Genomic DNA, 112,513 nt, shown 5'->3' with positions numbered 1-112,513 from the left:
GACAGCACGCCGCAACAATGGATCAACGGATAGTTAAGTACGTCATTGAGGACGCAGGATGATTCCCAGGTTTTTACTCGCAGTCGCCACCGCGCTGCTGCTGACGGCGTGTGCCAAGGACGCCGTCAAACCCCAGGCCCCCGCTGAGGCAGACGCGGACACCGCCGCCGTCGAACTGCACTTCCACGCGATTTCCGGGCTCAACCCCGGCGCCAATGGCCAGGCCGCCCCGGTACGGGTGCGCATTTTCGAACTGAAAAACGCCGCCACCTTCGGCCGTTCCGACTACTTCGCCCTGGCGGACCGCGCCCAATCCACCCTCGGCCTGGACCTGTTGGACCAGGATGAAGTGATGGTGCAACCCGGCCAGCAGTTGAGCATTCAGCGCGACCTCGACCCGTCCACGCGCCAGATCGGCTTGCTGGTGGGGTACCGCGAATTGGACCGCGCGCAATGGCGCACGGTGATCAACGTGCCCGCCCGCCAGTACACCGAATACCAGATCAGCCTTGATGTGCGTGCCGTGCGCGCCGACGTCGTGGTTACCCCATCCAGCCCTGCCCAATAAGAAGCAATCGGAGCCCCCATGTCCTGGAACAATCGTGTGGTCTGGTCGGAAGGCATGTTCATCGGAACGCAGCACTTCCAACAGCATGACCGTTACCTGGAAAACCTGATCGACGCCCGCAGCCGCCCGCTGTCCGCAGGTGCCTGGGGCTTTTCCGAGTTGTTGATCGACCAGGGCCTGCTGGCCCAGGGCAAGCTGGCCATCCTCTCGGCGCGCGGCCTGTTGCCCGACGGCACGCCGTTCAATATCCCCCAGGATGACCTGGCGCCAAGCCCGCTGAACATTGACGACAACCTGCGTGACGGCCTGGTGTACCTGGCCTTGCCACTCAAGCGCGCCGGCGCGCGTGACACGGTGGACGAGGGCGAAGCCCTGGAAGCCGCGCGTTACGTGAGTCAGGTGCGCGAAGTGCGCGACGACAACGCCCCGTTCGAAAACCGCGCGCCGGTAGCCGTGGGGTCGCGGGCGTTGCGCTTGCTGACCGCCCAGGACGGCATCAGCGACTACGCCGCCCTTGGGCTGGTGCGCATCAAGGAAAAGCGCGCCGACCGCGCCTTGGTGCTGGACGACAGTTACATCCCGCCGATATTGGACGTGGTCGCGAGCAAGCCGCTGACCGCGTTTCGCAGCGAGTTGCTGGGCCTGTTGCACCAGCGCGGCGAAGCCCTGGCCGGTCGCGTGGTCGCGTCGGGCGCGGGTGGCGCCTCGGAGATCGCCGACTTCATGCTGCTGCAACTGGTCAACCGTGCCCAGCCGTTGATCCAGCATTTGAACCAGTTGAGCCCGCTGCACCCGGAACGCTTCTTCAGCGAACTGGTGAGCCTGGCCGGTGAGTTCTCGACCTTTTCCACCTCGGGCCGTCGCCCTCAGGAATACCCGCAGTACCAGCACGACGACCTGGCGCTGAGCTTCGCCCCGGTGATGGCGGCCCTGCGCGAAGCGCTGTCGATGCTGATCGACAGCAAAGCCACGCCAATCCCGATCGTGGAGAAAGCTTATGGCATCCACGTGGCGATGCTGGCGGACAAAACCCTGCTCGACAGCGCCAGTTTCATCCTGGTGGTGCGCGCCGACGTGCCCGGCGAAACCCTGCGTGGCCGCTTCGGCCAGCAGAGCAAGGTCGGTGCGGTGGAGCACATCCGCGACATGGTCAACCTGCAACTGCCAGGCATCGGCCTGCTGCCCTTGCCGGTGGCGCCGCGCCAACTGCCGTACCACGCGGGCAGCACCTATTACGAGCTGGACCGGGGCAGCGAGCACTGGCAACAGCTGAGCACTTCCGGCGGTTTTGCCTTCCACATCGCCGGGCAGTTCCCGGGTTTGAACCTGGCCTTCTGGGCGATCCGAGGATAATCCGCGATGCATCCCAATGATGACGACCGCACCCAGTTCATGCCGCGCCCCGGTGGCCGTGCGCCGGAGCCTGCGCGCGCCGAACCGGCCGCTTTGTCGATGCCGGCGGCGCCGATGCTCACCGGCAAAAGCCAGGGCCTCAACCCGCTGGAAAGCGCCGCCGGGCCGCTGCTGGCCTTGCTGACACGCCTGCGCAACACCATCGCCCACCCCGCGCCGGCCAGCCTGCGCGCGCAGTTGCTGGCGTACCTGCGCCAGTTCGAAGAGCGCGCCGAAGCCGCCGGTGTGGCGCGCAACGAAGTGCTGCTGGCCCGCTACGCGCTGTGTACCGCCCTCGATGAAGCGGTGTTGAGCACGCCCTGGGGCAGCACCAGCGAGTGGGGCAAACAAAGCCTGCTGATCACCGTGCACAACGAAGCCTGGGGCGGCGAAAAGGTCTTCCAGCTACTCGACCATTGCCTGCAAAGCCCACGGGAACGCCTGTACCTGCTGGAGCTGTTGTACCTGTGCATGTGCCTGGGGTTCGAAGGTCGCTACCGCGTAATGAACGACGGCCGCAGCCAGCTCGAAGCCCTGCGCGAGCGCACTGCCGCCGCGATTCGCAGCGCCCGTGGCGACCACGAACGCGAGCTGTCGCCGCACTGGCGCGGCGTGACCGTGGCCCGTGACCGCCTGGCGCAATTCATGCCGCCGTGGATCGCCGTGGCAATCGGCCTGGCGCTGCTGCTGGCCTTGCTGTTCACCTTGCGCCTGCTGCTCGCGGCGCAGGCCGAACCGGTGTTCAAGAACATCCATGCCCTGGGCGAGATCCCGGTGCAGGCCATCGACCGTCCCGTGGCGCAGCCCAAGGTCATCGAACGGCCGCGTCTGGCCGGCTTCCTGGCCGAAGACATCAAGGCCGGGCGTGTGGCTGTGGAAGATAAGGTCGACCGCTCGGTGGTGACCATTCGTGGCGATGAGCTGTTCGCGTCGGCCAGCTCCAGCATTGTCGATGCCTACCAGCCGCTGATGCTGCGCATCGCCGATGCCATCCGCAAGGTCAAGGGCCAGGTGCGCGTCACTGGTCACAGCGATAACCGCCCGATCGCCACGCTGCGCTTCCCGTCCAACTGGGCGTTGTCTGAAGCGCGGGCCAAGTCGGTGCTGGAGATCCTTGCGGCCAAGACCGGCCAGGCGGATCGCTTCAGTGCCGAGGGCCGAAGCGACACCGAGCCGCTGGCCACCAACAGCACTGCCGAAGGCCGCGCCCGCAATCGTCGGGTTGAAATCACCGTATTGGCGGAGGGCGTCGAGTGAAGGCGTTTTTCAGTTTCATGATTCGCTGGGTGATCCCGTTGCTGGGCCTGATCGCCCTGAGCCTGATCATCTGGTTTGTGGGGCCGCTGCTTGACGCGCTGGTACCCGAAGGGCGCCGTTGGGCGCTGATCGTTCTGGTGTTCGCGGTGTGGATCACCTACCGCGTGTTCTGCATCATCCAGGCGCGCCGCCAGGCCGCCGAAGTGATGCGCAGCCTGGCCGCAGAGACGCCGGCCGACCCGAACAGCGTGGCCACCGCCGAAGAGCTGTCGAGCCTGCGCCAGCGCATGGACGAAGCCCTGGCGTTGCTCAAGAAAGCCAAGCTCGGCGGTGACGAACGCCGCAATCTCTATGAGCTGCCGTGGTACGTGATCATCGGCCCACCGGGCTCGGGCAAGACCACTGCGCTGGTCAATTCCGGCCTGCACTTTCCGTTGGCTGCCCAGTTGGGCGCTGGTGCGGTACGCGGTGTCGGCGGCACACGCAACTGCGATTGGTGGTTTACCGATCAAGCCGTGTTGCTCGATACCGCCGGCCGCTACACCACCCAGGACAGCAACTCCACGGTGGATAAAGCCGCCTGGCTGGGCTTCCTCGACCTGCTGAAAAAGCAACGCTCGCGCCGCCCTATCGACGGTGCCTTCATTGCCATCAGCCTGTCGGACCTGTTGCTCGGTACCGACGCCGAACGCGCTGCCCACGCGGCCGCGATTCGCCTGCGTATCCAGGAGCTGTACACCCAATTGGGCGTGCGCTTCCCGATCTACCTGATGCTGACCAAGCTCGACCTGGTGCCCGGCTTCATGGAGTTCTTCGACAACCTGAGCAAGGAAGAGCGCGCCCAGGTGTGGGGCATGACCTTTGCCCTGGACGACGGCAAAAACAGCGACAGCCCGCTGGCCCATTTGCAAAGCGAATTCGCCGGCCTCGAGCGGCGCCTCAACGAACGTCTGGTGGAGCGCCTGCAACAGGAACGCGACCCGGCACGGCGCGACCTGATCTACGGCTTCCCGCAGCAGTTCGGTGCATTGAAAGACTGCCTGCAAAGCTTCCTCGAAGGCGTATTCAAACCCAACGCGTTTGAAGAGCGTGTGTTGCTGCGTGGTGTGTATTTCACCAGCGGCACCCAGGAAGGCAGCCCGATTGACCGTCTGATCGGCGCCATGGCCCAAAGCATGAACCTGGATCGCCAGCACCTGGCGCGCCAGAGCGGCACCGGGCGCAGTTACTTCATCGAAAAACTCTTCACCGCCGTGGCGTTCGCCGAGCGCGGGCTGGTGGGCGTCAACCCGAAAGTCGAGCGGCGGCGCAAGTGGATTGCCCGCGGTGTGCTCGCGGCCACCGTGGCGTTGGTGGTGGTGGTCAGCGGCCTATGGTGGGTGAGCTATCGTGCCAACCAGGCGTATATCGCCCAGGTCGATCAGAAGGTCGCGCCCCTGGGCCAGACCGTGCAGAACCTGAGCCCGGCGCAACGCGAAGTGCTGGCCGTGCTGCCGTTGCTCAATGCGGTGAAAAACCTCGCGGGTGATTCGCCAGACTGGTCCGAAGGCCTGGGGCTGTACCAGGGCGACATGCTCGAAGCCGAATCCGCCAGCGTGTACCGCAAGCTGCTGATCGCGGTCTTCGCGCCACGGCTGGTGACGCGTATCGAAGAACAACTGCATGGCGGCGGCAACTCGGACTTCCTTTACGAGGGTCTCAAGGCCTACCTGATGCTGGCCGACAACGAGCACTACGACCCGGACTTCATCAAGGCCTGGATCGCCCTGGACTGGGACCGCAACCTGCCGCGCGATCTGCCGGCCGATCAGCGCCAGGCGTTGACCGGGCACTTGCAGGCACTGTTCGAACGCCACCCGCCGAGCGCGCGCCTGGACCCACGGCTGATCGACGACCTGCGTCGCCAACTGCAGCAGTTGCCGGTGGCCCAGCGTGTCTACGACCGCGTCAAACGGCAGAAACTGCCCGACGGCATCCCGGACTTTCGCCTCAATGAAGCCGCTGGTCGCGACGCCGCGCTGGTGTTCAGCCGTAAAAGTGGCAAGCCGCTCGGCGAGCCGTTGAGCGGGTTCTTCACCGCCAAGGGCTATCGCCAGGCGTTCCTGTTGAGCAGCCTGAACCAGACCGGCACCCTTGCGGAGGAGCAGTGGGTATTGGGCCGTGAACAGGCCGATCAACAGAACGTGGTGAGCCTGGCCGCCGATGTGCGGCGCCTGTACTTTCAGGACTATCAGCGGCAGTGGGATGCGTTACTGGCGGATATCGACTTTGTGCCGATTACCAGTGTCGCCCAGGCGGCCGACGTACTGCGGGTGATCTCCGGGCCGAGTTCGCCGCTGAAAAAGCTGCTGGTGGCGGTGGCCAGGGAAACCGACCTGCAAGCCGAAGAGCGCCAACTGGCGGCCAAAGGTGTGCCGGTGGAAGGTGGTGTGGACAAGCTCAAGGAGCGGCTTGGCAGCCTGCTCGGTCAGGAGCAACCCACCGCCAATGCCCCGCAGGCAGCGGATGACCCGGTGACCGCGCACTTTGCCGAACTCAACAGCATCGTCAGCAAAAACGAAGGCGAGCCGGCGGCCATCGACGGCCTGCTGGCGGACATGAACGCGTTGTATGTGCAGGTCAGTGCCATGGTCGGCGCCAGCGGCGATGCGTTGCTCGGCGAGGCCAAGAACCAGGCCGCTGCGGCCGCCACGCGGGTCAGCCTGAATGCCGAACGCCAGCCGCCGTTGGTGCAGGGCATGGTCAAGTCGGTGGTCAACTCCACCACCAACAGCATGATGGGCGGGGTGCGCAACCAACTGAACGCAGCCTGGGTCAGCGAAGTGGTCAACGTGTATCGCCAGTCGCTGGCCGGGCGCTATCCGATGTCGCCGGGCAGCGCGCGCGATGCCACCCTGGATGACTTCGGCCAGTTCTTCGGTGTGGGCGGGGTGATGGATAACTATTTCCGCAAATACCTGCAGCCGTACGTGGACACCTCCGCGCAGACCTGGCGCTGGCAGCCGGGCGCGGCGCAGAAGCTGGGGATTGCGCCGGGGGTGCTGCAAACCTTCCAGCGCGCGGCGACGATTCGTGATGCGTTTTTCCGCGCCGGCGGCACCCAGCCTATTGTGCGTTTCGAGCTAAAGCCGGTGTCGATGGACCCGACCATCACCCAGTTCCTGCTCGACCTGGACGGCCAGCAATTGAGCTACGACCACGGGCCGAGTCGCCCGGTGGCGATGCAATGGCCGAACCCCGGCAGCATTGGCGTGGTGCGTCTGTCGATCATGCCGCCGTCGGCCAGTGGCCGGTCCGGCGTGACGCTGGACGGCCCGTGGGCGTGGTTTCGCCTGCTGGAGCAATCTGATCTCACCGCCGGCAATTCGCCGGACCGCTTCAACCTGCGCCTGCGGGTAGACGGCGCGAGCATCGCTTACGAGCTGCGCGCCAACAGCGCGTTCAACCCGTTCAAGAGCCGTGTGCTCAGCGGCTTCAGCCTGCCGGAGCGGCTATGACGGTGGTGGGTTTCTACGGCAAGTTGGCCAGCCGCGGAGACTTTGTCAGCCGTGCTTTGCCCCAGAGTTTTGTCGGTCCGTGGGACAGCTGGCTGGCCGAGGGTTTGCTCGCCAGCCAAAACAGCCTGGGTGCTGACTGGCTCAACGCGTACCTGGTCAGCCCGTTGTGGCGCTTTGTTCTGGCGCCGGGCGTGTGCGGACCGGACGCGGCCGCGGGTGTGGTGATGCCGAGTATCGATCGGGTGGGGCGTTATTTCCCTCTGGCAGTGGTGGCCTTGCTCGACCACGACACCAACCCGGCCTCCCTGGTGGGCGGCCCGGACACCTGGTTCGAGCAGGCCGAAGAGCTGCTGCTCAGTACGCTGGATGCCGGCGCCAGCTTTGAAAGTTTTAACGAAGGCCTCGACAACCTGGGCATCCCGGCCAGTGAACAGCGCGCCGTGGACAGCCGCTTTGCCGGCCTGCAGCGCGTCGCCGCGACGCAGCCCCACAGCCGCATGACCGCGCTTGCCGAACAGGCCTGCGACGGTGCCAGCCTGTGGTGGGGGCGTGGCTCGGAACGTATTTCCCCTGGTTTATTGCGGTGTCAGGGCTTGCCTGCCGCCAGTGATTTTGCGCAGTTTTTGCTCGGACAAGAAGGTGTGGTGTAGATGGGGGCGACGTACAAATCGGCGAGCAAAAGTCATGTGGGCATGGTCCGTCAGGTCAACGAAGACGCCTGCCTGAACCTGCCGGAAAACCGTCTGTGGGTAGTGGCCGACGGCATGGGCGGGCATGCGGCGGGCGATTATGTCAGCAGCCTGATTGTCGACAGCCTGCGCAATGTGCCGGTGGGCCGCTCCCTCGACGAATATTCGGCAGCCCTGCGCAATGACCTGATCCGCATCAACGCCGCCGTGCGCGAAGAAACCGCGAACCGTGGCGTGACCATGATGGGCAGCACCGTGGTGGTGCTTGCCGCACGCGGTTTACGTGGTGTGTGCCTGTGGGCCGGTGACAGTCGCTTGTATCGCCTGCGCGACGGCGTGCTCGAAGGCCTCTCGCGCGATCACAGCTACGTGCAGGACCTGCAAGACAGCGGCCTGCTCAGCGAAGCGGATGCCCGCGTGCATCCGCGCGCCAATATCGTCACCCGCGCGGTGGGCGTGGAAGCCCAGCTCGAGGTGGCGGTGCTCGACCTGCTGATCGCGCCGGGCGACAGCTACCTGCTGTGCAGCGACGGCCTGAACAAGACCGTCGAAGATCACGAAATCCGCGAAGTGCTCAGCCACGACGCGCCGGATGAAATCGTGCGCAGCCTGGTGCATCTGGGGCTTAACCGGGGCGCGCCGGACAACATCACCGCCATCGTCGTGAAGGTATCGGCATGAACATTGTGATTCCGGGCTACGACATCGAAGGCGAGATTGGCGAAGGCGCCATGGCCAGCGTGTACCTGGCGACCCAGCGCTCGCTGGAGCGCAAGGTGGCGCTGAAGGTGATGGCGGCGGCGCTGGCGGCCGATCCGACGTTTTGCGAGCGTTTCCTGCGCGAAGGCAAGACTCTGGCGCGCCTGTCGCACCCGCACACCGTGACTATCCATGACATCGGCAATGTCGGTGAGCTGTATTACATGGCCATGGAATACCTGCCCAATGGCACGCTCAAAGAGCGCATCGCCGCTGGCATGACACCTGAGCAGGGCGTGACGCTGATCCGCCAGATCGCCTCGGCCTTGGGTTACGCCCATGCCCAGGGCCTGGTGCACCGTGACGTCAAACCGGCGAATATCCTGTTTCGCGCGGACGGCACGGCTGTGTTGTCCGACTTCGGCATCGCCAAATCACTGGACGATCGCACTCAGTTCACCCAGGCCGGGTTTGCCGTGGGCACACCGAGCTACATGAGCCCGGAGCAGGCGCGGGGCCAGGAGATCGACGGCCGCGCCGACCTGTATGCGTTGGGTGTGGTGATGTATGAAATTCTGGTCGGCAAGCTGCCGTATAACGGCACCGATGCGCTGTCCACGGCGCTGGCGCACCTGACCGAACCGCTGCCGGAATTGCCGGTGCATCACGGCCGTTATCAAGGCGTGCTGCGCAAATTGTTGGCCAAGGACCCGGCCGAGCGCTTCCCGGACGCGGCGGCGTTGTTGCTGGCACTGGACCAACTGCCGATGGAGTCGCCGGAGGCCACGCTGGTGCGGCCGCTGCCGATCCCGATGAATTTTGATCTGGCGGGGATCACCCCGGAGTCCATCGAGATTCCGACCGCCAAACCGCAGCCCGTGCGTCAACCGGTGGTACCGCCCACGCATCACAGCGAGCAGCGCCGTGGGCCGGTGTTGGCGCTGGCGGCGGTGGCCGTGGCCGTTGCCCTGGCCATGGGTGGCGCTTCTTACTGGTGGCTGAGCGGCAGTGACGAACCTGCAAAGCCCGCCAAGCCACTGGCCGCCGTCGTCCCTGCCGTCACACCCCCAGCGGCGGCTGTGGTCGAGGTGGACGGCGGCCAGCGCCCGCTGTTGATGGCCGGCAAAAAGACCCTGTTCCAGCGCGTGCTCAGCAAGCCCGGCGCGGCACTTTCCAGCGACGTCGGCAGTGCGCCAGGCAAAGCCCTGCCGGCGTTCTCTGTGCTCTACGTGTACCAGCGCAAAGACGTCGACGGCCAGCCCTGGGTGCGCGTCGGTGCTGCCACCGATGGGCGCAGCGACGGCTGGTTGCCGGCGTCAAAGGTCAGCGACTGGAAGCAAAGCCTGGTGCTCAAGTTCACCGAGCGCTCGGGCCGTGCGCCGGTGATGTTCCTGCGTCAAGCCGGCGAGGTGGAGAAGCTGCTCGCCGACCCGACCGCCGCCAAAGGTGTGTTGGCCAAGGCGCAGAAAAACCGTGAAGACAACGGGCAGATCCTCGCCCTGGAACCGACGGCCAGCGCCGTGCCGCAGAACCAGTTTTACCTGTTGCCGATCTTCGATTCCAAAGAGAGCTTCGACGAAAACGGCCAGCCGGTGCAGTTGCTCAACGTGGCCTCCATCGACCCCGGCAGCAGTGCGGTGGCCAAGCCCGCCACGCCGGTAATCAACGCCAACGCCGACGCGTTCCGTACCGCCGTGGTGCTGGTGGTGGACACCACGGTGTCGATGCAGCCCTACATCGACCAGATCCGCGACGTGGTCCACGAACTGCAAACCCGCATTGCCGAGCGTGGCGAGCTCGATAGCGTCAGCTTTGGCATGGTGGGCTTTCGCAGCAGCATCAAGAAAACCCCTGGCCTGGAATACGTGGCCAAGACCCTGATCACCCTCGACCAGGGCCGCGACCCGCAACGCTTCCTCGACATGGCGCGGCAGGTCAAAGCCTCCACCGTGTCCAGCCATTCGTTCAACGAAGACGCGTTTGCCGGGGTGATGCAGGCCGTGGATGGCATGGACTGGGCCGGCTACGGCGGGCGCATCATCCTGCTGGTCACCGATGCGGGCGCATTGCGCAAAAACGACCCGTTTGCCGCGACCCAGATGAACGAAGCCGAGGTGCGCCAGGCTGCGTTGGGCAAGCAGATCAAAATCTACGCGCTGCACCTGCGTACCGACGTCGGCAAGAAAACCCACGCCGGTGCCGAAAGCCAGTACCGCGTCCTCACCGCCGATGCCAACCCGCAGATCGGCGACCTGTACACACCAGTGCCGGGGGGCGACGTGCACACCCTGGGTAAGCGTGTCGACGAGATCGGCAGTGTGTTCGCCAATCTGGTGCACCAGGTGCGCAGCAATACTCCGCAGCCAGTGCCCCTGCTTGGGTCGGCGCCAAGCCTGGCGGACAAATCCGCCGCCGTCGGTTACGCCATGCACATGGACTTCCTCGGCCGCAAAACCGCCAGCCAGGCACCGCAGCTGGTCAGCGCCTGGACCGCTGACCGCGACCTGACCAACCCGGCGCTGCCGGCGTTCCAGGTGTGCGTGATGCTGACCAAGTTGCAACTCAACGACCTGCAACAGTCGCTGAAACTGATCGTCGATGCGGCGCGTAAAACCCAGACCTCGCCCAAGGACTTCTTCCAGGAAATCGCCAGCGCCTCGGCCTACATGAGCCGCGACCCGCAAGCCTTGCGCAAGGGCGGCAACCTGGCCGACGGTGGCATCCTCGGCGAATACCTCGAAGGCCTGCCATACCGCAGCAAGTCGCTGAACATGACCCAGGACCTGTGGTTGTCGTTGAGCGTGGCCGAGCAGGAAGACTTTATCGACGAGCTGGACTCGAAAATCCGCCTCTACGAAACCTTCCATAACGACGTGGCCAACTGGGTCCGTTTCGGCGACGCCGAACCGGGCGATGCGTTGTACCGCGTGCCACTGTCGACGCTGCCGTAATGCTGAGCCTGAGCGCGGTGCACAAGAGCCGGGGCGTCGGCAGCCAGCGCTACAGCCTGGTGATCCCGGCGTTGCAGCTGCGCGCGGGCGAGCAACTGGCGATTGTTGGCCCCAGCGGTTGCGGCAAGAGCACGTTGCTGGATCTGCTGGCGCTGGTGCTGGCGCCGGATCAGGTGGGCTGCTTTGAATTCAATCAGCAGGACATCGGTGGGCTGTGGCGCGCCGACCAGCAATCGACCCTGGCCGCCTTGCGCAGCCAACACCTGGGTTATGTACTGCAAACCGGCGGGCTGCTGGAGTTTCTCGATGTGCGCGGCAATATCGCCTTGTCCCGACAGTTGTTGGGCTTGAAGGACGATGGCAGCGTGGCGCGCCTGGCCGAGCAGCTGGAAATCAGCGACCAATTGGCCAAGAGACCCTCGGCGCTCTCGGTGGGGCAACGCCAGCGTGTCAGCTGCGCCCGTGCCCTGGCCCATGCACCGCAATTGGTGCTGGCCGATGAACCGACCGCCTCCCTCGACCCGTTGAACGCCGAGCGCGTGATGCACGCGCTGCTGGCCCAGGCCCGCGAGCACCAGGCGGCCTGTGTGATCGCCACCCATGACGAACCTCTGGTCCGTGGCAGTGGCGTGCAGGTGCGCCGCATCAGTTGCCGTCGCGATGCCGACGGCGGCGTCACCGCCACCCTTGGGCAGGCCTGCTGATGCGCCTCCCCTTGATCGCCTCCCTGGCCTGGCAGGACTACCGCAACGATGCCTGGCTGTCGGCCTGTTCAGTGTTGGCGCTGGTGGCGGTGATCGCGCCGTTGCTGGTGTTATTCGGCCTGAAATTTGGACTGGTTAGCAGTTTGACCGAACGTTTGCAGACCGACCCCGCGACCCGTGAAATTATTCCGCTGGGCGGTGGTCGATTCAGCAGCGCAGCGATCGCGCAACTGGGCCAGCGCCCCGACGTGGCGTTTGCGCTGCCGCGGACGCGGCAGATCGCGGCGACCGCGCAGGTGGGCGCGTTGACCTTGGAGATGCTGCCGACGGCGTCTGGCGATCCGTTATTGGGGGATCTGCCGATGCCCAAGGGCTTGGAGCAGATCGTGCTGAGCCACACCGCTGCCGAGAAGCTTGCGGCCCGATCTGGAGATCTGTTGGAAACCCGCTTCGCCCGCCAGGTTGCAGGACGTGTCGAAGAGCAGCGCACGCGGGTGCAAGTGGTCGCAGTGCTGCCGCTGGAAGCTTTCGCCCGCGATGGCTTGTTTGCCGACCTGGGCCTGCTTGAGGCGGCGGAAGATTACCGCGATGGTCGTGCTGTACCGGCGTTGGGGTGGGCGGGTGCCGAGGTGGCGGTGGACGAGCAGCGTGTGTATCCGGCGTTTCGCCTGTATGCCCGCAGCCTTAACGATGTGGAGCCGCTGCGGTTGTATTTCGCCGGGCAGAATCTGTTGGTCTCGACCCAGGCGAATACCATCGCCCAGGTGCAGTCGTTAAGCCGCAACCTGTCGATCGTGTTTTGGGTGATCGCCGGGTTGGCGCTGGCGGGGGCCTTTGCGGCGATCTTTGCCGGGGCTCTGGCCGCTGTGGCGCGCAAGCGCCGGGAATTGTCCGTGCTGCGCCTGTTGGGGTTTTCCACCGGCGCGCTGTTGTTGTTTGTGGTGGTCCAGGCGCTGTACAGCGCAGGGGTCGCGGCGGTGCTCAGTGCCGGCCTGTATGGCCTGGCGGAGGCGGGATTGAACACGTTATTTGTGCAGGTGCCGGGCGAACACGCCAGCCACCTGTTGGCGCGTCACTACGGCCTGGCCCTGGTTGCCGTCCTCGGCGTCAGCGCCGTGGCGGCGGCCTGTGGTGGTTGGCGAGTGGCGCGGATCCAGGCTTCTGAAGGAATCAGAGATGTATAAGTTACTGGGCGCCGCTGTGGCGCTGAGCCTGGCCTCGATGGCCTGGGCCGATGAAGCCAGCGATAAGCTGGACAACCCCAAGCCGTTGCCGGGCGACGTGAGCCTGCCGCTGCCGTGCGAAGGCAACATGGTGTTCCGTTACGCCTACGTGCTGGCCCAGGGCACTCTGGACGACCGCGAAATCAGCCTTGGCTATCCTTTTGCCGAAGGCGAGGCGGGTTATCAGCAGTCGTTTATCTCTGGCTACCGCCGCGACTTTATCAACGGCCAATTCACCCTCAAGGACTTGCCTGAAGACTGGAACAAGGCCATCGCGCCCTTGATGCCGAAGACCGACGCCAAGACCCCGCTCAAACCCATGTTCTATTTCATCGGCAAGTACGAAGTGACCGCGCGCCAGTACGCTCAGGTGATGGCGCAGGCGCAGTCCCTGGCCAGCGGCGAACCGGCGCCGGCGTGTGATGCACCCACCGGCATGGCCGGGCGTTTGCCCAAGGTGAAGCTGTCGCGTTTTGAAGCCGAACGCTTCTCGGCGGTGTACAGCGCCTGGTTGATGAAATACCACCGCGAATTGCTGCCGGTCAGCGGTCGCGGTTCGTCGGCCGACGACGGTGGCCTGGGCTTTGTGCGCCTGCCCACCGAAGTGGAATGGGAGTTCGCCGCGCGTGGTGGCCAGGCAGTGAGTCGTCAGGATCTGGAAGGTCGCCTGTTCCCGCGCCGCGCCGAAGGCAGCGAAAGCGATGGCCCGCTGGGCGATTACGCAGTGTTCAACCAGGTGGCCGGCGGCACCGGCCAGGCCGCGCGCCTGATGCCCATCGGTACCAAATTGCCTAACCCGATCGGGATGTTCGACGTGATCGGCAACGCGGCGGAAATGGTCCAGGAATCCTTCCAACTGGTGCACGCCGGGCGCCGCCAGGGCACCTACGGCGGTTTTGTGGTTAAGGGCGGCAACTACCTGGAAGGCGAGGGCACATTGTTCACCGGCATGCGCCGCGAATACCCACTGTTTGCCGCCGACGGCACCGAGCAAAGCAACGAGACTACGGGGTTCCGCGTGGCCATTGGTGCGCTGTCGGCGCCGCGTTCGCGCTACAAGGAGCTGTTTGCGCAATGGCAAAAGGAAGGCCGCCTGGCCTCGCTCACCGACGCCATCGACGACGCCCAGGACCCCACCAAACGCCTGGACAGCATCATCGCCGCCAGTGTCGACCCCAAGCTGCAAGCTGAACTGGGGCTGGTTAACGAAGAGCTCAAGCGCAACGTCTCACTGATCGCCCAGCAACGCGAGGAGGCGGCGGGCAACCTGATTCAGTCGGCCGCGTTGGTGGCCGAAACCATCGGCAACTACAACATTCGCCTGGCCAACCTGCAAAAAAGTCGTCAGCAGGCCTTGGACAACAAGGACGAGGCCAGCGCGGCGCTGTTTGCCACGGCCATCGACAACGGGCGCAGCGCCCTCGACGGTGCGGTGGCGATTTACATCGACAACCTGGCCACCGGCACGCGCTACACCGATGCGGTGATCCAGGCGCAGTTTCAACGCATCAAGGAAGAGTTGGATCGCAAGCCAGTGCTCGGCAAGAGCCTGGTGACGCGCGCGACACTGTTCGTCCGCCATGTCGGCAATTACCGCAAACAACAGCGGGCCGATCCGGCGACGATCTTGAAGGAATTGCTCGCAGCGAGCGGTCAGCGGTCTTGACCGTTGGTTGCAGCGAGCTTGGAAGGGACTCAGGCGGCGGTTGCCGTGCTGGGCAAGTCAAACTTAAAAGAGAACACAACTTATGCTTTTTTCCCGTAAGGCGGTTTCCAAGCGTCATCTGCTGCTGATTGCCGCCGGCTTCAGCACCGTGTTGACAGGTTGCGCCACATCGCCGGCCTCCAAGGTCGCATCCAGCACCAAAGTCGAGTACTACCCCAACTGCTACGAGCCGGTGCAGCACCTGCGCGCCACCGATTCAGACATGACCAAGTCGGTCGTGACCGGCGCTGCCATCGGTGCGGCCGGCGGTGCCCTGCTGGGCGCCCTGACCGGCGACTCCGAAAAGCGTGGCCGTAATGCCGCGATCGGCGCGGCCGGTGGTGCATTGGCCGGCGGCGCGGCGGGTTACTACACCGAGCGTCAGAAGCAGATCAGCGATGACAACCAGCGCATTGCGTCGTACTCCGCGGACTTCAACAAAAGCGCGTCCGACATCGACCGCAGCACCGCCTACGCCAAGGCGTCGCAGCAGTGCTACCAGAGCGCCTTCACCAAGCTGGTCGCCGACCGCAAAGCCAAGACCGTCAACGACACCGAAGGCCGCAAGCGCCTGGCGGAAATCGTCTCGGGCCTGAAGGAATCCAACGACCTGATCGTTGCGGTCAACGGTAAAGCCAGCGAAGACCTGAACAACTACACCCAGGCCTACGAGAAAGACCTGCAACAAGTCGGCGTGCAGCGTAACGATGTGGTCACCGTGGCCACCGCCGACACCGCACCGGTCGTGGCACCGACCAAAGGCAAAAAAGCCGTGAAACCGGCGAAAAAGCCAGTACTGCCGACCGTGCCGAAAGAGGCGGTCACCACCGAGAAGAGCATCCAGACCGTGCAGGCCAAGCAAGCTGAAAGCAAGCAGGTCGCCAGCGCCGGCAAGGCACAGATCGAAGGCACCTGCCGCGATCCAAACCTGGCCGACTGGGCACCGGTACCTTGCCCTAACGTTTAAGTAACATGTTGCTATAAGCGTTAAACGCCTGCCGATCTCCTGCTAAAGCGCGAGGTCGGTGGCGTTCTGCCTGCAAATCGTTACACTGCTGCGGCCACTTAATAATTACACCGAGGCCGTGTGCATGAAATTTCGTCTTCTCCTGTGGGTGCTGGGCCTGATGATGGGCAAAGCCAGCCGCACCAATCCTGCCTTCCAGCAACAGTTGGGTGATAAAGACCTGGCGTTCCAGTTGCAGACCCTCGACGGCAAGGTCGCCCGTCACTTCATCGTCAAAAACCAGCGCATCACCAGTCGCTCCGGGGTTCACCCGGCGCCGGCGTTCGCGATTGCATTCAAGGATGCGGCCTACGGCTTCGCCACGATGCAGGCGAAGAACAAGCAACTGGCGTTCATGACGGGGATTCAGGACAAGTCGATCCAGATCAAGGGCAACCCGGCGCTGGTGATCTGGTTTCAGGGGTTGACCAAGTATTTGAAGCCGAAGAAAAACAAGCCGGCCTGACAGAGAGCCAGGCGATGGGGCATGCCCGCTTACCACAAGCCCAGCTAGCCCCGGCAGTGTGTCAGGGTTGGGTGAACTGCGACGCCAGTTCACGCAACAGCACTTCGGCGTCGAGTACCTTGCCTACCACTTCTTCGGCCTTTTCACGGCTCAAGCCCAGGCGCTCCAGCAGTACGTCCGGAATCGCTTCATCCGGCCCGGAGCCGATACCGCGGCTGCGCAGCAGGCGCACGGCCAGGCACACCAGATTCGGGTATTCGGCGTATTGGCCGTCGTAGGTAGGGTCGTGCTGGAAGCGCAGGGCAGTGGACAGTTCGTCCGGCATGTCCCAGTAGCGCATCAGCCAGGCACCGATCTGTTCGCGGCTGATCCCCAGCAGGTGCTGTTCCACGTAGCTATGGCACAGGTGCGGGTTGACCTCCAGGTGGCGGCAGATCAATGAAAAGTGCGGAGGGAACACGTGGGCCAGCAGCAGGTAGCCGAAGTTGTGCAGCAGGCCGGCCAGGTAGGTCAGGCCGGCTTCCGGACGCTGGGCACGGGGCATGGCACGGGTCAGGCCTTCGATTACGGCCGCCGTGTAGATCGACTGATGCCAGTACGGCGTGGCCTGGTGCGGGTGGTCCTTGGGCAGGCTCAAGGTCTTGCCCAGGGCAAGGCCCAGCGCCAGGTTGATCACCAGATCAAAGCCCAGCACACGCACGATGGCGTCTTCGACCGAGCGGATTTTGCCCGGTGACGCGTAGTACGGCGATGCCGCCCAACTCACCACTTGCGCTGCCAGGGCTGGGTCGGTTTCGACTACGCCGGTGATGTCGTCGATGGTCGCATTGGGGTCGACCCGCAGCTTGATGATCTTCTGCGCGGTGTCGGCCAGAGGTGGGATCTCGATCGTCGCTTCCAGGCGCTGCTGGATACGACGGGCGGTGAACGCCTGCATCGCCTGGGTGATTTCCTCGCGGTCATCGTTGGGGCGGTCGAGGTTGGGACGAATGTTACTCAGCGGCTCGCCAAACTGCGCGGCACTGGCCTTGGTGAGCATGGTCTTGAAGGCATCGCTGGAGATTTCCAGCAACAACCCGGCTTCGCCCGAATGCACCAGCAGACTCGGCTCGTTGAGCAGGCTGCCTTCATACAGGCATGGCGAACTGGTGAGTGCCGGCAGGCCCGGCAGCAGGCTCAGGTCGTGCTTGGCCAGCATGCGCTCGATACGGTCGGGCGATACGGAGGTGAGGCGGCGGCCGGTAAGTTCGGCGAGGCGGTTGAGGTCCAGTAACTGGTTCTGAGGAAACAGCACCATGAGTGCCCCCACCGCATCTTCCAGCAACACGGCCTGGACCTTTCGCGCAGGATTCAGGCCAGGTTGTTCGACCACTTCCGTGTAGCTGATGGCTAGCTTGGCGAGCAGGGTCCGAATGACCGGCGGTGCGGTCAGCGGGGCTGTGGCGAGGGCGACTTCTGACATGGCCTGATCCAAATTCGTACAGTCACCGAAGTATAACCAGCTTGGTACAGGTGTAGGTCGCTTAAGTGAGTTCGACGTCACACTTGGCCGTATTGCTGCCCATGGCGCAGCCAGCGATCCAGCAGCGGGCTCACGTGATCCGGCCAGCGCTCCAGCAAGGCCTGGGCCGCGTCGCGCACGGCCGGCAGCAGGTCGGCGTCGCGCATCAGGTCGGCGACCTTGAATTGCAACAGACCGGTCTGGCGGGTGCCGAGCATTTCACCGGGGCCGCGCAGTTCGAGGTCTTTTTCGGCGATGACAAAACCGTCGTTGGTCTCGCGCATGATGCCCAGGCGCTGGCGGCCGATCTGCGACAGCGGCGGGTGATAAAGCAACACGCAGTGGCTGGCGGCGCTGCCCCGACCCACGCGGCCGCGCAATTGGTGCAGTTGCGCCAGTCCCAGGCGCTCGGGGTTCTCGATGATCATCAGGCTGGCGTTGGGCACGTCCACGCCGACTTCAATCACCGTGGTGGCCACCAGCAGTTGCAGGTTGCCGGCCTTGAATTCGGCCATCACCGCGGCTTTTTCGGCGGGCTTCATGCGCCCGTGGATCAGCCCGACCTTGAGTTCGCCCAGGGCACTGGTGAGGTCCTCAAAGGTGGTTTCGGCGGCCTGGCAGGTCAGCTCTTCGGACTCTTCGATCAGGGTGCACACCCAGTAGGCCTGTCGCCCCTCGGCGCAGGCCCCGCGTACCCGCTCGATGACTTCCACGCGCCGGGTGTCGGTGACCAGCACGGTGTTGACGGGCGTACGACCGGGCGGCAGTTCGTCGAGGATCGAGGTGTCGAGGTCGGCGTAGGCGCTCATGGCCAGGGTGCGCGGGATCGGCGTGGCGGTCATGATCAACTGGTGCGGGTTCATGCGCCCGCCGACGCCTTTCTGGCGCAGCGCCAGGCGCTGTTGCACGCCGAAGCGGTGCTGTTCGTCGATGATCACCAGGGCCAAGTTCTTGAACTGCACCTCGTCCTGGAACAAGGCGTGGGTGCCCACCACCATCGGTGCGCCAGCGGCGATCTGTTCCAGCGCCGCTGCACGGGTCTTGCCCTTGAGCTTGCCGGCCAGCCACGCCACTTCCAGGCCCAGGGGCTCGAGCCAGCGTTTGAAGGTGATGAAGTGCTGTTCGGCAAGGATCTCGGTGGGCGCCATCAGCGCCACTTGGTAACCGGCTTCCAGGGCCTGCAGGGCGGCGAGGGCGGCGACTACGGTTTTGCCCGCGCCCACGTCACCCTGGATCAGTCGCAGCATCGGCTCCTGCTGGCTGAGGTCATAGGCGATTTCGTTGCCCACGCGCTGCTGGGCGCCGGTAGGGGCAAAGCCGAGGTTGGCCAGGTACTGCGCCGGCAGGCGCGTGGCTTTGGGCATCGCCGGTGCGCGCAGGGAACGCATGCTTTCGCGCAGGCGTTGCTGGGACAGTTGATGGGTCAGCAGTTCTTCGAACGCCAGGCGGTGCTGGGCCCAATGATGACCCAGGGCCAGTTCGTCGACATCGGCGTCGGCTGGCGGGTTGTGCAGGTAGCGGATCGCATCGTCCAGCGGCGCCAGTTGGTAGTCGCGGGCCAGTTCCAGCGGCAGCCAGTCGGGCAGGCTTTTTGGGCCGAGCAGGCTCAGGGTCTGCATGCACAACTGGCGCAGACGTTGCTGGGTCAGGCCTTCGGTGAGCGGGTAGATGGGCGTGAGGGTGGTGTCCACCGGCGGCGGTTCGTCACCGGTGATTGCCCGGTATTCGGGGTGGTAGATTTCCAGGCCGGATGCACCTGGGCGTGCTTCGCCATAGCAGCGCACGCGGGTGCCGCGCTTTAGGCCATCCTTTTGCGCGTTGCTGAAGTGGTAGAAGCGCAGGCTCAGCCCGCCGGTGCCGTCCTGCAGGCGCACCACCAGGCTGCGGCGCTTGCCCATTACTACGTCGGCACCGCTGACGGTGCCTTCGACCACCGCGTCCTGCCCAGGCCGCAACTGGCCGATGGGCACCACGCGGGTGCGGTCCTGATAACGCAGGGGCAGATGGAAGAGCACGTCCTGAAGATTTTCCAGGCCGACCTTGGCCAGTTTCTCGGCCATGGCTTCACCGACACCCTTGAGGGCCGTGACCGACACCTGCGACAGCTCGCTCATACGGTTGATCAGCTCGCGGCAGCAGCCGGCGGCTTGGCCACCGAGCACAGGCGGATCGAGTCGGCGAGGATCTCAATTGCCTTGGGCCGAGGGAAGCTGGCGCGCCAGGCGATCGCCACGGTGCGGAACGGCACTGGCGGTGTGAGGGGGCGCACTTCGATCACGCCGGGGGCGTAGTGATGGCTGTCCACTGCCGACAGCGGCAGGATCGAGATGCCCAGGCCAGAGGCGACCATATGGCGAATGGTTTCCAGGGAACTGGATTCCACGGTGGTGTGTTTGGCGCCGTCGTTGCCCTTGGTCAGCGTCGGGCAGGCTTCCAGCACCTGGTCGCGGAAGCAGTGGCCTTCGCCCAGCAGCAGCAGGCTCTTGTCATTGAGCAGGCCGGCGTCGATGGTGGTTTTTTGCGTCCACGGGTGAGAGGCCGGCATCAGCACCTGGAACGGCTCATCGTAGAGCTGCAGGGTGAGTACGTCCGCCTCGTTGAACGGCAGGGCGATGATGATCGCGTCCAGCTCGCCATTGCGCAGTTTGTCGCGCAGCACGTGGGTGAAGTTTTCTTCGATATACAGCGGCATCTGCGGCGCGACGCGGTGCAGTTGCGGGATCAGGTGCGGGAACAGGTAAGGGCCGACGGTGTAGATGGCGCCGACTTTCAGCGGGGCGGTCAGTTGGTTCTTGCCGGCCTGGGCCAGCTCGCGAATGCTCTGCGCCTGTTCCAGGACTTTTTGGGCCTGGGCCACGATGCCTTCGCCTACCGGGGTGAGGCGCACGGCGCTCTTGCTGCGCTCGAAAATCAGCACACCGAGTTCGTCTTCAAGCTTTTTCACGCCCACCGAGAGGGTCGGTTGGCTGACGTGGCAACGCTCGGCCGCATGGCCGAAGTGTTGCTCTTGGGCGAGGGTAACGATGTAGCGTAATTCTGTAAGAGTCATAGCGGGCGTCCATGAGGTTGCGGGCCAAGCATACCGGCTGCAATCGATAGACGCACGTTATCAGAACTTTGTTGGGGATTGAGCGGGGAATGTGAATTTTTGCGGGGTTGAAATCAACTGTGGGAGCGGGCTTTCCCGCTCCCCTCAGTTTAGCGGCGACGCTTCTCGATGTTGTACACGAACGGTGCAACGATCTCGATACTGCCACTTTTCACCATGTCGGCCGGTGGCTTGGGCAACGGCTGGGCACGACGGATCATGTCCAGGGTGGCACGGTCCAGGTCGGCATTGCCGGAACGTCCCACCAGCTCGTAGGAAAGCACATTGCCTTCTGCATCGACCACGAAGCGCAAGCGGTTCAGTCCCTCTTTGCCACGGGCCTGGGCGCCTGGCGGGTACTTCTTGTACTTCTGCAAGTGCGCCAGCAGGGTGCCTTCCCAGGACGCTTTGGCCGCGATCTGCTGCGGCGACGGGCCTAGAGCCGGCTGGGCGGATTTTTCAGCCGGTGCCTTGGTCGGCGGCGCATCGCTCGGTGGCTCCTCGGAGGGTTTCTCCTTGGGCGGCTCGATCTTTTTCTCCACCGGCTTTGGCGGCTGAGGTTTGGGCTTGGGCTTGACCGGCTTGGGCACCTGGATCGTTGGCTTGGGTGCCTCGGCCAGTTTTGGCAAAGGCAACTCTTCCACCGGAGCAGGCGGTTGCGGCGGCGTCACCACTTTCGGCGGTGCCGGCGGCGGTGGCGCTGGCATCGGCGCCAGGTCAATGACCATGGCGGCCGGCGGCAACTGCACCGTGCGTGGGGCTGACCAATGGAGCGCGATGGCGATCGCGACGGCATGCACGCCCAGCACGACGGCGAGGCTGGTGCCATAACGCGTCAGTTTGTGGCGCGTCGTGATCATTTCTTGGCTGCCGTCTCAAGTCCGACCAGGCCTACCTTGAGGTAGCCGGCTGCCCGCAGGGCATCCATCACGCTCATCAGGTCGCCGTAGTCCACGCCCTTGTCGGCCTGGAAGAAGATCGTCGTGTCTTTCTTGCCCTGGGTCTTGGCGTCGAGCACCTGCCCCAGAGTTTCAGCTTTGACTTCTTCTTCGCCCAGGAACAGACGTTGGTCCGCCTTGACGCTGAGGAACACCGGCTTCTCGGGTCGCGGCGCCGGTTTGGCGCTGGACGCGGGCAGGTCGACCTTAATGTCCACGGTCGCCAGCGGTGCCGCCACCATGAAGATGATCAGCAGTACCAGCATCACATCGATAAACGGGGTGACGTTGATTTCGTGGTTCTCGACGAGTTCGTCGTCGCCTTGATTCAAATGCAGGCCCATGGCCGATTACCCCACTTTCACCATGTGCGGTTGCGAGCTGCGCTCGGAAGGCAGGTGATCGAGGTCGCGGCTGACCAGCAGCAGGACTTCTGCCGACGCGTCGGATACCTGGGCTTTGTAGCCGGCAATCGAGCGGGCGAAGACGTTGTAGATCACGACCGCAGGGATCGCAGCAACCAGGCCCAGGGCGGTGGCCAGCAGGGCTTCGGCGATGCCTGGGGCAACGACGGCGAGGTTGGTGGTCTGGGTTTTGGCGATGCCGATAAAGCTGTTCATGATGCCCCACACGGTACCGAACAGACCGACAAACGGTGCGGTGGAACCGATGGTCGCCAGCACGCCGGTGCCGCTGCTCATGTTACGGCCGCAGGCCGCCACAAGGCGCTCGAGGCGGAAGCTGACACGCTCCTTGATGCCTTCTTTTTCGCGGGTGTTGGCAGACAGGCGCATTTCTTCCAGGGCGTCATGCACCAGCAGATTGGCCAGGGTGCCCTTCCTGGTTGCGGTTTCGCTCGCTTCCTTGAGGGTGGTGGCCTTTTTCAGGTGAACGATTTCAGCACGCAGACGACGCTTGGCGCCCAGCAGCTCGAAGCCCTTGGCGATCCAGATGGTCCAGGTGATGATCGAGGCGATGGCCAGGCCGATCATTACGGCTTTTACCACCACGTCAGCGTTTTGGTACATGCCCCACGGAGACAGGTCATGGGCCATGCCCAGGGTGTTGTCTTCTTCCAATACCACGCCGGTTTCATCGGCGGCGGCTGCAGCGGGGTCAGTTGCGACCGGCGCGGCGACGGGCGCGGCCGGTGTGGCTGCATTTTGCTCGGCGGCCGCTGGGGTAGCCGGGGCGGTGGCATCAGCGAATGCGGCGGTCGGCGCCAGCAGTACGCTGAACAGCATCGCAGCAATCGCACGCCAGGCGCGGGATGGGCTGTGAAGCTTGGTTGGCGAAGCGGGGGTTGTATTACGTGTCATGCTGGCCGGACCTGAGAAGAAAAAATGAGTGATCGTCCTACCAGACCTTAAACGGCCGAGGACAAATGGGCGGTCATTATTGCAAGTAATTCTTGTTAACAAAAGTAATACAGTAACTTTATTTGCCCTTTTTCTGGCCGACGGTCTGCTGTGAGGGCTAACCTAGACCTTTGAGAATGGAGTTTTGTGATGTCTGTGCCTTCTGTGGTGATTGCCGGATGCGGCGATGTGGGTAGTCGGCTGGCTAGCCAATTGCTGGCCTCGGGATGGGAGGTTCATGGCCTGCGCCGCGATATTTCGCGCCTGCCCGAAGGCGTCATTGGTATTGCCGGCGACCTGTTCAACAAGGATTGTCCCGAGACCTGGCCGATCGGCGGGGTGGATTACCTGGTGTATTGCGCCGCCGCCACCGATCACGATGAGGCAGGCTATCGCGCCGCCTACGTTCAAGGTTTGCAGCATGTGTTGGAGTGGTTGAAGGATTACGGTCAGGAGCCCGAGCACCTGCTGTTTGTATCCAGCAGCAGCGTGTTCGGGCAGCAGAACGGCGAGTGGGTCGACGAGACCTCAGAAACCCAGGCCAAGGGCTATTCCGGGCAGGTCATGTTGGAAGCCGAGCAGGTCGCACTCAACAGTGGCATCCCCGCCAGTATCGTGCGCTTGACCGGTATTTACGGCCCAGGTCGCGAATGGCTGCTTACGCAGGTGCGCAAGGGTTACCGGGTGGCGCTTGATCCACCTTTATATGGCAACCGCATCCACGCCGATGACGCGGCGGGGTTGTTGGCGTTTTTGCTGCGTCATGTGGAGCAGGGTGGGTCGCTGGACAAGGTCTATATCGGTGTCGATGATGCGCCGGCGCCGTTGGCTGAAGTGGTGGCCTGGTTACGTGACTACTTGGGCGTCACAGAGTGGTCCGAGGACGCCAGTGTGCGGCGGGCGGGTAGCAAGCAATGCAGCAATGCCAGGATCAAGGCGCTCGGGTGGACGCCCAAGTATCCGACCTATCGCGAAGGGTATGCTGCGATTCTTGAAGGAAGGTGCTAAAGCAAAAAGGAGCCTGTGAGGGCTCCTTTTTATTTACTGTTTTTCCAGCAGCCACTGACGCGGGCCAGGGGTAAACGAAGGCACTTCGTCGGTCTGCGCGGTATTGATCGCCTGGAAAATTTCCAGCTGCTTGCCTTTGCGTATGAAGATCCAGGGGTTGCCCTGGCCATTGAGTTGCAGCCAGATACTGTCGTAGCCGCCGCTCATGGAGGCGCAGTCGCCCGCCAGGCACAACGAGTACCGATCAACATTGGGCAGACCGGCGACTTTGCCGTTTGCCTGGAACTGTACGATGGCGCCGCTGCCGAAACCGTCGCTGATCTTCCAGTCGCCGCCCATATAGGCTGCGTAGAGCGCACGCTCGAAGTTGGCACCCAGCGGTGCGCCCTCCGGTGCGGGCTCTTTCGCGCGGGCAAACAGCTGTTCAGGCTCGTTATCGTTGGCCACTTGCAACAGTTGTTTGCCTTTGCGCTTGAGTTCGGTGGCCGAGCTGCCGTAGAAGTCCACGCTCCAGGCGCCGGATTTTTCACCGAGCAACTTGCCTTCCGCGACTTCAAAGCCGTTGTAATAGCGCGCCTGGGAGGCCTTGGTATTCACCTCCCACTCAAGGTTTGGACCATAGCTCTGCAGCGCTTCACGCAAAGGGCCGCCCTTGGCTGCCGCATCGATGGCGACCTGGTTGATCCAGGTGCCGCTCACATCCAGGTCGGCGGGGTTGCTGGCGCAGCCGCCGAGCATCAGGGCGAGCAACGAAGTGGCTACAAGCGCTTTGCGCATCATGAAATCCTTTTAAAACGAAGTCGGCGCAGCCTGTTGGAGGCTGCGCCGGGTTTTTACTCGGTGACCAGAATCGCGTCCATCTCAACCTGTGCGCCCTTTGGCAGGGCTGCAACGCCGATGGCGGCACGGGCTGGGTAAGGCTGTTCGAAGTACTTGCCCATGATCTCGTTGACCTTGGCGAAGTGGCTCAGGTCGGTGAGGAAGATGTTCAGTTTGACGATGTCTTTGAACGAGCCGCCAGCCGCTTCGGCCACGGACTTAAGGTTCTCGAAAACCTGTACGGTCTGCGCTTCGAAGCCTTCCACCAGCTCCATGGTCTTTGGGTCCAGCGGGATCTGGCCGGACATGTAGACAGTGTTGCCTGCCTTGATCGCCTGGGAATAAGTACCGATGGCGGCGGGGGCTTTGTCGCTGGTGATAACGGTCTTGGTCATGAATGACTCCTTATAAGCGTTGGGTTAAGCACGCATACGGGTGATGCGGATGACCCCGGTCAAGGCGCGCAGTTTCTTGATCACGCGGGCCAGGTGCACGCGGTCGTGCACGCTGACCACCAGCTGGACCACGCTGATGCGACCATCGCGCTCGTCCATGCTGATTTTTTCGATATTGCCGTCGGCGGCGTTGACGCTGCTGGCCAGCAGGGCGATCAGGCCGCGCTGGTGTTCCAGCTCCACCCGCAGCTCGACGTTGAATTCGCCGGTCACATCCTTGGCCCAGGAAAGCTGGATGCATTTTTCCGGGTTGTGACGGATTTCGGTGATGTTGCGGCAGTTATCCAGGTGCACCACCATGCCTTTGCCGGCAGACAGGTGCCCTACAATCGGGTCGCCCGGAATCGGCGTGCAGCATTTGGCGTAGCTGAGCACCAGGCCTTCGGTGCCGCGAATCGCCAGCGGACCTTCCGGGCTTGGCAGCTGTTCGCCTTCGCCGAGCAGGCGGCGGGCGACCACATAGGCCATGCGGTTGCCCAGGCCGATATCTTCGAGCAGGTCTTCGATGGTCTCCTGGCGATATTCATGGAGCATCGCTTGCACGCGTTCCTGCGCAATCTTGTCCAGGGCGCTGTCGAAGCCGTTGAGCACCTTGTTCAGCAAGCGTTCGCCGAGGCTGATGGACTCGGAACGGCGTTGCAGTTTCAACGCGTGACGGATGTGCGTGCGTGCTTTGCCGGTGACCACGAAATTGAGCCACGCCGGGTTCGGGCGCGCGCCCGGTGCGCTGACGATCTCTACCGTGGAGCCGCTTTGCAGCGGTTCCGACAGCGGGGCCAGGCGCCGGTTGATGCGGCAGGCGATGCAGCTGTTGCCCACGTCTGTGTGCACGGCGTAGGCAAAGTCGACCGCGGTGGAGCCTTTTGGCAGCTCCATGATCCGACCCTTGGGCGTGAACACGTAGACCTCGTCCGGGAACAGGTCGATCTTCACGCTTTCGATGAATTCCAGGGAGTTGCCCGCACGTTGCTGCATTTCCAGCACGCCTTTTACCCACTGGCGGGCGCGGGCGTGGGTGCCTTTGGGCTGCTCGTCGCCGCTGGATTTGTACAGCCAATGGGCAGCGATGCCGTTGTTGGCCATTTCTTCCATTTCGCGAGTGCGGATCTGGATCTCAATCGGCACCCCGTGCATGCCGAACAGCGTGGTATGCAGCGATTGATAGCCGTTGGCCTTGGGAATCGCGATGTAATCCTTGAAGCGGCCCGGCAGGGGTTTGTACAAATTATGCACAGCGCCCAGCACGCGGTAGCAGGTGTCGACCTTGTCGACGATGATCCGGAACGCGTATACGTCCATGATCTCGTTGAAGGCCCGGCGCTTGCCGCGCATCTTCTTGTAGATGCCGTAGATGTGCTTCTGCCGGCCGCTGACTTCGCCTTCAATCTCGTCGATTGCCAGGCAATGGCTCAGCGACTCTTCGATCTTATTGACGATTTCCTTGCGGTTGCCCCTGGCGCGTTTGACCGCCTGGTAGATGCGCGCCGAGCGCATCGGGTGCATGGCCTTGAAACCGAGGTCTTCGAATTCGATACGAATGGCGTGCATGCCCAGCCGATTGGCGATGGGCGCGTAGATTTCCAGGGTTTCCTTGGCAATACGCCGACGTTTTTCGCCTGACAGCACTTCCAGCGTGCGCATGTTGTGCAGACGGTCGGCCAGCTTGACCAGAATCACCCGGATGTCACGGGCCATGGCCATGGCCATCTTCTGGAAGTTTTCCGCCTGGGCCTCGGCCTTGGTTTCGAAGTTCATCTGGGTCAGCTTGCTGACGCCATCGACCAGTTCGGCCACGGTTTCGCCAAATTGCGCACTGAGCGCTTCCTTGGCAATACCGGTGTCTTCGATCACGTCATGCAGCATCGCGGCCATCAGGCTCTGATGGTCCATGTGCATGTCGGCCAGAATATTTGCCACCGCAAGAGGATGGGTGACATACGCCTCGCCGCTACGGCGGCGTTGGCCGTCGTGGGCTTGTTCGGCGTAGAAATACGCTCGGCGGACCAGGTTGACCTGGTCGGGGCCGAGGTAGGTCGATAAGCGATCGGCGAGGGCGTCTATGCTCGGCAAAGTGTGAACTCCTGCCGAAGGCTGTGACTCCGCGCCGTGCTACGTCGACCAGGCATAGGCTTAGACGGCCTCGTTGGACTCGTCCTCGAACGCTGCAAACAGCGGTTCGTCTTCAACGATCTCGGCGTTGGCGATGAACTCGTAGCTCATCAGGCCTTCAGCGATTTCACGCAGGGCTACAACGGTAGGCTTGTCGTTTTCCCACTGGACCAGGGGCTCTTTGCCGCCAGTGGCCAGTTGACGGGCACGCTTGGTAGAGAGCATGACCAGCTCAAAGCGGTTATCCACGTGTTCTAGGCAGTCTTCAACGGTTACGCGGGCCATGGTATTCCTCGGAGCGAATGCAAGATGCGCGCTGCCCGGTTGGGCGAGCGGACTGAGCAGTTTAAAAAATCACCAGCGTTTAGGGAAGCGCTGATTTTTCGCAGGCCATCGCAAAACCGCTGCAAGCGCCAATGTAAAGCCCTTGCAGCGGTTTTGGGAAGAGCCAATCAACCCAGCAGTTCGGCCAGTAATTTGCCGAAACGCTGCTGTTGACGCTTTTGCTGGAGCTGATTGGTGCGAAAAATCGCCTTCAGGTCATCCAGTGCGTGGGAAAAATCGTCATTGATGATCAGGTAGTCGTAGTCGACGTAGTGGCTCATTTCGCTGACGGCTTCACGCATGCGACCTTCGATGATTTCGTCACTGTCCTGGCCACGGTTGGTCAGGCGCTGGTGCAAGGCGTGGAGCGACGGCGGCAGGATGAAGATCGAGCGCGCCTGAGGCATCAGCTTGCGCACTTGCTCGGCGCCCTGCCAATCGATTTCCAGGATCAGGTCGTGGCCTTCGTCGAGGGTCTGCTGCAAATGGCTTTGCGAGGTGCCGTAGAGATTGCCGAACACTTCGGCGCGCTCCAGAAAGTCACCGTGTTCGATCATCTTCACGAACTCGGTGCGTTCGACGAAGTGATAGTGCACGCCGTTCACCTCACCCGGGCGCATGGCGCGGGTGGTGTGGGAGACCGAAATGCGGATCTGATCGTTAGTGTCGGTCAGCGCCTTGACCAGGCTGCTCTTGCCCGCGCCCGAGGGAGCGGAAATGATGTAAAGGGTACCGGTGCTATGGGTCATGGAGGTTGCCTTACTCAATATTCTGTACTTGTTCGCGCATCTGTTCGATCAACACTTTGAGGTTGACCGCAGCCGTGGTGCTGCGCGGGTCAAAAGCCTTGGAGCCCAGTGTATTGGCTTCGCGGTTGAGTTCCTGCATCAGGAAGTCCAGGCGCCGACCGGCGGCGCCACCGGATTTGAGCACGCGGCGCACTTCAATAATGTGGGTGCTCAGGCGGTCGAGCTCTTCGGCGACGTCGCTCTTCTGTGCCAGCAGCACCATTTCCTGCTCCAGGCGCACGGGGTCGAGGTCGGCCTTCATGTCGGTGAAGCGGTCGAGGACCTTCTGGCGCTGGGTGGCGAGCATCTGCGGCACCAATTCGCGCAGGATCACCACGTCTTCTTCGATCGAGGTCAGGCGCTCGTTGATCAAGCGCGCCAGTTCGGCGCCTTCGCGCTCGCGGCCGGCCTTGAGTTCCTTCAGGCCTTGAGTGAACAGGGCGAGGGCTTCGGCGTTGAGGGCTTGCGGGTCGGAGGCGTCGGCCACCAGTACGCCAGGCCAGGCCAGCACTTCCAGCGGGTTCAACGGGGCCGGTTGCTTGATCAGGCTGGCGATGGTTTCGGCGGCGGCCACCAGTTGCGCGGCGCGGTCGCGGTCGACCTGCAGCGGCTTGCCGGTGGTTTCCTCGGTAAACCGCAGGGTGCACTCCAGCTTGCCGCGGGAAATGCCCTGGCGCAGCGCCTCGCGCACGGCGCCCTCGAGATCACGAAACGATTCCGGCAGACGCAGGTGCGGTTCCAGGTAGCGGCTGTTGACCGAGCGCAGTTCCCAGCTCAGGGTGCCTTGGACGCCGGCTTTTTCGACGCGGGCGAAGGCGGTCATGCTGTGCACCATGGAGGTACCTCGCGTTGCAGTCCCGCAAACACGGGCTGATGGGTAAATTGAAGCCGACAGGCTGCGAAGGCGCAGGATTGTAGCGCAGTGGCGCGAGCACGCCCAAACAATGGGCGATCGGCTGAGCATTCGTAAGCAAATTTTTAGAAGTGCCCCGAATCGGCTCGCGGCTCTATAATGCTCGGCAGTTTTTCGTCCTCCGTACAGGTATTCCCTATGAAACGTCCAAGTGGTCGCGCTGCCGATCAGCTCCGCTCGATCCGCATCACCCGCAACTACACCAAACACGCCGAGGGATCCGTACTGGTCGAGTTTGGCGATACCAAGGTGATCTGCACCGTCAGCGTCGAAAATGGCGTGCCGCGCTTCCTCAAGGGCCAAGGCCAGGGGTGGTTGACCGCTGAGTACGGCATGCTGCCGCGCGCCACCGGCGAACGTAACCAGCGTGAAGCCAGCCGTGGCAAGCAAGGCGGGCGCACCCTCGAAATCCAGCGCCTGATCGGTCGCTCGCTGCGCGCAGCGCTGGACATGTCGAAGCTGGGCGACGTGACCCTGTACGTCGACTGTGATGTGATCCAGGCCGACGGCGGTACGCGCACGGCGTCCATCACCGGTGCCATGGTGGCGTTGGTCGACGCACTCAAAGTGATCAAGAAACGCGGTGGCCTGAAGGGTGGTGACCCGCTCAAGCAGATGATCGCCGCTGTATCGGTTGGCATGTATCAGGGCGAGCCGGTGCTGGACCTGGATTACCTGGAAGACTCGGCCGCCGAGACCGACCTGAACGTGGTAATGACCAGCACCGGTGGCTTCATCGAAGTGCAGGGTACCGCCGAAGGCGCGCCATTCCAGCCGGCCGACTTGAATGCGATGCTCGCCCTTGCGCAGAAAGGCATGACCGAAATTTTCGAGCTGCAGAACGCTGCGTTGGCTGACTGAAACCACTTTAAGGAGAAATGCCGTGAATGACAGCCAGATGCCGGTACCTACGCCTTCCTACGAGGTGCGTCAGGGGGCAATGTTGTGCCATCTTGCGGCGTTTCTGGGGTTTGTATTCCCCTTCGGCAGCGTCGTGGGGCCGTTGATCCTGTGGCAGATGAAAAAAGAAGTGGACCCGTTTATTGATGATCAGGGCAAGGAGGCTCTGAATTTCCAGATCACCGTGGCCATCGCCTGGATCGTTTGCATCGTGCTGGCTTTTGCGGTAATCGGGTTTTTCCTGATGACGGCGTTGGTAATCGCCAGCGTGGCGCTGACGGTCATTGGTGCGATCAAGGCCAACAAAGGGATCGCCTATCGCTATCCCTTGACCTGGCGGCTGGTCAAATAATGAACACCCACAAAAAAACCGACAGCGATGTCGGTTTTTTTGTGCCTGGATAATGACCTTAGATGGTCAGCGTCCAGTCGTAGTCCACGATCAGCGGCGCGTGCTGCGAGAAGCGCGGCTGGCGCGGCAAGCGTGCGCTGCGTACAAACCGGCGCAGGCCCGGGGTCAGCAACTGGTAGTCGAAACGCCAGCCCAGGTTGAGCATCTCAGCCTGTTCGTTGTCTGGCCACCAGCTGTATTGGTCGCCTTCACGGCTGACTTCACGCAGGGCATCCACATAGCCCATGTTGCCGACAATCTCGTCCATCCAGGCCCGTTCCGGCGCCAGGAAGCCAGGTGATTGCTGGCTGTCGCGCCAGTTTTTGATATCCAGCTTCTGTTGCGCCACGTACAGCGAGCCACAATAAATGTACTCACGACGTTTGCGCCGCTGTTTATCCAAGTAACGGGCGAAGTCGTCCATTAGCTTGAATTTCTGGTTCAAATCTTCATCGCCGTTCTGCCCCGAAGGAAGCAGCAAGGTCGCGATGCTGACCTTATCGAAATCGGCTTGCAGGTAGCGCCCGTAGCGGTCGGCTGTCTCGAAGCCGAGGCCGCTGATGACCGCCTTGGGTTGCAACCGCGAATACAAAGCCACGCCACCTTGGGTGGGCACTTCGGCATCGCAGGCATAAAGGAAGTAGCCATCCAGTTGGAAGGCTGGGTCGTCCAGTTCAAAGGCGGAGGCGCGGGTATCCTGCAGGCAGATGACGTCGGCATTCTGGGCTTGCAGCCAACTGAGCAAACCACGCTCGACTGCAGCCTGAATACCATTAACGTTCACACTGATGATCCGCATAAATGGCCCCAAAAATCGCGTGCGTGTATGATACACGCCGTCTACCTAATTAGCTAAATCCGTGGTATCTGAGGCTTTTTTCATGCAGGCGTATCAACGCGATTTCATTCGTTTTGCCATCGATCGCGGGGTTTTGCGCTTCGGTGAGTTCACCCTCAAGTCCGGGCGTACCAGCCCTTACTTCTTCAATGCGGGCTTGTTCAACTCGGGTTCGGCCCTGGCTCAGTTGGGTCGTTTCTATGCAGCGGCCATCGTCGAAAGCGGTATTTCTTTCGATGTGCTGTTTGGTCCGGCTTACAAAGGTATCCCGCTGGCCGCCGCTACCGCAGTGGCGCTGGCTGAACATCATGGGCGGGACCTGCCGTGGTGTTTCAACCGCAAGGAAGCCAAGGCGCATGGCGAAGGCGGTAGCTTGGTGGGCGCACCGCTCACTGGCGATGTACTGATCATCGACGATGTCATCACCGCAGGTACTGCGATCCGCGAAGTGATGCAGATCATCGCTTCCCAGGAGGGTGCCAAAGCTGCCGGTGTGCTGATCGCGCTGAACCGCCAGGAGCGCGGCAACGGCGAGTTGTCGGCGATCCAGGAAGTGGAACGCGATTTTGGTATTCCGGTGGTGAGCATCGTGTCGTTGAACCAGGTGTTACAGTTCCTGGAAGATGACCCGCAGCTCAAGCAGCATTTGCCGGCAGTACGTGCATACCGCGAGCAGTTTGGCGTCTGATTTGGGGCTGCGGCGCAGTCCAGCGGGAGCAAAAAAGCCCCCATTCAATTGAATTGAATGGGGGCTTTTTGTTTTTTAGCGGTTACGGACGCTTGCGGTTACTAATCAGCGTGCCAACACCGGTATCGGTGAAGATTTCCAGCAGGATCGCATTCGGTACACGGCCATCCAGGATCAGAGAGCTGCCAACGCCGCCCTGCACCGCTTCCAGTGCGCAGCGGATTTTCGGCAGCATGCCGCCATAGATGGTGCCGTCGGCGATCAGTTCGTCCACCTGTTGCGTGGTCAAGCCGGTCAGCACCTTGCCTTGCTTGTCCATCAGGCCGGCAATGTTGGTCAGCAGCATCAGCTTTTCAGCCTTCAGTGCCTCGGCAACCTTACCTGCCACCAGGTCGGCGTTGATGTTATAGGACTCGCCATTGGCACCCACGCCGATTGGTGCGATGACCGGGATGAAGTCACCCTTGACCAGCAGGTTCAGCAAGTCGGTGTTGATGCCGATCACTTCGCCCACTTGGCCGATGTCGATGATTTCCGGCTGGGTCATTTCCGGGGTCTGACGGGTTACGGTCAGTTTTTTCGCGCGGATCAGCTCCGCGTCCTTGCCGGTCAGGCCGATGGCGCTGCCGCCGTGGCGGTTGATCAGGTTGACGATGTCTTTGTTCACCTGGCCGCCGAGGACCATCTCCACCACGTCCATGGTTTGGGCGTCAGTGACGCGCATGCCATCGATGAAGTGACTCTCGATCGACAAGCGCTTGAGCAGGTCGCCGATTTGCGGGCCTCCACCATGCACGACCACCGGGTTGATCCCTACGGCTTTCATCAACACGATGTCGCGGGCAAAGCCGGTTTTCAGCTCCTCGCTCTCCATGGCATTGCCGCCGTATTTGATCACCAGCGTCTTGCCGACGTAGCGTCGAATGTAAGGCAACGCTTCGGACAGGACCTTGGCGGTGTTGGCAGCGGCTTCGCGTTCGAGGGTCATTCAGGGCTCCGGTGTAAAAAATCAGAACGGTAGTTGGAGATCGGGGGCAACACGTTTCAACTGGGCGTGGAACACGTCCTTGATGCGCTGCAACTCAGCCTCGGTATCCGCCTCGAAACGCAGCACCAGCACCGGCGTGGTGTTGGAGGCGCGGACCAGGCCCCAGCCTTTGGCGTAATCGACTCGCACACCATCAATGGTGGTCAGGTGGGCACCTTCGCCCCATTGCGCATCGTGCAGTGCGTCAATGATGCTGAATTTGCTCTCCTCGGTCACATGGATATTGATCTCTGGCGTAGAAATATCGTTGGGGAAGGTCTGAAACAGCTCCTGCGCCGTGGATTTTTCCTTGCTGAGGATCTCCAGCAGGCGAGCGGCGCTGTAAATACCGTCGTCAAAACCGAACCAGCGTTCCTTGAAGAACACGTGGCCGCTCATTTCGCCGGCCAACAGGGCGCCGGTTTCCTTCATTTTCTTTTTGATCAACGAGTGACCGGTCTTCCACATTAGCGGGCGACCGCCATACTCCTTGATCAACGGGGTCAGGCGGCGGGTGCATTTCACGTCGAAAATGATTTCGGCACCTGGGTTGCGAGCCACCACATCACGGGCGAACAGCATCAAGAGGCGGTCTGCGAATACGTTTTCGCCGGTGTTTGTCACCACGCCCACGCGGTCACCGTCGCCGTCGAAAGCCAGGCCTACGTCGGCGCCGGTTTCCTTGACCTTGGCGATCAGGTCTACCAGGTTTTCAGGTTTGCCCGGGTCCGGGTGGTGGTTGGGGAAGTTGCCATCCACCTCGCAAAACAGCGGGATCACTTCGCAGTTCAGGGCTTCGAGCAGTTGTGGAGCAATCACCCCAGCCGCCCCGTTGCCGCAGTCCACCACCACTTTCAGGCGGCGCGCGAGCTTCACGTCGCCCGTGATTTCATCAGCGTAGCGCTGAAGAATGTCGACTTTTGTGACGCTGCCCTCGCCGCTGGTCAGGTCATTGTTCTTGAGGCGCTCGTGCAGGGCCTGGATCTGTTCGTTGGCCAGAGTGTCGCCAGCGATGACGATCTTGAAACCGTTGTAGTCCCGTGGGTTATGGCTGCCGGTGAGCATGACCCCGGTTTTGCCGGCCAGGACATTGGCTGCGTAGTACAGCGCAGGCGTTGGCACCAGGCCCACATCGCTGACATGGCAACCACTGTCTGCCAGGCCCTGGATCAGTTGTTCAACCAATTCCGGGCCGGACAGGCGGCCGTCACGGCCCACCGAAACGTTGGGCTCATGCTGGGCCAGGCTTTGGGCGCCGATGGCGCGACCAATCCAGTAAGCGGTTTCGGTGGTCAGGGTCTTGGGCACCACGCCACGGATGTCATAGGCGCGAAAGATACTGTCGGGGAAGGTCGGGACTACTTGGTGGGCTGCGGTACTCATCGCGGGGGCAAACTCCATCTGAAGGGGGCAAGGCTGGTCTTAATGTGGCTGACCGGCAGGCTCAAACTGAAGGGTATGACGGTGTTTTCGGCAGAGAGTTCGTGGTGTAAAAGTGCCATCGGAGCTTTTGCTCCGCGTTTTTATTTGCGTAGTGCATTGATTTAAAAGGGTAAATATCGCCTGCAAGGTCTGTGCATTGTTCATTCTGAAAGCCCTGCGGTGGCGTCCGGCCGGACGAAAAGGGACCGGTCGGATTCATCTTGGTCAGTGACTGCCGGAATGCCCAAACCCGCCTGCGCCGCGTTGGGTTTCGTCAAATTCCTGCACCAGTTCGAAGTGTGCCTGCACGACCGGTACCAGCACCAGTTGCGCAATACGCTCGCCGACAGCAATGTTGAAAGCGGTCTGGCCACGGTTCCAGCACGACACCATCAGTTCGCCCTGGTAGTCGGAGTCAATCAGTCCCACGAGGTTGCCCAGCACGATGCCGTGTTTGTGGCCCAGGCCGGAGCGCGGCAGGATCAGGGCCGCCAGGCCTGGGTCGCCTACGTAGATTGACAGGCCGGTCGGGATCAGAAGGGTCTGGCCCGGTTCGAGGACGGTGTCTTCCTTGAGCATGGCGCGCAGGTCCAGACCGGCAGAGCCTGGGGTGGCGTAGGCCGGCAGTGGGAATTCGGTGCCGATGCGGGGGTCGAGGATCTTGGCTTGCAAAGCGTGCATGGAAATTAAACCTGGTTCAGCCGTTGGGCGATAAAAGAGATCAGTTGGCGGGCAATCTTGCCCTTGCTGGTCTGGGCGAAAAGGGTGGCGTGCAGATCGCGGTCAATCACGCTGCAGGCGTTTTCCTCGCTGTTGAAGCCGATGCTGGGGTTGGCGACATCATTGGCAACGATCAGGTCGAGGTTTTTGTCTTTCAATTTGCGCGCGGCGTAATCCAGCAGGTGCTCGGTCTCGGCGGCGAAGCCAACACTGAACGGGCGGTCCGGGCGGGTGGCAATAGTGGCCAGGATGTCCGGGTTGCGCACCATTTGCAGGAGCAGGCCGTCGCCGCTTGTAGGGTCTTTCTTGAGCTTTTGCGGGGCAACGACTTCCGGACGGTAATCCGCGACCGCTGCCGAAGCGATAAACACGTCGCAGGGAATGGCCGCTTCGCACGCCGCCAGCATGTCCCGTGCGCTGACTACGTCGATTCTCGTGACGCGATCGGGGGTCGGCAAGTGCACGGGACCGGTGATCAGCGTGACACGTGCGCCTGCCTCGACCGCAGCTTCGGCCAGCGCAAAGCCCATTTTTCCTGAGCTATGGTTGGTGATGTAACGCACCGGGTCGATATTTTCCTGCGTGGGGCCGGCGGTGATCAGCACGTGTTTGCCGGTGAGGGCCAGGTGCTGGAAGCATTCGGCGGCACACAGTGCCAGGTCGTTGGCTTCGAGCATGCGGCCCATGCCGACGTCACCACAGGCCTGGCTGCCGGAGGCTGGGCCGAACACCTTGAGGCCGCGGCTTTGCAGGAGCTGGGTATTGGCCTGGGTGGCCGGGTCTCGCCACATGGCCTGGTTCATGGCCGGGGCGATGGCGACGGTGGCATCGGTAGCCAATACCAGGGTGGTCAGCAGGTCATCGGCGATGCCTTGGGCCAGGCGCGCGATCAAGTCGGCGGTGGCCGGTGCGATCAGCACCAGGTCGGCCCATTTGGCCAGTTCGATATGGCCCATGGCGGCTTCTGCCGCCGGGTCCAGCAGGTCAAGGTGAACCGGGTGGCCGGACAAGGCCTGCATGGTCAGCGGCGTGATGAACTCACTGCCGCCACGGGTCATGACCACGCGCACTTCGGCACCTTGGTCAAGGAGCCTGCGAACCAACTCTGCGCTCTTGTAGGCGGCAATGCCGCCGCCGACGCCGAGAACGATGCGTTTCCGATACAGACGCTGCATTGGTTTGCCTTTCCAGTTCAGTGAAGCCAGTTCAGTGACGCCTGCGATCTCCCCTCCCCAGGTGAAATCGCATGCAAAAAAGAGGGCCTACGATAACACAGCGTCCGCGCTGCAACAGCGGCGTACATGGCGCACAGGGACAAGGAGGTGGGATGAGCATTCGTGATTGGCCAGCGGCAGAGCGTCCGCGGGAAAAGCTATTGGAGTGGGGCGCCGCGAGTTTGTCGGACGCCGAGTTGTTAGCGATTTTCCTGCGCACTGGGGTCTGCGGGAAAAGCGCAGTGGACCTGGCGCGCCATCTGTTGGCGAAATTTGGCGGCTTGCGCCCACTGCTGGATGCCAGCCAGGCAGTGTTCAACCAGCAATTGGGCTTGGGGCCGGCCAAGTTTGCTCAGTTGCAGGCGGTGCTCGAAATGGCCCGGCGACACATGGCCGAACAGTTGCGCAGTGAATCGGTATTGGAAAGCCCGGAGGCCGTACGCGATTACCTCAAAGCGCTGTTGCGGCATGAGCCACACGAGATTTTTGGCTGCCTGTTTCTCGATTCAAAGCACCGGGTGTTGGGTTTTGAGGCGCTTTTCCAGGGCACCATTGATGCTGCGGTGGTTTACCCCCGGCAAGTGGTTAAACGCGCATTGGCCTACAACGCGGCAGCATTGATCCTGTGCCATAACCACCCTTCCGGGAGTGTGGAACCCAGTGCGGCTGATCGTAAATTGACCAAGATTCTGCAAAAAGCCCTGGAAGTGGTGGATGTGCGGGTGCTCGATCACATCATCGTGGGAGATGGGGATCCGTTATCGATGGCCGAATATGGGTGGATGTGACCCCGCCCGGTGAGGGCGGGGAGGGCGCTCAGGGCTTGATGCTGACTTTCGAGAAGTCCTGGCGGCCGAATGGGCTCACCTGGTATCCCTCGACATGCTTGCGTGCCAGAGCGAACGCCGTCGGATGTGCCAGTGGCAACCATAGCGCCTGTTGCTGGATCTGCGCCTGGGCCTGTTGATACAGCTTGCTGCGCACGCCTTGCTCGCTGGTGGTCTTGCCGGCACTGATCAGCTTGTCGAGCGCAGGGTCGCAGTAACGCGCGAAATTGGTACCAGACTTAACGGCCGCGCAGGAAAACTGCGGGGTCAGAAAATTATCCGGGTCACCGTTATCGCCGGCCCAACCCATAAACAGCAGGTCGTGTTCGCCCGCCTTGGCACGACGAATCAGCTCGCCCCATTCGATTACGCGGATCTCGGCCTGGATACCGACCTTGGCCAGGTCCGCCTGCAGCAGTTGCGCGCCCAGGTTTGGATTGGGGTTCAGCAGGCTGCCGGTGGGGCGAGTCCAGATCGTGGTCTTGAAACCGTCCTTGAGTCCGGCGCGGTCCAGCAGTGCCTTGGCCTTGGCGAGGTCCTGTGGATAACCCGGCAGATCCTTGGCATAGCTCCACGTGTTGGGCGGGTAAGGGCCATTAGCGGCTTCGGCAGTACCTTCGAACACAGCCTTGAGGTAGCTGGCCTTGTCGAAGGCAAGGTTGATCGCCTGGCGCACTTCGGGCTTGTCCAGCGGAGGGTGTTGGCTGTTGATAGCCACAAAGGCGGTCATGAACGCGGCGGTTTTTTCTACTTTGAGCGCAGGGTCTTTCTCGGCTTCGCCCACATCCAGCGGCTTGGGCGACAGCGCGATCTGGCATTCATCGCGGTGCAGCTTCTGCAGGCGCACGTTGGCGTCCGGTGTGATGGCGAAGATCAAGTTATCCACAGCCGGTTTGCCGGCGAAGTAGTTCGGGTTGGCTTTGAAGCGAACCACGGCATCTTTCTGAAAGCGGCTGAAGATAAATGGCCCGGTGCCGATCGGCTGGCTGTTGAGCTTTTCGGGCGTGCCGGCCTTAAGCAGTTTGTCAGCGTATTCGGCCGGGTAGATCGACGCAAAGCCCATGCTCAGCGCTGCCAGGAAGGTGGAGTCAGCATGATCCAGGGTGAAGCGCACGGTCAGCGGATCGAGGGCGTCGATCTTTTTGACCAGCGTAGGCAATTGCAGGGACTGGGCGTGGGGGAAGCCGCTCTGGGCAATCTTGTGCCACGGGTTGGCCGGGTCGAGCATGCGTTCGAAGCTGAACCGCACGTCTTCTGCGGTCAGGCTGCGGCTTGGTGTGAAGTACTCGGTGCGATGGAACTTCACGTCCGGGTGCAGCTTGAAGGTGTAAGTCAGGCCGTCCGGCGACACTTCCCAGCTGTCCGCCAGGCTTGGCACCAGCTTGCCGCTTGTCGCGTCGTAGTCGACGAGGCGGTTCATCAGCACGTCGGCCGACGCGTTAGTGGTGGTCAGCGAGTTGTACTGCACCACATCGAACCCTTCGGGGCTGGCCTCGGTGCAAACGCTCAAGTTGGTGGCGGCAGAGGCCAGCGGCGCGATAAAGAGAGGGGCAAGCAACAGGGGTAGGGCAGCGAGGCGCATGGTCGGTTTCCTTTGCAGATCGGAGGCCCATCTGCGAGTGCAGTCTGGAAAAGTCCTACCGTAGTGGTCTGATTGATAAATGACTAGCCCATTTTTGCCTGTGCTTTTGGTCAAAATGCTGTTTTGATGGCGCCTCAGATTGTTTCGCCGTGCGCTTTGAGGCGCACGCGGGCGCTGAAAATCATTCTGTGCGACGAGCGGTCGGCTCTGGTAGCGGCCCCTCCTGGCAACGGTTCAGGCGTCAACGGCCGAGATTTACTCCGGTAAAAACACACTCGCTGTTGTTGCACCAAGGTCTTTCTGGTATAAAGCAGCGCTCTTTTCTAGGGGCCCGGTTCCTTCGCTTGTAGGTGTAGCCGGTAAGACCCTAAAGAAACGCGGCGCCTGGCGCCAAATGACTGAGAGATTAAGCGGCCAACCCATGCCGGGTTGGGCATGTGGTTTTAGAGGGCTGAGGCATGTCGAGAGTCTGTCAAGTTACCGGTAAGGGTCCGGTGACTGGGAATAACATTTCCCACGCAAATAACAAAACCCGTCGTCGTTTCCTGCCGAACCTGCAGCATCACCGCTTCTGGGTTGAAGAAGAGAAACGTTTTGTTCGCCTGCGTGTATCTGCCAAAGGCATGCGCATTATCGACAAGCGTGGCATCACTGTCGTGCTGGCCGAAATCCGCGCCGCCGGCAAGATCTAAGGAGCTCTATCATGCGTGAATTGATTCGAATGATCTCTAGCGCCGGTACTGGTCACTTCTACACTACCGACAAGAACAAGCGTACTACTCCGGACAAGCTCGAAAAGAAAATGTTCGACCCGCGCGTTCGCAAGCACGTGATCTACAAAGAAGGCAAAATCAAGTAATTGATTTTCTTCCTTGTGAAAAAAACCCGTATCTCACGATGCGGGTTTTTTTTGCCTGGCGTCTGGTGATCAGGCTTTCTGTTCGAACACTACGTAAATCTTGCGGCAGGCTTCCAGCACTTCCCAGGTGCCGGTGAACCCGGCCGGGATCACGAAGCGGTCGCCCGCCCGCAAAGTCTTGGCGTTGCCGTCGGCATCGCGCAGTACCGAGACGCCCTGCACAATTTCACAGTATTCGTGCTCGGTGTAGTTGACCGTCCATTGGCCTGCTTCACCTTCCCAGACTCCGGCGTTCATCTGGCCGCAGGGACTGTTGTAGTGGTTGTAGACCGTTTGCTCGGGATCGCCCTTGAGGACTTTTTCTGCGGCGGGGCGATAGCGTTCGGGGGCGGTGTTGGCTTGGCTGAAGTCGACGATGTCCTGGATGCTCATGTGCGTGTCCCGTCTGGCCTGCGGTTGGAGAGCCCAAAGTCTATGTTTATTAAAATGAACATCGCAAGGGCGTTTACCGGCGTTATGTCAAATATATTGAAACATCCCCAGCCGCTGGTTTAGGGTGGCAGCTGCCTTGCGCCGAACAATTGGCGGGCGGGCAAGCATTCTTTGAGGCTGCCGGGGCACATCGCCTGGCCCTTATATTCAATAAGAGGAGGACACTCGCATGACCACCCTGACCCGTGCCGACTGGGAACAACGCGCCAAGGACCTGAAGATCGAAGGCCGCGCCTACATCAACGGCGAGTACACCGCCGCTGTTTCCGGTGACACCTTCGAATGCATCAGCCCGGTCGACGGCCGCTTGCTGGCCACCGTTGCCAGCTGTGACGCCGACGACGCCCAGCGCGCCGTGGAAAACGCCCGTGCTGTGTTCAACTCCGGTGTCTGGTCGCGCCTGGCGCCGGCCAAACGCAAGGCCACCATGATCCGTTTCGCCGCGCTGCTCAAGGCCAATGCCGAAGAGCTGGCACTGCTCGAAACCCTGGATATGGGCAAGCCGATCAGTGACTCCCTGAATATCGACGTCCCCGGCGCGGCGAATGCGCTGAGCTGGAGCGGTGAGGCCATCGATAAAATCTACGATGAAGTCGCCGCTACACCGCATGATCAGTTGGGTCTGGTAACCCGCGAGCCGGTTGGCGTGGTAGGTGCCATCGTGCCGTGGAACTTCCCGTTGATGATGGCCTGCTGGAAGCTGGGCCCGGCGCTGTCCACCGGCAACTCGGTGATCCTCAAGCCGTCCGAAAAATCGCCGCTGACCGCCATCCGCATCGCGGCCCTGGCCGTTGAAGCGGGTATTCCAAAAGGCGTGTTCAACGTGCTGCCGGGCTACGGCCACACCGTCGGCAACGCCCTGGCGCTGCACATGGACGTCGATACGCTGGTGTTCACCGGCTCTACCAAGATTGCCAAGCAACTGTTGATCCGCTCCGGCGAGTCGAACATGAAGCGTGTGTGGCTGGAAGCGGGCGGCAAGAGCCCGAACATCGTATTCGCTGACGCCCCTGACCTGCAGGCCGCCGCTGAATCCGCCGCCGGCGCCATCGCCTTCAACCAGGGCGAAGTCTGCACCGCCGGTTCGCGCCTGCTGGTAGAGCGCTCCATCAAGGATAAATTCCTGCCGCTGGTGATTGAAGCCCTCAAAGGCTGGAAGCCTGGCAACCCGCTCGATCCCGCGACCAACGTGGGTGCACTGGTGGACACCCAGCAGATGAACACCGTGCTGTCTTACATTGAAGCCGGGCATGCCGATGGCGCCAAGCTGGTGGCTGGCGGCAAGCGCACGCTGGAAGAAACCGGCGGTACGTATGTCGAGCCAACGATTTTCGACGGTGTGACCAACGCCATGAGAATTGCCCAGGAAGAGATCTTCGGCCCGGTTCTGTCGGTTATCACCTTCGACAGCGCCGAAGAAGCGGTCAAGATCGCCAACGATACCGTTTATGGCCTGGCCGCCGCCGTGTGGACTGCCGATATCTCCAAGGCGCATATGACTGCCAAGGCCCTGCGTGCCGGTAGCGTTTGGGTGAACCAGTACGATGGCGGTGACATGACTGCGCCGTTTGGTGGTTTCAAACAGTCGGGCAATGGTCGTGACAAGTCACTGCATGCGTTCGACAAGTACACCGAGCTGAAGTCGACCTGGATCAAGCTGTAAGCACTACAGCCGTCCACCTGTGGGAGCGCGGTTGCTCGCGAACGCGGTATGACAGTCGCAGTTGTGACTGACACGCCGTCGTTGCGATCAACCCCGCTCCCACATTGTTTTGTGTGATCTCAAAAGTTATCCACAGGAGCATGGCAATGCGTTGGGCGACTTACTTCGCCGTGCTGAGTTCAGTGCTCAGCGTTGGCCTGGCCTTGGGCGTGAGCATGCCGTTGGTGTCCCTGCGGCTTGAGAGCTGGGGCTACGGCAGCTTTGCCATTGGTGTAATGGCGGCCATGCCGGCGTTCGGCGTATTGCTCGGCGCCAAGGTTGCCAGCCAACTGGCCGCCTGGCTTGGCACTGCCAACCTGATGCGCCTGTGCCTTTGGGGCGGCGCCGTGTCCATCGGCTTGCTGGCTATCCTGCCCAGTTACCCGGTATGGCTGGTATTGCGCCTGATGATCGGGGTGATCCTGACCATCGTATTTATTCTCGGCGAAAGCTGGATCAATCAACTGGTAGTGGAGCAGTGGCGTGGCCGCTTGGTGGCGCTGTATGGCTGCAGTTATGCCTTGAGCCAGCTCTCGGGCCCATTGCTGCTGGGGGTGATCGGCACGGGCCACGATTACGGTTTCTGGGTCGGTGTCGGCCTGTTGGTGGTGGCCCCGTTGGCCTTGCTGGGGCGCTCGGGTGCGCCGGGCGCCGAGTCGTTCGGCGTGACCTTCGCCGACCTGTGGCGCTTTTGCCTGGGCTTGCCCGCGATTGCCTGGGCCGTGGCGCTGTTCGCCGCGTTCGAGGCGATGATCCTGACGCTGCTGCCGGTGTATTGCCTGCAGCAGGGTTTTACCGCCGAGATCGCCCTGGCGATGGTCAGCACGGTGGTGGTCGGCGATGCGCTGTTGCAACTTCCGATCGGCGCGCTGGCGGATTACCTGCCGCGCCGCACGTTGTTCCTGAGTTGTGCGCTGTTATTGCTGGCCTCGAGCCTGGCGGTTCCATGGTTGATGCACACGCTGTTGATCTGGCCGATATGGGTGCTGTTTGGCGCGAGTGCGGGTGGCTTGTTCACGTTGTCACTGATCCTGATCGGTGAACGCTACCGCGACGATGCGTTGGTGCGTGCCAATGCCCACGTCGCGCAGTTGTGGGGCATCGGTTGCCTGATCGGTCCACTGGTGGCCGGCGCCGGCAGCCAGTGGATCAGCGGGCATGCGCTGCCGTTGTTGATGGCGGCCGGCGCATTGGGTTTGGTGCTGTTGCTGCTGCGCCAAGGGGCGTTCGGCGCAGCGCCAACCGCCTAAAGCATGCGTTCCAGGCCCACGCTGGTGGCGAACCAGGCATTGAACCGGCGCCACCAGCTGCCGGGCTCGCGGGTCAGGGTATGCAGTTGGCCGTTATCTTCGGTCACCCACACCACCTGGCCGTCCTGGAGCGTCGCCTCGTAGCTCAAGGCTGGCGCCATGCCTTGCAGCGCCAGGTTGCGTACGTGTTCCGCCAGCTCAGGACTGTCCACCAGTACGCCGACTTCGGTGTTCCATAGCACGGAGCGCGGGTCGAAGTTGAAAGAGCCGATAAACGATTTCTGCCGATCAAAAATCATCGCCTTGCTGTGCAGGCTTGAGTCCGAGCCGCGGTACGCGCCGCGTCGGAACAAATGCGGGCCGCTGCCGCCACCGTCGCCCGGTTGGCGGCGCAGCTCATAGAGCTTTACCCCGTGCTCCAGCAACGCTTTGCGGTACGGCGCGTAGCCGCCATGCACGGCCGGCACGTCGGTGGCTTCCAGCGAGTTGGTGAGCAGGCTCACCGACACGCCGGCGTCGGCGCGTCCCGTCAGGTACACCAACCCAGGCTGGCCCGGCACGAAATAGGCCGAAATCATCATCAGCTCATGATCGACACCCTCAAGTTCCGGTGCCAATTGAGTGGTCAACAGCAGGCGTGGGTCGGGGTCGGCTTTGGCCAGCACCTTGCTCGGTGCATCCCACAGCGCCTGGTTCCAGGCCCAGATCAACTCGCGTCGCCAGATGTCCATGCGCGGTTGGGTCTGGTAGGTACGCAAGCGGTTGTACAGTGCGTGATTTTGCTGGCGCGATTCGGCCAGCGAGGCTTCCAGGCGCGCGCGTGCGGTGGCCAGGTCACCTTTGGAAGGGCGACTTGAGACAAAGTCATCAATGGGTTTGCTCAGGGCACTGTTCCAGTACTGATCGAAACTGTGCCCGAGTTGCTCGGCGACCGGCCCGACACTGAGCATGTCGATGTCAGTGAAGTTCAGGTTGGGCTCGGCGTCGAAATACTCATCCCCCAGATTACGCCCGCCGACGATGGCCACACTGTTGTCCGCCAGCCACAGCTTGTTGTGCATGCGCCGATGTTGCAGCGACAGGTTGAACAAGCGGCCCATGGCGCGTGTAACACCGGTGCTGCGCCCCAAGTGCAGGGGGTTGAACAGGCGAATCTCGATCTTGGGGTGCGCGGCAAGGGTCGCGATGATCTGGTCGAGGCCGTCGCTGGTGGTGTCGTCCAGTAGAATGCGCACGCGTACGCCACGGTCGGCGGCCTTGAGCAGTTCATCCACCAACATGCGCGTGCTGATGCCGTCATGGACGATGTAGTACTGCAGATCGAGGCTGGTCTGGGCGTTGCGGATCAGCTCGGCGCGAGCCATGAAGGCTTCGCTGCTGTTGGGCAGCAGGCGAAAGCCCGAGCGGCCCTGGTAAGGCGCGGCCTGGGCCTGGATCGAGCGGCCGAATGAAGACTGGGTCGCCGGCAGCGCGTCGCTGGGGATGCGCGCAGTGCTCACGGTGGTGCAGCCGCCCAGGGTCAGGGCTCCCAACAGGCAAAACGGTAAAAGCCGTCGAATCATCAAGGGAGTCGCTTCCAGATCAGGGCGGTTGTCGGCATATGACGGCGATTTCTCGCGAAAGGTCAGTCCGTCGTCTCAGCCAGCATCTTGATCGCGGCCGCCCCGACCTTGCGCACAGCCTCTTCAATCTGCGGGGTCGGCTTGGCGCTGTAGTTCATGCGCAGGCAATTGCGGTACTTGCCCGACGCAGAAAAAATACTGCCCACCGCCACCTGTACGCCCTGTTCAATCAATGTCCGGTTGAGCTTGAGGGTGTCGAAGCCGTCTGGCAGTTCGATCCACAGCATAAAGCTGCCCTGAGGACGGCTGGCGCGGGTGCCGGCCGGGAAGTAGCGGCTGACCCAATCAAGCATCAAGTCGCGATTACGCTGGTATTGGCTGCGCATCCGTCGCAAATGCGGCTCGAAATGGCCGCCCTTGAGGAATTCGGCAATCGCGATCTGCGGCTGCGTGGCGGTGGAGCCAGTGCTGATGTATTTCATGTGCAGCACCCTTTCCAAATAGCGCCCAGGTGCAACCCAACCAATGCGCAGGCCGGGCGCCAGTGTCTTGGAGAATGAACTGCACAACAGCACACGGCCGTCTTCGTCGAAGGATTTGATGGTGCGGGGGCGCGGGTAGCTGTAGGCCAATTCGCCATACACATCGTCTTCGATGATCGCCACGTCAAAGCGCTGGGCCAGGTTCAACAGCGCACGTTTGCGCGCCTCGGGCATGATGTAGCCCAGGGGGTTGTTGCAGTTGGGGGTCAGTTGGATGACCTTGATCGGCCACTGTTCCAGGGCCAGTTCCAGGGCTTCGAGGCTGATGCCGGTGATGGGGTCGGTGGGGATTTCCAGGGCTTTCATGCCCAGGCCCTTGAGGGTCTGCATGGCGCCGTGGAAGCTGGGCGAGTCCACCGCGACGATGTCGCCAGGCTCGCAGATAGCGCGGATGCTGGCGGACAGCGCCTCATGGCAACCCGTGGTGATCACGATGTCTTCGGCGGTCAATTGGCAGCCTGAATCGAGTGACAGTCGTGCGATCTGCTCGCGCAATTCCATACAGCCAAGGATGTTGTCGTAATACAGCCCCGGCAGGTCCTGGCGCCGACTCACACGGGCCAGGCTGCGCAGCAGGGGCTTGAGGGTGGGCGACAATACATCCGGCATGCCACGACCCATCTGTATGACGTCTTTGCGCGGTACCGCGCGAATCAGTTCCAGCACCTGGTCCCACTGGGAAATTTCGACCGGACGTTGTGCCGGCCGACCGACTTCCGGAAGCGCCGGCAGTTCGCGGCCAACCGGCACGAAATAACCGGATTTTGGCTTGGGCATTGCCAGGCCATTGTCTTCCAGCAAGCGATAGGCCTGCTGCACGGTGCTCAGGCTGACCCCGTGCTCCACGCTCAAGGCGCGCACCGACGGCAGTCGATCCCCTGGACGATAGAAGCCCTGTTCGATGCGCGTGCCCAATAATTCGGCGAGGTTGACGTAGAGGGTCATGGGGAGCGCTCCAAAGGGACCAGTACAGATACGGAGAAAATACAGGATTCAACCGTGAACAGGCAGTGTCTGTATGGATTTAATAAAGATAGGTTGAATCTGTAATGGTTTTGGCCGCTCGCGCATTCTAGTCACTCAAGGCAACACGCCACTGAGGGGCTGCAAAATGAATGGCATGAGCGATGTGAGGCTGGCGTTACACAGTCAGGAACTGGAAGCAGGGCAGACGCAGGCACTGTTTACGTCTTGTGGCAGCCGCTGGAGTCTGTATTGGCACCGGCGTCACACGCGCAGGGCCTTGCTGACGTTGACCTCCGAGCAATTGCGCGATGTCGGGCTGAGCGCCGAACAGGCGCGCCAGGAAGGCTTGAAACCCTTCTGGCGCGGCTGATTCACACCAGCTCTTTGAGACGGTGCCAGAGCATCCCCAGCGCCAGGAGCGGCGAGCGCAGGTGCTTGCCGCCGGGGAAGGTGATGTGCGGCACCTGAGCGAACAGATCGAAACGTCCCTGTTGCTGGCCGCTGATGGCTTCGGCCAGCAGCTTGCCTGCCAGGTGCGTGGCATTGAGGCCATGACCCGCGTAGGCCTGGGCGTAGTACACGTTGGGGTGATCTGCCAGCCGCCCGATCTGAGGCAGGCGGTTGGCGCCGATACCGATCATGCCGCCCCACTGATAATCGATTTTCACGTTGGCCAATTGCGCAAAGACGTGGAGCATTTTCGGTCGCATATAGGCGCCGATGTCCTGAGGGTCGCGGCCGGAATAGTGGCAGGCACCGCCAAACAACAGACGGCGGTCGGCGGACAGGCGGAAGTAGTCCACGGTCACTCGCTGATCACACACGGCCATGTTCTGCGGCAGCAGGCTGACTGCTTGCGCTTCACTCAACGGCTCGGTGGCGATGATGTAACTGCCGGCCGGCAGTACTTTGCCGCTCAGGTGCGGGTTGAGGCCGTTGAGGTAGGCGTTACAGGCCAGCACCAGGGTCTTGGCGTGCACCTGGCCCTGGGCGGTATGCACCTTGACCTGTGGGCCGTAGTCGATATGCGTGACCTCGGATTGCTCAAACAACTGCACGCCCAACTGCTGCGCGGCAGCCGCTTCGCCGAGGGCCAGGTTCAGCGGGTGCAGGTGGCCGGAGCCCATGTCGATCATGCCGCCTACGTAGCGTTCGGAGCCGATCACGCTGCTCATCTCGTCCGCTTGCAGCAGGCGCACTTCGTGGCGATATCCAAGGCTGCGCAATTCTTCGGCGTCTTCGGCCAGGCCTTGCAGGTCGCGGGGCTTGTTGGCGAGGTCGCAGTAGCCCCAGGTGAGGTCGCAAGGGATCTGGAAGCGTCCGACACGCTCACGCACGATTTCCACTGCTTCCAGGCCCATCAGCTTCATCTGACGCACGCCGTCGCTGCCGATCACGTTGGCGAATTGGTCCAGGCCGTGGCCGACGCCGCGAATCAATTGCCCGCCATTTCGACCGCTGGCGCCCCAGGCAATTTTGCGGGCTTCCAGCAACACCACGTTGAAACCGCGCTCGGCCAGCTCCAGGGCGGTGTTGAGCCCGGAGAAGCCCCCGCCGATCACGCACACGTCGGCAGTCACGGTGCCGGTCAAAGCCGGGTGATCTGGCTGCGGCTGGCTGCTGGCGGCGTAGTAGGAAGTGGTGTGCCGGGCGCTGGCGGTCATGGGGAGCATCCCTGTTTGGAAAATTTGACGCAGGATACAGCGGTCGGACGAAGCTGTCTGCGCAGGGCGTTTTGCGTCAGAATCCACGCCTATTCGCCGTTTGGTAGCTGCTTAGATGAGTTGCAACAGTCAGAAAGTCAGCGCATTGCGCCGCCAGATTCCTTCCTTCGAGTGTGTGCCCGGTTGCCACGATTGCTGTGGGCCAGTGACGACGTCGCCCGAAGAAATGTCGCGTCTGCCACGTAAGACCGCTGCCGAGCAGGACGCGGCCATGGACGAGCTTAATTGTGTCCACCTGGGGCCCAAAGGCTGCACGGTGTATGACGAGCGCCCGCTGATCTGCCGGCTGTTTGGCACCACCAAGACCTTGCCGTGCCCCAATGGGCGTCGGCCGGTGGAGCTGATTCACCCTCGGGTGGAAAAGCAGATCCACGACTATATGGCCAGCACCCGGCAGGTATTGGTTTAGTCCGGAATCGGCAGGTTCAGGCTCTCTTTCACCTCTTCCATCACGATATAGCTCTTGGATTCGCGCACGTGGGGCAGCTTGAGCAGGATATCGCCCAGCAGTTTGCGGTACGAGGCCATCTCGGAAATCCGCGCCTTCACCAGGTAGTCGAAGTCCCCTGACACCAGGTGGCACTCCAGCACATGGGGCAGTTTGAGCACGGCGCGGCGAAACTCCTCAAAGGTGTCGCCGGACTTGTAATCGAGGCTGATCTCGACAAATACCAGCAAACTGCCTTTCAAATGCTGAGGGTTTAGCCGCGCGTTGTAGCCCATGATGATCCCTTCGCGCTCCAGCCTACGGACCCGTTCTGTGCATGGCGTGGTCGACAAACCGACTTTTTCCCCCAGCTCCGTGAACGAGATGCGCCCGTCGGCTTGCAGGATGCGCAGGATGTTACGGTCGATCTTGTCCAGCTCCCGCTTGGTCTGGGTGTTGGTACGCATAGGGGATACGCCTCTGTCAAAAGGGTTTTTGCCGAGAATTGTCGCCAAATATAGGCATTTATATAGTGAAATGCACTGGTGATTGCTTTTTATACTGCGCTCATCATTGCTCGAACAACACACGTCAGCGGCCCCGCCGTGATGAGGATATAAAAATGCGCGTTCTGGTCTTGGGTAGCGGCGTCATTGGTGTGACCAGTGCCTACTATTTGGCTCGTGCCGGTTTCGAGGTGGTCGTGGTCGACCGTCAACCCGCCGCCGCCATGGAGACCAGCTTCGCCAACGCCGGCCAAGTGTCCCCAGGCTATGCCTCGCCCTGGGCTGCACCGGGTGTTCCGCTCAAAGCCATCAAGTGGCTGCTGCAACGCCATGCGCCGCTGGCGATCAAGGCCACTGCCGATATCGACCAATACCTGTGGATGGCGCAGATGCTGCGCAACTGCACCGCCAGCCGCTATGCGGTGAACAAGGAGCGCATGGTGCGTCTGTCCGAGTACAGCCGCGACTGCCTCGACGAACTGCGCGCCGAGACCGGTATTGCCTACGAAGGGCGCAGCTTGGGGACTACCCAGCTGTTCCGCACCCAGGCCCAGTTGGACGGTGCGGCCAAAGACATCGCGGTGTTGAAAGAGTCCGGCGTGCCCTTCGAGCTGCTTGACCGCGCCGGTATTGCCCGCGTTGAACCGGCCCTGGCCAGCGTCACCGACATCCTCGCGGGAGCCTTGCGCCTGCCGAACGACCAGACCGGCGACTGCCAGATGTTCACCACGCGCCTGGCCGAAATGTGCAAACAGCTCGGTGTGGAGTTCCGCTTCGAACAGGATATCCAGCGCCTTGACCAGGCCGGTGATCGCATCAACGGCGTGTGGATCGACGGCAAGCTCGAAACCGCTGACCGCTACGTGCTGGCGCTCGGCAGTTATTCGCCGAAGTTGCTCAAGCCGCTGGGGATCAAAGCGCCGGTGTACCCGCTCAAGGGTTACTCGCTGACCGTGCCGATCACCAACCCGGCGATGGCGCCGACCTCGACCATCCTCGACGAGACCTACAAGGTCGCGATTACCCGTTTCGATAACCGCATTCGCGTGGGTGGCATGGCTGAAATAGCCGGTTTTGACCTGTCGCTGAACCCACGTCGGCGTGAAACCCTGGAGATGATCGTCAACGACCTTTATCCTCAGGGCGGCGATCTGACCACCGCGGAGTTCTGGACCGGCCTGCGCCCGACCACACCCGACGGCACACCGATTGTCGGCGCCACGCCGTTCAAGAACCTGTTCCTGAACACCGGCCACGGCACCCTCGGTTGGACCATGGCGTGCGGTTCCGGTCGCTTGCTGGCCGACCTGATGGCCAGGAAAACCCCGCAGATCAGCGCCGCGGGCCTCGATATTTCCCGTTACGGCAACCACCAGGAGTCCGCAAAACATGTCAATCCAGCGCCAGCTCACCAATGAGCGCATGAGCCAGATCGTTGTCCACAGCGGTACCGTGTATCTGGCAGGGCAGGTCGGCGACGACATGAGCGCCGGGATTGAACAGCAAACCCGTGAGACCCTGGCCAACATCGAGCGTTTGCTGGATTTGGCCGGTACGGACAAGACCAAGTTGCTGTCGGTAACGATCTACCTGAAAGACATCGACGCCGATTTCGCCGGCATGAATGCGGTGTGGGACACATGGCTGCCGAAAGGCGTCGCCCCGGCACGTGCCACGGTTGAAGCCAAATTGTGCGAACCGGACATCCTGGTAGAGCTGTCCGTCGTGGCGGCGCTGCCTTAAACGCGATCCCTCTCCCGGTGCCGACGTTGTCTGTCGGCGCCGGTTTTTTCTTCACTCTGCTGCCTAGAAGCCTGCCGCCATGCGCCCAGCCCGTGCCCTGATCGACCTTCAAGCCCTGCGCCACAACTACCAATTGGCCCGTGAAGTCACCGGGGCCAAGGCCCTTGCCGTGATCAAGGCCGATGCCTACGGCCATGGCGCCGTGCGCGTGGCCCAGGCCCTGGAAGCCGAGGCCGACGGGTTCGCAGTGGCGTGCATCGAGGAAGCATTGGAGTTGCGTGCCGCCGGCATTCGCGCACCGGTGCTGCTGCTGGAAGGCTTTTTCGAAGCGGATGAGTTGGCGCTGATCATCGAGCATGACTTCTGGTGCGTGGTGCATTCGCTGTGGCAACTGGAGGCGATCGAGCAGGCCGCGCTTAGCAAGCCGCTGACCGTCTGGCTCAAGCTGGACTCGGGCATGCACCGTGTCGGCCTGCACCCCAAGGATTATCACGAGGCGTATCAGCGCCTGCTGGCCTGCGGCAAAGTGGCAAAGATCGTACTGATGAGCCATTTTGCCCGCGCTGACGAACTCGATTGCCCCAGTAGCGATCAACAAGTGGCGGTATTTGATGCGGCGCGCCAAGGCCTGGTGGCCGAGGTCAGCTTGCGTAATTCGCCATCGGTGCTGGGTTGGCCAAACGTTTCCAGCGACTGGGTGCGCCCGGGGATCATGCTCTACGGCGCCACGCCGTTCGGCGAAGACCAGGCCATCGCCGCGCGGTTGCAGCCGGTGATGACACTGGAGTCGAAAGTAATTTGCGTGCGCGAACTGCCCGCCGGCGAGCCGGTGGGCTACGGCGCCAAGTTCGTGACACCCAAACCGATGCGCATCGGCGTGGTAGCCATGGGCTATGCCGATGGCTACCCCCGTCATGCGCCGACCGGGACTCCGGTGCTGGTTGCCGGCCAGCGCAGCCAATTGCTGGGGCGTGTCTCCATGGACATGCTGTGTGTCGACCTCACAGACGTGCCTCAGGCTGGCCTTGGTTCTACGGTGGAGTTGTGGGGCAAACATATCCTTGCCAGTGAAGTCGCCGCCGCCGCAGAGACCATCCCCTACCAGATCTTCTGCAATCTGCGTCGCGTGCCAAGGCTCTATTGCGGGGCTTGATCGCCGCGTACGAACGCAGCGGTCCGGGATTTAGGTCCAAGTGTTGTAAATACTGAACGCTGTCGCCATGATAACGCTCAATTACAACAAAGCCTGAATCCTAGGAGGCTCCCGCATTGGACGTCGGCGAACGACTGCAATCCATCCGTAAGCTGAAGGGTCTTTCCCAGCGTGAGCTCGCCAAGCGCGCTGGTGTCACCAACAGCACCATTTCAATGATCGAAAAAAACAGTGTCAGCCCCTCGATCAGCTCCTTGCGCAAGGTGCTGGGCGGCATCCCCATGTCCATGGTCGAGTTCTTTTCCGAGGAGATCCTCCAGGAAATACCGACGCAGATCGTCTATAAAGCCAATGAGCTGATCGACATCTCCGACGGCGCCGTGACCATGAAGCTGGTCGGCCGTGCGCACCCGAGTCGCGCCATCGCGTTTCTCAACGAAATCTACCCACCGGGCGCCGACACCGGCGAAGAAATGCTCACCCACGAAGGTGAAGAAACCGGGATTCTGGTGGAAGGTCGTCTGGAGTTGGTGGTCGGTCTTGAAACTTTTGTGCTCGAAGCCGGCGATAGCTACTACTTTGAAAGTACCAAGCCCCATCGTTTTCGCAATCCGTTCGATGTGCCTGCGCGACTAATCAGCGCAGCCACACCCGCGAACTTTTAACAATAGAGGCGTCCTGCCAGCGTTGCAGAGGCTCCCGCAGCTGTATTCCGTGAGGCCGAATCTCCCTTTATTTAATAGGGTTGTTTCGGCCAGGCGGGCTAACCGTTATACTTTCGCCGCCTGCGAAACCGTGGCCGCAGGCGTGAATAGCCACCATTGAGGGTGAACGCGTGAACCTAATTATGAAAATGCTGGCTGCACCAGCAACCGTACTGGCCCTTTGGGCTGTCAGCGCTCAAGCTGCGACCAATGATGACATTGCCAAGCGCCTGGAGCCTGTCGGCCAGGTTTGCGTTCAGGGCCAGGAGTGCAAGGGCATGGAGGTCGCCGTTGCAGCGGGCGGTGGCGGCGGAGCAAAAACGCCGGATGAGGTCATCGCCAAACACTGCAACGCGTGCCATGGTACGGGTCTGCTGAACGCGCCGAAAATCGGTGATACCGCCGCCTGGAAAGAACGCGCCGATCACCAGGGCGGCCTCGATGGCATCCTGGCCAAAGCCATTACCGGTATCAACGCAATGCCGCCAAAGGGCACCTGTGCGGATTGCTCGGATGATGAGCTTAAAGGCGCTATCAAGAAGATGTCTGGCCTTTAATCGATCGATCTTCGTCAAAAATGCCGCTTACGAGCGGCTTTTTTGTGTCTGCAATTTGTGTTTCGTACTGTTCATTGCAGCAAAGACCCGGCAAGCTCGGTCCAACCCCTAATCATGGAATGTTCAGGAGGGTCGGATGGTGCAGTTGTGTTCAATCGAGCAAGCAGTTGACGACGTACTGGCGCGCTTGCCGGCGCATATCCACATGGGCATGCCGCTGGGGCTGGGTAAGCCCAACCTGTTCGTCAACGCGCTGTACCGGCGAATCGCCCAACTGCCGGAGCGCGCGCTTACGATTTACACCGCCCTGAGCCTTGGCCGGCCGACCTTGGGTGACGGGTTGCAGAAGCGCTTTCTCGAACCCTTCATCGAGCGGGTATTCGGTGACTATCCCGAGTTGGATTTCCTTGCCGACCTGCATAAAGACAGTCTTCCGAAAAACATCCATGTGCAGCAGTTTTTCATGCAGCCCGGCAGCCTGTTGCACAGCGAATCGGCCCAGCAGGACTACGTGAGCAGCAACTATAGCCACGCCGCCCGTGATATCAACGGCGCCGGCCTGAACCTGGTGGCGCAACTGGTCGCGAGCAGCGCGGAACACCCGGACCGCCTGAGCCTGAGCTGCAACCCCGATATCACCCTCGACCTATTGCCAATGATCGCCAAGCGCCGTGACGCCGGTGAAACCATCTTGATCGTGGGTCAGGTTCATACCGATTTACCCTACATGCCGGGAGATTCCGAGCTGGGCATGGACGCGTTCGACTACCTGATCGACGCAAAGGACAGCACCACGCTGTTCTCCACGCCGAATATGCCGGTAGGGTTCCAGGATCATTTTATTGGCCTGCATGCCAGCACCCTGGTGCGTGACGGTGGCACCCTGCAGATCGGCATTGGCTCGATGGGCGATGCGCTGACTGCCGCCTTGCTGGCGCGCCAGGCCGATAACGAAGCCTATCGACTGTTGCTCACGGACCTGGACGTCTATCAATGGGCGCCCCTGATCAGCCGTGAAGGCGGCGTTGACCCTTTTGCTCGTGGCTTGTACGGCTGCAGCGAAATGTTCGTCAACGGCCTGCTGGTACTGGCGGATGCCGGGATTATACGGCGCAAGGTGTACCCCGATGTGGCGACGCAGGAACAGGCCAACGCCGGTTTGCTGGACGATGCGGCCCAGCCCGATGGCGTATCGATCCATGGTGGCTTCTTTCTGGGGCCACGTAGTTTTTACCAGCGCTTGCAGGAAATTAGCCATGCCAAACGCCTGCAATTCAACATGACCCGCATCAGCTACATCAACGAACTGTACGGGCAGGAAGAACTCAAGCGTTTGCAGCGCCAGGATGCGCGGTTTATCAACAGCGCGATCATGGTGACGTTGCTCGGCGCGGGCGTGGCGGATCAATTGGAAGACGGCCGTGTACTCAGTGGCGTGGGCGGTCAATACAACTTCGTTGCCCAAGGCCATGCGCTGCAAGGCGCGCGTTCCATCCTGATTTTGCGCAGTTGGCGCGAGTCGGCTGGGGAGGTCAGTTCCAATATTGTCTGGGACTACGGCCACTGCACCATTCCCCGACACTTGCGCGATATCGTCATCACCGAGTATGGAATCGCCGACTTGCGCGGGCAGACGGATGCGAAGGTGATTGAGGCGCTGCTCAATATCACCGACTCGCGCTTCCAGGCCGATTTGATCGAACAGGCGCAAAAGGCCGGCAAGTTACCCAAAAACTTCCAGCTGGATCCGCGATTCGCCGACAACACGCCGGAGCGGCTCCAGGGCATTCAGGCGCGGCATAAACGGCTGTTTCCGGAATATCCTCTGGGCAGCGACTTCACCGATGAAGAGCGTGACTTGTTACGCGCGTTGAACTGGCTCAAGAGCAAATTCAAGCTGACGGAGGTTCTGGAGTTGGGCAAGGCGGCGCTGGATGCACCGGAGCCGGAGGCATTTGCGACGCATTTGGAGCGGATGCGCTTGGATAAGCCGCAGGGACTTAAGGAAGACCTGTATCAACGTCTGCTGCTCGCTGGTTTGCAGGCGACTGCCCACTGACAGCCATCACAGATCGATGTGAGAGCGGGCAGGCCCGCTCTCACATTTTTTACCGCAGTCAGGCCGCGATTATTCGATGAAGGTGACGACCCCGCCCGCCAGCGACTTCACCCGCGCCAGCGACTCAACCCGATAACCCTGGGCATCCAGCTCCGCACGGCCGCCCTGGAACGACTTCTCGATCACGATGCCCAAGCCGGCTACGGTAGCGCCGGCCTGTTTGATGATCGAGATCAGCGCCTGGGACGCCTTGCCATTGGCCAGGAAGTCATCGATCACCAGCACGCGGTCGCTGCTGGTGAGGTGGCGCGGCGAGATGGCCACGGTGCTCTCGGTTTTTTTGGTGAAGGAATACACCGTTGCCGACAGCAGGTTTTCGGTCAGGGTCAGGGACTGTTGCTTGCGCGCGAAGATCACCGGCACACCGAGATTCAGGCCGGTCATGATCGCCGGTGCAATGCCTGAGGCCTCGATGGTGACGATCTTGGTGATACCCGAGTCCTTGAACAGCGCGGCGAATTCGTCGCCGATCAGTTTCATCAGTGCCGGGTCGATCTGGTGGTTCAGAAAGGCGTCGACCTTGAGTACCTGATCGGAAAGCACGATGCCTTCTTCGCGAATTTTCTTGTGCAGTGCTTCCACGGAACGCTTCCTCTAATGGCGCGATGTGCGCCGAAAGTAGATTAAAAAGTAGTCGATTCTAGCGCTTTAACATCGCGCGTATGTCCGCCAGCGCGGTATTGCCGCGAACGGCCTTTACCTCGGTCGGTGTGTCGTCATTGCCTTCCCAGGCCAAGTCATCCGGCGGCAGTTCATCGAGGAACCGGCTGGGGGCACAATCGATGATCTCGCCGTATTGCTTGCGCTTGGCGGCAAAGGTGAAGGCCAGGGTCTGACGTGCGCGGGTAATGCCCACGTAGGCCAGGCGCCGTTCTTCTTCGATGGTGTCGGCTTCGATGCTGGAGCGATGTGGGAGAATTTCCTCTTCCATGCCCATGATGAACACGTACGGAAACTCCAGGCCCTTGGAGGCATGCAAGGTCATCATCTGTACACCTTCGGCGCCGTCCTCTTCTTCCTGCTGGCGCTCGAGCATGTCGCGCAGCACCAGCTTGCCGATGGCGTCTTCGACGGTCATTTCGCCGTCTTCGTCTTTTTCCAGGGTGTTCTTCAGGGCTTCGATCAGGAACCAGACGTTGCCCATGCGGTAATCCGCGGCCTTGTCGCTGGAACTGTTGGTGCGCAGCCAGTTTTCATAGTCGATGTCCATGACCATGCTGCGCAGCGCACTGATCGGGTCTTCGCCGGCGCATTGTTCGCGCACCTTGTCCATGAAGCGCTTGAAGCGCGACAGGCGATCGGTGAAGCGCGTGTCCAGGTGTTCACCCAGGCCGATTTCGTCGGTGGCGGCGTACATCGAGATCTTGCGTTCGGTGGCGTAGTTACCGAGTTTTTCCAGGGTCGTCGAACCGATTTCCCGGCGTGGCACGTTGATCACGCGCAGGAAGGCGTTGTCGTCATCGGGGTTCACGATCAAGCGGAAGTAGGCCATCAGGTCTTTTACTTCCTGGCGTCCGAAAAAGCTGTTGCCGCCTGACAGGCGATACGGCACCTGGTGGTGCTGCAGTTTCAACTCGATCAGCTTGGCCTGGTAGTTACCGCGATACAGGATCGCGAAGTCGCTGTAGGGGCGGTCGGTGCGCAGGTGCAGGCTGAGAATTTCCACGGCCACGCGCTCGGCTTCGGCGTCTTCGTTGCGGCAGCGGATCACGCGGATCTCATCGCCATGGCCCATCTCGCTCCACAGCTGTTTTTCAAACTCGTGGGGGTTGTTGGAGATCAGCACGTTGGCGCAGCGCAGGATGCGGCTGGTGGAGCGGTAGTTCTGCTCCAGCATCACCACTTTCAAGGACGGGTAGTCGACCTTGAGCAGCATCAGGTTTTCCGGACGAGCGCCGCGCCAGGCGTAGATCGATTGGTCATCGTCGCCCACCACGGTGAACTGGTTGCGCGTGCCAATCAGCAGCTTCACCAGCAAATACTGGCTGGCGTTGGTGTCCTGGTACTCGTCCACCAGCAGGTAACGCACCTTGTTCTGCCATTTTTCGAGGATGTCGGCGTGTTCCTGGAACAGCTTGACCGGCTGCAGGATCAGATCATCGAAATCCACCGCGTTGAACGCCTTGAGCGTGCGCTGGTAGTGGGTATAGACGATGGCGGCGGTCTGCTCCTTGGGGTTGCGCGCAGCTTCCAGGGCTTGAGCGGGCAGCACCAGGTCGTTCTTCCAGGCGCCGATCATATTCTTGATCTCGTCGACGCCGTCGTCGCCTGCGTATTCCTTCTGCATGATGTCGGTCATCAGGGCTTTGACGTCGGCCTCGTCGAAGATCGAGAAGCCCGGCTTGTAGCCCAGTCGCGCATGCTCCTTGCGGATGATGTTCAGCCCGAGGTTGTGGAAGGTGCACACCGTGAGACCACGGCCCTCGCCACCCTTGAGCAGGGTGCCGACACGCTCTTTCATCTCGCGCGCCGCCTTGTTGGTAAAGGTCATGGCGACGATGTACTGAGCGCGGATGCCACAGTTCTGGATCAGGTGCGCGATCTTGCGCGTGATCACGCTGGTCTTGCCGGAGCCTGCGCCGGCGAGCACCAATAGAGGGCCGCCGACGTAGTTCACGGCTTCTTGCTGCCGGGGATTGAGTCGGGACATACAGAGTTCAGGGAGTCGTTGTTCAAAAGGGCGGGCATTTTAACAGGCTGGCAAGATTCTGCTGCTCTGGATCGACGGTGTGACGTACCACTCGATCTAAATTTGCCGCTTTTGATACTTTGCCGCAGGATGTCGAGGCTTTTGGTTAACCTGAGACAAATGATTACAGCCTGCGTGTTTGATAACCCCTATCATTGGTGATTATCAGGCCGCACGTCATAATGCCCGCCGCCAACGAATTTTGCAGAGTCTAGGGAGCTAGCTTGTCTACGCCTGTCGAACCCTTGCGTTTGCTGCTATTGGCCGATGCGCCTGAGTGGGCAGCGTTATTGCGCGAGTGCCTGGCGCCGATGGGCGATGGGGCTGTGCTGATCAGCGCGCCCAATTGGGACTCGGTGAGTCGTCTGTTCGATGACGACCAAAGCGCCGTGCTATTGACCACGCCCAACCTGCAACCCGGCCCTGGTCGGTGCAGTTTGCCGTGCGTATTGCTGTTGGAGCAGGAACCGTTGGTTTCGCCGCTGGGCGTCAGCGACTGGCTGATCCGTGATGCTTTGGGCACCGATACCCTGCGCCGCTGCCTGCGCCATGTGCGCGAGCGCGGTGTGTTGGAAACCACCCTGCAACGCCTTGCCGAGCAAGACCCGCTGACCGGCATCGCCAACCGCCAGGGTTTCCAGACCTTGCTGGCCGCGCGACTGGCCGAGAATGAAGGCCGCGGCCTGGCCCTCGGTCACCTCGACCTCGACAATTTCCGTCACGCCAACGACGCCCTTGGCCATCAGGCCGGCGACCGGTTGATCCTGCAGGTTGTCTCGCGGCTCAAGAGCCAGCTCGAAGCCGGCGACCAACTGGCCCGTCTGGGCAGCGACGAATTCGCCTTGTTGATCGATACCCGCCGTGCGCCCCAGCGCGCCGAGTGGATGGCCGAGCGCATCACCGAAGCCATGGCCGAACCTTACTGGGTGGATGGCGAAAGCCTGCTGATCGGTTGCAGCCTGGGTGTGGCGCATGCGCGTGCGCGGGCCGGTGCCGACCCGCTGATGTGGCACGCCCACATCGCCATGCAGCAAGCCAAAAGCACTCAGGGCTGTACCTTTCATATCTTCAACGAACGCATCAACCGTAACGCGCGCAGCCTGGCCGACCTGGAAAGTGAATTGCGCCGTGCCTTGCGTCGGGATGAACTGGAGCTGCATTACCAACCGCGCCTGGACCTGGACGATGGGCATATTGTTGGCCTGGAAGCGCTGGTGCGCTGGCGCCATGGCGAACGCGGCCTGCTGCCGCCCAGCGAATTCGTGCCGTTGGCTGAACAGAGCGGCCTGATCGTACCGCTGGGATACTGGGTGATCTCCCGGGCCCTGCGCGACATGCAAGACCTGCGTGAACGCGGCCTGCCGCCGTTGCACATGGCGGTCAACCTGTCATTTCGCCAGTTCCAGGACAGCCAGTTGCTCTCCACCCTCAGCCGGCTGATTGCCGAGCGTGGTGTGGAGGCGCAGTGGCTGGAGTTCGAGTTGACCGAAACCGCCGTTATGCGCCGCAGTGACCTGGTCAAGCAGACCATGGACGCCCTCGGTCGCCTGGGTGTGCGGTTCTCCCTGGACGACTTCGGCACCGGTTTCTCATCGTTCGTGCACCTCAACAGCCTGCCGATCGCCTTGCTGAAGATCGACAAGAGCTTCGTCGGCGGCATGGAGGAGCGCGAAGAGAACCGCAAACTGGTGCATGCCATGATCAACCTGGCGCACAACCTCAACCTGGAAGTGGTGGCCGAAGGGGTGGAAACCCCTGAGCAACTGGCGCTGCTGAGGTTGTTCGGCTGTGACCAGGCTCAGGGTTATCTGATCAGCAAACCGTTGCCGTTGCCTGAACTGGTGGACTACCTGACATTCGGCAGGGGCCGGCAGGCACAGGTAGGCGAAGGGCTTTAATCCGCTTGTGCGGCCTGAAACCCCTGGCGGGTTTCGGGCGCTGCGCCTTCCTGGCGAATCATGCGCTTCATCTTTGCCTCGAATGCCCAGGTCAGGCTGACGGCCGCACACGCCAAACCCAGCGCCAAGCCCCACCACACGCCGGTCGGTCCCCAGCCCAGGATGAACGCCATCAGCCAGGCGGCAGGCGCGCCAATCAACCAATAGCAGCCCGCCCCAATCAAAAAGGTGGTCTTGGCATCTTTAAGCCCACGAATGCACCCCATAGCAATGGTTTGCACGCCGTCAAACAGTTCGAACCAGGCGGCAACGGCGAGCAGGCTGACGGCCATGACAATGACGTCGTGGAACGCCGGGTTGTTGTGATCAATGAGCAAGCCGATCAGTGGATCGGAAAACAGCCATAGCACCACGGCAAAACCCAGCATCACCGCAGCGCCAAAAGTGATGCCGACCCGACCCGCCATGCGCGCCTGCAGTAACTGCCCGGCACCATAATGCTGACCGATGCGCATGGTCACGGCGTAGGACATGCCCGCCGGCACCATGAACGCGACCGAGACGATTTGCAGGGCGACCTGATGCGCCGCCAACTGTGTGCTGCCCATGGTGCCGATGCACAGCGCGGCAAAGGCAAACAGCCCAACCTCCACCGCATAGGTGCCGCCAATCGGCAGGCCCAGGCGCCACAGTTCGCGCAGGTACCGCGTGTTGAGGCGCAGCAGGCCGCTGCCCAATGGATAGGCGGCATAGTCGCGGTTGCTGCGGATGTACCACATCAGCGCCAGCGCCATGCCGTTGGCGACGATGGCGGTGACCAGGCCGATGCCCATCAGCCCGAGTTTCGGCAGGCCGAACATGCCTTCGATCAAGGCGTGGTTGAGCAGGTAATTGAGTACCGTGCCGCCAAGGCTGATCACCATCACGGGAGTTGCCTTGCCGATGGCGCTGGTGAAGCCGCGCAAGGCCATGAAACTCAGGTAGCCGGGCAGGGCGAATGGCAGCACCGTCAGAAACTGCCCCGCCGATTGCACGTTGCTTTCGGTCTGGCCGAACATCAGCAGCACCGGCTTGAGGTTCCACAACAGCAACGCCGCCGCCAGGGCCATCAACCAGGCGAGCCAAAGCCCCGCCTGGGTCAGGCGGGTGGCGCCGTCGATATCACCGGCACCGTGACGGATCGCCACCAGTGTGCCCACGGCGGCAATCACGCCGATGCAGAAGATCGACACGAACGAATAGGTCGCCGCGCCCAGGCCACCACCGGCCAGGGCTTCGGGGCTCAGGCGCGCCATCATCAGGGTGTCGGTCAGCACCATCAGCATGTGCGCCAACTGTGAGGCGATCAGCGGCCCTGACAGCCGCAGAATGGCCCAGAGTTCAGTACGTGCCGGATGCTGCATGATCATCACGCTCAAAAAGTCAGACGTTTGGGGAGGGGGTGATTCTCGGCGCTCTCAGGCCATTGCACAAAGGGATAAATGCGATCGTTTGCATGATTAAAACTCATGCCTTATGGATTCTGGTAGGGTTCCGGCATTGCGCTGTCGGAGCTTTCTTTATGTCTCGTCGTCTCCCTCCTCTTTACGCCTTGCGTGCTTTTGAAGCGGCCTCCCGGCATAACTCCTTTACCCGTGCCGCCGAAGAACTGTCGATTACCCAAAGTGCGGTGAGCCGGCATATCCGCACGCTGGAAGAGCATTTCGCCTGCCGTCTGTTCCAGCGCAGCGGCCGCAATCGGCAGCTCACCGAAGCGGCGCGCCTGCTGTTGCCTGGAGTGCGTGAGGGGTTCGCGGCGCTGGAGCGGGCCTGCCATACCCTGAACGCCGAAGATGACATCCTGCGCATGAAGGCGCCGTCGACCCTGACCATGCGGTGGCTGTTGGCGCGGCTCAGTCGCTTCCGGGCATTACAGCCGGGCAATGAGGTGCAACTCACCAGCGCCTGGATGAACGTGGACGAAGTGGACTTCAACCAGGAGCCTTTCGATTGCGCGGTGTTATTGAGCTACGGGCACTTTCCGGCAGATTGGGAAGCCAGTTACCTGTTCCCCGAGTTCCTGATCCCCGTCGGCGCGCCGAACCTGCTCAAGGACGGCCCTTGGGACGTCAACCGCCTGGCGGGCACCGAGTTGCTGCATCCCACGCCAGACCGTCGCGACTGGCGCAATTGGCTGGAGCGCATGGGGTTGTCGTCCCACGTTTCGCTCAAGGGCGGCCAAGTGTTCGATACGCTGGAGCTGGGCATGATCGCGGCGGCACGGGGTTACGGGGTGTCCATGGGCGACCTGCTGATGGTGGCCGAAGATGTGGCACAAGGGCGTTTGAGCCTGCCATGGCCAACGGCGGTGGCGAGTGGGGAAAGTTACTATCTGGTATGGCCCAAGACCCGCCCCGGCGGTGAGCGTTTGCGGCGTCTGGCGGATTTTCTCCAGGGCGAAGTGCAGGCCATGGCTTTGCCTGCGGTCGAACGTCTCGATTGAATGGGGGCGCCCCATACGCAACCGTTTGCGCGATGCCCTTGGGATTCGCTCAAGTATTGCCACACGCCGCCGAAGTAGGTGTGTTGGAACAATCGTGCACCAACGTTTCCCATTAGATAATTTGCCGAGCAGCGCTATGAGATCAGGATGATCCTGGCCTCGGCCAGGAGCCGTCATGTCTCAACCTCGCGCGCGGATTGCCTCCCAGTTAGGCATCGCATTAGCTGTGATTTTGGCTGTCGCCATCGGCGGCAGTACTGTTTTCGCCTTGCGTTCCCTCGACTCCGCCAACCTCGATACCCGCGAGGAGCACCTGGCCAGCGAAGCGCGTTTGCTCGCCGACCAACTCAATACCTTCCACAGCACGTTACGCGAGAGCACCCAGCGCCTGACGGGGTTGTTCGAGAAACGCTTCAGCGCCGGGTTGACGGTGAAGGCCGATCAACCGGTCGCGGTGGCCGGGGTTCAGACACCGAGCCTGTTGCTGGGCGGCGAAGTGCTCAACAACAACTTCACCGAAGTGGATGAGTTCAAGCAGATGTCCGGCGGCGTGGCCACCGTGTTTGTGCGCAGCGGTGACGACTTTATCCGTGTCAGCACCTCCCTGACCAAGCAGGACGGCAGCCGTGCGATCGGCACTGTGCTTGATCGCCAGGGTCCGGCCTACCAGCGAGTGCTAGGTGGCCAGGCCTATATCGGACGTGCGGTGTTGTTCGACCGTTCCTACATGACCCAATACAGCCCTGTACGCGACCCCAGTGGCAAAGTGATCGCTGTGTTGTTCATCGGGTTTGACTACACCGACGCGCAGGCCGCCCAGTTCGAAAACCTCAAGCGCTTCCGCATCGGCCAGACCGGTTCCCTGGCGTTGCTCGATGAGCAGAAGCGCTGGCTGGTGCCCCCGGCGGGCGTGCAGGCTCTGGATCAGGCGGTTCCGGTGATGCTGGACCTGGCCAAGACCCCAGGCAAAGGTCACTTCTGGAGCGACAGGAACGAAGATTTCTACAGCGTGTCGGTGCCCTTCGAAGGTGGCCCATGGGCCGTGGTCGCGAGCATGCCGAAAGCGGAAATCCGTGCGGTGACCTGGGCCGTCGGCATTCGTCTGGTGATCGGCAGCGTGCTGGCGATGTTACTGGCGGTGGGCGCCACGGTCTGGCTGTTGCGCAGCAAACTGCAACCGTTGAGTGATCTGGTGCGTCAGGCCGAAGCCTTGGGTGCTGGCGACTTGAGCGCACGGCTTAACGTGTCCAGCCATGACGAAATTGGCCAACTGGCGCGCAGTTTCAACCAGATGGGTGAAGCGCTGTCGACCATGGTTTCCCATATCCGCAAGGCGGCCGAAGAGGTCAATAGCCGTGCTCAGGCCTTGTCGGGTTTGTCGGGCGGCGCTTATGACGGCATGGAGCAGCAGTCCGGCGAAATCACCAGCATGGCCGGCGCGGTGGAAGAATTCAGCGCCACCTCGCTGAACATCGCCGACAACATGGGCAACACTGAGCGTCTCGCCCAGGAAAATGCCCAACAAACCCGCATCGGCCGAAACTCGATGCAAGAGGCTTCCACCTCCTTGGAGCATATCGCTACCGCCCTGAACAGCACGGCCACGGTGATTAATACCTTGGGTCAGCGTTCTCAGGAAATCGGCGGGATCGTGGGTGTGATCACCTCCATCGCCGAGCAGACCAACCTGCTGGCGCTCAACGCTGCCATTGAAGCCGCGCGGGCTGGTGAACAGGGCCGCGGTTTTGCGGTGGTGGCTGACGAAGTGCGTAACCTGGCGTCGCGGACCCGCGAAGCCACCGATGAAATTTCCGGGATGATCCAAAGCATCCAGAAAGAAACCGGCAACGCCATCAGCACCATGGAACACGGCAATGTGTTGATGCAGGAAGGCCTGTCGCGCAATGCCGATGTGGCCTCGGCACTGGCGCGTATCGATGAGCAAAGCCGCTCGGCGGGTCAGCAGTTCGCGGCGATTACCACGGCGACGCAGGAACAGAGCAGCACCGCGACCTTGCTCAGCAGCAACTTGCAAAGCATCGCGCTGGCCAACAGTGAGCAGCGTGAAGTGGTATCGAACCTGGCGATTACTGCCAAAGAGTTGGAGACCCTGGCGGCGGGCCTGCGTCAAGAAGTGGATCGCTTCCGCTGAAATGCCGTCTATCACCGGGTGGGCTAAGTGATCGCTGCCGGACGGTATTGCAGGGCCTCTTTGAGATGATCGCGGGTGATGGCATCCGCCTGATCCAAGTCCGCCAGGGTGCGCGCCACCTTGAGCAATCGGTGTGCTGCGCGTAGCGACAACGTGAGCCGCTCGCAGGCGCTTTCCAGCCAGCCTTCATCGTCTTTCGCCAACCGGCAGTGCTCGCGCAGTCCCGGCAGGTCAAGGAAGGCGTTGGCGCAACCCTGGCGTTGTTGCTGGCGTTCCCGAGCTTGCGCCACGTGAGCAGAGGCCGTAGCCGTAGTGTCGCCGGCCTGCGGGGCAGGGTTCAGAGCGGTGGTTTCACGTGCCACGGTGAGATGAAGGTCGATGCGGTCGAGCAACGGTCCGGACAGCTTGTTGCGGTAGCGCTGGATCTGCTCCGGTGTGCAGCGACAACGCCCACTGGGCTCTCCCATGTAGCCACAGGGGCACGGGTTCATCGCGGCGACCAGTTGAAAGCGCGCAGGGAAACTGACGCGGTCGCGGGCGCGGGAAATCACGATATGCCCCGACTCCAGCGGCTCACGTAGTACCTCCAGCACTTTGCGATCAAACTCCGGTAACTCGTCCAGAAACAGCACACCGTGATGGGCCAGGGTAATTTCCCCAGGTTGCGGTTTTGAGCCGCCACCCACCAATGCCGGGCCTGAGGCCGAATGGTGCGGCTGGCGAAAGGGTCGGTGCGGCCAATGGCTCAACGGCGCCAGGCTGACCACGGACTGGATCGCCGCCACTTCCAATGCCTCTTGTTCGCTCAATGGCGGCAGCAAGCCGGGCAGTCGGCTGGCGAGCAGGGTCTTGCCGGTACCTGGCGGCCCGCTGAGCAACAGGTTGTGTGCCCCGGCTGCTGCGATCAGCAACGCACGCTTGGCTGACAGTTGGCCCTGCACCTCACTTAAATCTGGATAGGGCTTGTTCAGGTACTGCAACCCATCGGATTTGTAGGGCTCGATTGGCGCCTGCCCATTCAGGTGCGCCACCACTTGCAGCAAGTGGTCCACTGCAATCACTTTCAGCCCGGACGCCAGGCACGCTTCTTCGGCATTCGCCCGCGGCACTATCACGGTGCGCCCGGCCTTGCGCGCGGCCAGTGCAGCCGGCAACACGCCTTTGACCGCGCGTACTGCGCCGGATAGCGCCAACTCACCCAGGCATTCCACGTCATCGAGCATCACGGTCGGCACCTGCACGCTGGCGGCGAGGATCCCCAAGGCAATCGCCAGATCAAAACGCCCGCCGTCCTTCGGCAGGTCGGCGGGCGCGAGGTTGAGGGTGATACGGCGTGCGGGGTATTGCAGAGCGGAGTTGAGAATCGCACTGCGCACGCGGTCCTTGCTTTCTTTCACGGCGGTTTCGGGCAGGCCCACCAGCGTGAGGGACGGCAAACCATTGGCCATATGCACTTCGACGGTGACGGCAGGGGCTTCGACGCCGACTTGGGCGCGACTGTGGACAATGGCGAGGGACATGCTCGTTCCTTGAAATGGGAGGCCGCTTCCTGCGGTTTTTCAAGGGTAGACGAGGTGGGGAAGAGCACTGCGGGGGAGGTTTTACAGAACGTATCCAGCGCGAGTGTGGGAGCCAGTACTCCCACACTCGTCGTGTTTATTCAGCCGATGGTGTCAGCTTGGCTTCCAGTTCAGCCACTTTAGCCTCCAGGCTCTCCAGTCGCGCGCGCGTGCGGGCGAGCACGACCATCTGACTGTCGAATTCTTCCCGGCTCACCAGGTCGAGCTTGCTGAAGCCGCTTTGCAGCAGGGCCTTGAACTGGCTTTCGATTTCATTGCGGGGCAGCGGAGTGTCGCCGCTGAACAGGCGAGAGGCGTGGCCGCTCAGGGCGTCGAGGAGGTCTTTAGGCGCAAGCATGGGAAGTATTCCGGAAAAACTGTCGGCGGGCAGTGTATCACGCAGCGTCTATAGTCTTTCCACGGCCTGCGGCGCACGCTTTTCGCGCATCAGGTCGGGCGGTGTCGCACCGTTTTTGTGCGCATTACGGTCGCCGAATAGCCCCGCAGGTGGGCTTGAGTGGGCAAAGGACTGATTTCAGTGATTTTTACGGAGCTGGCAAGGTTTCTGCTTAGACGATCATGACCCATGCACTGATGCAGTCGCTGTGACGAATGCAGTGCGCCGACGGATCAGGGGTACAGGTTTCGTCACCAGTGGTTAGCTGGCGTCGCAATAGCAATTGCGCTTGCGACGATGCGTTACAAAGCCAGGCACTGCGCTTAGACTTGAGACGGGTTTGTTTTCCTGGGGCAAGTCCACCAATTCGGGAGAGAGTTTTCATGAAGCTAGTCACTGCCATCATCAAGCCGTTCAAGTTGGACGATGTACGCGAGTCATTGTCCGAAATCGGCGTGCAGGGCATTACCGTTACTGAGGTCAAAGGCTTCGGTCGGCAGAAGGGTCACACCGAGCTGTATCGCGGCGCGGAATACGTAGTCGATTTCCTGCCGAAGGTGAAGATTGATGTCGCCATTGACGACAAGGATCTTGACCGGGTTATCGAGGCGATAACCAAGGCCGCCAACACCGGCAAGATCGGTGACGGCAAGATCTTCGTGGTCAATCTGGAACAGGCTATTCGCATCCGTACCGGCGAAACCGATACCGACGCAATCTAAGCCGCCAAACCCCAACGCCCCAGGAGAAAACAATATGACTCTGCGTAAATTCGCAGGGCTCGGAGCCCTGTTGTCCATCGTAATGCCAAGCCTGGCCATGGCGGCAGACGAAGTGGCTGCTCCAGTCCTCAACTCCGGCGACACCGCCTGGATGCTGACCGCCACCGCGCTGGTGCTGTTCATGACCATCCCGGGCCTGGCGCTGTTCTACGGCGGCATGGTCCGCTCCAAGAATATTCTGTCGGTGATGATGCAGTGTTTCGCCATCACCGGCCTGATCAGCATCCTGTGGGTCATCTACGGCTACAGCATCGCGTTCGATACCACCGGTATGGAACAGGGCGTGGTCAACTTCAACTCCTTCTTCGGCGGCATGGGCAAGGCGTTCCTGGCGGGTGTCACTCCGGCCAGCATCACCGGGCCAGCGGCGTTGTTCCCGGAAGCCGTGTTCATCACCTTCCAGATGACCTTCGCCATCATCACGCCGGCGCTGATCGTCGGTGCTTTTGCTGAGCGTATGAAGTTCTCCGCGATGCTGATCTTCATGGGCATCTGGTTCACCCTGGTCTACGCGCCGATCGCACACATGGTGTGGAGCGGCAACGGCGGCCTGATGTGGGACTGGGGCGTGCTGGACTTCGCCGGCGGCACTGTGGTGCACATCAACGCCGGTGTGGCGGGCCTGGTAGCGTGCCTGGTACTCGGCAAGCGTAAGGGCTTCCCGACCACTCCAATGGCACCGCACAACCTCGGTTACACCCTGATCGGTGCGGCCATGCTGTGGATCGGTTGGTTCGGCTTCAACGCCGGCTCCGCTGTCGCGGCCAACGGCACTGCGGGCATGGCGATGCTGGTGACTCAGATCGCAACTGCTGCGGCGGCGCTGGGCTGGATGTTCGCCGAGTGGATCACTCACGGCAAGCCAAGCGCACTGGGCATCGCCTCGGGTGTGGTGGCGGGTCTGGTCGCAATCACGCCGGCCGCTGGCACCGTGGGCCCGATGGGCGCACTGATCATCGGTCTGGCGGCGGGTGTGGTGTGCTTCTTCTGCGCCACTACCCTCAAGCGCAAGCTGGGCTATGACGACTCCCTGGACGCCTTCGGCGTACACGGTATTGGCGGTATCCTCGGCGCGATTCTTACCGGTGTGTTCGCGGCCCCTTCGCTGGGCGGTTTCGGCACCGTGACCGATATCGCGGCTCAAGTCTGGATCCAGTGCAAAGGCGTCGGTTTCACCGTGATCTACACGGCCATCGTGACCTACATCATCCTCAAGGTGTTGGACATGGTCATGGGGCTGCGTGTTACCGAAGAGGAAGAGGCGGTCGGCCTCGACCTGGCGCAACACAACGAACGCGGCTACAACTTGTAAGTACGCGAAAAAAAGATGCCCGGCTTGCCGGGCATTTTTTTGTCTGGTGTTTGTCAGCTATCACACGCTGTGCCGGTTTTTACGCCAAGTTTGTGACCAGACACACGCGGCACTTTTGAGCGTGCGAATGTCTTACAGGCATGTAGGCGTATTCGACACTTTGTTTTTTCCCAAGGCGCGCTAGAATGCGCGCCGATGGGCGGAGAACTGTATGTGGCAACAGACCCTGATTACCCTGCGGGCCAAGCCTCGGGGCTTTCACCTGGTAACCGACGAGTTGCTTGCCGGCTTGCCTGAACTGAAGGCGTGTCGTGTCGGCCTGTTGCACCTGTGGTTGCAGCACACTTCGGCCTCGTTGACCGTCAACGAGAATGCCGACCCGGCGGTTCGCCGTGACTTCGAACGGTTTTTCAACTCGCTTGTGCCGCAAGGCCGTGCAGGGTTTGAACACAACGACGAGGGGCCGGATGATCTGCCGGCGCATTTCAAGGCCAGTCTCCTGGGCTGCCAGCTGAGTTTGCCGGTGAAGGCCGGCCGCTTGGCGATGGGGACCTGGCAAGGTGTTTACCTGGGCGAGCACCGTGATCATGGTGGTGCTCGTAAAGTCCTCGCCACCTTGCACGGTGATGGGGCATAAGCCACTGGTTATCCGGTGGCTACTGATTTTTTTCCAGCAAACTCGACAGAGGGTGAAGCTGGGCTATAACTAATCTGCTTTTCGCAAGTCATGAGGTAGAACATGAGCGACGATGATCTGGAAAACGACGAACTCGAAGTAGGTGATGACGACGAGGCTGAAGACGGTCTTGACGCGGCAGCGGTTGACGACGTGGCCGACGACGCCGATGACAGTGTTGGCGATGACGCCGCGCCCAAGGCCAAAGGCAAGGCCAAGGCCGCTGTTTCGGTAGATGAGCTGCCGAGCGTTGAAGCCAAGAATAAAGAGCGCGACGCCCTGGCCCGTGCGATGGAAGAGTTTCTCGCCAAAGGCGGCAAAGTGGTCGAGGTCGAGCCGAATGTGGTAGCGGACCCGCCCAAGAAGCCTGATAACAAGTATGGTAGCCGGCCTATCTGAGTCGCGACCTGCTTGTAAGAAAAAGCCCGCCGTCGCTGCGGGCTTTTTCATGCCTGATGATTTATTCGAGCCGTGTGGTGGGTCGCACGCGGGAGGGCACTCGTCCCGCCCGCCGCTTGATCACTGGCATCAGTTCCAGCGACGGAGCAGCTCGGGCAACTCCGCCAGGCTGCGAATCTGCGCGTCCGGGTGCTTGTCCGCTTCCCATTCCTTGCCCGTGGGGTTGAACCACACTGCGCGAAGCCCGGCCTGTTGCGCGCCGGCGATGTCGTCCCCTGGGTGATCACCGATGTGCACCGCTGCGCTGGCCGGTACCCCGCCACGTTGCAACGCTTCCTGAAACAGGCGTGCGTCCGGCTTGGCGATGCCGATGTCTTCTGCACGCAGTGCAAAGTGGAAGTAGTCCGCCAGCCCTACCCGCTGCACATCGGCATTGCCGTTAGTGATCACGCCCAGCAGGAAATGCTCGCGCAGCGCCTTGAGCATGGGCTCCGCTTCGGGAAAGGGGGTGAGCTGATGGCGCGCGTGAATGAACGCCTCGAAGCACACATCGGCCATGTCGGTGGCTTCGGGCTGTGGATAACCCGCCTCCTCAAAGGCGTGTATCAATACGCGATGGCGCAGCAGGCTGATGCGGTTTTTCAGTTCTGGGTGACGTTGCAGCACCTGCTGGCGCAGGGTGGCGAAGTGCTCCAAAGGCAAGTCGCCGACCTTGGAGGCGTTAATCGCCAGCCATTCGCGCATCGACGCTTCGGCGCTAATGATGACGGGTACGTTGTCCCAGAGCGTGTCGTCCAGGTCGAAGGTGATCAGCTTGATACTCATGAGTCGCCGCCCTTGATGCGTTTGGCCCGTGGATGGGCGCTGTCGTACACCGTTGCCAGGTGTTGGAAGTCCAGATGGGTATAGATCTGCGTGGTCTTGATGTCGGAATGGCCGAGCAACTCCTGCACGGCGCGCAGGTCCTGGGAGGATTCCAGCAAGTGGCTGGCAAAGGAGTGTCGCAGCATATGGGGATGCAGGTTCTGGCCCAGCTCGCGCGCGCCGGCGGCCTTGACGCGTACCTGAATCGCCCGCGGCCCCAGGCGTCGGCCTTGCTGGCTGATAAACACGGCGTCGTCCACAGGGTTTGCCAGCGCCCGCAACGGCAGCCACTGTTGCAACGCCTCGCGGGCCTTTCTGCCGACGGGCAGCACGCGGGTCTTGCTGCCCTTGCCGAGCACTTGCACCAGGCCGTCCGCCAGGTCCAGTTGGTCCAGGTTCAGGCCGGTCAGCTCCGACAGGCGCAGGCCAGAGGAATAGAACAGCTCAAGGATCGCCTGGTCGCGGTGGGCGAGAAAGTCATCTTCCACGGCGCCGTCGAGCAGTTGCAGGGCGCGGTCGGTGTCCAGGGTCTTGGGCAGGCGCCGCTCGCCTTTGGGCGGCGACAGGCCGTTGGCCGGGTCGTGGTCGCACAGGCCTTCGCGGTTTAGGTAGTGATACAGCCCGCGCACCGCCGAGAGCAGACGCGACAAACTGCGTGAAGACTGGCCTTGCTGGTGCAGACGCGCGATCAGGCTGCGCAGGCTTTGGATATCCAGGGCTTTCCAGCTGGTGACCTGCTGCTTTTCGCAGTAGGCCAGCACCTTGTTCAAGTCGCGCCGATAGGCTTCCAGCGTATGGGGCGACACCTGGCGCTCATTGCGCAGGTGAGCGCAGTAAGCGTCCAGTTGCCGTTCCATGGTTAGCGCACCGCGCGCAGGGCGGTGGTGAAGCGCGGGAGAACGCGACCCAGCACTTCGGCGATATAGGTCAAAAACAGCGTGCCCACCGAGCTTTTGTAGTGCGCAGGATCACGGCTGGCGATGGCCAGCACGCCATGCAGACCTTGATGGCTGAGAGCGACCACGGCGGTGGAGCCGATCTGCTTGCGCTGTTCGGCGCCGAACAGGAAATCCAGCTCGTGCTCACGCAGGGTCCCGCTGATGGTCTTGCCTTCGGACAGCAGGCCGCCAATCGCGGTCTGCGCGTCGCTGCCACTGACCCAGCGACCCACCGGCATCGGGTTGTCGCTGAACAGGATCAGGCTCACGAACGGCACCTGGAAATCCTGGCGCAGGCTGTCTTCCACAGCCATGACCGTTTCTTCCAGGCTGGTGGCGTCCATCAGGCTGAGAATCAGACGGCGGGTCTTGTCGAAGAGGCGGTCGTTATCGCGGGCAACGTCCATCAGGTGCGAGAGCTTGTGGCGCATTTCAATGTTGCGCTCGCGCAGGATCTTCATCTGCCGCTCCACCAGCGACACAGTATCGCCGCGTTGGTGGGGGATGCGCAGCGCCGGCAGCAGCTCGTCGTGTTCGACGAAGAAGTCCGGATTGGCCTCAAGGTACGCCGCGACAGCAGCGGCCTCCAGACTTTCGCTTGGGGTTGCTTGGGCGGGTACTTGAGGCTTATCGGTCATTGGTTTGGCTCACTCATAGACGGACCTGTCCTTCGTATACACGCGAGGCCGGCCCGGTCATCAGCACCGGGTGGCCCGGACCTGCCCATTCGATGGACAAGCGTCCACCGGGCAGGTCGATCAGCAGCGGTGAATCCATCCACCCTTGGCTGATCGCGGCCACGGCAGCGGCGCAAGCGCCTGTACCACAGGCCTGGGTTTCGCCGGCACCGCGTTCCCATACGCGTAATTGCGCGCGGGAACGGTCGATCACCTGCAGGAAGCCCACATTGACCCGCGCCGGAAAGCGCGGGTGGTGTTCGATTTTCGGCCCCAGTTCATGCACCGGGGCATTGTTAATGTCGTTGACCCGCAGCACGGCATGGGGGTTGCCCATGGACACGGCGGCGATGTCGATCGACTGACCCTCTACGTCCAGCGCGTAACTGACGGCCTGCTCGGCAGCCTGGAACGGAATGTCCGCCGGCACCAGGCGTGGCGCGCCCATGTTGACGCTGATCTGGCCGTCGTTGCGGATGTCCAGCTCGATCACGCCGCTTTTGGTCTCGACGCGAATCTGCCGCTTGGCGGTCAGGCGCTTGTCCAGCACAAAGCGCGCGAAGCAGCGGGCGCCGTTACCGCACTGTTCCACTTCGGAGCCGTCGGAGTTGAATATCCGGTAACGGAAATCCACCTCCGGGTTGCTGGGTGCTTCGACAAGCAGCAGTTGGTCGAAACCAATACCGGTATGGCGATCGCCCCATTGTTTAGCGTGCTTGGGCAGAATGTGCGCGTGCTGGCTGACCAGGTCGAGGACCATGAAATCATTGCCCAGCCCGTGCATCTTGGTAAAACGCAACAGCATGGCTTACTCCGGCAGCAGGCTTTCGCCAGCATACAACTCGGCTACCGTCTCGCGGCGACGCACTTCAAACGCTTGATCACCGTCCACCAGCACCTCGGCGGTACGCCCGCGGGTGTTGTAGTTGGAACTCATGACAAACCCGTAGGCACCGGCCGAATGCACGGCCAGCAGATCGCCCTCTTCCAGGGCCAGTTGACGATCCTTGGCCAGGAAGTCGCCGGTTTCACAGATCGGGCCGACGATGTCGTAGGCGCGGGCGACGCTGGCGCGAGGCGTCACCGCCGTGACGTTCATCCAGGCCTGGTACAGCGCCGGACGGATCAGGTCGTTCATCGCCGCGTCGACGATGGCGAAATCCTTGTGTTCGGTGTGCTTGAGGTACTCGACCTGAGTCAGCAGTACACCGGCGTTGGCGACGATATAGCGGCCGGGCTCGAACATCAGCGTCAGGTCGCGGCCTTCGAGGCGCTCGCGCACGGCGGCGATGTAGTCGGCAATCAGCGGCGGCTCTTCATCGCGATAACGCACGCCCACGCCACCACCGAGGTCGATGTGGTGCAGGTAGATCCCGCATTCGCCGAGGCGATCGACCAGCGCCAACAGGCGGTCGAGGGCATCGAGGAAAGGTGGCAGGCTGGTCAGTTGCGAGCCGATATGGCAGTCGACACCCAGCACTTCCAGGTTCGGCAGTTGGGCGGCGCGGATGTACACGTCCTCGGCGTCGGCAATGGCGATGCCGAACTTGTTCTCTTTGAGACCGGTGGAGATGTAGGGGTGAGTACCAGCATCGACATCCGGGTTGACGCGCAGGGAGATCGGCGCGCGAACGCCCATCTCGGCGGCCACGACTTGCAGGCGCTCCAGCTCGTCGGTGGACTCGATGTTGAAGCAATGCACACCGACTTCCAGAGCGCGGCGCATGTCTTCGCGGGTCTTGCCGACGCCGGAGAATACGATTTTGTCGGCCTGGCCGCCGGCGGCCAATACGCGTTCCAGCTCGCCACGGGACACGATGTCGAAACCGGCGCCCAGACGCGCCAGGACATTGAGTACGCCGAGGTTGGAGTTGGCCTTGACCGCGTAGCACACCAGGTGCGGTACGCCGTTCAGCGCCTCGGTGAACGAGCGGTATTGCGCTTCGATGTGCGCGCGGGAATACACATAGGTCGGGGTGCCAAAGCGCTGGGCAATCGCGGACAGCGCCACGCCTTCCGCGAACAGCTCGCCGTCCCGGTAGTTAAAAGCGTCCATGAGGTTCCCTTAGTAGGTGTCGTGCTTATGCGCTTTTGCCGGTTTTTGCGACGACTGCGCCTGTTCATTCGGGTCTTTGCTGTCATCGGGCAGGTACAGCGGACCTTTTTGACCACAGGCACTAACGAGGCAAGCGACCGCGACGAGCGCAGCAAGGGAAGAGATCAGGCGCTTCATGGCGAAATCCTTGAATATGCATTAATTGCGCCCGAGTATACCGACCACCCGCCAGCTTGCCTATGCGCTGAAATACCCGTCCGGCGGGGGTTTGCCGAGATAGGCGGGAAGCAGACTACGCTGGCGGGGGATATTTCATACCGCCAATCGCGATGGAATCGGTATCCTTTGCAATCGGCGAAGCTCGCCCGTATGGTGCGGCGCTTGAGCAAAACCAGACACTTTTGAGGTTGCCACAATGAGTTTGACCGAAGCCCGTTTTCACGACTTGGTGGATGCCACCCAGGAGAAGCTGGAAGATATTTTCGACGACAGCGGCCTGGACGTGGACCTGGAAAACTCGGCCGGTGTGCTGACCGTCAAGTTCGAGAGTGGTCCGCAACTGATCTTCAGTCGTCAGGAACCGCTACGTCAGCTGTGGTTGGCGGCGCGCTCTGGTGGCGTTCACTTCGACTACGACGAAGAAAGCGGCAAATGGCAGTGCGACAAGAGCGAAGAGCTGTTGGGCGAGATGCTTGCGCGCCTGGTCCAGGAATATACCGGCGCCGAGCTGGACTTCGACGAGATCTGATTGTGAGCGAGCCTGCATCCGTACGCCCACCCAAGCCGCTATTTAGCAATGTCAGCCCGGCGGTGCCGTCACCTTGTATCAGTTTGTGTCGCCTGGACGAGCAAAAAGTCTGCCTCGGCTGCTTCCGGCATGTCGAAGACATCCGTGAATGGCGCTCCGCCGACGATGCCCGCCGCCGCGTGATCTGCGCGCAAGCCGAGCAACGCAAGGCCCACGCCTGAGGCTGGCTTGTTTATTTGCGACGCTGTGGTAGTGTCCGGTTACGCCTCAACTCATCGAGGCCTGTGAGAACCCCGCCTTTTCCTGGCGGGGTTTTGCTTTTTTGTGCAGAAAAAAGGAGTCTGCCTGAATCATGACCACCGCACCGTCCATCATCCTCACCCGCCTTGACGTGCAGCGTCTGGAGCAATTGATCGACCGCCTGGGCGACGAGTTTCCCGGCGTCGAAGCGTTGCAAGCCGAACTCGACCGCGCCGAAGACGTGGTTGGCCACGATGAAGTGCCTGCGGGTGTCGTGACCATGAACTCCAGCGTGCATTGCCGTGAACAAGGCAGCGGCAAGGACTATCACCTGACCCTGGTCTACCCGAAGCATGCGAATGCCGACGAAGGCAAGATCTCAATCATGGCGCCCGTGGGCAGTGCGTTGCTTGGCCTGCAAGTGGGTCAGCACATCGACTGGCCGGCACCGGGCGGCAAGACCCTCAAGCTTGAATTGCTCAGTGTTGAAGGCCAACCCAAAGATGGCGGCGCTTTCCCGCTTTAAACCTGATTCAACGCCTCATTGAGTGACAGCTCCAACTCGGCTTTGTAGCGCAGGTACAGGTTGCTCGGACTTTGCACGTCTCCCAGCAGGCCCGACAGGTCCAAATCAGTGATGTAGCAGCGGTAGCGCTCGGTTTCCCGGCGCTGCCCGATGATCTCCTGGGCGACCACCGCAAACAGCTGGTCGCCAAACTCCAGTTCGCAATACTCCCGCTGATTGCAGTACAGGGTAATGCCCACCTGGCCCGGTGCTGCTTTGCCGATAATTGCCTGCACGTCGTAGAAGGGTTTGTTCGCCGGGTTTTGTGGCGCCGGCCGAGGCTCGATGATGCGCGCGCGATTGTTGCCGGACGGCAACAGTTGGTAAAACAGGGTCTGCACCGCGCTTGTCGGCTGTTGGGGGTCCAGTGTCGACAGCGCTTCCCGACGGTAGATGATCGACTGAAGGAAGCGCTGCAGCGGCGCCAACAGGCTTTGCTCGTCATGAAACGGCAAGCGCTGCTGCCAGAGCGCGTTGAACTCATCCAGCACATACAACTGCGCAAAATCCTCATGGACGCGGTAGAACACCTGCACGCAATCGGCCTTGCCCATGGGCAGCAGCAGTGCCAGGTCATGGTCCTCCAGGGCCATGGCGTCCAGGTGCAGCGGGCTGTAGCTGGCCAGCTCTTCGCTGAGGTAGGCGATCAAGGCGTCCTGGGTCGGCAGTGACACATGGGTCGCCTGGCGCGGCGTTAACTCCATTACGTGATAGTGCTGTTGCACCTGCAGCAAATAACGGTGGTTGGACTGGCCCAGCAGCAGGTTCTGTGCGGTATCGAAAATATCTTCCACACGCTGGGCAATGAACTGCGCACGGTTGTGGCAGAAGCAGCGCACCCGCAGGCGCGGCAGGTGCGTTGGCGGCAGTTGGTTGAGGTAGTCGCGCAGGCAATCGAGCAACGCGTGCGGGCCGTCGTAACGGCTCACCATTACTTCGTTCCAGCTGTTGAGCGTGACCTGGTCCAGCGTGAGCACCAGGTTATCGCGCACGCCTGCATAACTCAGGGAGTCAGTGCGCTCGGTGGTCATCAGGATGTTGAGGTCACGGTGATGCTTGAGCGGATCGACGCCGACGTTGATCAGCAGCAGCACCTCTTCAGGCACGGCCGAGCGCAGGAGGCTGACCTCATCGACGGTGGTCAGGGGCAACGCAATGGTTTGTTGCAGGCTACCCAGCAGGTTGAACAGCTCGAATTCGGTCATGTCACTGGTGCCGGGGTGCAGCGCCAAACGCGTGCTGCTGTCGATCACGCCGTTGCGATGGCACCAAGTGAGCATTTCCAGCAGGTCGCGGCTGCGCTTGATCGGCGCGAAGTGCTCCCATTCCAGGGCAGTGAGGTTACCGTTGTACAGGCCCCAGTGATACTGGCCGGGTTCTTTGCGGTTGGGCGATTGCACCAGGGTCAGGGTGTCTTCGGCCAGGTCCGGGGCGATGCCGGGGTTGATGAACTCGACCTTGCCGGCCTTGCGTTCAAACGCCGCATACAGGCGTCGGCCCAGCACATTGAGGTCGCGTTTGTTGATCAGGCTGACGGTCTGTTCGGTACGGGCGAACTGGGTCAGGAACCGATAGCTGTAATTCAATTCGTTCACCAGCGCCCGGCGCTCGGCGGCCACCTGGCGTACTTTCCATTGGCTGCGGCTGTCCAGCAACGCCAGTTGGCGCTGGTCCCAGCCCCATTCGTGGGCAAGTCGCTCCAGTAACAGGCGCTGCCAGCTGGCCGTGCGCTGGCCCGCGGTGAGCTTTCGATTGACCTTCAGGTAGAGCGCGCGCCGCACCAACTCCAGGCGTTCCGGCTCGTTGCGGGCGTTAAGGTATTCCTCGATACGGCGGTACACCACGATGTACGGGTCCAGCTCATCCAAGTCCATCTGGTTGGCGAACACCGCCTGCTTGAAGCGCAGGCTCAGGCACTGCACGTTCGGGTGTTCGCTGGCGTAGACCTCGGTGAGCAGCAGTTTGAGCACTGACTTGTAGGGCGATTCGATGCCCTTGAACAGTTGCCACAGCCCGGCGCCAATGAACTCCCCTGGGGGGATACGTGCCAGGTGGCCGAGGTCGAGGGTTTCATCGGCGCGGATAAAGCGCTTGGAGATCAATGTGTGGGTAAATTCGGCGTAACGGGTTTCTTCATACACCGGCACCAGCCACCAGATCGGCGTGCGACCCGCCAGCCAGATGGCCGTGCGGTAAAACTCATCCAGCAGCAGGTAATGCTGGGTGGTACCGCAGTCGTCGGAGCTCAGTTGGGTATCGCGTTCGCCCAGCACAAAGCGTGTCGGCTCGATCAGGAAGAAGTGCGCCTCGGCACCCATGCTCAGGGCCCAAGCTTCCAGCAACTGGCATTTTTTGCGCAATTCGGCCTGTTCGCCCTCACCCAGCTCGGGCGCGTGGCACACCCACACGTCCATGTCGCTTTGGTCAGCCTGGGCCAGGGTGCCGAGGCTGCCCATCAAGAACAGGCCATGGATCGGTTTGGGCTGATTGACTGGTCGCGGTTTGTAAGAGAACGAGCGAGTCAGGCGCTGGGCTTCGGTGAGGGCTTGGGCGTCGGGCTCGAAGTTTGACAGCCCGGCCGGCGTGCTGCCGGACACATAGCCTGGCAACAGCGGGTGGTTGACGTGGAAAAACAGCGGCAGCAGGGTCAGCACGCTTTGCTGGCGCGGCGTCAGGCCTTCGATGGCACGGGCCATGCGGCCTTCATTGAGGGCCATGAACCGCGCGCGCAATTGGGCGAGCACCTTGCGGTCGATGCCTTCGTCCAGGTCGGGGCGGATTTCATGGGTGCGGGTCATGTCGAACTCGGTGGCTCGCAGGGCCCGACGTGGGCGGCCATGTAGGAGTTTACAGTCAGTAGCGTAGGAGGTTTAGAGGGAAATGGTTTTTGACGTCAGAATTTCGTGCTGTGCACGGCAACGCCCTCGGAATCCGCAGTGGGCGGACTCCATGGGCGGTATCCGGTATCAGGCGGCTTCTTTGGTGCTGGCGGTGGTCAGAATGGTCAGCAGGGTTTGGGCCTGCTCAGCAGCGTCGCGGCCGAGGCTTGTGAGGTAACCGCCGTCCGGCTGGTCGATCAACCCTTTGGCGTGAAGGCGTTTGGCGGCGGCAATGGCGGTGGGCGCGGCGGTCTGGTGGACTTTCAGACCTTCCTTGGTGCTGTCCAAGGGGAAGAGTACAAGGATTTCCAGTTCGGCAACCAACTCAGGGGTATACGACATAAGGACTCCAGACTTTCTAAAATTTATTAGAGGCTAGCAGGCCATAAGGTGAACGCACTTTGCCGAACTGTCCAGCGTGTTGCTGCATGCGGGGATTATTCCTTTTCAGGCGGTAGCTCAGGCAGTGCCCGGAGCGCCGTTTCATACCATTGGGTATTGAAGGCGCGGTCTTCGTCCAGCATTGCATCGATCTCGAACGCCAGCACGTGTGCCATCAGATTCAATATCTCTTCGCGCTCGTAACCCACCAACGTCAATTTGTTGAAGGTGGCTTTGGCAGCGGGTGGGTTGTCGCTTTCGATCTGGTTTTCTATTGCTTCGATCAGTGTGTTTTCGGTGAATTCTTCTTCGTCGTTATCGATATCGGTCGGCTCGCTCATGGCAGGCTCCTCAAGGAAAGTGCGCCAGTTTAACCCCATTCAGGCGGGTGATGCTGCTGGTCAGGCGAGGCTTGAGGATCTATAAAGCTTGCAGCCAACCCCGCACACGGCCTGGAGGCTTTGCGATGCTCAAGCTTTACGGATTTTCGGTCAGCAATTACTACAACATGGTGAAACTGGCGCTGCTGGAGAAAGGGCTGTCGTTCGAAGAGGTGCCGTTTTATGCCGCGCAAACGCCAGAAGCCTTGGCAATAAGCCCTCGTGGCAAAGTGCCGGCGCTGGGCGTGAAACAGGGCTTTATCAACGAAACCAGCGTGATCCTCGAGTACATCGAACAGACCCAGGAAGGGCCTGCTCTGCTTCCGGCCGAGCCGTTCCAGCGAGCTCAGGTGCTGGCCTTGTGCAGGGAAATCGAGCTGTACATCGAGTTGCCTGCGCGGGCGTGTTTCGGCGAGGCATTTTTTGGCATGCCGGTGCCGGAGGCGATCAAGGAAAAATCCAAGACAGAGTTGTTGCTGGGGATCGGTGCGCTAGGTCGGCATGGCAAGTTCGCGCCGTTTGTGGCGGGAGAAAGCTTTACCCTTGCGGATCTGTATTTCATGTACAGCTTGAACCTGGCCTGTGGCGTAGGCGAGAAGCTGTTCGGGTTGGACTTGTTGGCTGAATTGCCGGAGGCGAAGGCGCTGTTGGGGCGTCTGAATGACATGCCTAACGCGCGCAAGGTGGAGGCGGACAGGCAGGCGGCGATGCCTGGGTTCATGGCAATGGTGGCTGCCAAAAAGTGATCAAGTGTGGGAGGGGCGTTGCCCCTCCCACATTTTTCAGCGGCTGGCGAGCAAGGCCTGGCCGCGCACTACGGCTGCCTTCACCTGCGCCGGCGCAGTGCCGCCCATGTGGTTACGGGCGTTTACCGAGCCTTCCAGGGTCAGCACGGCGAACACGTCCTGCTCGATCTGGTCGCTGAACTGGCGCAGCTCTTCCAGGCTCATTTCCGCCAGGTCCTTGCCGGTGTCCACGCCGTATTTCACGGCATGGCCGACGATTTCGTGGCAGTCACGGAATGGCAGGCCACGGCGTACCAGGTAGTCCGCCAGGTCGGTCGCCGTGGAGAAACCGCGCAGCGCCGCTTCGCGCATGATGGCGTGCTTGGGCTTGATCGCCGGGATCATGTCGGCAAAGGCGCGCAGCGAGTCGCGCAGCGTGTCGGCGGCGTCGAACAGCGGCTCCTTGTCTTCCTGGTTGTCCTTGTTGTAGGCCAGCGGCTGGCCTTTCATCAGGGTCAGCAGGCCCATCAGCGCGCCGAATACACGGCCGCTCTTGCCGCGTACCAGTTCCGGCACGTCGGGGTTTTTCTTTTGCGGCATGATTGAGCTGCCGGTGCAGAAGCGGTCCGGCAGGTCGATGAATTGGAATTGCGCGCTGGTCCACAGCACCAGCTCTTCGGAGAAGCGCGACAAGTGCATCATCGCAATGCTGGCGGCGGCGCAGAATTCGATGGCGAAGTCACGGTCCGACACGCCATCCAGGGAGTTGCCGCCCACAGCGTCGAAGCCCAGCAGTTGAGCGGTGTACTCACGGTCGATCGGGTAGGTGGTGCCGGCCAGCGCAGCGCTGCCCAACGGCATGCGGTTGGCGCGCTTGCGGCAATCGACCAGGCGCTCGTAGTCGCGGCTGAGCATTTCGAACCAGGCCAACAAATGATGGCCGAAGGTGACCGGCTGCGCGGTCTGCAGGTGCGTGAAGCCGGGCATGATGGTGTCCGACTCGCGCTCTGCCTGCTCCAACAGGCCTTTTTGCAACCGGGTGATTTCGGCGAGGATCAGGTCGATTTCATCCCGCAGCCACAGGCGGATATCGGTAGCCACCTGGTCGTTACGGCTACGACCGGTGTGCAGTTTTTTGCCGGTCACACCGATACGGTCGGTGAGGCGAGCCTCGATATTCATGTGCACGTCTTCCAGGTCGACGCGCCAGTCGAACGTACCGGCTTCGATCTCACCACGGATGGTGGTCAGGCCGTCGATGATGCTGTCGCGCTCGGCGTCGGTCAGCACGCCGACCTTGGCCAGCATCTTCGCGTGGGCGATCGAGCCCATGATGTCGTGGCGATACAGGCGCTGGTCGAAGGTGACGGAGGCGGTGAAGCGGGCGACGAAGGCGTCGACGGGTTCACTGAAGCGGCCGCCCCAGGACTGGTTGGTCTTGTCGGTGCTCATGGATTCGCTCGTGGTCTGCTTAATAAAAGAGGCATGGAAGTCTGCCCGCGATAATAACAGGGTTGCCCGCAGAGGCGGTGTTGCGGGTGGGCGGCATTTTTATTTGTGCAAAGGATGGCTAAGTGCCTTGCCGTTGATCGCGTCCGGGACGAGACTGGAGCGAGGTTCTTATTGAAACGATATTTGACGATTGAGCAATATCGTCGCAGTGAGCGTCTACAGTTGGACTGATAGTGTGTGAATGCACCAAAGTCGGGTCCTGCGGTCAGAACCTGACTATCCATTTAAAAGGGGGGTATTCGGATTGTGTATCAGCAAACCCTATGACGATGCCCGACGGCAGCAGGTCTTGGGCGCTATTGAACAGGTCCGGGTAAATTTGGGTGCCGCTGTCAGGGCACTTTTTGCCGCTCGCGCTAGTCTTAGCGTGGATCGCTGTGACGCAAGTCACCGCACCTGTCTACGCTATCCTTGTGCGAGACTCACGCAGGAATCCAGCGCAATATGAATGTCCTGATCGTTGATGACGAACCCCAAGCCCGCGAGCGACTGAGCCGTTTGGTCAGCGAACTCGAGGGTTATACAGTCCTTGAACCGAGCGCCACCACGGGTGAGGAGGCGTTGACGTTGATCGACAGTCTCAAGCCGGATGTGGTGTTGCTCGATATCCGCATGCCGGGCCTCGATGGTCTGCAAGTTGCCGCCCGCCTGAGTGAGCGCGAATCGCCACCTGCGGTGGTGCTGTGCGCCGCTCAAGAAGAGTTTGCCGAACAGACGCTGGACGCCAGTGGCGTCAGTTTTGTGGCCAAGCCCGTGACCGCCGAAGCCTTGCTCAAAGCCTTGAAAAAAGCCGAGCGCCCCAATCGCGCCCAGCTCGCCGCCTTGACCCAGCCTGCCGCCCAAAGCGGTCACGGGCCGCGCAGCCATATCAGTGCCCGCACGCGCAAAGGCATAGAGTTGATCCCTCTGGATCAGGTGGTGTACTTCATTGCCGATCACAAGTACGTGACCCTGCGACATGAAGCTGGCGAAGTGTTGCTCGATGAGCCGCTCAAGGCGCTTGAGGATGAATTCGGCGACCGCTTCGTGCGTATCCACCGCAACGCGTTGGTGGCCCGCGAGCGTATCGAGCGCCTGCAGCGCACGCCCCTTGGACACTTTCAGCTGTTTCTCAAGGGGCTCAATGGCGACGCCTTGATTGTCAGCCGGCGGCACGTCGCCGGCGTCCGCAAAATGATGCAGCAGCTTTAGCTTCAGGGCTGTGGCAATGCCTGCATTCCCTATCTCGGTGCGTCGCGGCCAGGGAGGCCCCGCACTTGCTGATTCAAATCAAGGCGTATTTGCCTGAGCTGTTATTATCTCCCGTATCTATTCAGTACGGATTGATCCATGTCCTCTCGCGAAATTCGCATCGCCACCCGTAAAAGTGCGCTGGCCTTATGGCAGGCCGAATACGTCAAAGCACGCTTGGAGCAGGCCCATCCTGGCCTCAAGGTGTCCCTGGTGCCCATGGTCAGTCGCGGCGACAAGCTGCTCGACTCGCCGCTCTCGAAGATCGGTGGCAAGGGCCTGTTCGTCAAGGAACTGGAAACCGCACTGCTGGAAAACGAAGCCGACATCGCCGTGCATTCCATGAAAGACGTGCCGATGGACTTCCCCGAAGGCCTGGGCCTGTTTTGCATCTGCGAGCGTGAAGATCCGCGTGATGCTTTTGTCTCCAATACTTACAAATCCCTGGATGAACTGCCGCTGGGCAGCATCGTCGGCACCTCCAGCCTGCGTCGCCAAGCCCAATTGCTGACCCGCCGTCCGGACCTGCAGATCCGCTTTCTGCGCGGCAACGTCAACACGCGGCTGGCCAAGCTCGATGCAGGTGAGTACGACGCGATCATCCTCGCGGCAGCCGGTTTGATCCGCCTGGGCTTCGAAGACCGCATCACCTCCGCCATCAGCGTTGAAGACAGTTTGCCCGCAGGTGGGCAGGGCGCCGTGGGGATCGAATGCCGTACCGCCGACAGCGAAATCCATGCATTGCTCAAGCCGCTTGATCACCACGACACCGAAGTGCGCGTCACCGCCGAGCGCGCCCTGAACAAACACCTCAATGGTGGCTGCCAAGTGCCTATCGCGTGCTATGCCGTGCTCGAAGGTGAAAACCTATGGCTTCGTGGCCTGGTGGGTGACCCCGATGGCGGCACTCTGCTGACTGCCCACGCGCGTGGCCCGCAGCGGGATGCCGCAGCGCTGGGGGTCCAGGTGGCAGAAGCGCTGCTGGATAAGGGCGCTGGGGCGATTCTGCAAAAAGTCTACGGCGAGGCCGGCCCGCAATGACCGACTGGCGAGTGCTGCTGACGCGGCCTGCCGAGGAGTCGATGGCCCTGGCGGCGTCGCTGTCCGATGCCGGAATCTTCAGCAGCAGCTTGCCCTTGCTGGATATCGAACCTCTACCCGTCACCCCTGAGCAGCAGGCGGTCTTCCAAGACCTTGGCCGCTACTGCGCGGTCATCGTGGTCAGCAAGCCGGCCGCGCGCCTGGCCCTGAAACAGTTGACCCAGCGGTGGCCAACGTTGCCGTGGTTCAGCGTGGGCGCCGCAACCGCTCAAGTGCTGACCGATCACGCAATCCACGTTCATTACCCGCAAACCGGAGACGACAGCGAGGCCTTGCTTGAACTGCCTGCGTTGCGCGAGGCTATCGCATGCCCCGACGCCCATGTGCTGATCCTGCGGGGCGAGGGTGGACGCGAGCTGCTGGCGGAGCGTTTGCGCGAGAGAGGTGCTAGTGTCGACTACTTGGAGTTGTATCGCCGGTTCCTCCCGACCTACGACGCTGGTGTATTGGTGCAGCGCATCCAGTTGGAACGCTTGAACGGGTTGGTGGTCAGCAGTGGGCAGGGTTTTTTGCACCTGCAAACCCTGGCAGGCACTGATTGGCCGAGGGTGGCACAGCTGCCGTTGTTCGTGCCCAGCCCGCGAGTTGCCGAAATGGCGCGGGCGGCCGGCGCAGAAAAAGTGGTGGATTGTCGCGGTGCGAGCGCCGCGGCTTTGTTAGTGGCGTTGCGTGGTACTGCCCTCTGAGGCGGGCTGCCCCCACTCTCTGATACGCAAAGGACGGATACGTGAGCGAAACAGCCTTGCCTAAAGATGAAGCCCAACCCGCACTTGATGCGCCGGTTGAGTCAACGGTCCCCGCGCCGCGCCGTGGCAACGGCCTCGCAATTGTCGCCCTGTTACTAGGTGCTGCCGGCGTTGCCGTCGGCGGTTGGGGGGTCTGGCAGGTCCGCGCCTTGCAGGCCAGCAGCCAGCAACAGCTGGGACAGGTGCAGACGCTGGACGATCAAGCCCAGTCCCTCAAGCAAAGTCAGCAGCAGCTGGCCGCGCGCCTGGCCCAGTTGCCGGCTGCGGACGAGCTGGAAGAACGCCGTCGCCTGGTGGCCCAATTGCAGGGCGATCAGCAGCGCTTGAGCCAACGTTTGGAAACCGTGCTGGGTGCCAGTCGGCAGGATTGGCGTCTGGCCGAGGCCGAGCACCTTATCCGTCTGGCGAGCTTGCGCTTGTCCGCCTTGCAAGATATCAACAGCGCCCAGGCGTTGGTCCAGGGCGCCGATGAGATTCTGCGCGAGCAGAGCGACCCAGGCTCCTATGCTGCCCGTGAGCAATTGGCCAAGAGCCTGGCCGCGCTGCGCAGCACCGAGCAGCCGGACCGCACCGGGCTGTATCTGCAATTGGCGGCCCTGCGTGACCAAGTGGTGCAGTTGGCGGCCATTGCCCCTGAATATCAGATGACTGAACCTGCCTCTCAGGAGCTCTCGAGTGCCGACACGGACAATCGCTGGAGCCAGTGGTGGCAACAGATTTCGCGTTACTTTCGCATCGACTTCAACCCGGATGACAATATCCGCCCATTGCTGGCAGGCCAAGGTTTGAACCAGGTGCGCCTGGCCCTGAGCCTGGCCCTGGAGCAGGCGCAATGGGCGGCGCTCAATGGTGAGTCGGCGGTGTACAGCCGCTCCCTGGGCGAGGCGCGCAGCGTGTTGCAGGACAACTTCAACCAGGACAACCCACAGAGCAAGGCGATGCTGGCGCGCGTCGCCGAACTTGAGCCCAAGGCTGTCTCGGTCGTCACGCCGGACTTGGCCGCGAGCCTGGCGGCGGTGCAGGCCTATCTTGAACGTCGCCATTTGTCTGCCGACGAAGCCAAGGCGGCGGCCAAGCCTGCCGCTACGTCGGCGAAGCAGGAGTAGAGCCGATGAAGCGTTTCTACGTGATCCTGGTCCTGACCATTGCAATCGCCCTGGCGCTGGCAGTCGGCATTTCGAAACACACCGGCTACGTGCTGATTACCTATCCTCACGTACTGCATTACGAATCGAGCCTGTGGGCGACCTTGGTGGCGGTGTGTGCCATCGGCCTGGCGATCTACCTGATTCGTGTATTGCTAAGCCTGGTCACTACGTCCGGTGGCGTGATCAATCCGTGGTCGCGGCGCAACCGCAGCCGCCGCGTGCAGATCGCCATCGAACAGGGCCAGATGGACCTGGCCGAAGGTCGCTGGGCCAGTGCCGAACGTCACCTGCACCGCGCCGCAGAGGCTGAGCGCCAACCCTTGCTGTATTACCTCGGCGCGGCCCGGGCGGCAAATGAGCAGGGGCGCTATGAAGAGTCGGACGGTTTGCTGGAGCGTGCCCTGGAGCGTCAGCCCCAGGCCGAACTGGCGGTCGCTTTGAGCCATGCGCAGCTGCAACTGGACCGTGGCGACACGGACGGCGCGCTGACCACCCTGCAGGCAATGCACGAGCGTCATCCCCATAACGCCCAACTATTGCGTCAGTTGCAACGCCTGCATCAGCAGCGGGGCGATTGGTCTGCGGTGATCCGCCTGCTGCCCGAGTTGCGCAAAGATAAAGTGCTGCCTGCCGGCGAACTGGCGGAGCTTGAGCGGCGCGCCTGGGGTGAAAACCTGACGTTGGCGGCTCAGCGCGAAGAGCAGGGAGAAGCCGGTTTGCAGTCCCTGGAGCGCGCCTGGCAGCAACTCACATCCGCTCAGCGCCAGGAGCCGCAGTTAGTCCTGGCCTATGCCGAGCAGCTGCGCCAACTGTGTGCCGATGCGAAGGCGGAGGAGGTGCTGCGCGGCGCGCTCAAGCGCGGTTATGACAGTCATCTGATCCGGCTTTACGGTCTCTTGCGTGGCGGTGATCCGGCGCGGCAGTTGAAATTTGCCGAAGGTTGGCTCAAGGACCATCCCGGCGATGCCAGTCTGTTACTGACGTTGGGCCGTTTGTGTCTGCAAAACAGCCTGTGGGGTAAAGCGCGGGACTATTTGGAAAGCAGCCTTCAGGTTCAGCGCAATCCAGAGGCCTGTGCCGAGCTGGCGCGGTTGCTTGCGCAGTTGGGTGATACCGAGCGCAGCAATCAGTTGTTCCAGGAAGGCCTGGGGCTATTGGATAACCGCTTGCTGGCATCTCCGCTGCCAGTTCCTGCCCGCGTTTGATGTAGGAAAGGGTCGAGGGTTGGCTCAGATTCATCTGAGAGCCGGCCCTCGAATGCACCGTGGATAGGGCGTTTGAGGCATGTCGCGGCAAATTCCTACGCTCTGTTTCCAGGAATCTTCTATCTAGTGGCGGGATTTCCCTACGCTTTCACGGAATTGCCTGCTCCATCACGTATTGAAACGGGTCAGGCGTTTCCTCTACCGTAACGACCCATCTCCTGCGGTGCGGATAAAGCATGTCTTTGGCCCCTTCACGCTCCTTGTTTTTCCTTGCATTCATGGCGGGTGCGCTGACGTTGGGCGCGTCCTTTTACCTTGAGTTCGGTGCGTCGTTACGCCCGTGTTTCCTTTGTCAAATGCAGCGGGCGTTCCTCGCCGCATTCACGCTGATCAATCTGGTCGCTGCCCTTCACAACCCTAAACGCTTTGCCATCTACCTGTATGGCCTGGCGAGCATGGCGTGCGCGTTACTGGGCGCCATTACCGCGGTGCGCCAAGTGCTGCTGCAAAATGCCGCACCGGAGCAGGCTGCGGACTGCTGGCCCAGCCTGAGCCACATGCTCGAAAATTTATCTCTCTGGCAGGCGTTGCAACTGACGGTCAAGGGCACGGTGGACTGTGTGGAAATCAGCTGGACACTGTTTGACCTGAGCCTGCCGGAGTGGAGCCTGCTGTTCTTTATCGGCATGCTGATCCTGGGTGTCATGCAGTTTTCACGGTTGTTTTCCAGTCGGCGCTTAAGCCCGGCCCGGCATTGAATCGAGTTCGTAGTTCGTAGGATGGGATTAAACACTTGTATGAACTTTCTCTCCTGCGTACCTTGAAGCCATAGTCATGCGGGCATAATCTGGCCCGCACGTGTTATCGAAACCGTTTGTCAGAGTCGGCCTCGTCCCGCAGTTGTTTCATCTTTGAAGTGTTGTGCGGGCATCAGGCGGCAGCGCCCCTATTAGGGAAGAGAGATCATCATGCTGGAAAGTTGTCAGAATGCTCAGGAACGCTGGGGTGGGGTGCACAAGCTGATCGATAGCTGGTTGAAGGCACGTCATGAACTGGTTCGGGCTTTTGATGCTCTCGGCGCAAAGCCCGAAGCATTGGCCGAGAATCGCGAACCGCTGCAGGATTTCTGTGGTGTTTTGGTGGACTACGTGTCAGCCGGGCATTTCGGTGTGTACGAGCAGTTGACGAAAGAGGCAGAAGCTTTCGACGATCAGCGTGGTCTGGACCTGGCCGATACGATTTACGCGCGCATTGATGTCATCACTGAGAAGCTGCTGGCCTTCAACGACCTGTGTGATCAAGGTAAGTGTGTTGCTGAGAAATTCAAGGAGCTAGGTGGTCTGCTTCATGAGCGTTTCGAGCTGGAAGACTGCCTGATCGAAGTCCTGCATAACGCCCACAAGGAAGAGCCTGCCACTCAGGCTTGAACCTTGGCGATGAACTCAAAAACGGTGCGCACAAGGCACCGTTTTTTATTGGGTCAATGACGAGTACCGAGCAATTCGATCTCGAATACCAAAGGCGTATAAGGCGCAATCAGCTCGCCGGCACCGTCGGCACCATAAGCCTGTGCCGACGGAATCACCAGGCGCCATTTCGCACCCACCGGCATTTGCTGCAGCGCGCTGCTCCAACCGCTGATGACACTGTCCAGGCGAAACCATTGGGGCTGTGTGCTCTGGTCGAACACCGTGCCATCAGGCAGGCGACCTACGTACTTCACTTGAACCTGATCATTCGGCCCCGGCTTATCGCCACTACCTGGCGCAAGCTCGGTGAGCAAGATGCCATCCGCCAATTCGCGTACGCCCTTCGCCGACTTTTCCTGGGTCAAAAATTGCTGTTCGGTCGCCAGTGCTCTTTCGCTCTGAGGCGCCTGCGCGTCGGCTTCATTTTGCGCTTCGTGCTGGGCAAGAATCTGCTTGATGCGTGCGTTATCCAACGCCAGCGGTTTACCTTGATAGGCTTGCTTGAGGCCTTCGATCAATGCCTGGATCTGCAGGTCAGGGACTTCCTCACGCAGACGTTCACCGAGGCTTGCGCCGAGGCTGTACGCGAGGTCGTGCTGGTCCTGTTCGGTCGTCTTCGCAGGCGATTGTTCGCTCGCATTGGCAACGGAGATCGCCAAGCCGAGCACAAGTAAAAGGTAACGCGACATGGGTATTCTCCCGCCGAAAGTGCGACGGATTATGCCAGTGTGAATGGGTAAAAAGTGCCGCGCATTTTGGTTATCTGAATAAGAATGCTCGTACGCTGCAACGCAAGCCAAACGATACTGTCAACATGCCCTAGCGGCGGTAAGAGCAGAGGGCTAGTATGAGCCGCACCCACGTCAGCCAGGAGGTAAACCATGTCGGCCAAACAGAAGCCTGTTAATACCCCGTTGCACTTACTCCAACAACTCTCGGGCAGCCTGCTCGAACACCTGGAAAGCGCTTGTTCCCAAGCCTTGGCCGACGCAGAAAAACTGCTCGCCAAACTTGAAAAACAGCGCGGTAAAGCGCAAGAAAAGCTGCACAAATCCCGCACCAAATTGCAAGACGCCGCCACCGCCGGCAAGGCCAAGGCGCAAGCCAAAGCCAAAGACGCCGTCAAAGAACTTGAAGAGTTGCTGGACGCTCTCAAGGATCGCCAGGCTGAAACACGCAACTACATTTCCCAACTCAAAAAAGATGCCCAGGAAAGCCTGAAACTGGCGCAGGGCGTTGGTCGTGTGAAAGAAGCTGTAGCCAAGGTGCTGGGTGCGCGTGCACCTGCAAAAGCTGCCGCGGCGAGCGCTGCGAAAAAGCCGGCTACCAAAGCTGCCGTTGCGAAACCAGCCGGCAAGCCACGTGCTAAAACGGCTGCCGTGAAACCAGCCGCCAAGCCAGCGACTAAAATCGCTGCCGCGAAACCAGCCGCCAAGCCAGTTGCTAAAACGGCTGCTGCGAAACCAGCCGCCAAGCCAGCGGCTAAAACCGCTGCCGCGAAACCAGCCGCCAAGCCAGCAGCCAAACCCGCTGCTGCGAAACCAGCCGCCAAGCCAGCGGCTAAAACCGCTGCCGCGAAACCAGCCGCCAAGCCAGCTGCTAAAACGGCTGCCGCGAAACCCGCTGCCAAGCCAGTTGCTAAAACTGCTGCTGCGAAACCGGCTGCCAAACCAGCCGCTAAAACGGCTGCTGCGAAACCAGCCGTCAAGCCAGTTGCTAAAACGGCTGCTGCGAAACCAGCCGCCAAGCCAGCAGCCAAACCCGCTGCTGCGAAACCAGCCGCCAAGCCAGCAGCCAAACCCGCTGCTGCGAAACCAGCTGCCAAGCCAGCAGCCAAACCCGCTGCTGCAAAACCAGCGCCAGCCAAACCAGCGACTCCGGCTACCCCTGCGGCCACCGCTCCAACTGCATCGGCCAGCAGCACGCCTGCACCGGTCGCGCCAAGCACCACCCCAACCAGCGCTTCCTAAGTGCTGGTGACCACGACGCGCAGCTGCTGCAGCGCGTCGCGGTCAAGGTTGGCGGCATCCTCAGTCGCCAGTCCTTCCAACCACCCCTGTTGAGCGGCGCCCTCGCTCGATGGCCAAGCCTTTGCCAGCGCCTCAAGGCGCATCAGCAATTGTCGTTCCGCATCCAGCTCCAGAGCTTTGATCCTTTCACGTAGCGCCGCTAACGGCTCATCCTGTTGCGCGATGACTTGCCATTGCACACGCACCTGCCGCAATGGCTCGATGACCTGCGCCTGCCAAGGCCTGGCGATCTGTTTGAGCGCCTGCATGCGTTCGGCTGTCAGCGCCACCCCTCGCTGGTCAAGCCAGGCCCCGCACAGCAGCAGGCACACATCCGCGCCTTGTTCCTGCAAGCGCAGGCAAGCGGTTTCGACGCCCGGGCGGGCGTAAGTCGAGATGGCAAAGCTCCACAGGTCAGCGCACATATTCACACCCAAGCCAGCGGCCAACGAAGCTGGTAGACTCCGCCGCCATTATGATCCGACTTCAAAGCCTAACATTACAGCGTGGCCCGCAACGTCTTCTTGAAGACGCCGAGCTGACCCTGCACGCCGGTCACAAAGCCGGCCTGATCGGTGCCAACGGCGCCGGCAAATCCACGTTGTTTGCCCTGTTGCTGGGTGAGCTGACCCCGGATTCCGGGGACTGCCTGCTGCCGGCCGACTGGCGCATCGCCCACATGCGCCAGGAGATCGACACCCTGGACCGCATCGCGATCGACTACGTGCTCGATGGCGACTTGCGCCTGCGTCAGGTGCAACATGACCTGGCCGAGGCCGAGAAAGCCCAGGACGGCGCCGCCCAGGCCCGCCTGCACTCAGAGCTGGACAGCGCCGACGGTTATACCGCCGACGCCCGCGCCCGCAAGATGCTGGCCGGCCTTGGTTTTACCAATGAGCAGATGGATCGCCCGGTCGCTGACTTCTCCGGCGGCTGGCGCATGCGCCTGAACCTGGCCCAGGCACTGATGTGCCCCTCGGACCTGTTGCTGCTGGACGAACCGACCAACCACCTGGACCTCGATGCGATCCTTTGGCTGGAAGATTTCCTCAAGAGCTACCAGGGCACCTTGTTGCTGATTTCCCACGACCGGGATTTCCTCGACGCCGTGGTCGATAACATCGCCCACGTCGAACAGAAGAAAATCACCCTTTACCGTGGCGGCTACACCGCGTTCGAACGCGCACGTGCAGAGCGTCTGGCCCAGCAGCAACAGGCCTTCGAGAAGCAACAGGCGCAGCGTGCGCATATGGAAAGCTACATCGCCCGGTTCAAGGCCCAGGCCACCAAGGCCCGTCAGGCCCAGAGCCGGATCAAGGCATTGGAGCGCATGGAAGAGCTGTCGGCGGCCCACGTCGATTCGCCATTCGACTTTGTGTTCCGCGAGTCGGTGAAGATCTCCAGCCCCTTGCTGGACCTGTCCGATGCTCGCCTGGGTTACGGCGACAAGACTATCCTGGAGAAGGTCAAGCTGCAGCTCACGCCGGGCGCGCGTATCGGCCTGCTGGGGCCGAACGGCGCGGGTAAATCCACGCTGATCAAAAACCTGTCGGGCGAGCTCGAACCGCTGGCCGGCCGTTTGACCCGTGGCGAGAACACCGTGGTGGGCTACTTCGCTCAACATCAGTTGGACTCCCTGGACGCCAAGGCCAGCCCGTTGCTGCACCTGCAGCGCCTGGCGCCGACCGAACGCGAACAAACCCTGCGCGACTTCCTTGGCGGCTTCGACTTCCGCGGCGCGCGCATTGATGAGCCGGTGCTGAACTTCTCCGGTGGCGAAAAAGCCCGTCTGGCTCTGGCACTCATTGCCTGGGACCGGCCGAACCTGCTGCTGCTCGACGAACCGACCAACCACCTGGACCTGGAAATGCGCCTGGCGCTGACCATGGCTCTGCAGGAGTTCAGCGGTGCAGTATTGGTGGTGTCTCACGATCGCCACTTGCTCAAGAGCACCACCGATAACTTCCTGCTGGTGGCCGATGGCAAAGTCGAAGAGTTCGATGGCGACCTGGACGACTACGCGCGCTGGCTGACGGATTACCGTCTGCGCAACGCGCCGGCCAGTAACACCCCGGTCAACCCGGACAAGACCGACAAGAAGGCTCAGCGTCAGGCCGCCGCCGCGTTGCGTCAGCAATTGGCGCCGCACAAGCGTGAAGCCGACAAACTGGAAGCCGAGTTGGGCAAGGTGCACGAGCGCCTGGCCAAGATCGAAGCCAGCCTGGGCGACAGCGCCGTCTACGAGGCCGCGCGCAAGGACGAGTTGCGTGACCTGTTGGCCGAACAGGCCAAGCTCAAGGTGCGCGAAGGACAATTGGAGGAAACCTGGATGGAAGCCCTCGAGGTGCTCGAAACCTTGCAAGCGGAGCTGGAGGCGCTGTCCTGATGGAAGCGTTGCAGCTGCCGCTACCGGCGCAATGGATCGAACCTGTTTGGATCGGTGTGCAAATCCTGCTGATCCTGCTGGCCGGTTACCTCGCCCAGCGCTTCGTCGCCAAGGGCCTGACTCGCCTGGGTGAACGCTATCCGTTCCCGCCGCAGTTATTGATGCCACTGCGTGGCGGTCTGCGCTGGCTGATCATGGGCAGTGCGCTGATTTTTGTGCTGGGCCGCCTGGGTGTGTCCGCGACGGTGCTGTGGACGGCGCTGTCGGGGTTTGTCGCGGTAGCGGCCGTGGCGTTCTTTGCCATGTGGTCGGTGTTATCCAACCTGCTCTGCGCGATTTTAATCTTCACCGTCGGGCCGTTTCGCCTGGGCGATATCGTCGAGCTGGTGGACACCGTCGACAAGCCCGGCGTAAAAGGCCGGGTCGTGGCGATCAACCTGCTTTACACCACACTGATCGAAGTGGAAGAGGCGGGCACCGACAGCGCCATCGTACAGGTGCCCAACAGCCTGTTCTTCCAGCGCTCGGTACGGCGTTGGCCCGGCACCCATGTGTTTCCGGGTGATCGCTAGTATTCACATCTTGTAAAAAACTATAGCCAGCCCTCGGTCGGCGGAGTTAGCTTAAGGCCACAACAGCAAACTCCCTTCCGAGGTGTGCAATGGCACTCGATACGTGGCTGGCCTTCTTCCTGGCCAGTTGGATCATCTCTCTGTCCCCTGGTGCCGGTGCCATCGCTTCGATGTCCAGCGGCCTGCAATACGGTTTCGTGCGCGGCTACTGGAACGCCATCGGCCTGCAACTGGGCCTGGCGATGCAGATTGCTGTGGTGGCCTGCGGACTGGGTGCCATTCTGGCGGCATCGTCTACCGCGTTTTATGCGATCAAATGGTTTGGCGTGGCGTACCTGGTGTACCTGGCCATCAAGCAATGGCGTGCATTGCCCATGGACATGACCGACGACGCGACCCCTCGTCCGGTCGGCAAGCCAATGGCGATGATGTTCCGTGGTTTTCTGGTCAACGCCAGTAACCCCAAGGCCCTGGTGTTCATGCTGGCGGTGCTGCCGCAGTTTGTGAACCCGCAGGCGCCGCTGCTGATCCAGTACCTGATCCTGGGTGCGACCATGATCGCTGTCGATATGATCGTGATGGCGGGGTACACCGGGCTGGCGTCGAAGGTGTTGCGTCTGTTGCGCACGCCGAAGCAGCAAAAACGCGTGAATCGCACGTTTGCCGGGTTGTTTGTTGGCGCTGCGGGCTTCCTCGCCAGCTTGCATCGCGCAACGGCGTAAAGGACCAAAACGAATCAAACCGTGGGAGCTGGCGTGCCTGCGACGAGGCTGTCGCGGGCAAGCCAGCTCCCACATTGGTATTGCGTGAAGAATGAAATCGCGGCCTAGCGCAGAATCTTCGGCGCTTCATCCCGTGGCAGATTGTTGCGCAACATTGGCTGGCCGGGGTCCTGGTAGCCGCCGCCCAACTGCTCTGCCAGCTGTCGCGCCACGTCCTCACCCAAGGCTTTCGACACTTCCTTCACCACTCGCGGGCGATTGAGGCTCACGCGTACGTCGCGGCTGTTCACCAGTTTCGTGTCCTGGCCTTCGCCCATGGCGGTAAACGCCGAGGTGATTTCGAAGGTGCGCGTGTTGATCAGGCTGAAATCCGCCACCAGGGTCAGGCCCAGCACCGCCGAGTAGCTGTCGGTGTGGTCCAGGGCGTTGATGTCCTGAGTGAAGTCTATGTCCGACAGCGTGCCGAACAGCACGTAGTCCGCGCCCTTGAAGTTGCCGGCCTTGATGCGTTTGATCACGTCATAGACGTCACCCTTTGCATCGGCGGTGTAGGGCGTGCCCTGCACCAGCTGGAACTGGCGTGACTTGAGGATCTCGCCCTTGATATCACCGCTGAACTTGCGTAGCTCGGTCTGCTCGATGTAGCTGGTACGGCTTTCGTACTCGCTGTAGTTCGAGGCACCGCTGGCGTGGTAGGCGCTGGCCTGGAAATTGTTGCTGGCCGAGACCTGGTGAATGTATTCCTCGACCCGCGCCTCGTAGGCCAGGTCGGTCACTGCGATCTTCGGTGCGGCCGACACGCCGAAGGCGCACAGCAGACCGATCATGCCAATCCATGCACGCATTGCTTAGCGCTCCGTGGTTTTGCGGATTTCTTTTTCGTCCATCCATTCGGCCAGGCCGCTCTCGACGTCGATCAGCTGCAGGCTGAACTTGTAGAACACGTCCTTGTAGTCCGAACTGCGTTTGACGATGGAGCTGATGGAGCCTTCCAGGCGGTACTTGGCCGCGACCATGTTGCCGGTCTTGTTCACGGTGGACTTCTTGTACAGGCCGCTCTGGTTCTGCAGCTTGAGCTGGTCGACCTGGCTTTGCATGTCGGTGTTGTCACTGGCGAAGCGCGCGGTGCCGGTCTTCATCAGTTGGGTTTTGATCGAGGTAGTGATCTCGCGGGTGTCGATGTACTCGCTGGTCTTGTTCTTCACGTCATACACCTGGACCACCGGGCGGCCTTGCAGGATGCCGGACTGGGCCAGGGAGCGGGTCATGCTTTCGGCGATCATCTGCAGGTCGGTGGAACCGAACTCGTTGGTCACTGTTTCCACGGCCTTGGTGTCACCGTAGTTAATGTTCTTGCTGCCCAGTACCGGCGAGGTATTGGCGCAACCGCTGGCCAGGACGGCGACGACGGCGAGGATCGAGAAGCGTGCAAACATGGGGAAATCTCTCTGGCGCTTAAGTGGGGGACGGCTCAAGGGGTTTTGACTTCAAGGCGGAAGTCCGCCGCCTGCGGCAAATTGGCGATGGCCGGCAGGAACGTCGCTTGGTTGGCGTACAGGTTCAGCACTTTCCAGGTGTCCTCGTCGCCTACCGGGAAGCCGTCGGCGCCCAGCCAGGCGAAGCGGTAATACAGCGTCTGGTTGCTGCTGGTGATGTTGCTCAATTGCACCTTGGCCGTGAGGAAGCCGTTCTCGCGCGCAACGCGGATGGCGCCGACGGCGATGCCTTTGAACTTGCCCATCACCACGATTTTGCTGGCGGCACTGCCAGGCTCCGGTGGCGGCGGGGTGGCACAGCCGGCGAGCAGAACCAGCGCCAGGGCGCCGAGGATGAAATGACGCATAGCGCGCTCCTTAAGGTTGTTTGAGGGTGGCGATGGCCTGTGGCGTGGTGCTCGGCACCACATGGGCTGCCAGGCCGCCGGCGAATACTTGGTTGCCGACCACACGCAGGGTGATCACTTGGTAGCGCTGGTCGGCCTTGACCGTCACCAGCGTGCCGCCCAAGGCGTTGGGCAGGCTGACCTGATGCTCGCCGTGCTTGAGGCGCAGGCGGGTCACTTGGGTCATGTCCGGCAGGGTGCGCCAGGTACGGGTGTCGGCGCCTTCGGTCACGGCCGAGGCGATCCCCAGCACCAGGCCGGCCATAGGGTTGGTTTTGTTCAGGTTGTTCTGCGCCACGCCACGGGTGACCGCACGCACAGTGGTGCGCAGGATGATCCCCGGCATGTCATCGCGCAGGGCGCGGCGCGACATGGCGGTGGTGCTATTGAGGGCGGTGAGGTTCTGCTGCTGACCGTCAATGCCGATCTGGGCGAAGCTGGCGGTGGAGGTGTCGGCCTTGATTACCGGGAACGACAGCGGGGTGATCACCAGGTTGCCGTTGATCGGGATCGGGATCGGCAGGCGGATCGAGTCGCGGGCCGGCGCCAGGCCGCTCTGCACCACGATCAGCACCTCGGTTTCATTGGCGCCGACCTTGGATTTGTCCAGGTCCCGCAGGGCCTTTTCCAGCAACGGTGTATTGGGGCGCAGCTCAGCGGCCTTGCGATAGCCGGGGGCGGCCAGGTCTTTTTCGCCCAAGGCTTCGTAGACGAAGCCAGCCAGGTAATGGCTGAACGCACTTTGGTAGCTGTTTTTGAGGCCAACCACTTCCGGCGCGTTGAGGGCTTCGACCGGGTAGCCGCTCAGGTCTTTCATCTGAGTGGTGACGCCTTCGCGCTGGGCTTCATCCTCGCGCTTGAGGTATTCCTTGTCGCGCACGTCGGCGATCACGGCCTCGCGTTCATGGGTCTTCTTGATCTCGGTGCGTGCGCCGTCGAAGTCATTCAAGGCCAGCAGGTTCAAGGCCATCTGCGTGGTCAACATGACTTTTTCGTAGTCGTAGCCTTCGTAGCGGCGCACCTTGTCGTTGGCCAGGAAGCTGCCGAACTGGGCGAGGTACTTTGCGCTATCGAACTTGACCGACTCTTCCCATTTGTAGACTTGCAGGTCGGCACTGCGCCAGGCGGTCTGGCTGCCGGTCAGGTCGCCCTTGGCCCGCAGCAACTCGCCCTTTTCGAAGAAATACAGCAGGTCTTTGTCTTCGCCGGTGTTGTTCTTTTCCAGCAGGGTCAGGGCGGCGTCGACATTGCCGGTGGCCAGTTGCTGGTTGGTGGCTTGCAGCTCGGTGTCGTAGCTGCGGAACATCGAACAGCCGGAGAGCATCGTCACCGCTGCGAGCGCGAGCGGAGTTAAGGCGCGAAATGCCATGTGACTTCTTCCCTGAAAGTGGTCAACCGTTATGTTGATTCCTCATGAACGCGAGGAACGAAATTCCCTTTCGCACTAACAGGGCGCAGCATTATAGGCGCCATTGCTGGCTAAACAATGGCTTTTTGCTGTGATGTGATTGGCAAAAGTGCCATTACCTGGTCTGCAAGCTCTGCGCTTTTAAACCCGCCAACTCACTTACGCCTTGAGTCAAAGTCGTTAAACCTCAACAATGTGTTACTTCTTGTTTCCCTTTGAGATTCATTCATGACTGCCCTCTTCCGTTTTCTCGCCTGGCTGATATTGCCGGCGATGATGTCGTGCAGCGTCAACCTGATGGCCGCAACTGCCGAGGGCGCCCCGCAGGCCCTGCATTTGCTGGACTACATTGGTGCCGATTACCCACCGACGGTGCAAGCGGGCAAGGTTATCGATGACTCGGAATACCGCGAGCAGGTGGAGTTTCTCGGGGTGTTACAGGGGCTGGTGGCGGATTTGCCGCAAAAGCCTGAGCGCGCCGAGTTGGTCAAAGGCGTCGACGAACTGCTGGCCGCGGTCACCGCTCGCCAGGACGGCGCGACCGTCGCGCGCCAGGCCCGCCAATTGGGTGCCAGGTTGGCGGTGGCGTATGAGGTCAGCCAGGCCCCGGCCATCACGCCTGATCCAGCGCGGGGTGCACCGCTCTACGCCCAGCATTGCTCGGTGTGCCACGGCACGACCGGTGCGGGTGATGGCCCCGCAGGCGTGGGCCTGACGCCGCCGCCAGCCAATCTGCGCGATGCCGCACGGCTGGACCGCCTGAGCCTCTACGCGATCTATAACACCTTGGGCCTGGGCGTCGAAGGCACCGATATGCCGTCCTTCGCCGACCAACTGGACGACCGCCAGCGCTGGGACCTGGCCACCTACATCGCCGGTTTCACGGCCGACCCCACGGCGGCGAAAAGCGAGCAGTCCTTTAACCTTGCCGACCTGGCCCGCCAAACCCCAAATGAAGTGCTGGCCGCAGAAGGCCCCGCCGCCGCGGCAACCTTCCGCGCCCAGCGTGCGCAACCGCCGCAGGTCAAGCGTGGCCCTGCGCAGTTGCTCGACTACACCGCGACGACGTTGGACAAGAGCCTCGCCGCGTTCCGTAACGGTGAACACGAACAAGCCTACGACCTGTCCGTGGCGGCTTATCTGGAAGGCTTCGAGCTGGTGGAAAGTTCGCTGGATAACGTCGACGCCAACGTGCGCAAAGACACCGAAAAGGCCCTGATGGCCTACCGGCAGTCATTGCAGGACGGTTTGCCAATCGAGCAGGTGCAACAACGCCTGGACGTGGCCAAGGGCAAACTCAAAGAATCCGCCGGCTTGCTGGGCAGCGACGGCTTGAGCTGGTCGCTGAGCTACATCTCGGGCCTGCTGATCCTGCTGCGTGAGGGCCTGGAAGCGATTCTGGTGCTGGCGGCGATCCTCGCCTTCCTGCGTAACACCGGCCAGCAGTCGGCGGTGCGCAGCGTCAACGTAGGATGGGGCCTGGCGCTGTTGGCCGGTTTGGCCACCTGGGCGTTGGCGGCATACGTGATTGACGTGAGCGGCGCCCAGCGCGAATTGCTTGAAGGCTGCACCGCGCTGTTCGCCAGCGTGATGGTGCTGTGGCTGGGGGTGTGGATGCACGACCGCCGCCATGCCGCGGCTTGGCAGGACTACATCAAGAGCAGCCTTGTGGGCGGCGGCGGGCGGTTCGGGTTCGCGATGCTGGCGTTTTTCTCGGTGTACCGCGAGCTGTTCGAAGTGATCCTGTTCTACGAAACCCTGTGGCTGCAGGCCGGCCCCGCCGGGCACAACGCGGTGCTGGCCGGTGGCGCCACCGCACTGGTGCTGCTGGTGGGCCTGGCCTGGGTGATTTTGCGGGGCTCGGCGAAGCTGCCGCTGGCGTTGTTCTTTGGCATCAACGCGGCCTTGTTGTGCGCTCTGTCGGTAGTGTTCGCCGGGCATGGCGTCAAGGCGTTGCAGGAAGCGGGCATCTTCGGCACACGACCGGTGGCGTTCTTTGACTTTGACTGGCTGGGCATCCACGCCGACGCCTATTCGTTGAGCGCCCAGGCCGTGGCGATCCTGGCGATTGTGGTGCTGTACGGTCGCAGTCGCCTGGCCGAAAAGCGGCGCGTGGCGGCATGACCATGCGGGTATGGATCGATGCCGACGCCTGCCCGCGGGCGGCCAAGGATCAGGTGGTGAAGTTTGCCCTCAAGCGCCAATTCGAGGTGGTGCTGGTGGCCGGGCAAAGCCAGATCAAGCCGAGCTTTACCTGTGTGAAGCTGATTGTGGTGCCCAGCGGGCCGGATGCCGCGGATGATTACCTGGTGGAGCACGCGGTTCCTGGCGAGCTGGTGATTTGCAGCGACGTGCCCTTGGCCGACCGCTTGGTGAAGAAGGGCGTTACCGCCCTCGATCCTCGCGGCAAGGAATTCAGCCCCGCAAATATGAGTGAGCGTCTGGCGGTGCGTAACCTGTTTACCGACCTGCGCGAACAGGGCCAGATGGGCGGTGGTCCACCGCCCCATGGGGAGAAGGACAAACAGGCATTTGCCAACGCGCTGGACCGCATTCTCACCCAGTTGATGCGCCCGGCCTGAGCCCCGTGGTGAGCGAGCTCGCCTCGCGCACCACAATTTATTGCTCTGTCCGTTGATCAGTCATTTTCGTGGGTCAGTTCCAACACTCGATCCACCAGCTTGTTGATCCCGGATGCAACTTCGCTGATGTTCTTGCCGAGCATGTAGGCCGGCGTGCTGACCAATTTGCGCGCCGTATCTTCGACGATGTCCTCAACCGTGGCTTCCTGGTGATTGGCGCCCATCTTGTCCAATGCGGCGGTAGTTTCGGCATCGTTGCCGATAGTGCAGGTCACGCCCGGACCATAGATCTTCGCGGCCAGGACCGGTGAAATGCAGATCAGCCCCACCGGCTTGCCCGCTTCGGCAAAGGCCTCGGCCAGCGCCAATACCTGCGGGTTGACGCTGCAACCGGCGCCTTGCACGGTAAAGTTCGACAGGTTCTTGGCCGCGCCAAATCCACCAGGCACGATCAGGGCGTCAAAGTCTTCTGCATTGGCCCGGGCGATGTCTTTCACCTCGCCACGGGCAATGCGCGCCGATTCCACCAGCACGTTGCGCGACTCGGGCATCTCTTCGCCGGTCAGGTGGTTGGTCACGTGCAACTGCGCAATGTCGGGGGCAAAGCATTGGACCTGGGCGCCGCGTTGATCCAGGCGCAGCAGGGTGATCACGCTTTCGTGGATTTCTGAGCCGTCGTACACGCCGCAGCCGGAAAGGATCACTGCAATCTTTTTGCTCATGGGCATTTCTCCTGAAGTCTTGGCGTTAAATGTCTACTAATTTGTAACCTGTTGCCAATGGGATCTCCTACCGCTGCACCTACTCTTGATGTCACAAAAACAGACCGGACCAGCCCATGGACTTCGTGCCTTATGCGGTACCGTTTTTCATCGCCCTGATCGTGGTGGAACTGCTCGCCGATCGTTGGCGCGGGCAGCGTAACTACCGGGTCGCGGATGCCATCAACAGCCTCAGCACCGGCGTGCTGTCCACCACCACTGGGTTGTTGACCAAGGGTGTGGGGCTGCTGACCTACGCATTCGCCCTCAAACACCTGGCCGTCATCGAACTGCCTGCCCGGAGTGTCTGGACCTGGGTGCTCGCCTTCGTGCTCTACGACTTCTGCTACTACTGGCTGCATCGAATGGGCCACGAGCGCAATATCCTGTGGGCCGCGCATTCGGTGCATCACCAGAGCGAGGACTACAACCTCAGCACTGCCCTGCGCCAGACCAGCACCGGCTTTTTGCTGAGCTGGATCTTCTACCTGCCCCTGGCCGTGCTCGGCGTACCGCTGGTGGTGTTTATCAGCGTGGCCTCGCTCAACCTGCTCTATCAATTCTGGGTACATACCCGCCACGTGCCCAAGCTCGGCTGGTTCGAGTGGTTCTTCGTTACGCCGTCCAATCATCGGGCCCACCATGCACAGAACGCTCTTTACATGGATCGCAACTACGGCGGGGTGTTCATTCTTTGGGATCGGCTGTTCGCAACCTTCCAGGAAGAAGACGACAACGAACCGGTGATTTTCGGGGTAACCACCCCGTTGGCCAGTTGGAACCCGCTGTGGGCCAACCTGCAGTTTTATGCGCAGCTGTGGAGTGATGCGCGGCGCACCGAACGCTGGTGGGACAAGTTGCGCATCTGGTTCATGCGTACCGGCTGGCGCCCGGCGGACGTGAGGGAACGGTACCCGCAGGCCAAGCCGGACTTGAGCCAGTTCCGCAAATTTGACGTGCCGCTGGAGGCGCGCCAACAGGTGTATATCGCGCTGCAGTTTGCCGTGTATGTGGGGTTTGGCAGTTATTTGATGAATGCTGGCGAGGGGTTGCCCACCGCAGCGCTGGTGGTGGGCTGGAGCGTGATGGCGCTGGGGTTGTTTACCTTGGGCGTGGCCCTGGAGAACCGGCCATGGGCGCTGAAAGCCGAGCTGACACGCATGGCGCTGAATGTGCCGCTGGTGTGGCTGGCGCCGCTGGTTGGGCTGTGGCCGGCCAGCCATGTGGGCTGGCTGGCCCTGCTGAGTTACAGCCTGCTCAGCCTGATCGGCCTCTACAGCTGTAGAAGCCGGTTTACTCGACGGGTGTCTTAGGCGCTTGGACCGCGGCCTGCTCGGCCGCGAGCTGGGCCTTGGCATCGGCACAGGCCTGGCGTGCGATACGCGCATTCTTGAAGCGGCGGCGCAGCCACAGGCCGAAGCCCAGCAGCAGCAACGCGCCCAGCACCCACAGTTCGTACTTCTTGACGCTGCCAAGCATGCCTTCCAGCACGGCGCCGAAATGGTAGGCCGCAGCGCCCAGTGCCGCCGCCCAGACCGCGGCGCCGATACCGTTGAGAATCAGGTAGCGCATCGGCGGATAGCCGGACAGGCCGATCGCCACCGGCATCACGGTGCGCAGTCCATAGACGAAGCGGAAGCTCAGCACCCAGATATCCGGGTGTTTGCGGATATGTTCCAGGGCCTTGTCGCCCATCAACTGCCAGCGCGGTTTGCGCGCCAATAGCTTGCGCCCGTGCTTGCGCCCCATGTAGTACCAAAGCTGGTCGCCGGCGTAGCTGCCGAAGAAGGCAACGACCACCACCAGGTTGATATCCATGTAACCACGGAACGCCAAGAAGCCTGCGAGAACCAAGATGGTTTCGCCTTCGAAGAAGGTGCCCAGGAAGAGGGCAAAGTAGCCGAAGTCATGCAGAAATTGTTGAAGCATGGTCTGGGTGCTGGCGAAATGAACGCGCAGCCTACGCCTTCGTGAACATTCATGAAAGTATCGAGATGTGTCACGAAGTGAACATTTCCTACAGAAACGACGAATGCCACTACAGGTCGCATCGATAAACACAACTGTCATTCTTTCGTCATAATGACCGCTTATAACTGCAACGCTCGCCCGTAAACCCGGGCTCAGGAGTCTGTCGTGAGCTTTACCCCAGCCAATCGCCTGTTTCCCGCCACCCGTCTGCGTCGCAACCGCCGTGATGATTTTTCTCGCCGTCTGGTTCGTGAAAACGTACTGACGACGAACGATCTGATCCTGCCGGTATTCGTGCTGGACGGTGAAAATCGGCGTGAAGCGGTTGCGTCAATGCCGGGGGTCGAGCGTTTGACCATTGATTTGCTGCTTGAAGAAGCGGCGGGCTGGGTCGAACTGGGGATTCCAGCGCTGGCCCTGTTCCCGGTCACGCCGTCTGAACTCAAGTCCCTGGATGCGGCCGAAGCGTGGAACCCGCAAGGCATTGCCCAGCGCGCCACCCGCGCGCTGCGCGAGCGTTTCCCGGAGCTTGGGGTGATCACCGACGTGGCGCTGGACCCGTTCACCACCCACGGCCAGGATGGCATCCTCGACGACGACGGCTATGTTCAGAACGACATCACCGTCGACGCACTGGTCAAACAGGCCTTGTCCCACGCCGCTGCGGGCGCCCAGGTGGTGGCACCGTCGGACATGATGGACGGCCGCATCCAGGCGATTCGCGAAGCCCTGGAAGTGGCCGGCCACGTCAATGTGCGGATCATGGCCTATTCGGCCAAGTACGCCAGCGCCTATTACGGCCCGTTCCGTGATGCGGTGGGCTCGGCCCTGAACCTGGGCAAGGCCAACAAGGCCTCGTACCAGATGGACCCGGCCAACAGCCAGGAAGCCCTGCACGAAGTGGCAGCCGACCTGGCCGAAGGCGCTGACATGGTCATGGTCAAGCCGGGGATGCCGTACCTGGACATCCTGTGGCGGGTCAAAGATGAATTCAAGGTGCCGACCTTTGTCTATCAGGTCAGCGGCGAATACGCCATGCACATGGCTGCAATACAGAATGGATGGTTGAGTGAAGGGGTGATTCTGGAATCCCTGACGGCCTTTAAACGTGCGGGGGCTGATGGCATTCTGACTTATTTTGCCGCCCGCGCCGCCCAATTGCTTAGAGAGCAACAATAGCCCTCACAGGAACACTCGATGAATACCGAAGGACTCTCCGAAGTGGCAGTAAAAGACGCTCATCCGGTGGTTGAACAAGTCGCCGAGACCCCGCCGGAGCTTGAGCCGGCTCCGCCTGTGGTGGTGGCCGAAGCGCCTGCGCCGGCCCCCGTCGCGGTGATTACCAACCTGGATGACAGCAGCCTGTACATCCACCGCGAGCTGTCCCAACTGCAATTCAACATTCGCGTGCTGGAGCAGGCGCTGGATGAGTCCTATCCGCTGCTCGAACGCCTGAAGTTCCTGCTGATCTTCTCCAGCAACCTGGACGAATTCTTCGAGATCCGCGTGGCCGGCCTCAAGAAGCAGATTACCTTCGCCCGTGAACAGGCCGGCGCCGACGGCCTGCAGCCGCACCAGGCCCTGGCGCGAATCAGTGAGCTGGTGCACGGTCACGTTGATCGCCAATACGCGATTCTCAACGACATCCTGCTGCCGGAACTGGAAAAACATCAGGTCCGCTTCATCCGTCGCCGTCATTGGACCACCAAGATCAAGACCTGGGTGCGCCGTTACTTCCGTGACGAGATCGCGCCGATCATCACGCCGATCGGCCTTGACCCGACGCACCCGTTTCCGTTGCTGGTGAACAAAAGCCTTAACTTCATCGTTGAGCTTGAGGGCATTGACGCCTTCGGTCGCGATTCGGGCCTGGCGATCATCCCTGCGCCGCGCCTGTTGCCACGGATCATCAAGGTACCGGAAGAGGTGGGAGGCGCTGGCGACAATTATGTGTTCCTGTCGTCGATGATCCACGCCCATGCCGATGACCTGTTCCAAGGCATGAAGGTCAAGGGCTGCTACCAGTTCCGCCTGACCCGAAACGCCGACCTGGCGCTGGATTCCGAAGATGTCGAAGACTTGGCGCGTGCCCTGCGCGGTGAGCTGTTCTCGCGGCGCTACGGTGATGCGGTGCGACTGGAAGTGGCCGACACCTGTCCGAAGCATCTGTCGGACTATCTGCTCAAGCAGTTCAATCTGGGCGAGACCGAGCTGTATCAGGTCAACGGTCCGGTAAACCTGACGCGCCTGTTCAGCATCACTGGCCTGGACAGCCATCCGGAGCTGCAATACAAGCCGTTCACCCCGCAGATTCCGAAACTGCTGCAAAACAGCGAGAACATTTTCAGCGTGGTCAGCAAGCAGGACATCCTGTTGTTGCACCCGTTCGAGTCCTTCACCCCGGTGGTTGACCTGCTGCGCCAGGCCGCCAAAGACCCGCATGTGTTGGCCGTACGCCAGACCCTGTACCGCTCCGGTGCCAACTCGGAAATCGTTGACGCCCTGGTGGACGCCGCGCGCAACGGCAAGGAAGTCACCGCGGTGATCGAGTTGCGTGCGCGGTTCGACGAAGAATCCAACCTGCAACTGGCCAGCCGCCTGCAAGCGGCCGGTGCGGTGGTGATCTACGGCGTGGTCGGCTTCAAGACCCACGCCAAGATGATGCTTATTCTGCGCCGCGAAGCCGGTGAGATCGTGCGCTACGCCCACTTGGGCACCGGTAACTACCACGCCGGCAACGCCAAGCTCTACACCGACTACAGCCTGCTGACCTCGGACGACGCCTTGTGTGAAGACGTTGGCAAGCTGTTCAGCCAGTTGATCGGCATGGGCAAGACGTTGCGCATGAAGAAGCTGCTGCACGCACCGTTCACCCTCAAGAAGGGCATGCTCGACATGATTGCCCGCGAGACGCAGTTCGCCCTGGACGGCAAACCGGCGCACATCATTGCCAAGTTCAACTCGTTGACCGATCCGAAGATCATCCGCGCGCTGTATAAGGCCAGTCAGTCCGGTGTGCGTATCGATCTGGTGGTGCGGGGCATGTGCTGCCTGCGCCCTGGCATCGTCGGCGTGTCGCACAATATCCACGTGCGCTCGATCATTGGCCGCTTCCTGGAGCACACGCGGGTGTTCTACTTCCTCAACGGCGGCGAAGAGCAGATGTTCCTCTCCAGTGCCGACTGGATGGAGCGAAACCTCGATAAACGCGTGGAGACGTGCTTCCCGGTCGAGGGCAAGAAGCTGATCATGCGGGTCAAGAAAGAGCTGGAAAGTTATCTCACCGATAACACCCACAGCTGGAGTCTGCAGTCGGACGGCCGTTACGTGCGCAATACGCCGACCGGCAACCAAAACCCACGCAGCGCCCAAGCGACGTTGCTGGAGAAGCTGGGTAGCCCGATTCTGTCGGTGAACTGAAGCGGGCTCCAATGTTTTGGCCGGCTTGTCTGTGTGGCGTGCCCGTGCACCCCGATGGTGAGTGAAGCCGTTGTGGTGTGCGGGCTTGCCCGCGCCGGGCTGCGCAGCGGCCCGCCCTCACCACAACACGCCCGCCCGCACGTCCTGGTTTTTTAGCGCACGTTCAGTGTGAACCCCACCCGTGTCAGCCACTCCGCTTCCTGGCCGAAATCCGCCTGGGTCAGCTGGTTTTCATCCAGCCAGCCTTTGGGGAACATCACTTCCAGGCTGTCGCCATCGGCGCGCAGTTTGACCTGGGGCATTTCCTGGGTACCACGAATATGGTGGAACAGGATCGCAAAGCGCAGCAGGGCGCACAGGCGGATCAGCTTGATGCCGTCATCGCCGAATTCAGCGAATTTGTCCTTGGGGATATTGCGCCGATGGCCGCGCACGAGCAGCGCGAGCATCTGCTGGTCCTCCCGGGAGAAACCGGCCAGGTCGGAGTGCTCGATCAGGTAGGCGCCGTGCTTATGGTAATGGTAGTGGGCAATATCCAGACCCACTTCATGCACCTTCGCGGCCCAGCCCAGCAGCTCACGCCATACACCGTCTTGCAGGTCCCAGTCTTCGGCCACTTGGTCGAAGGCATGCAGGGCTTTGCGCTCTACGCGCGCCGCTTGCTCCAGGTCGACGTGATAACGCTCCATCAACGAGGTGAGGGTGCGTTCGCGCACGTCTTCATGGTGATGACGGCCCAGCAGGTCGTAGAGCACACCTTCACGCAGCGCGCCATCGCAGTGGTCCATGCGTTTGAGTTCCAAGGCGTCGAAGATCGCCTCCAGAATCGCCAGGCCCGCCGGGAAAATGGTGCGACGGTCGGGTTTGATGCCATCGAAGTCGATTTTCTCGGCATCGCCCAGCTTGAACAACTTGCGCTTGAGCCACGCCAGGCCTTCGGCATTGACTTCCCCGGTACCGTGGCCGCCCGCCTTGAGGGCCAGGCCGATGGCGCGGATGGTACCGGACGAGCCGATGGCTTCATCCCAGGTCAGGCGGTGCAGGGCGTGCTCGATGCTCATGATTTCCAGGCGCGCCGCTGTGTAGGCCTGGGCGTAGCGGGCCGGGGTGATCTTGCCGTCCTTGAAGTAACGCTGGGTATAACTGACGCAGCCCATCTGCAGGCTTTCACGCAGCAACGGTTCGAAGCGTTGGCCGATGATGAACTCGGTGCTGCCGCCGCCGATGTCCGCCACCAGGCGTTTACCGGGGGTATCGGCCAGGGTATGGGACACGCCCAGATAGATCAGGCGCGCTTCTTCACGGCCGGAGATGACTTCTACCGGGTGCCCGAGGATCTCCTCGGCGCGGCGGATGAATTCGCCGCGGTTACGCGCCTCGCGCAAGGCGTTGGTGCCCACAATCCGCACGGCACCCAGTGGCATGCCATTGATCAGTTGGGCAAAACGTTTAAGGCAATCGAGCCCGCGCTGCATGGACTCTTCATTGAGCTGGCGCGCGTCGTCTATCCCGGCTGCCAACTGCACTTTCTCGCCGAGCCGCTCAAGGATGCGGATCTCACCGTTCTGGGCCTTGGCCACGACCATGTGAAAGCTGTTGGAGCCCAGGTCTATGGCGGCGATCAGGGACAGATTCTTGGCTTGGGTTTGCGGCATGGTTTGGGGGTCTCGGTCGATAACCTGACCATCGTGCCACGATCGACCGCTGACGCCAACGCGTAGCGCTACGGGAATTTTTCTGAGCCTGGCTGTAGGGCGTTATTGCGGAAACTGTAGGTTGTCTTTTCGGGACACCGTTGAGTCCGTACAGGTATGAGTAGGAAAGTTTAACTTATTGCAGTTTTAAGGCTCGCTAAGATTATCCCCACAGGCTTGGGGTTTATGGTTTAGTTGTTTTTGTGTTTGGGACTACTGGGTTAATAAGTTTGGCCGACGTTTGTTTCTAATGGCTCTCACATGCATTGAAAGGTTGTCTTATTTTTTAATGGGCTCGTGAAACGTCAGACTGTGATCCGGCAATTCTGCCGTGGTGGTACTTATTTATGGCGTGTCACGCCAAGGTAAAAATAAATACGCCGGATAACTTTCAGTCACAGGTCAAATATGAAAAAAATTGTAGGGTTGACTCTCGGAGTTGTGTGCCTGGCTGCAGTGGTGAGTGCCCAGGCCTCCACCAGTGCCCAATTGGTGGTGAGAGGGACGATCACGCCCGCGTCCTGCAACCTCAGCCTGACCGGCAGCGGCATTATCGATTACGGCGTCATACGGTCCTCCGAGCTGTCGCAAACCGCATTCAATCCGCGCGAGGAGCGCGTCACCTCAGTGGCGATCAATTGCGGCAACACCCCCGCCAAGTTCGGCCTGAGTTTCAGCGACCTGCAGTCCGGCAGCAAGGTGTACGGCATTCTCGGTGCAGGCTATACCGAAGCGCAGAACTACGGGCTGGGCAGCGTGGGTACCAAGCGAACCGGTGGTTACTCGGTGACCCTCAGGGACCTGCGGTCTGTGGGGACGGTGCTTCATCCCATCACACGAGTGGGTGCGGGTACCTGGCAGAGCAGCGATGGAAAAGTCGCGCAGACACCGAGCCAATATTCCTGGCGTTCCGGCTCGTCTTTTTCGCCTGCATCGATCAGCCAGATGACGGGCACCATCGCCGTGAAAGCCGTGATCAACAAAGCGCAGGATCTGGACTTGAGCCGCGACATCGCCATGGATGGGCGCGCCACGTTGGTATTGAGTTACCTATAAACCACGGAACACAGCCGATAACGAAACCCTTCACTTCTTGTCGGCTGTTTTTACGTGGGTGTTTGAGCGTGTGTGGTCGGTTTTATACGAGCGGGGAAACGAAGTGCGTGCTTTTTTAAAGATAAGTAAGGCGCTGTTATCAAGTGCAAGTATGTGTCTCTGTTTTTCAACTGTGGCAGTGGCGGACGGTATGCGTCCGGACACCACGCTGGTTATTCTTTATGAGGAACAGGGCGAGGCCACCATTAATGTAGAAAATACCGATTCGGGGCCGGCGCTTCTTTACTCTGTAGTAGAGGACGTGCCTGAAGATACCGAGCCGCTGCTTATTGTCACACCGCCCATCAGCCGTGTAGAGGCGGGCGACGTCCAGCTGGTCCGGTTCATCAGCACTTTGAAGGCGCCACTCAAAACCCAGCGATTGAAGCGTGTTTCCTTTGAGGGAATCCCTCAGGCCCGTGCCGCGGACGGTGCGACCATTGGTATCACGCTGCGGCAAAACCTGCCGTTGATCCTGCACCCCAAAGGCTTACCTCGGCATAACTCGCCATGGGAATTGCTCAAATGGGCACGCAACGGTGACCGTCTGAGCGTACATAACGACAGCGCGTATGTGGTCCGCCTGGCCTCCGAGGTGCAGTTGCTTCCCACACAGGGCGTGGCCTTGTTGCCGCGTACCTATCTATTACCGGGGGAAACCCTGACGGCAATGGTCGAAGGCCGCTTGGAGGGGGTGTCTGCAGTCGAGATACAACCGGCGACGGTTTACGGATTTTCGACCGACATCTTCCGTGCCTCGGTTGAAGCCAGTGAGGGGTAAGCGGTTCATGCAGAGAACCCGACAGCCATCCCCGCGCAATTCATCAACGTGCCGACCTACGCTGTTAGTCGGGCTTGCGACGTTGTGCGGGTTGCCAGGGCCCGTGCCTGCGCTGGAGCTGGGCGAAGGGTTTGACGTGGCGGCCCTGACAACCCATGGCATTGACCCGAAGGTCGCCGACTACTTTCGCAGTGCTGCGCGTTTTCGCGAAGGTGTCCAGGTGGTGGGGCTGCGGGTCAATGGCAACCCGCTGGGATTGGTGGATGCGCGGTTCGACTCTAACGGCCAGTTGTGCTTTACCCCGGGACTGCTTGCCAAAGCCGGGCTGGTGAAGCCCGCCGGGCGGCTCACTGAAGGTGCGACGCCGGGCCAGGCCTGTCATGACTTCCTGGGAGCCTTCCCCACGACGATGGTGCGATTGCGTCCTGGCTCCGACGAAGTGACGCTGGTGGTGCCCACCCAGTCCTTGCGCGAGCCCGAATGGGACGGGGGCAGCTTTGCCAGGGGAGGCTCGGCTGCGCTGTTCAACTATGACGTGTTGGGTTTTGACAGCCATTCGCAAAGTGGCTCCAGCCGGTTCCTGTCGGCTTATACCGAGGCGGGATTCAACCTGGGGGACTGGATAGTGCGCAGCCGCCAGTTGTATGTGTCCGACAACGGTGAGACACGTACCGAACACCTGTATGCCTATGCCCAGAGGGACATCGCCGCGTTGCAGTCAACGTTCCAGGCGGGGCAGTTGTCCAGCAATAACCCGTTGTTCGGTGGCGTGCAGTTCGCGGGTGTCCAGCTTTCTCCCGACGGCGTGTCGCGCGCCCCGGCCGGCAGCAACAATGTAGTGGTCGAAGGGGTGGCCCCGAGCCAGTCGCGCATCGAGGTACGCCAATCCGGCGTCTTGATTCACAGCACATTGGTTCCCGAAGGACCGTTCAGGTTGACCGGTTTGCCGTTGCTCAATGGCACCAGTGACCTGCAGGTGAGTGTGATCGACGTGCGCGGTGCCAGGCGCAGCTTTGTTGTACCGGCGGCCTCGTTCCATGGGGCGGCGCCGGTAACGCCGGGCTTTTACGCATCGGTGGGCAAGCTGCGCGAAACGTCATTCGATGAACAATCGGCACCGGTGATCGCCATGGGCAGTGCTACTTGGGGTGTGGGGCGCCAGTCATCCGTTGGGGTGGGGCTGCTGCGCGGCGAGGCGTATGGAGCTGCCGGTGCCAGCCTGGACAGTGTGGTCTTTGAGCGGGTGTCCGTGGGGGCTCGACATAACATCTCCCGCGATAGCCGTAATGCGGTGTCCGGCACGCGCAGCACGTTGTCGGTGAGCAGCCCGGTCTATGCCGGCATTGACGTCAACCTGAGTGCCACCACCCAGAGCCGGGGTTACCGCGAGGTGCTTGAGGCAGGAAGGTCATCCACGGCCGATAACCTGGATTCTCGCTTCAAAAACCAGTACACGGCTGGCATGACGTGGGTTGACCCCTCACTGGGGGGCTTTTCTTTAGGTTACAGCCGTAGCGCTCAATTTGATGGGCACTCGGTGGAGCATGTTTTTGCTTCATGGAACAAGACGTTGCATGGCGTGGATGTGGCGCTGATCGCGGACTCACAGGTGGGTGGTAAACGTGCGCGCCAGGGCCCGATGCGTTTGGGCAGTCGGCGCGACGCTACGTTGGACAGCGAGCTTTCCCTGCGCTTGCAGGTCAGCGTGCCCCTGGGAGGCGATCGTCGCATGAACAGTTACCTCAGCCGTCGAGGACGCCAACTCAATGCTGGAGCGGCGTTCAGCGAGCGGGTCAATGAGTCTGTGAACTACGAGGTGGGTGCCGAGCGGGATATCACTGCCCGTGAGCAATCTATCCGTGGCCAGTTAAACGTGACGCCGCGCTACGCCCAGGTCGGTCTGGGTGTCAGTCGAGATGCGCAGAACTCCAGTTACTCCGGGCAATTGCGTGGGGGCGTGGTCGCCCATGGAGGGGGCGTGACCTTCTCGCCCTACGCCGTGCAGGACACCTTCGGCATTGTGTCGGTGGGCGATATCGGATCGGCCAGGATCGATACACCCCAGGGGCCGGTGTGGACCGACTTCCGAGGACATGCCGTGATCGCGGGACTACCGGCCTACACCCCTGGCCGGGTTGAGGTGCAGACGCGCTCGCTGCCCAAGCGTGTCGATCTGAAAAACGGCACCCAGGTGCTCACGGCCGGCCGTGGTTCCTTTAGTGCGGTGAACTTCGAGGTGTTGAAGGTGCGCCGCGTGCTGCTGCAGGCCAGTGACGCGACAGGCAAACCGTTGACCCAGGGCGCCCCCGTATTCGGCGAAGACAAACGCTTCCTGACCAGTGTCGTGGGCGATGGGATGATCTACCTCAGTGACGTGCAGGGGCCACAAAACCTGCGGGTGACGTTGCCGGATACATCCACCTGCCTTTTGCGTCTTGAACCCCAAACCGAGCCGGACAATGACAACCTCTATGAAACGACATCGGCGGTGTGCCGTGCCCTCTAAGCCAATCTACCTTGGCCTGTTGCTTTGGCTCGGCGTGACGGGGCATGAAGCAAGGGCTGACAACTGCCGGTTGTCGATCAGCCAGCCTCAGGTCGAGTACGGCATCATTCGCCCGGAGCACGCCGATGAACGATCCACGGT

Annotated in this window: 107 protein-coding genes and 1 pseudogene (2 of these 108 cut by a window edge); 61 read left to right on the top strand and 47 right to left on the bottom strand. The window is 61.4% G+C overall.

Translation table 11 applies throughout. The annotated features are described in order from the left end of the window. The 13 genes from tagH to PSH59_RS25505 form a co-directional block, all read left to right on the top strand. Nucleotides 1-2, top strand: partial view of a type VI secretion system-associated FHA domain protein TagH gene (tagH, locus tag PSH59_RS25565; RefSeq protein WP_305393950.1) — a 2-nt sliver only. The gene continues 1,351 nt to the left of window position 1, outside the view; just 2 of its 1,353 coding nucleotides fall inside the window; its start codon lies off the left edge, out of view; the stop codon is cut by the window's left edge — 2 of its three bases fall inside, at nt 1-2. Between the two features lie 56 nt (nt 3-58). After that, complete coding sequence (gene tssJ / locus PSH59_RS25560) at nt 59-568, top strand: type VI secretion system lipoprotein TssJ (RefSeq protein WP_248081870.1); 510 nt, start codon at nt 59-61, stop codon at nt 566-568. A gap of 18 nt (nt 569-586) precedes the next feature. Next, the gene (gene tssK / locus PSH59_RS25555; protein WP_305393949.1) at nt 587-1,921 is read left to right on the top strand and encodes a type VI secretion system baseplate subunit TssK; all 1,335 of its coding nucleotides are present in this window, start codon (nt 587-589) and stop codon (nt 1,919-1,921) included. A gap of 6 nt (nt 1,922-1,927) precedes the next feature. After that, nucleotides 1,928-3,217, top strand: coding sequence for a DotU family type VI secretion system protein (locus tag PSH59_RS25550; protein ID WP_248081861.1), 1,290 nt, complete (start codon nt 1,928-1,930; stop codon nt 3,215-3,217). Beyond that, nucleotides 3,214-6,714 (top strand): type VI secretion system membrane subunit TssM, encoded by a 3,501-nt coding sequence (gene tssM / locus PSH59_RS25545; RefSeq protein WP_305393948.1) that lies wholly within the window; start codon nt 3,214-3,216, stop codon nt 6,712-6,714. The genes PSH59_RS25550 and tssM overlap by 4 nt, the downstream gene beginning before the upstream one ends. Continuing rightward, nucleotides 6,711-7,364, top strand: coding sequence for a type VI secretion system-associated protein TagF (tagF, locus tag PSH59_RS25540; RefSeq protein WP_305393947.1), 654 nt, complete (start codon nt 6,711-6,713; stop codon nt 7,362-7,364). Before tssM ends, tagF begins: the two co-directional genes overlap by 4 nt. Then, nucleotides 7,365-8,084 carry a PP2C family serine/threonine-protein phosphatase gene (locus PSH59_RS25535; RefSeq protein WP_305393946.1) on the top strand — a complete coding sequence of 240 codons (720 nt, stop codon included), beginning with the start codon at nt 7,365-7,367 and terminating at the stop codon, nt 8,082-8,084. After that, entirely contained in the window at nt 8,081-11,053 is a 2,973-nt protein-coding gene (locus tag PSH59_RS25530) for a serine/threonine-protein kinase (protein ID WP_305393945.1), read from the top strand. The genes PSH59_RS25535 and PSH59_RS25530 overlap by 4 nt, the downstream gene beginning before the upstream one ends. After that, the gene (locus PSH59_RS25525) at nt 11,053-11,757 is read left to right on the top strand and encodes an ABC transporter ATP-binding protein (protein ID WP_305393944.1); all 705 of its coding nucleotides are present in this window, start codon (nt 11,053-11,055) and stop codon (nt 11,755-11,757) included. The genes PSH59_RS25530 and PSH59_RS25525 overlap by 1 nt, the downstream gene beginning before the upstream one ends. After that, nucleotides 11,757-12,941, top strand: a complete 1,185-nt coding sequence (locus PSH59_RS25520) for an ABC transporter permease (RefSeq protein WP_305393943.1) — start codon at nt 11,757-11,759, stop codon at nt 12,939-12,941. Before PSH59_RS25525 ends, PSH59_RS25520 begins: the two co-directional genes overlap by 1 nt. Continuing rightward, on the top strand, nt 12,934-14,646 hold the full coding sequence (locus PSH59_RS25515; RefSeq protein WP_248081846.1) for an SUMF1/EgtB/PvdO family nonheme iron enzyme: 1,713 nt from the start codon (nt 12,934-12,936) through the stop codon (nt 14,644-14,646). Before PSH59_RS25520 ends, PSH59_RS25515 begins: the two co-directional genes overlap by 8 nt. Nucleotides 14,647-14,728: 82 nt before the next feature. Next, nucleotides 14,729-15,652, top strand: a complete 924-nt coding sequence (gene tagQ, locus PSH59_RS25510) for a type VI secretion system-associated lipoprotein TagQ (RefSeq protein WP_248081845.1) — start codon at nt 14,729-14,731, stop codon at nt 15,650-15,652. A gap of 124 nt (nt 15,653-15,776) precedes the next feature. Beyond that, on the top strand, nt 15,777-16,157 hold the full coding sequence (locus tag PSH59_RS25505) for a helicase (protein WP_305393942.1): 381 nt from the start codon (nt 15,777-15,779) through the stop codon (nt 16,155-16,157). 61 nt (nt 16,158-16,218) lie between these two features. Here PSH59_RS25505 and PSH59_RS25500 read toward each other — a convergent pair whose 3' ends face one another. The 6 genes from PSH59_RS25500 to exbB form a co-directional block, all read right to left on the bottom strand. Continuing rightward, nucleotides 16,219-17,619, bottom strand: coding sequence for an aminoacyl-tRNA deacylase and HDOD domain-containing protein (locus PSH59_RS25500; RefSeq protein ID WP_248081833.1), 1,401 nt, complete (start codon nt 17,617-17,619; stop codon nt 16,219-16,221). 77 nt (nt 17,620-17,696) lie between these two features. Further along, nucleotides 17,697-19,772 carry an ATP-dependent DNA helicase RecG gene (gene recG, locus PSH59_RS25495; RefSeq protein ID WP_248081841.1) on the bottom strand — a complete coding sequence of 692 codons (2,076 nt, stop codon included), beginning with the start codon at nt 19,770-19,772 and terminating at the stop codon, nt 17,697-17,699. Nucleotides 19,773-19,780: 8 nt separating this feature from the next. Further along, a complete protein-coding gene (locus PSH59_RS25490) occupies nt 19,781-20,707 on the bottom strand; it encodes a hydrogen peroxide-inducible genes activator (protein WP_305393941.1) in 927 nt (308 codons plus the stop codon). Between the two features lie 149 nt (nt 20,708-20,856). Beyond that, nucleotides 20,857-21,606 carry an energy transducer TonB gene (locus tag PSH59_RS25485; RefSeq protein ID WP_305393940.1) on the bottom strand — a complete coding sequence of 250 codons (750 nt, stop codon included), beginning with the start codon at nt 21,604-21,606 and terminating at the stop codon, nt 20,857-20,859. Further along, nucleotides 21,603-22,028: a TonB system transport protein ExbD gene (gene exbD, locus PSH59_RS25480; protein ID WP_032884416.1), complete on the bottom strand. Its 426-nt coding sequence runs from the start codon at nt 22,026-22,028 to the stop codon at nt 21,603-21,605. Before exbD ends, PSH59_RS25485 begins: the two co-directional genes overlap by 4 nt. A 6-nt stretch (nt 22,029-22,034) precedes the next feature. Further along, nucleotides 22,035-23,003, bottom strand: coding sequence for a tonB-system energizer ExbB (gene exbB / locus PSH59_RS25475; protein ID WP_248081830.1), 969 nt, complete (start codon nt 23,001-23,003; stop codon nt 22,035-22,037). Between the two features lie 189 nt (nt 23,004-23,192). Here exbB and PSH59_RS25470 point away from each other — a divergent pair, with 189 nt between their 5' ends. Beyond that, on the top strand, nt 23,193-24,050 hold the full coding sequence (locus tag PSH59_RS25470; protein WP_305393939.1) for an SDR family oxidoreductase: 858 nt from the start codon (nt 23,193-23,195) through the stop codon (nt 24,048-24,050). A gap of 33 nt (nt 24,051-24,083) precedes the next feature. Here the strand turns inward: PSH59_RS25470 and PSH59_RS25465 are convergent, their stop codons facing one another. The 6 genes from PSH59_RS25465 to PSH59_RS25440 form a co-directional block, all read right to left on the bottom strand. Next, nucleotides 24,084-24,827 carry a hypothetical protein gene (locus PSH59_RS25465; protein ID WP_248081828.1) on the bottom strand — a complete coding sequence of 248 codons (744 nt, stop codon included), beginning with the start codon at nt 24,825-24,827 and terminating at the stop codon, nt 24,084-24,086. A gap of 56 nt (nt 24,828-24,883) precedes the next feature. Further along, nucleotides 24,884-25,264: a RidA family protein gene (locus PSH59_RS25460; RefSeq protein ID WP_305393938.1), complete on the bottom strand. Its 381-nt coding sequence runs from the start codon at nt 25,262-25,264 to the stop codon at nt 24,884-24,886. Between the two features lie 24 nt (nt 25,265-25,288). Beyond that, nucleotides 25,289-27,394: a bifunctional GTP diphosphokinase/guanosine-3',5'-bis pyrophosphate 3'-pyrophosphohydrolase gene (spoT, locus tag PSH59_RS25455; RefSeq protein ID WP_034116421.1), complete on the bottom strand. Its 2,106-nt coding sequence runs from the start codon at nt 27,392-27,394 to the stop codon at nt 25,289-25,291. Between the two features lie 60 nt (nt 27,395-27,454). After that, nucleotides 27,455-27,718 (bottom strand): DNA-directed RNA polymerase subunit omega, encoded by a 264-nt coding sequence (gene rpoZ, locus PSH59_RS25450; RefSeq protein ID WP_003176920.1) that lies wholly within the window; start codon nt 27,716-27,718, stop codon nt 27,455-27,457. A 167-nt stretch (nt 27,719-27,885) separates the two neighbouring features. Then, the gene (gene gmk, locus PSH59_RS25445; protein WP_248081827.1) at nt 27,886-28,506 is read right to left on the bottom strand and encodes a guanylate kinase; all 621 of its coding nucleotides are present in this window, start codon (nt 28,504-28,506) and stop codon (nt 27,886-27,888) included. A 10-nt stretch (nt 28,507-28,516) separates the two neighbouring features. Next, a complete protein-coding gene (locus PSH59_RS25440) occupies nt 28,517-29,380 on the bottom strand; it encodes a YicC/YloC family endoribonuclease (RefSeq protein ID WP_248081826.1) in 864 nt (287 codons plus the stop codon). A gap of 216 nt (nt 29,381-29,596) precedes the next feature. On the opposite strand from PSH59_RS25440, the gene rph reads away from it, so the two are divergent. Then, nucleotides 29,597-30,319, top strand: coding sequence for a ribonuclease PH (rph, locus tag PSH59_RS25435; RefSeq protein WP_003213280.1), 723 nt, complete (start codon nt 29,597-29,599; stop codon nt 30,317-30,319). A gap of 22 nt (nt 30,320-30,341) precedes the next feature. Next, nucleotides 30,342-30,710, top strand: coding sequence for a DUF4870 domain-containing protein (locus tag PSH59_RS25430; RefSeq protein ID WP_305393937.1), 369 nt, complete (start codon nt 30,342-30,344; stop codon nt 30,708-30,710). Nucleotides 30,711-30,768: 58 nt separating this feature from the next. Here the strand turns inward: PSH59_RS25430 and PSH59_RS25425 are convergent, their stop codons facing one another. Then, nucleotides 30,769-31,548 (bottom strand): exodeoxyribonuclease III, encoded by a 780-nt coding sequence (locus tag PSH59_RS25425; protein ID WP_003195493.1) that lies wholly within the window; start codon nt 31,546-31,548, stop codon nt 30,769-30,771. An 82-nt stretch (nt 31,549-31,630) separates the two neighbouring features. Between PSH59_RS25425 and pyrE the strand changes: the two genes are divergently transcribed. Next, nucleotides 31,631-32,275, top strand: coding sequence for an orotate phosphoribosyltransferase (gene pyrE, locus PSH59_RS25420; protein ID WP_017526814.1), 645 nt, complete (start codon nt 31,631-31,633; stop codon nt 32,273-32,275). A gap of 82 nt (nt 32,276-32,357) precedes the next feature. Here pyrE and argB read toward each other — a convergent pair whose 3' ends face one another. The 4 genes and pseudogenes from argB to coaBC form a co-directional block, all read right to left on the bottom strand. Next, the gene (gene argB, locus PSH59_RS25415; RefSeq protein ID WP_248081823.1) at nt 32,358-33,263 is read right to left on the bottom strand and encodes an acetylglutamate kinase; all 906 of its coding nucleotides are present in this window, start codon (nt 33,261-33,263) and stop codon (nt 32,358-32,360) included. A gap of 21 nt (nt 33,264-33,284) precedes the next feature. Next, a pseudogene (locus PSH59_RS25410) lies at nt 33,285-34,709 on the bottom strand (phosphomannomutase/phosphoglucomutase); the annotation flags it as partial. A gap of 240 nt (nt 34,710-34,949) precedes the next feature. Beyond that, nucleotides 34,950-35,405: a dUTP diphosphatase gene (gene dut, locus PSH59_RS25405; RefSeq protein ID WP_003176911.1), complete on the bottom strand. Its 456-nt coding sequence runs from the start codon at nt 35,403-35,405 to the stop codon at nt 34,950-34,952. A gap of 5 nt (nt 35,406-35,410) precedes the next feature. Beyond that, nucleotides 35,411-36,619, bottom strand: coding sequence for a bifunctional phosphopantothenoylcysteine decarboxylase/phosphopantothenate--cysteine ligase CoaBC (gene coaBC / locus PSH59_RS25400; RefSeq protein WP_305393936.1), 1,209 nt, complete (start codon nt 36,617-36,619; stop codon nt 35,411-35,413). A 152-nt stretch (nt 36,620-36,771) separates the two neighbouring features. On the opposite strand from coaBC, the gene radC reads away from it, so the two are divergent. After that, the gene (gene radC, locus PSH59_RS25395) at nt 36,772-37,446 is read left to right on the top strand and encodes a DNA repair protein RadC (protein ID WP_248081819.1); all 675 of its coding nucleotides are present in this window, start codon (nt 36,772-36,774) and stop codon (nt 37,444-37,446) included. 28 nt (nt 37,447-37,474) lie between these two features. Here radC and PSH59_RS25390 read toward each other — a convergent pair whose 3' ends face one another. After that, nucleotides 37,475-39,067 (bottom strand): ABC transporter substrate-binding protein, encoded by a 1,593-nt coding sequence (locus PSH59_RS25390; RefSeq protein ID WP_305393935.1) that lies wholly within the window; start codon nt 39,065-39,067, stop codon nt 37,475-37,477. Nucleotides 39,068-39,525: 458 nt separating this feature from the next. Here PSH59_RS25390 and rpmB point away from each other — a divergent pair, with 458 nt between their 5' ends. Beyond that, the gene (rpmB, locus tag PSH59_RS25385; protein WP_003176907.1) at nt 39,526-39,759 is read left to right on the top strand and encodes a 50S ribosomal protein L28; all 234 of its coding nucleotides are present in this window, start codon (nt 39,526-39,528) and stop codon (nt 39,757-39,759) included. Between the two features lie 11 nt (nt 39,760-39,770). Next, complete coding sequence (rpmG, locus tag PSH59_RS25380) at nt 39,771-39,926, top strand: 50S ribosomal protein L33 (RefSeq protein WP_003176906.1); 156 nt, start codon at nt 39,771-39,773, stop codon at nt 39,924-39,926. Nucleotides 39,927-39,995: 69 nt separating this feature from the next. On the opposite strand, the gene PSH59_RS25375 is transcribed toward rpmG, so the two are convergent. Beyond that, on the bottom strand, nt 39,996-40,358 hold the full coding sequence (locus PSH59_RS25375; protein WP_248081815.1) for a cupin domain-containing protein: 363 nt from the start codon (nt 40,356-40,358) through the stop codon (nt 39,996-39,998). A gap of 229 nt (nt 40,359-40,587) precedes the next feature. Between PSH59_RS25375 and PSH59_RS25370 the strand changes: the two genes are divergently transcribed. Both PSH59_RS25370 and PSH59_RS25365 read left to right on the top strand, forming a co-directional pair. Further along, on the top strand, nt 40,588-42,081 hold the full coding sequence (locus PSH59_RS25370) for an aldehyde dehydrogenase (protein WP_305393934.1): 1,494 nt from the start codon (nt 40,588-40,590) through the stop codon (nt 42,079-42,081). Nucleotides 42,082-42,227: 146 nt separating this feature from the next. Beyond that, nucleotides 42,228-43,370 (top strand): MFS transporter, encoded by a 1,143-nt coding sequence (locus PSH59_RS25365; protein WP_248081811.1) that lies wholly within the window; start codon nt 42,228-42,230, stop codon nt 43,368-43,370. Here PSH59_RS25365 and PSH59_RS25360 read toward each other — a convergent pair. Together PSH59_RS25360 and PSH59_RS25355 are read right to left on the bottom strand one after the other, a co-directional pair. After that, on the bottom strand, nt 43,367-44,932 hold the full coding sequence (locus PSH59_RS25360; RefSeq protein WP_248081809.1) for a phospholipase D family protein: 1,566 nt from the start codon (nt 44,930-44,932) through the stop codon (nt 43,367-43,369). The two genes, PSH59_RS25365 and PSH59_RS25360, sit on opposite strands and share 4 nt — an antisense overlap. Before the next feature lie 62 nt (nt 44,933-44,994). After that, complete coding sequence (locus PSH59_RS25355; protein ID WP_305393933.1) at nt 44,995-46,419, bottom strand: PLP-dependent aminotransferase family protein; 1,425 nt, start codon at nt 46,417-46,419, stop codon at nt 44,995-44,997. Between the two features lie 166 nt (nt 46,420-46,585). Between PSH59_RS25355 and PSH59_RS25350 the strand changes: the two genes are divergently transcribed. Continuing rightward, on the top strand, nt 46,586-46,810 hold the full coding sequence (locus PSH59_RS25350) for a DUF1127 domain-containing protein (protein ID WP_248081805.1): 225 nt from the start codon (nt 46,586-46,588) through the stop codon (nt 46,808-46,810). A 1-nt stretch (nt 46,811) separates the two neighbouring features. Here PSH59_RS25350 and PSH59_RS25345 read toward each other — a convergent pair whose 3' ends face one another. Continuing rightward, the gene (locus PSH59_RS25345; protein ID WP_305393932.1) at nt 46,812-48,104 is read right to left on the bottom strand and encodes an FAD-binding oxidoreductase; all 1,293 of its coding nucleotides are present in this window, start codon (nt 48,102-48,104) and stop codon (nt 46,812-46,814) included. Between the two features lie 115 nt (nt 48,105-48,219). Here PSH59_RS25345 and PSH59_RS25340 point away from each other — a divergent pair, with 115 nt between their 5' ends. Beyond that, nucleotides 48,220-48,573 carry a YkgJ family cysteine cluster protein gene (locus PSH59_RS25340; protein ID WP_248081801.1) on the top strand — a complete coding sequence of 118 codons (354 nt, stop codon included), beginning with the start codon at nt 48,220-48,222 and terminating at the stop codon, nt 48,571-48,573. Here the strand turns inward: PSH59_RS25340 and PSH59_RS25335 are convergent. After that, nucleotides 48,570-49,058 (bottom strand): Lrp/AsnC ligand binding domain-containing protein, encoded by a 489-nt coding sequence (locus PSH59_RS25335; protein ID WP_003206849.1) that lies wholly within the window; start codon nt 49,056-49,058, stop codon nt 48,570-48,572. The two genes, PSH59_RS25340 and PSH59_RS25335, sit on opposite strands and share 4 nt — an antisense overlap. A gap of 155 nt (nt 49,059-49,213) precedes the next feature. Between PSH59_RS25335 and dadA the strand changes: the two genes are divergently transcribed. The 6 genes from dadA (at nt 49,214) to PSH59_RS25305 (ending at nt 55,313) form a co-directional block, all read left to right on the top strand. Continuing rightward, complete coding sequence (gene dadA, locus PSH59_RS25330; protein ID WP_305393931.1) at nt 49,214-50,515, top strand: D-amino acid dehydrogenase; 1,302 nt, start codon at nt 49,214-49,216, stop codon at nt 50,513-50,515. Next, nucleotides 50,487-50,840: a RidA family protein gene (locus PSH59_RS25325; RefSeq protein ID WP_305393930.1), complete on the top strand. Its 354-nt coding sequence runs from the start codon at nt 50,487-50,489 to the stop codon at nt 50,838-50,840. The genes dadA and PSH59_RS25325 overlap by 29 nt, the downstream gene beginning before the upstream one ends. Before the next feature lie 79 nt (nt 50,841-50,919). Further along, nucleotides 50,920-51,993 (top strand): alanine racemase, encoded by a 1,074-nt coding sequence (gene alr / locus PSH59_RS25320; protein WP_305393929.1) that lies wholly within the window; start codon nt 50,920-50,922, stop codon nt 51,991-51,993. 116 nt (nt 51,994-52,109) lie between these two features. Then, nucleotides 52,110-52,658, top strand: coding sequence for a cupin domain-containing protein (locus tag PSH59_RS25315; protein ID WP_003176893.1), 549 nt, complete (start codon nt 52,110-52,112; stop codon nt 52,656-52,658). A 182-nt stretch (nt 52,659-52,840) separates the two neighbouring features. Further along, the gene (locus tag PSH59_RS25310; RefSeq protein ID WP_090401453.1) at nt 52,841-53,254 is read left to right on the top strand and encodes a cytochrome c5 family protein; all 414 of its coding nucleotides are present in this window, start codon (nt 52,841-52,843) and stop codon (nt 53,252-53,254) included. 136 nt (nt 53,255-53,390) lie between these two features. Further along, entirely contained in the window at nt 53,391-55,313 is a 1,923-nt protein-coding gene (locus PSH59_RS25305; protein ID WP_248081793.1) for an acetyl-CoA hydrolase/transferase C-terminal domain-containing protein, read from the top strand. 69 nt (nt 55,314-55,382) lie between these two features. Here PSH59_RS25305 and PSH59_RS25300 read toward each other — a convergent pair whose 3' ends face one another. After that, nucleotides 55,383-55,955 (bottom strand): xanthine phosphoribosyltransferase, encoded by a 573-nt coding sequence (locus tag PSH59_RS25300; protein WP_003195447.1) that lies wholly within the window; start codon nt 55,953-55,955, stop codon nt 55,383-55,385. Nucleotides 55,956-56,013: 58 nt separating this feature from the next. Next, nucleotides 56,014-58,023 (bottom strand): DNA helicase Rep, encoded by a 2,010-nt coding sequence (gene rep / locus PSH59_RS25295; RefSeq protein ID WP_248081791.1) that lies wholly within the window; start codon nt 58,021-58,023, stop codon nt 56,014-56,016. A 263-nt stretch (nt 58,024-58,286) separates the two neighbouring features. On the opposite strand from rep, the gene PSH59_RS25290 reads away from it, so the two are divergent. After that, nucleotides 58,287-59,960, top strand: coding sequence for a bifunctional diguanylate cyclase/phosphodiesterase (locus tag PSH59_RS25290; protein WP_305393928.1), 1,674 nt, complete (start codon nt 58,287-58,289; stop codon nt 59,958-59,960). Here the strand turns inward: PSH59_RS25290 and PSH59_RS25285 are convergent. Beyond that, nucleotides 59,957-61,369, bottom strand: a complete 1,413-nt coding sequence (locus PSH59_RS25285) for a NorM family multidrug efflux MATE transporter (protein WP_248081840.1) — start codon at nt 61,367-61,369, stop codon at nt 59,957-59,959. The genes PSH59_RS25290 and PSH59_RS25285 overlap by 4 nt on opposite strands. 152 nt (nt 61,370-61,521) lie before the next feature. Between PSH59_RS25285 and PSH59_RS25280 the strand changes: the two genes are divergently transcribed. Then, nucleotides 61,522-62,442: a LysR substrate-binding domain-containing protein gene (locus tag PSH59_RS25280; RefSeq protein WP_305393927.1), complete on the top strand. Its 921-nt coding sequence runs from the start codon at nt 61,522-61,524 to the stop codon at nt 62,440-62,442. A gap of 175 nt (nt 62,443-62,617) precedes the next feature. Beyond that, nucleotides 62,618-64,594 carry a methyl-accepting chemotaxis protein gene (locus tag PSH59_RS25275; protein WP_248081787.1) on the top strand — a complete coding sequence of 659 codons (1,977 nt, stop codon included), beginning with the start codon at nt 62,618-62,620 and terminating at the stop codon, nt 64,592-64,594. A 23-nt stretch (nt 64,595-64,617) separates the two neighbouring features. Here the strand turns inward: PSH59_RS25275 and PSH59_RS25270 are convergent, their stop codons facing one another. Both PSH59_RS25270 and PSH59_RS25265 read right to left on the bottom strand, forming a co-directional pair. Beyond that, the gene (locus PSH59_RS25270; RefSeq protein WP_248081786.1) at nt 64,618-66,114 is read right to left on the bottom strand and encodes a YifB family Mg chelatase-like AAA ATPase; all 1,497 of its coding nucleotides are present in this window, start codon (nt 66,112-66,114) and stop codon (nt 64,618-64,620) included. A 136-nt stretch (nt 66,115-66,250) separates the two neighbouring features. Continuing rightward, nucleotides 66,251-66,511, bottom strand: coding sequence for an accessory factor UbiK family protein (locus tag PSH59_RS25265; RefSeq protein WP_305393926.1), 261 nt, complete (start codon nt 66,509-66,511; stop codon nt 66,251-66,253). 422 nt (nt 66,512-66,933) lie between these two features. On the opposite strand from PSH59_RS25265, the gene glnK reads away from it, so the two are divergent. From glnK to sutA, 4 genes are all read left to right on the top strand, one after another. Then, entirely contained in the window at nt 66,934-67,272 is a 339-nt protein-coding gene (gene glnK, locus PSH59_RS25260) for a P-II family nitrogen regulator (protein WP_002555808.1), read from the top strand. Between the two features lie 34 nt (nt 67,273-67,306). Beyond that, a complete protein-coding gene (locus PSH59_RS25255) occupies nt 67,307-68,644 on the top strand; it encodes an ammonium transporter (protein WP_248081785.1) in 1,338 nt (445 codons plus the stop codon). A gap of 211 nt (nt 68,645-68,855) precedes the next feature. Beyond that, nucleotides 68,856-69,281 (top strand): secondary thiamine-phosphate synthase enzyme YjbQ, encoded by a 426-nt coding sequence (locus PSH59_RS25250; protein ID WP_071485166.1) that lies wholly within the window; start codon nt 68,856-68,858, stop codon nt 69,279-69,281. Nucleotides 69,282-69,383: 102 nt separating this feature from the next. Beyond that, nucleotides 69,384-69,719 (top strand): transcriptional regulator SutA, encoded by a 336-nt coding sequence (sutA, locus tag PSH59_RS25245; RefSeq protein WP_248081784.1) that lies wholly within the window; start codon nt 69,384-69,386, stop codon nt 69,717-69,719. 129 nt (nt 69,720-69,848) lie between these two features. Here sutA and PSH59_RS25240 read toward each other — a convergent pair whose 3' ends face one another. Genes PSH59_RS25240 through PSH59_RS25215 form a run of 6 tightly spaced genes read right to left on the bottom strand, consistent with a single transcriptional unit; the run spans nt 69,849 to nt 74,431 of the window. Then, the gene (locus PSH59_RS25240) at nt 69,849-70,544 is read right to left on the bottom strand and encodes an HAD family hydrolase (RefSeq protein ID WP_305393925.1); all 696 of its coding nucleotides are present in this window, start codon (nt 70,542-70,544) and stop codon (nt 69,849-69,851) included. Then, nucleotides 70,541-71,440 carry a tyrosine recombinase XerC gene (xerC, locus tag PSH59_RS25235; protein WP_248081782.1) on the bottom strand — a complete coding sequence of 300 codons (900 nt, stop codon included), beginning with the start codon at nt 71,438-71,440 and terminating at the stop codon, nt 70,541-70,543. Before xerC ends, PSH59_RS25240 begins: the two co-directional genes overlap by 4 nt. A 2-nt stretch (nt 71,441-71,442) precedes the next feature. Next, nucleotides 71,443-72,159 carry a DUF484 family protein gene (locus PSH59_RS25230; protein ID WP_248081781.1) on the bottom strand — a complete coding sequence of 239 codons (717 nt, stop codon included), beginning with the start codon at nt 72,157-72,159 and terminating at the stop codon, nt 71,443-71,445. Nucleotides 72,160-72,172: 13 nt separating this feature from the next. After that, complete coding sequence (gene dapF / locus PSH59_RS25225) at nt 72,173-73,003, bottom strand: diaminopimelate epimerase (protein ID WP_248081779.1); 831 nt, start codon at nt 73,001-73,003, stop codon at nt 72,173-72,175. A 3-nt stretch (nt 73,004-73,006) separates the two neighbouring features. Next, on the bottom strand, nt 73,007-74,254 hold the full coding sequence (gene lysA / locus PSH59_RS25220; protein ID WP_305393924.1) for a diaminopimelate decarboxylase: 1,248 nt from the start codon (nt 74,252-74,254) through the stop codon (nt 73,007-73,009). A gap of 9 nt (nt 74,255-74,263) precedes the next feature. Continuing rightward, nucleotides 74,264-74,431, bottom strand: coding sequence for a lipoprotein (locus PSH59_RS25215; RefSeq protein ID WP_017845169.1), 168 nt, complete (start codon nt 74,429-74,431; stop codon nt 74,264-74,266). Nucleotides 74,432-74,669: 238 nt separating this feature from the next. Here PSH59_RS25215 and cyaY point away from each other — a divergent pair, with 238 nt between their 5' ends. The 3 genes from cyaY to rnk all read left to right on the top strand — a co-directional run bounded on the left by cyaY (nt 74,670) and on the right by rnk (nt 75,768). Beyond that, nucleotides 74,670-75,002, top strand: coding sequence for an iron donor protein CyaY (gene cyaY / locus PSH59_RS25210; RefSeq protein WP_248081775.1), 333 nt, complete (start codon nt 74,670-74,672; stop codon nt 75,000-75,002). 2 nt (nt 75,003-75,004) lie between these two features. Then, nucleotides 75,005-75,223, top strand: a complete 219-nt coding sequence (locus PSH59_RS25205; RefSeq protein ID WP_305393923.1) for a DUF1289 domain-containing protein — start codon at nt 75,005-75,007, stop codon at nt 75,221-75,223. Nucleotides 75,224-75,354: 131 nt separating this feature from the next. Next, on the top strand, nt 75,355-75,768 hold the full coding sequence (gene rnk, locus PSH59_RS25200) for a nucleoside diphosphate kinase regulator (RefSeq protein WP_159937784.1): 414 nt from the start codon (nt 75,355-75,357) through the stop codon (nt 75,766-75,768). Here the strand turns inward: rnk and PSH59_RS25195 are convergent. From PSH59_RS25195 to PSH59_RS25185, 3 genes are all read right to left on the bottom strand, one after another. Then, nucleotides 75,765-78,605 (bottom strand): class I adenylate cyclase, encoded by a 2,841-nt coding sequence (locus PSH59_RS25195; protein WP_305393922.1) that lies wholly within the window; start codon nt 78,603-78,605, stop codon nt 75,765-75,767. The two genes, rnk and PSH59_RS25195, sit on opposite strands and share 4 nt — an antisense overlap. A gap of 168 nt (nt 78,606-78,773) precedes the next feature. Further along, nucleotides 78,774-79,028: a TIGR02647 family protein gene (locus PSH59_RS25190; protein ID WP_003195403.1), complete on the bottom strand. Its 255-nt coding sequence runs from the start codon at nt 79,026-79,028 to the stop codon at nt 78,774-78,776. 95 nt (nt 79,029-79,123) lie between these two features. Further along, nucleotides 79,124-79,408, bottom strand: coding sequence for a hypothetical protein (locus PSH59_RS25185; protein WP_305393921.1), 285 nt, complete (start codon nt 79,406-79,408; stop codon nt 79,124-79,126). A gap of 125 nt (nt 79,409-79,533) precedes the next feature. Between PSH59_RS25185 and PSH59_RS25180 the strand changes: the two genes are divergently transcribed. Beyond that, nucleotides 79,534-80,193: a glutathione S-transferase family protein gene (locus PSH59_RS25180; RefSeq protein ID WP_248081767.1), complete on the top strand. Its 660-nt coding sequence runs from the start codon at nt 79,534-79,536 to the stop codon at nt 80,191-80,193. A 36-nt stretch (nt 80,194-80,229) separates the two neighbouring features. On the opposite strand, the gene argH is transcribed toward PSH59_RS25180, so the two are convergent. Further along, nucleotides 80,230-81,624, bottom strand: a complete 1,395-nt coding sequence (gene argH / locus PSH59_RS25175) for an argininosuccinate lyase (RefSeq protein WP_248081765.1) — start codon at nt 81,622-81,624, stop codon at nt 80,230-80,232. 504 nt (nt 81,625-82,128) lie between these two features. On the opposite strand from argH, the gene PSH59_RS25170 reads away from it, so the two are divergent. The 7 genes from PSH59_RS25170 (at nt 82,129) to rsd (ending at nt 88,541) form a co-directional block, all read left to right on the top strand. Further along, a complete protein-coding gene (locus PSH59_RS25170) occupies nt 82,129-82,875 on the top strand; it encodes a LytTR family DNA-binding domain-containing protein (protein WP_305393920.1) in 747 nt (248 codons plus the stop codon). A 138-nt stretch (nt 82,876-83,013) separates the two neighbouring features. Further along, nucleotides 83,014-83,955, top strand: a complete 942-nt coding sequence (gene hemC / locus PSH59_RS25165; RefSeq protein WP_248081761.1) for a hydroxymethylbilane synthase — start codon at nt 83,014-83,016, stop codon at nt 83,953-83,955. Then, entirely contained in the window at nt 83,952-84,701 is a 750-nt protein-coding gene (locus PSH59_RS25160; RefSeq protein WP_248081759.1) for a uroporphyrinogen-III synthase, read from the top strand. The genes hemC and PSH59_RS25160 overlap by 4 nt, the downstream gene beginning before the upstream one ends. Nucleotides 84,702-84,742: 41 nt before the next feature. Beyond that, nucleotides 84,743-85,867 carry a uroporphyrinogen-III C-methyltransferase gene (locus tag PSH59_RS25155; protein ID WP_305393919.1) on the top strand — a complete coding sequence of 375 codons (1,125 nt, stop codon included), beginning with the start codon at nt 84,743-84,745 and terminating at the stop codon, nt 85,865-85,867. A 5-nt stretch (nt 85,868-85,872) separates the two neighbouring features. Continuing rightward, nucleotides 85,873-87,114 carry a heme biosynthesis protein HemY gene (locus PSH59_RS25150; RefSeq protein ID WP_248081757.1) on the top strand — a complete coding sequence of 414 codons (1,242 nt, stop codon included), beginning with the start codon at nt 85,873-85,875 and terminating at the stop codon, nt 87,112-87,114. A gap of 236 nt (nt 87,115-87,350) precedes the next feature. After that, complete coding sequence (locus PSH59_RS25145; protein ID WP_248081756.1) at nt 87,351-87,872, top strand: disulfide bond formation protein B; 522 nt, start codon at nt 87,351-87,353, stop codon at nt 87,870-87,872. A 210-nt stretch (nt 87,873-88,082) separates the two neighbouring features. Further along, nucleotides 88,083-88,541: a sigma D regulator gene (rsd, locus tag PSH59_RS25140; RefSeq protein WP_248081755.1), complete on the top strand. Its 459-nt coding sequence runs from the start codon at nt 88,083-88,085 to the stop codon at nt 88,539-88,541. A gap of 53 nt (nt 88,542-88,594) precedes the next feature. Here rsd and PSH59_RS25135 read toward each other — a convergent pair whose 3' ends face one another. Beyond that, on the bottom strand, nt 88,595-89,272 hold the full coding sequence (locus PSH59_RS25135; RefSeq protein ID WP_305393918.1) for an FKBP-type peptidyl-prolyl cis-trans isomerase: 678 nt from the start codon (nt 89,270-89,272) through the stop codon (nt 88,595-88,597). 192 nt (nt 89,273-89,464) lie between these two features. On the opposite strand from PSH59_RS25135, the gene PSH59_RS25130 reads away from it, so the two are divergent. Then, on the top strand, nt 89,465-90,553 hold the full coding sequence (locus tag PSH59_RS25130) for an AlgP family protein (protein ID WP_305393917.1): 1,089 nt from the start codon (nt 89,465-89,467) through the stop codon (nt 90,551-90,553). Here PSH59_RS25130 and PSH59_RS25125 read toward each other — a convergent pair. Next, nucleotides 90,550-91,017 carry a TIGR02444 family protein gene (locus tag PSH59_RS25125; protein ID WP_305393916.1) on the bottom strand — a complete coding sequence of 156 codons (468 nt, stop codon included), beginning with the start codon at nt 91,015-91,017 and terminating at the stop codon, nt 90,550-90,552. The two genes, PSH59_RS25130 and PSH59_RS25125, sit on opposite strands and share 4 nt — an antisense overlap. A 50-nt stretch (nt 91,018-91,067) precedes the next feature. Here PSH59_RS25125 and PSH59_RS25120 point away from each other — a divergent pair, with 50 nt between their 5' ends. The 3 genes from PSH59_RS25120 to PSH59_RS25110 all read left to right on the top strand — a co-directional run bounded on the left by PSH59_RS25120 (nt 91,068) and on the right by PSH59_RS25110 (nt 94,272). Next, nucleotides 91,068-92,978 carry an ATP-binding cassette domain-containing protein gene (locus PSH59_RS25120; RefSeq protein ID WP_248081750.1) on the top strand — a complete coding sequence of 637 codons (1,911 nt, stop codon included), beginning with the start codon at nt 91,068-91,070 and terminating at the stop codon, nt 92,976-92,978. Then, the gene (locus PSH59_RS25115) at nt 92,978-93,550 is read left to right on the top strand and encodes a mechanosensitive ion channel family protein (protein ID WP_248081748.1); all 573 of its coding nucleotides are present in this window, start codon (nt 92,978-92,980) and stop codon (nt 93,548-93,550) included. The genes PSH59_RS25120 and PSH59_RS25115 overlap by 1 nt, the downstream gene beginning before the upstream one ends. An 89-nt stretch (nt 93,551-93,639) precedes the next feature. Beyond that, the gene (locus PSH59_RS25110; protein WP_248081746.1) at nt 93,640-94,272 is read left to right on the top strand and encodes a LysE family transporter; all 633 of its coding nucleotides are present in this window, start codon (nt 93,640-93,642) and stop codon (nt 94,270-94,272) included. Between the two features lie 104 nt (nt 94,273-94,376). On the opposite strand, the gene PSH59_RS25105 is transcribed toward PSH59_RS25110, so the two are convergent. The 4 genes from PSH59_RS25105 to PSH59_RS25090 are packed head-to-tail and all read right to left on the bottom strand — an operon-like array spanning nt 94,377 to nt 97,523. After that, nucleotides 94,377-95,117 carry a penicillin-binding protein activator LpoB gene (locus PSH59_RS25105; protein WP_305393915.1) on the bottom strand — a complete coding sequence of 247 codons (741 nt, stop codon included), beginning with the start codon at nt 95,115-95,117 and terminating at the stop codon, nt 94,377-94,379. A gap of 3 nt (nt 95,118-95,120) precedes the next feature. Beyond that, a complete protein-coding gene (gene lpoB / locus PSH59_RS25100) occupies nt 95,121-95,708 on the bottom strand; it encodes a penicillin-binding protein activator LpoB (protein WP_248081742.1) in 588 nt (195 codons plus the stop codon). Nucleotides 95,709-95,743: 35 nt separating this feature from the next. Then, nucleotides 95,744-96,115 (bottom strand): YcfL family protein, encoded by a 372-nt coding sequence (locus PSH59_RS25095; RefSeq protein ID WP_003176846.1) that lies wholly within the window; start codon nt 96,113-96,115, stop codon nt 95,744-95,746. 10 nt (nt 96,116-96,125) lie between these two features. After that, nucleotides 96,126-97,523 carry a COG3014 family protein gene (locus tag PSH59_RS25090; RefSeq protein ID WP_305393914.1) on the bottom strand — a complete coding sequence of 466 codons (1,398 nt, stop codon included), beginning with the start codon at nt 97,521-97,523 and terminating at the stop codon, nt 96,126-96,128. Nucleotides 97,524-97,790: 267 nt separating this feature from the next. On the opposite strand from PSH59_RS25090, the gene PSH59_RS25085 reads away from it, so the two are divergent. Next, nucleotides 97,791-99,686 carry a cytochrome c/FTR1 family iron permease gene (locus PSH59_RS25085; protein WP_305393913.1) on the top strand — a complete coding sequence of 632 codons (1,896 nt, stop codon included), beginning with the start codon at nt 97,791-97,793 and terminating at the stop codon, nt 99,684-99,686. Nucleotides 99,687-99,688: 2 nt separating this feature from the next. Further along, nucleotides 99,689-100,144, top strand: a complete 456-nt coding sequence (locus PSH59_RS25080; protein WP_305393912.1) for a YaiI/YqxD family protein — start codon at nt 99,689-99,691, stop codon at nt 100,142-100,144. Between the two features lie 56 nt (nt 100,145-100,200). Here PSH59_RS25080 and elbB read toward each other — a convergent pair whose 3' ends face one another. After that, the gene (gene elbB / locus PSH59_RS25075) at nt 100,201-100,866 is read right to left on the bottom strand and encodes an isoprenoid biosynthesis glyoxalase ElbB (protein WP_305393911.1); all 666 of its coding nucleotides are present in this window, start codon (nt 100,864-100,866) and stop codon (nt 100,201-100,203) included. 116 nt (nt 100,867-100,982) lie between these two features. Between elbB and PSH59_RS25070 the strand changes: the two genes are divergently transcribed. Then, entirely contained in the window at nt 100,983-102,218 is a 1,236-nt protein-coding gene (locus PSH59_RS25070) for a sterol desaturase family protein (protein WP_305393910.1), read from the top strand. On the opposite strand, the gene PSH59_RS25065 is transcribed toward PSH59_RS25070, so the two are convergent. Further along, nucleotides 102,199-102,834 (bottom strand): DedA family protein, encoded by a 636-nt coding sequence (locus PSH59_RS25065; protein ID WP_248081730.1) that lies wholly within the window; start codon nt 102,832-102,834, stop codon nt 102,199-102,201. The genes PSH59_RS25070 and PSH59_RS25065 overlap by 20 nt on opposite strands. 207 nt (nt 102,835-103,041) lie before the next feature. Between PSH59_RS25065 and hemB the strand changes: the two genes are divergently transcribed. Both hemB and ppk1 read left to right on the top strand, forming a co-directional pair. Beyond that, nucleotides 103,042-104,055: a porphobilinogen synthase gene (hemB, locus tag PSH59_RS25060; protein ID WP_305393909.1), complete on the top strand. Its 1,014-nt coding sequence runs from the start codon at nt 103,042-103,044 to the stop codon at nt 104,053-104,055. 18 nt (nt 104,056-104,073) lie between these two features. After that, nucleotides 104,074-106,296: a polyphosphate kinase 1 gene (gene ppk1 / locus PSH59_RS25055; protein WP_248081727.1), complete on the top strand. Its 2,223-nt coding sequence runs from the start codon at nt 104,074-104,076 to the stop codon at nt 106,294-106,296. Nucleotides 106,297-106,448: 152 nt separating this feature from the next. Here the strand turns inward: ppk1 and ppx are convergent, their stop codons facing one another. Further along, nucleotides 106,449-107,951, bottom strand: a complete 1,503-nt coding sequence (gene ppx / locus PSH59_RS25050) for an exopolyphosphatase (protein WP_248081726.1) — start codon at nt 107,949-107,951, stop codon at nt 106,449-106,451. A gap of 447 nt (nt 107,952-108,398) precedes the next feature. Here ppx and PSH59_RS25045 point away from each other — a divergent pair, with 447 nt between their 5' ends. The 4 genes from PSH59_RS25045 to PSH59_RS25030 form a co-directional block, all read left to right on the top strand. After that, nucleotides 108,399-109,046 carry a DUF1120 domain-containing protein gene (locus tag PSH59_RS25045; RefSeq protein ID WP_305393908.1) on the top strand — a complete coding sequence of 216 codons (648 nt, stop codon included), beginning with the start codon at nt 108,399-108,401 and terminating at the stop codon, nt 109,044-109,046. A 151-nt stretch (nt 109,047-109,197) separates the two neighbouring features. Next, the gene (locus PSH59_RS25040; protein ID WP_305395333.1) at nt 109,198-109,866 is read left to right on the top strand and encodes a fimbria/pilus chaperone family protein; all 669 of its coding nucleotides are present in this window, start codon (nt 109,198-109,200) and stop codon (nt 109,864-109,866) included. Between the two features lie 7 nt (nt 109,867-109,873). Then, nucleotides 109,874-112,372, top strand: coding sequence for a fimbria/pilus outer membrane usher protein (locus PSH59_RS25035; protein ID WP_305393907.1), 2,499 nt, complete (start codon nt 109,874-109,876; stop codon nt 112,370-112,372). Beyond that, nucleotides 112,362-112,513 carry the start of a hypothetical protein gene (locus PSH59_RS25030; protein WP_305393906.1) on the top strand. The gene runs 382 nt beyond the window's last position, so only the first 152 of its 534 coding nucleotides appear in the window; its start codon is at nt 112,362-112,364; its stop codon lies off the right edge, out of view. The genes PSH59_RS25035 and PSH59_RS25030 overlap by 11 nt, the downstream gene beginning before the upstream one ends.

The organism is Pseudomonas sp. FP2309 (genome assembly GCF_030687575.1).
Classification (GTDB): domain Bacteria; phylum Pseudomonadota; class Gammaproteobacteria; order Pseudomonadales; family Pseudomonadaceae; genus Aquipseudomonas.
The sequence above is the reverse complement of the archived record's forward strand: the minus strand, read 5'-3'. Positions and strand labels throughout refer to the sequence as shown.

Coding starts and splice junctions, on each gene's coding strand:
- rnk (WP_159937784.1), top strand. CDS start 75,355: ATGACCACCGCACCGTCCATCATCCTCACCCGCCTTGACGTGCAGCGT.
- recG (WP_248081841.1), bottom strand. CDS start 19,772: ATGAGCGAGCTGTCGCAGGTGTCGGTCACGGCCCTCAAGGGTGTCGGT.
- PSH59_RS25040 (WP_305395333.1), top strand. CDS start 109,198: ATGTGTCTCTGTTTTTCAACTGTGGCAGTGGCGGACGGTATGCGTCCG.
- rpoZ (WP_003176920.1), bottom strand. CDS start 27,718: ATGGCCCGCGTAACCGTTGAAGACTGCCTAGAACACGTGGATAACCGC.
- PSH59_RS25505 (WP_305393942.1), top strand. CDS start 15,777: ATGAAATTTCGTCTTCTCCTGTGGGTGCTGGGCCTGATGATGGGCAAA.
- PSH59_RS25340 (WP_248081801.1), top strand. CDS start 48,220: ATGAGTTGCAACAGTCAGAAAGTCAGCGCATTGCGCCGCCAGATTCCT.
- PSH59_RS25440 (WP_248081826.1), bottom strand. CDS start 29,380: ATGGTGCACAGCATGACCGCCTTCGCCCGCGTCGAAAAAGCCGGCGTC.
- PSH59_RS25250 (WP_071485166.1), top strand. CDS start 68,856: ATGTGGCAACAGACCCTGATTACCCTGCGGGCCAAGCCTCGGGGCTTT.
- exbD (WP_032884416.1), bottom strand. CDS start 22,028: ATGGGCCTGCATTTGAATCAAGGCGACGACGAACTCGTCGAGAACCAC.
- PSH59_RS25390 (WP_305393935.1), bottom strand. CDS start 39,067: ATGCGCCTCGCTGCCCTACCCCTGTTGCTTGCCCCTCTCTTTATCGCG.
- PSH59_RS25180 (WP_248081767.1), top strand. CDS start 79,534: ATGCTCAAGCTTTACGGATTTTCGGTCAGCAATTACTACAACATGGTG.
- PSH59_RS25185 (WP_305393921.1), bottom strand. CDS start 79,408: ATGAGCGAGCCGACCGATATCGATAACGACGAAGAAGAATTCACCGAA.
- PSH59_RS25190 (WP_003195403.1), bottom strand. CDS start 79,028: ATGTCGTATACCCCTGAGTTGGTTGCCGAACTGGAAATCCTTGTACTC.
- PSH59_RS25125 (WP_305393916.1), bottom strand. CDS start 91,017: ATGTGCGCTGACCTGTGGAGCTTTGCCATCTCGACTTACGCCCGCCCG.
- PSH59_RS25230 (WP_248081781.1), bottom strand. CDS start 72,159: ATGACCGATAAGCCTCAAGTACCCGCCCAAGCAACCCCAAGCGAAAGT.
- PSH59_RS25255 (WP_248081785.1), top strand. CDS start 67,307: ATGACTCTGCGTAAATTCGCAGGGCTCGGAGCCCTGTTGTCCATCGTA.
- rep (WP_248081791.1), bottom strand. CDS start 58,023: ATGTCCCGACTCAATCCCCGGCAGCAAGAAGCCGTGAACTACGTCGGC.
- PSH59_RS25150 (WP_248081757.1), top strand. CDS start 85,873: ATGAAGCGTTTCTACGTGATCCTGGTCCTGACCATTGCAATCGCCCTG.
- PSH59_RS25065 (WP_248081730.1), bottom strand. CDS start 102,834: ATGCTTCAACAATTTCTGCATGACTTCGGCTACTTTGCCCTCTTCCTG.
- PSH59_RS25110 (WP_248081746.1), top strand. CDS start 93,640: ATGGCACTCGATACGTGGCTGGCCTTCTTCCTGGCCAGTTGGATCATC.
- PSH59_RS25080 (WP_305393912.1), top strand. CDS start 99,689: ATGCGGGTATGGATCGATGCCGACGCCTGCCCGCGGGCGGCCAAGGAT.
- PSH59_RS25335 (WP_003206849.1), bottom strand. CDS start 49,058: ATGCGTACCAACACCCAGACCAAGCGGGAGCTGGACAAGATCGACCGT.
- PSH59_RS25470 (WP_305393939.1), top strand. CDS start 23,193: ATGTCTGTGCCTTCTGTGGTGATTGCCGGATGCGGCGATGTGGGTAGT.
- PSH59_RS25485 (WP_305393940.1), bottom strand. CDS start 21,606: ATGATCACGACGCGCCACAAACTGACGCGTTATGGCACCAGCCTCGCC.
- PSH59_RS25490 (WP_305393941.1), bottom strand. CDS start 20,707: ATGACTCTTACAGAATTACGCTACATCGTTACCCTCGCCCAAGAGCAA.
- coaBC (WP_305393936.1), bottom strand. CDS start 36,619: ATGCAGCGTCTGTATCGGAAACGCATCGTTCTCGGCGTCGGCGGCGGC.
- PSH59_RS25115 (WP_248081748.1), top strand. CDS start 92,978: ATGGAAGCGTTGCAGCTGCCGCTACCGGCGCAATGGATCGAACCTGTT.
- PSH59_RS25310 (WP_090401453.1), top strand. CDS start 52,841: ATGAAAATGCTGGCTGCACCAGCAACCGTACTGGCCCTTTGGGCTGTC.
- dut (WP_003176911.1), bottom strand. CDS start 35,405: ATGCACGCTTTGCAAGCCAAGATCCTCGACCCCCGCATCGGCACCGAA.
- lysA (WP_305393924.1), bottom strand. CDS start 74,254: ATGGACGCTTTTAACTACCGGGACGGCGAGCTGTTCGCGGAAGGCGTG.
- PSH59_RS25120 (WP_248081750.1), top strand. CDS start 91,068: ATGATCCGACTTCAAAGCCTAACATTACAGCGTGGCCCGCAACGTCTT.
- PSH59_RS25265 (WP_305393926.1), bottom strand. CDS start 66,511: ATGCTTGCGCCTAAAGACCTCCTCGACGCCCTGAGCGGCCACGCCTCT.
- elbB (WP_305393911.1), bottom strand. CDS start 100,866: ATGAGCAAAAAGATTGCAGTGATCCTTTCCGGCTGCGGCGTGTACGAC.
- PSH59_RS25345 (WP_305393932.1), bottom strand. CDS start 48,104: ATGACCGCCAGCGCCCGGCACACCACTTCCTACTACGCCGCCAGCAGC.
- PSH59_RS25460 (WP_305393938.1), bottom strand. CDS start 25,264: ATGACCAAGACCGTTATCACCAGCGACAAAGCCCCCGCCGCCATCGGT.
- PSH59_RS25090 (WP_305393914.1), bottom strand. CDS start 97,523: ATGGCATTTCGCGCCTTAACTCCGCTCGCGCTCGCAGCGGTGACGATG.
- PSH59_RS25105 (WP_305393915.1), bottom strand. CDS start 95,117: ATGCGTGCATGGATTGGCATGATCGGTCTGCTGTGCGCCTTCGGCGTG.
- PSH59_RS25355 (WP_305393933.1), bottom strand. CDS start 46,419: ATGACCCTCTACGTCAACCTCGCCGAATTATTGGGCACGCGCATCGAA.
- PSH59_RS25085 (WP_305393913.1), top strand. CDS start 97,791: ATGACTGCCCTCTTCCGTTTTCTCGCCTGGCTGATATTGCCGGCGATG.
- glnK (WP_002555808.1), top strand. CDS start 66,934: ATGAAGCTAGTCACTGCCATCATCAAGCCGTTCAAGTTGGACGATGTA.
- pyrE (WP_017526814.1), top strand. CDS start 31,631: ATGCAGGCGTATCAACGCGATTTCATTCGTTTTGCCATCGATCGCGGG.
- alr (WP_305393929.1), top strand. CDS start 50,920: ATGCGCCCAGCCCGTGCCCTGATCGACCTTCAAGCCCTGCGCCACAAC.
- PSH59_RS25550 (WP_248081861.1), top strand. CDS start 1,928: ATGCATCCCAATGATGACGACCGCACCCAGTTCATGCCGCGCCCCGGT.
- dadA (WP_305393931.1), top strand. CDS start 49,214: ATGCGCGTTCTGGTCTTGGGTAGCGGCGTCATTGGTGTGACCAGTGCC.
- PSH59_RS25365 (WP_248081811.1), top strand. CDS start 42,228: ATGCGTTGGGCGACTTACTTCGCCGTGCTGAGTTCAGTGCTCAGCGTT.
- gmk (WP_248081827.1), bottom strand. CDS start 28,506: ATGACCCATAGCACCGGTACCCTTTACATCATTTCCGCTCCCTCGGGC.
- PSH59_RS25240 (WP_305393925.1), bottom strand. CDS start 70,544: ATGAGTATCAAGCTGATCACCTTCGACCTGGACGACACGCTCTGGGAC.
- PSH59_RS25135 (WP_305393918.1), bottom strand. CDS start 89,272: ATGTCGCGTTACCTTTTACTTGTGCTCGGCTTGGCGATCTCCGTTGCC.
- PSH59_RS25360 (WP_248081809.1), bottom strand. CDS start 44,932: ATGATTCGACGGCTTTTACCGTTTTGCCTGTTGGGAGCCCTGACCCTG.
- PSH59_RS25160 (WP_248081759.1), top strand. CDS start 83,952: ATGACCGACTGGCGAGTGCTGCTGACGCGGCCTGCCGAGGAGTCGATG.
- PSH59_RS25525 (WP_305393944.1), top strand. CDS start 11,053: ATGCTGAGCCTGAGCGCGGTGCACAAGAGCCGGGGCGTCGGCAGCCAG.
- lpoB (WP_248081742.1), bottom strand. CDS start 95,708: ATGTTTGCACGCTTCTCGATCCTCGCCGTCGTCGCCGTCCTGGCCAGC.
- tssJ (WP_248081870.1), top strand. CDS start 59: ATGATTCCCAGGTTTTTACTCGCAGTCGCCACCGCGCTGCTGCTGACG.
- PSH59_RS25375 (WP_248081815.1), bottom strand. CDS start 40,358: ATGAGCATCCAGGACATCGTCGACTTCAGCCAAGCCAACACCGCCCCC.
- xerC (WP_248081782.1), bottom strand. CDS start 71,440: ATGGAACGGCAACTGGACGCTTACTGCGCTCACCTGCGCAATGAGCGC.
- cyaY (WP_248081775.1), top strand. CDS start 74,670: ATGAGTTTGACCGAAGCCCGTTTTCACGACTTGGTGGATGCCACCCAG.
- PSH59_RS25215 (WP_017845169.1), bottom strand. CDS start 74,431: ATGAAGCGCCTGATCTCTTCCCTTGCTGCGCTCGTCGCGGTCGCTTGC.
- PSH59_RS25465 (WP_248081828.1), bottom strand. CDS start 24,827: ATGCGCAAAGCGCTTGTAGCCACTTCGTTGCTCGCCCTGATGCTCGGC.
- rsd (WP_248081755.1), top strand. CDS start 88,083: ATGCTGGAAAGTTGTCAGAATGCTCAGGAACGCTGGGGTGGGGTGCAC.
- PSH59_RS25280 (WP_305393927.1), top strand. CDS start 61,522: ATGTCTCGTCGTCTCCCTCCTCTTTACGCCTTGCGTGCTTTTGAAGCG.
- tssK (WP_305393949.1), top strand. CDS start 587: ATGTCCTGGAACAATCGTGTGGTCTGGTCGGAAGGCATGTTCATCGGA.
- PSH59_RS25095 (WP_003176846.1), bottom strand. CDS start 96,115: ATGCGTCATTTCATCCTCGGCGCCCTGGCGCTGGTTCTGCTCGCCGGC.
- PSH59_RS25520 (WP_305393943.1), top strand. CDS start 11,757: ATGCGCCTCCCCTTGATCGCCTCCCTGGCCTGGCAGGACTACCGCAAC.
- PSH59_RS25045 (WP_305393908.1), top strand. CDS start 108,399: ATGAAAAAAATTGTAGGGTTGACTCTCGGAGTTGTGTGCCTGGCTGCA.
- PSH59_RS25325 (WP_305393930.1), top strand. CDS start 50,487: ATGTCAATCCAGCGCCAGCTCACCAATGAGCGCATGAGCCAGATCGTT.
- PSH59_RS25535 (WP_305393946.1), top strand. CDS start 7,365: ATGGGGGCGACGTACAAATCGGCGAGCAAAAGTCATGTGGGCATGGTC.
- hemC (WP_248081761.1), top strand. CDS start 83,014: ATGTCCTCTCGCGAAATTCGCATCGCCACCCGTAAAAGTGCGCTGGCC.
- PSH59_RS25530 (WP_305393945.1), top strand. CDS start 8,081: ATGAACATTGTGATTCCGGGCTACGACATCGAAGGCGAGATTGGCGAA.
- argH (WP_248081765.1), bottom strand. CDS start 81,624: ATGAGCACCGACAAGACCAACCAGTCCTGGGGCGGCCGCTTCAGTGAA.
- dapF (WP_248081779.1), bottom strand. CDS start 73,003: ATGCTGTTGCGTTTTACCAAGATGCACGGGCTGGGCAATGATTTCATG.
- sutA (WP_248081784.1), top strand. CDS start 69,384: ATGAGCGACGATGATCTGGAAAACGACGAACTCGAAGTAGGTGATGAC.
- tagQ (WP_248081845.1), top strand. CDS start 14,729: ATGCTTTTTTCCCGTAAGGCGGTTTCCAAGCGTCATCTGCTGCTGATT.
- rph (WP_003213280.1), top strand. CDS start 29,597: ATGAAACGTCCAAGTGGTCGCGCTGCCGATCAGCTCCGCTCGATCCGC.
- rpmG (WP_003176906.1), top strand. CDS start 39,771: ATGCGTGAATTGATTCGAATGATCTCTAGCGCCGGTACTGGTCACTTC.
- PSH59_RS25195 (WP_305393922.1), bottom strand. CDS start 78,605: ATGACCCGCACCCATGAAATCCGCCCCGACCTGGACGAAGGCATCGAC.
- PSH59_RS25035 (WP_305393907.1), top strand. CDS start 109,874: ATGCAGAGAACCCGACAGCCATCCCCGCGCAATTCATCAACGTGCCGA.
- PSH59_RS25070 (WP_305393910.1), top strand. CDS start 100,983: ATGGACTTCGTGCCTTATGCGGTACCGTTTTTCATCGCCCTGATCGTG.
- PSH59_RS25500 (WP_248081833.1), bottom strand. CDS start 17,619: ATGTCAGAAGTCGCCCTCGCCACAGCCCCGCTGACCGCACCGCCGGTC.
- PSH59_RS25305 (WP_248081793.1), top strand. CDS start 53,391: ATGGTGCAGTTGTGTTCAATCGAGCAAGCAGTTGACGACGTACTGGCG.
- rpmB (WP_003176907.1), top strand. CDS start 39,526: ATGTCGAGAGTCTGTCAAGTTACCGGTAAGGGTCCGGTGACTGGGAAT.
- PSH59_RS25170 (WP_305393920.1), top strand. CDS start 82,129: ATGAATGTCCTGATCGTTGATGACGAACCCCAAGCCCGCGAGCGACTG.
- PSH59_RS25285 (WP_248081840.1), bottom strand. CDS start 61,369: ATGATCATGCAGCATCCGGCACGTACTGAACTCTGGGCCATTCTGCGG.
- tagF (WP_305393947.1), top strand. CDS start 6,711: ATGACGGTGGTGGGTTTCTACGGCAAGTTGGCCAGCCGCGGAGACTTT.
- PSH59_RS25270 (WP_248081786.1), bottom strand. CDS start 66,114: ATGTCCCTCGCCATTGTCCACAGTCGCGCCCAAGTCGGCGTCGAAGCC.
- PSH59_RS25145 (WP_248081756.1), top strand. CDS start 87,351: ATGTCTTTGGCCCCTTCACGCTCCTTGTTTTTCCTTGCATTCATGGCG.
- ppx (WP_248081726.1), bottom strand. CDS start 107,951: ATGCCGCAAACCCAAGCCAAGAATCTGTCCCTGATCGCCGCCATAGAC.
- ppk1 (WP_248081727.1), top strand. CDS start 104,074: ATGAATACCGAAGGACTCTCCGAAGTGGCAGTAAAAGACGCTCATCCG.
- radC (WP_248081819.1), top strand. CDS start 36,772: ATGAGCATTCGTGATTGGCCAGCGGCAGAGCGTCCGCGGGAAAAGCTA.
- PSH59_RS25425 (WP_003195493.1), bottom strand. CDS start 31,548: ATGCGGATCATCAGTGTGAACGTTAATGGTATTCAGGCTGCAGTCGAG.
- exbB (WP_248081830.1), bottom strand. CDS start 23,003: ATGACACGTAATACAACCCCCGCTTCGCCAACCAAGCTTCACAGCCCA.
- argB (WP_248081823.1), bottom strand. CDS start 33,263: ATGACCCTCGAACGCGAAGCCGCTGCCAACACCGCCAAGGTCCTGTCC.
- PSH59_RS25350 (WP_248081805.1), top strand. CDS start 46,586: ATGAATGGCATGAGCGATGTGAGGCTGGCGTTACACAGTCAGGAACTG.
- PSH59_RS25130 (WP_305393917.1), top strand. CDS start 89,465: ATGTCGGCCAAACAGAAGCCTGTTAATACCCCGTTGCACTTACTCCAA.
- PSH59_RS25275 (WP_248081787.1), top strand. CDS start 62,618: ATGTCTCAACCTCGCGCGCGGATTGCCTCCCAGTTAGGCATCGCATTA.
- PSH59_RS25515 (WP_248081846.1), top strand. CDS start 12,934: ATGTATAAGTTACTGGGCGCCGCTGTGGCGCTGAGCCTGGCCTCGATG.
- PSH59_RS25370 (WP_305393934.1), top strand. CDS start 40,588: ATGACCACCCTGACCCGTGCCGACTGGGAACAACGCGCCAAGGACCTG.